This is a genomic window from Acinetobacter sp. YH12072 (genome assembly GCF_013419565.1).
Classification (GTDB): domain Bacteria; phylum Pseudomonadota; class Gammaproteobacteria; order Pseudomonadales; family Moraxellaceae; genus Acinetobacter.
Genome location: NZ_VOZV01000002.1, coordinates 1 through 115343 on the forward strand (window position 1 = coordinate 1; position 115343 = coordinate 115343).

The 115343-nt window shown below is 43.0% G+C and carries 100 protein-coding genes (1 of these 100 running past the window's edge); 41 read left to right on the plus strand and 59 right to left on the minus strand.

Annotation, left to right across the window (positions count from 1 at the left end):
* Positions 1-152 precede the first annotated feature (152 nt).
* Complete coding sequence (locus FTU19_RS01215) at positions 153-359, minus strand: hypothetical protein (RefSeq protein ID WP_125279369.1); 207 nt, start codon at positions 357-359, stop codon at positions 153-155.
* 173 nt (positions 360-532) lie between these two features.
* Between FTU19_RS01215 and FTU19_RS01220 the strand changes: the two genes are divergently transcribed.
* Positions 533-1030 (plus strand): phosphate-starvation-inducible protein PsiE, encoded by a 498-nt coding sequence (locus FTU19_RS01220; RefSeq protein WP_005232065.1) that lies wholly within the window; start codon positions 533-535, stop codon positions 1028-1030.
* Between the two features lie 92 nt (positions 1031-1122).
* Here FTU19_RS01220 and FTU19_RS01225 read toward each other — a convergent pair whose 3' ends face one another.
* Positions 1123-1563, minus strand: coding sequence for an RcnB family protein (locus FTU19_RS01225; protein WP_180025144.1), 441 nt, complete (start codon positions 1561-1563; stop codon positions 1123-1125).
* A gap of 178 nt (positions 1564-1741) precedes the next feature.
* Here FTU19_RS01225 and FTU19_RS01230 point away from each other — a divergent pair, with 178 nt between their 5' ends.
* Positions 1742-2194, plus strand: coding sequence for a hypothetical protein (locus FTU19_RS01230; RefSeq protein WP_180017145.1), 453 nt, complete (start codon positions 1742-1744; stop codon positions 2192-2194).
* Positions 2195-2270: 76 nt separating this feature from the next.
* On the opposite strand, the gene FTU19_RS01235 is transcribed toward FTU19_RS01230, so the two are convergent.
* Positions 2271-3734, minus strand: coding sequence for a phospholipase D family protein (locus FTU19_RS01235; RefSeq protein ID WP_159124088.1), 1464 nt, complete (start codon positions 3732-3734; stop codon positions 2271-2273).
* Positions 3735-3839: 105 nt separating this feature from the next.
* Positions 3840-5966: a zinc piracy TonB-dependent receptor ZnuD gene (gene znuD / locus FTU19_RS01240; RefSeq protein WP_180025143.1), complete on the minus strand. Its 2127-nt coding sequence runs from the start codon at positions 5964-5966 to the stop codon at positions 3840-3842.
* A gap of 140 nt (positions 5967-6106) precedes the next feature.
* On the opposite strand from znuD, the gene FTU19_RS01245 reads away from it, so the two are divergent.
* From FTU19_RS01245 to FTU19_RS01260, 4 genes are all read left to right on the plus strand, one after another.
* Entirely contained in the window at positions 6107-6871 is a 765-nt protein-coding gene (locus FTU19_RS01245) for a DUF4184 family protein (protein WP_180025142.1), read from the plus strand.
* 161 nt (positions 6872-7032) lie between these two features.
* Positions 7033-8817: an aspartate--tRNA ligase gene (gene aspS / locus FTU19_RS01250; protein WP_034704264.1), complete on the plus strand. Its 1785-nt coding sequence runs from the start codon at positions 7033-7035 to the stop codon at positions 8815-8817.
* Between the two features lie 115 nt (positions 8818-8932).
* The gene (locus FTU19_RS01255; RefSeq protein WP_005232078.1) at positions 8933-9154 is read left to right on the plus strand and encodes a hypothetical protein; all 222 of its coding nucleotides are present in this window, start codon (positions 8933-8935) and stop codon (positions 9152-9154) included.
* An 18-nt stretch (positions 9155-9172) separates the two neighbouring features.
* The gene (locus tag FTU19_RS01260) at positions 9173-10018 is read left to right on the plus strand and encodes a lysophospholipid acyltransferase family protein (protein ID WP_180025141.1); all 846 of its coding nucleotides are present in this window, start codon (positions 9173-9175) and stop codon (positions 10016-10018) included.
* Here FTU19_RS01260 and FTU19_RS01265 read toward each other — a convergent pair.
* From FTU19_RS01265 to FTU19_RS01290, 6 genes are read right to left on the minus strand one after another with little or no spacing between them, the layout of a single operon-like run.
* Positions 10015-10932 carry a hypothetical protein gene (locus tag FTU19_RS01265; protein ID WP_180025140.1) on the minus strand — a complete coding sequence of 306 codons (918 nt, stop codon included), beginning with the start codon at positions 10930-10932 and terminating at the stop codon, positions 10015-10017. The genes FTU19_RS01260 and FTU19_RS01265 overlap by 4 nt on opposite strands.
* Before the next feature lie 12 nt (positions 10933-10944).
* Positions 10945-11805: a WlaTC/HtrL family glycosyltransferase gene (locus FTU19_RS01270; RefSeq protein WP_180025139.1), complete on the minus strand. Its 861-nt coding sequence runs from the start codon at positions 11803-11805 to the stop codon at positions 10945-10947.
* A 32-nt stretch (positions 11806-11837) separates the two neighbouring features.
* Positions 11838-12608, minus strand: coding sequence for a glycosyltransferase family 25 protein (locus FTU19_RS01275; RefSeq protein ID WP_180025138.1), 771 nt, complete (start codon positions 12606-12608; stop codon positions 11838-11840).
* Between the two features lie 13 nt (positions 12609-12621).
* A complete protein-coding gene (locus tag FTU19_RS01280) occupies positions 12622-13386 on the minus strand; it encodes a glycosyltransferase family 25 protein (protein ID WP_180025154.1) in 765 nt (254 codons plus the stop codon).
* A 9-nt stretch (positions 13387-13395) separates the two neighbouring features.
* Entirely contained in the window at positions 13396-14367 is a 972-nt protein-coding gene (locus FTU19_RS01285) for a stealth family protein (protein ID WP_180025137.1), read from the minus strand.
* A gap of 54 nt (positions 14368-14421) precedes the next feature.
* On the minus strand, positions 14422-15195 hold the full coding sequence (locus FTU19_RS01290; protein WP_071320474.1) for a glycosyltransferase: 774 nt from the start codon (positions 15193-15195) through the stop codon (positions 14422-14424).
* Positions 15196-15378: 183 nt separating this feature from the next.
* Between FTU19_RS01290 and FTU19_RS01295 the strand changes: the two genes are divergently transcribed.
* Entirely contained in the window at positions 15379-16548 is a 1170-nt protein-coding gene (locus tag FTU19_RS01295; RefSeq protein WP_180025136.1) for a nucleotide sugar dehydrogenase, read from the plus strand.
* The gene (locus tag FTU19_RS01300) at positions 16545-17567 is read left to right on the plus strand and encodes an NAD-dependent epimerase (RefSeq protein WP_004813072.1); all 1023 of its coding nucleotides are present in this window, start codon (positions 16545-16547) and stop codon (positions 17565-17567) included. The genes FTU19_RS01295 and FTU19_RS01300 overlap by 4 nt, the downstream gene beginning before the upstream one ends.
* 58 nt (positions 17568-17625) lie before the next feature.
* On the opposite strand, the gene FTU19_RS01305 is transcribed toward FTU19_RS01300, so the two are convergent.
* The 12 genes from FTU19_RS01305 to mazG form a co-directional block, all read right to left on the minus strand.
* Positions 17626-18552 carry a branched-chain amino acid transaminase gene (locus tag FTU19_RS01305; RefSeq protein ID WP_180002350.1) on the minus strand — a complete coding sequence of 309 codons (927 nt, stop codon included), beginning with the start codon at positions 18550-18552 and terminating at the stop codon, positions 17626-17628.
* 24 nt (positions 18553-18576) lie between these two features.
* Positions 18577-21327: a bifunctional [glutamate--ammonia ligase]-adenylyl-L-tyrosine phosphorylase/[glutamate--ammonia-ligase] adenylyltransferase gene (gene glnE, locus FTU19_RS01310; RefSeq protein WP_180025153.1), complete on the minus strand. Its 2751-nt coding sequence runs from the start codon at positions 21325-21327 to the stop codon at positions 18577-18579.
* 86 nt (positions 21328-21413) lie between these two features.
* The gene (locus tag FTU19_RS01315; RefSeq protein ID WP_180025135.1) at positions 21414-22682 is read right to left on the minus strand and encodes a sensor histidine kinase KdpD; all 1269 of its coding nucleotides are present in this window, start codon (positions 22680-22682) and stop codon (positions 21414-21416) included.
* Between the two features lie 648 nt (positions 22683-23330).
* Complete coding sequence (gene yjgA / locus FTU19_RS01320) at positions 23331-23864, minus strand: ribosome biogenesis factor YjgA (RefSeq protein WP_005232100.1); 534 nt, start codon at positions 23862-23864, stop codon at positions 23331-23333.
* A 2-nt stretch (positions 23865-23866) separates the two neighbouring features.
* Positions 23867-24136: an HPr family phosphocarrier protein gene (locus tag FTU19_RS01325; RefSeq protein WP_180025134.1), complete on the minus strand. Its 270-nt coding sequence runs from the start codon at positions 24134-24136 to the stop codon at positions 23867-23869.
* A complete protein-coding gene (gene rapZ / locus FTU19_RS01330) occupies positions 24133-24984 on the minus strand; it encodes an RNase adapter RapZ (RefSeq protein ID WP_004782131.1) in 852 nt (283 codons plus the stop codon). The genes FTU19_RS01325 and rapZ overlap by 4 nt, the downstream gene beginning before the upstream one ends.
* A gap of 18 nt (positions 24985-25002) precedes the next feature.
* The gene (panC, locus tag FTU19_RS01335) at positions 25003-25851 is read right to left on the minus strand and encodes a pantoate--beta-alanine ligase (protein ID WP_180025133.1); all 849 of its coding nucleotides are present in this window, start codon (positions 25849-25851) and stop codon (positions 25003-25005) included.
* Position 25852: 1 nt separating this feature from the next.
* Complete coding sequence (gene panB / locus FTU19_RS01340) at positions 25853-26662, minus strand: 3-methyl-2-oxobutanoate hydroxymethyltransferase (RefSeq protein ID WP_004782128.1); 810 nt, start codon at positions 26660-26662, stop codon at positions 25853-25855.
* 52 nt (positions 26663-26714) lie between these two features.
* On the minus strand, positions 26715-27200 hold the full coding sequence (gene folK / locus FTU19_RS01345) for a 2-amino-4-hydroxy-6-hydroxymethyldihydropteridine diphosphokinase (RefSeq protein WP_179992366.1): 486 nt from the start codon (positions 27198-27200) through the stop codon (positions 26715-26717).
* Positions 27197-28672 (minus strand): polynucleotide adenylyltransferase PcnB, encoded by a 1476-nt coding sequence (gene pcnB, locus FTU19_RS01350; RefSeq protein WP_180025132.1) that lies wholly within the window; start codon positions 28670-28672, stop codon positions 27197-27199. The genes folK and pcnB overlap by 4 nt, the downstream gene beginning before the upstream one ends.
* Positions 28673-28808: 136 nt before the next feature.
* A complete protein-coding gene (locus FTU19_RS01355; protein WP_159124105.1) occupies positions 28809-29237 on the minus strand; it encodes a ComEA family DNA-binding protein in 429 nt (142 codons plus the stop codon).
* Complete coding sequence (gene mazG, locus FTU19_RS01360) at positions 29197-30009, minus strand: nucleoside triphosphate pyrophosphohydrolase (RefSeq protein ID WP_180025131.1); 813 nt, start codon at positions 30007-30009, stop codon at positions 29197-29199. Before mazG ends, FTU19_RS01355 begins: the two co-directional genes overlap by 41 nt.
* 90 nt (positions 30010-30099) lie before the next feature.
* Between mazG and FTU19_RS01365 the strand changes: the two genes are divergently transcribed.
* A complete protein-coding gene (locus FTU19_RS01365; protein ID WP_179992370.1) occupies positions 30100-30870 on the plus strand; it encodes an SDR family oxidoreductase in 771 nt (256 codons plus the stop codon).
* A 25-nt stretch (positions 30871-30895) separates the two neighbouring features.
* Here the strand turns inward: FTU19_RS01365 and FTU19_RS01370 are convergent, their stop codons facing one another.
* The 18 genes from FTU19_RS01370 to FTU19_RS01455 all read right to left on the minus strand — a co-directional run bounded on the left by FTU19_RS01370 (position 30896) and on the right by FTU19_RS01455 (position 50909).
* Positions 30896-31543 (minus strand): 4'-phosphopantetheinyl transferase superfamily protein, encoded by a 648-nt coding sequence (locus FTU19_RS01370; protein ID WP_180025130.1) that lies wholly within the window; start codon positions 31541-31543, stop codon positions 30896-30898.
* A gap of 92 nt (positions 31544-31635) precedes the next feature.
* The gene (locus FTU19_RS01375) at positions 31636-32331 is read right to left on the minus strand and encodes a hypothetical protein (RefSeq protein ID WP_180025129.1); all 696 of its coding nucleotides are present in this window, start codon (positions 32329-32331) and stop codon (positions 31636-31638) included.
* A 21-nt stretch (positions 32332-32352) separates the two neighbouring features.
* The gene (locus FTU19_RS01380) at positions 32353-34413 is read right to left on the minus strand and encodes a hypothetical protein (RefSeq protein ID WP_180025128.1); all 2061 of its coding nucleotides are present in this window, start codon (positions 34411-34413) and stop codon (positions 32353-32355) included.
* A complete protein-coding gene (locus FTU19_RS01385; RefSeq protein ID WP_180129968.1) occupies positions 34404-35912 on the minus strand; it encodes a hypothetical protein in 1509 nt (502 codons plus the stop codon). The genes FTU19_RS01380 and FTU19_RS01385 overlap by 10 nt, the downstream gene beginning before the upstream one ends.
* A 262-nt stretch (positions 35913-36174) precedes the next feature.
* A complete protein-coding gene (gene der / locus FTU19_RS01390) occupies positions 36175-37587 on the minus strand; it encodes a ribosome biogenesis GTPase Der (RefSeq protein ID WP_180025127.1) in 1413 nt (470 codons plus the stop codon).
* A gap of 176 nt (positions 37588-37763) precedes the next feature.
* Complete coding sequence (gene bamB, locus FTU19_RS01395) at positions 37764-38912, minus strand: outer membrane protein assembly factor BamB (RefSeq protein ID WP_180002361.1); 1149 nt, start codon at positions 38910-38912, stop codon at positions 37764-37766.
* Positions 38909-39607 carry a tetratricopeptide repeat protein gene (locus FTU19_RS01400; RefSeq protein WP_005232125.1) on the minus strand — a complete coding sequence of 233 codons (699 nt, stop codon included), beginning with the start codon at positions 39605-39607 and terminating at the stop codon, positions 38909-38911. Before FTU19_RS01400 ends, bamB begins: the two co-directional genes overlap by 4 nt.
* Positions 39608-39637: 30 nt before the next feature.
* Positions 39638-40933: a histidine--tRNA ligase gene (gene hisS, locus FTU19_RS01405; RefSeq protein WP_180025126.1), complete on the minus strand. Its 1296-nt coding sequence runs from the start codon at positions 40931-40933 to the stop codon at positions 39638-39640.
* A gap of 3 nt (positions 40934-40936) precedes the next feature.
* Positions 40937-42058: a flavodoxin-dependent (E)-4-hydroxy-3-methylbut-2-enyl-diphosphate synthase gene (ispG, locus tag FTU19_RS01410; RefSeq protein WP_004782104.1), complete on the minus strand. Its 1122-nt coding sequence runs from the start codon at positions 42056-42058 to the stop codon at positions 40937-40939.
* 23 nt (positions 42059-42081) lie between these two features.
* Entirely contained in the window at positions 42082-42867 is a 786-nt protein-coding gene (locus FTU19_RS01415; RefSeq protein ID WP_179992375.1) for a helix-turn-helix domain-containing protein, read from the minus strand.
* Complete coding sequence (gene pilW / locus FTU19_RS01420; protein WP_373683619.1) at positions 42858-43631, minus strand: type IV pilus biogenesis/stability protein PilW; 774 nt, start codon at positions 43629-43631, stop codon at positions 42858-42860. The genes FTU19_RS01415 and pilW overlap by 10 nt, the downstream gene beginning before the upstream one ends.
* 41 nt (positions 43632-43672) lie before the next feature.
* Complete coding sequence (gene rlmN, locus FTU19_RS01425; protein ID WP_159124113.1) at positions 43673-44908, minus strand: 23S rRNA (adenine(2503)-C(2))-methyltransferase RlmN; 1236 nt, start codon at positions 44906-44908, stop codon at positions 43673-43675.
* A 121-nt stretch (positions 44909-45029) separates the two neighbouring features.
* A complete protein-coding gene (ndk, locus tag FTU19_RS01430) occupies positions 45030-45461 on the minus strand; it encodes a nucleoside-diphosphate kinase (protein WP_004782097.1) in 432 nt (143 codons plus the stop codon).
* A gap of 109 nt (positions 45462-45570) precedes the next feature.
* The gene (gene iscX / locus FTU19_RS01435) at positions 45571-45771 is read right to left on the minus strand and encodes a Fe-S cluster assembly protein IscX (RefSeq protein ID WP_005232138.1); all 201 of its coding nucleotides are present in this window, start codon (positions 45769-45771) and stop codon (positions 45571-45573) included.
* 88 nt (positions 45772-45859) lie between these two features.
* Complete coding sequence (locus FTU19_RS01440) at positions 45860-46411, minus strand: phosphatase PAP2 family protein (RefSeq protein ID WP_180025125.1); 552 nt, start codon at positions 46409-46411, stop codon at positions 45860-45862.
* Between the two features lie 1158 nt (positions 46412-47569).
* Complete coding sequence (gene ilvC / locus FTU19_RS01445) at positions 47570-48586, minus strand: ketol-acid reductoisomerase (protein WP_005232140.1); 1017 nt, start codon at positions 48584-48586, stop codon at positions 47570-47572.
* A 107-nt stretch (positions 48587-48693) separates the two neighbouring features.
* Positions 48694-49185: an acetolactate synthase small subunit gene (gene ilvN, locus FTU19_RS01450; RefSeq protein ID WP_004782091.1), complete on the minus strand. Its 492-nt coding sequence runs from the start codon at positions 49183-49185 to the stop codon at positions 48694-48696.
* The gene (locus FTU19_RS01455; protein WP_166139073.1) at positions 49182-50909 is read right to left on the minus strand and encodes an acetolactate synthase 3 large subunit; all 1728 of its coding nucleotides are present in this window, start codon (positions 50907-50909) and stop codon (positions 49182-49184) included. Before FTU19_RS01455 ends, ilvN begins: the two co-directional genes overlap by 4 nt.
* Positions 50910-51590: 681 nt before the next feature.
* Between FTU19_RS01455 and FTU19_RS01460 the strand changes: the two genes are divergently transcribed.
* From FTU19_RS01460 to holA, 4 genes are all read left to right on the plus strand, one after another.
* The gene (locus FTU19_RS01460; RefSeq protein WP_180025124.1) at positions 51591-51941 is read left to right on the plus strand and encodes a DUF4124 domain-containing protein; all 351 of its coding nucleotides are present in this window, start codon (positions 51591-51593) and stop codon (positions 51939-51941) included.
* A 122-nt stretch (positions 51942-52063) separates the two neighbouring features.
* Positions 52064-54685, plus strand: a complete 2622-nt coding sequence (gene leuS / locus FTU19_RS01465) for a leucine--tRNA ligase (RefSeq protein WP_180025123.1) — start codon at positions 52064-52066, stop codon at positions 54683-54685.
* Positions 54686-54968: 283 nt separating this feature from the next.
* Positions 54969-55502 carry a hypothetical protein gene (locus FTU19_RS01470; protein WP_180025122.1) on the plus strand — a complete coding sequence of 178 codons (534 nt, stop codon included), beginning with the start codon at positions 54969-54971 and terminating at the stop codon, positions 55500-55502.
* Between the two features lie 9 nt (positions 55503-55511).
* Positions 55512-56510 (plus strand): DNA polymerase III subunit delta, encoded by a 999-nt coding sequence (gene holA, locus FTU19_RS01475; protein ID WP_180025121.1) that lies wholly within the window; start codon positions 55512-55514, stop codon positions 56508-56510.
* Here holA and FTU19_RS01480 read toward each other — a convergent pair.
* Complete coding sequence (locus FTU19_RS01480) at positions 56507-56956, minus strand: bacteriohemerythrin (protein ID WP_166136355.1); 450 nt, start codon at positions 56954-56956, stop codon at positions 56507-56509. The genes holA and FTU19_RS01480 overlap by 4 nt on opposite strands.
* Before the next feature lie 601 nt (positions 56957-57557).
* On the opposite strand from FTU19_RS01480, the gene FTU19_RS01485 reads away from it, so the two are divergent.
* From FTU19_RS01485 to FTU19_RS01495, 3 genes are read left to right on the plus strand one after another with little or no spacing between them, the layout of a single operon-like run.
* Positions 57558-58931: a MacA family efflux pump subunit gene (locus FTU19_RS01485; RefSeq protein ID WP_180025120.1), complete on the plus strand. Its 1374-nt coding sequence runs from the start codon at positions 57558-57560 to the stop codon at positions 58929-58931.
* A 2-nt stretch (positions 58932-58933) separates the two neighbouring features.
* A complete protein-coding gene (locus FTU19_RS01490; protein ID WP_180025119.1) occupies positions 58934-60910 on the plus strand; it encodes a MacB family efflux pump subunit in 1977 nt (658 codons plus the stop codon).
* Between the two features lie 10 nt (positions 60911-60920).
* Positions 60921-62333 carry an efflux transporter outer membrane subunit gene (locus FTU19_RS01495; RefSeq protein ID WP_180025118.1) on the plus strand — a complete coding sequence of 471 codons (1413 nt, stop codon included), beginning with the start codon at positions 60921-60923 and terminating at the stop codon, positions 62331-62333.
* Between the two features lie 50 nt (positions 62334-62383).
* On the opposite strand, the gene FTU19_RS01500 is transcribed toward FTU19_RS01495, so the two are convergent.
* Positions 62384-64198, minus strand: coding sequence for a tetratricopeptide repeat protein (locus FTU19_RS01500; RefSeq protein WP_180025117.1), 1815 nt, complete (start codon positions 64196-64198; stop codon positions 62384-62386).
* A gap of 104 nt (positions 64199-64302) precedes the next feature.
* Positions 64303-65073 carry a ThiF family adenylyltransferase gene (locus tag FTU19_RS01505; protein WP_180025116.1) on the minus strand — a complete coding sequence of 257 codons (771 nt, stop codon included), beginning with the start codon at positions 65071-65073 and terminating at the stop codon, positions 64303-64305.
* Positions 65074-65271: 198 nt separating this feature from the next.
* Here FTU19_RS01505 and FTU19_RS01510 point away from each other — a divergent pair, with 198 nt between their 5' ends.
* Entirely contained in the window at positions 65272-65520 is a 249-nt protein-coding gene (locus tag FTU19_RS01510) for a hypothetical protein (protein WP_180025115.1), read from the plus strand.
* A 35-nt stretch (positions 65521-65555) separates the two neighbouring features.
* Here FTU19_RS01510 and orn read toward each other — a convergent pair whose 3' ends face one another.
* On the minus strand, positions 65556-66110 hold the full coding sequence (gene orn, locus FTU19_RS01515; RefSeq protein WP_004782074.1) for an oligoribonuclease: 555 nt from the start codon (positions 66108-66110) through the stop codon (positions 65556-65558).
* 124 nt (positions 66111-66234) lie between these two features.
* Here orn and rsgA point away from each other — a divergent pair, with 124 nt between their 5' ends.
* The 4 genes from rsgA to secB all read left to right on the plus strand — a co-directional run bounded on the left by rsgA (position 66235) and on the right by secB (position 68564).
* Positions 66235-67293, plus strand: a complete 1059-nt coding sequence (gene rsgA / locus FTU19_RS01520; RefSeq protein ID WP_180025114.1) for a ribosome small subunit-dependent GTPase A — start codon at positions 66235-66237, stop codon at positions 67291-67293.
* Between the two features lie 93 nt (positions 67294-67386).
* Positions 67387-67794, plus strand: a complete 408-nt coding sequence (locus FTU19_RS01525) for a rhodanese-like domain-containing protein (RefSeq protein ID WP_005232169.1) — start codon at positions 67387-67389, stop codon at positions 67792-67794.
* A 21-nt stretch (positions 67795-67815) separates the two neighbouring features.
* Entirely contained in the window at positions 67816-68070 is a 255-nt protein-coding gene (gene grxC, locus FTU19_RS01530) for a glutaredoxin 3 (RefSeq protein WP_004782071.1), read from the plus strand.
* A gap of 35 nt (positions 68071-68105) precedes the next feature.
* Positions 68106-68564 carry a protein-export chaperone SecB gene (gene secB, locus FTU19_RS01535; protein ID WP_004782070.1) on the plus strand — a complete coding sequence of 153 codons (459 nt, stop codon included), beginning with the start codon at positions 68106-68108 and terminating at the stop codon, positions 68562-68564.
* A 51-nt stretch (positions 68565-68615) separates the two neighbouring features.
* Here the strand turns inward: secB and FTU19_RS01540 are convergent, their stop codons facing one another.
* The 8 genes from FTU19_RS01540 to FTU19_RS01575 all read right to left on the minus strand — a co-directional run bounded on the left by FTU19_RS01540 (position 68616) and on the right by FTU19_RS01575 (position 79445).
* Positions 68616-69014: a cytochrome b562 gene (locus tag FTU19_RS01540; protein WP_180025113.1), complete on the minus strand. Its 399-nt coding sequence runs from the start codon at positions 69012-69014 to the stop codon at positions 68616-68618.
* A gap of 189 nt (positions 69015-69203) precedes the next feature.
* Positions 69204-70010 carry an enoyl-ACP reductase gene (locus FTU19_RS01545; protein WP_004782067.1) on the minus strand — a complete coding sequence of 269 codons (807 nt, stop codon included), beginning with the start codon at positions 70008-70010 and terminating at the stop codon, positions 69204-69206.
* Between the two features lie 128 nt (positions 70011-70138).
* The gene (locus FTU19_RS01550) at positions 70139-70960 is read right to left on the minus strand and encodes a TatD family hydrolase (protein WP_171505610.1); all 822 of its coding nucleotides are present in this window, start codon (positions 70958-70960) and stop codon (positions 70139-70141) included.
* Entirely contained in the window at positions 70957-71919 is a 963-nt protein-coding gene (locus FTU19_RS01555) for an RsiV family protein (protein WP_180025112.1), read from the minus strand. Before FTU19_RS01555 ends, FTU19_RS01550 begins: the two co-directional genes overlap by 4 nt.
* 49 nt (positions 71920-71968) lie before the next feature.
* Positions 71969-72796, minus strand: a complete 828-nt coding sequence (locus tag FTU19_RS01560; RefSeq protein ID WP_180010877.1) for a hypothetical protein — start codon at positions 72794-72796, stop codon at positions 71969-71971.
* Positions 72797-72891: 95 nt separating this feature from the next.
* Positions 72892-74484, minus strand: coding sequence for a peptide chain release factor 3 (locus tag FTU19_RS01565; RefSeq protein ID WP_180010879.1), 1593 nt, complete (start codon positions 74482-74484; stop codon positions 72892-72894).
* A gap of 287 nt (positions 74485-74771) precedes the next feature.
* On the minus strand, positions 74772-76829 hold the full coding sequence (locus tag FTU19_RS01570; protein ID WP_180129970.1) for an EAL domain-containing protein: 2058 nt from the start codon (positions 76827-76829) through the stop codon (positions 74772-74774).
* Between the two features lie 426 nt (positions 76830-77255).
* A complete protein-coding gene (locus FTU19_RS01575) occupies positions 77256-79445 on the minus strand; it encodes a carboxy terminal-processing peptidase (protein ID WP_166136328.1) in 2190 nt (729 codons plus the stop codon).
* A 199-nt stretch (positions 79446-79644) separates the two neighbouring features.
* Here FTU19_RS01575 and nagZ point away from each other — a divergent pair, with 199 nt between their 5' ends.
* Together nagZ and FTU19_RS01585 are read left to right on the plus strand one after the other, a co-directional pair.
* Positions 79645-80667 carry a beta-N-acetylhexosaminidase gene (nagZ, locus tag FTU19_RS01580; protein WP_004782006.1) on the plus strand — a complete coding sequence of 341 codons (1023 nt, stop codon included), beginning with the start codon at positions 79645-79647 and terminating at the stop codon, positions 80665-80667.
* Positions 80668-80790: 123 nt separating this feature from the next.
* On the plus strand, positions 80791-81654 hold the full coding sequence (locus FTU19_RS01585; RefSeq protein WP_180025110.1) for a class I SAM-dependent methyltransferase: 864 nt from the start codon (positions 80791-80793) through the stop codon (positions 81652-81654).
* 29 nt (positions 81655-81683) lie between these two features.
* Here the strand turns inward: FTU19_RS01585 and FTU19_RS01590 are convergent, their stop codons facing one another.
* Complete coding sequence (locus FTU19_RS01590) at positions 81684-83021, minus strand: alpha/beta fold hydrolase (RefSeq protein ID WP_180017227.1); 1338 nt, start codon at positions 83019-83021, stop codon at positions 81684-81686.
* A gap of 324 nt (positions 83022-83345) precedes the next feature.
* Here FTU19_RS01590 and FTU19_RS01595 point away from each other — a divergent pair, with 324 nt between their 5' ends.
* From FTU19_RS01595 to pta, 3 genes are all read left to right on the plus strand, one after another.
* Positions 83346-84611: a glutamate-5-semialdehyde dehydrogenase gene (locus tag FTU19_RS01595; protein ID WP_180129973.1), complete on the plus strand. Its 1266-nt coding sequence runs from the start codon at positions 83346-83348 to the stop codon at positions 84609-84611.
* Positions 84612-85017: 406 nt separating this feature from the next.
* Positions 85018-86241: an acetate/propionate family kinase gene (locus tag FTU19_RS01600; RefSeq protein WP_166136315.1), complete on the plus strand. Its 1224-nt coding sequence runs from the start codon at positions 85018-85020 to the stop codon at positions 86239-86241.
* Between the two features lie 53 nt (positions 86242-86294).
* A complete protein-coding gene (pta, locus tag FTU19_RS01605; protein ID WP_180129976.1) occupies positions 86295-88433 on the plus strand; it encodes a phosphate acetyltransferase in 2139 nt (712 codons plus the stop codon).
* A gap of 306 nt (positions 88434-88739) precedes the next feature.
* On the opposite strand, the gene FTU19_RS01610 is transcribed toward pta, so the two are convergent.
* Positions 88740-88979, minus strand: a complete 240-nt coding sequence (locus FTU19_RS01610) for a DUF2171 domain-containing protein (protein WP_166136309.1) — start codon at positions 88977-88979, stop codon at positions 88740-88742.
* A 753-nt stretch (positions 88980-89732) separates the two neighbouring features.
* Between FTU19_RS01610 and FTU19_RS01615 the strand changes: the two genes are divergently transcribed.
* Positions 89733-91259 (plus strand): fumarate hydratase, encoded by a 1527-nt coding sequence (locus FTU19_RS01615; protein WP_180129979.1) that lies wholly within the window; start codon positions 89733-89735, stop codon positions 91257-91259.
* Positions 91260-91319: 60 nt separating this feature from the next.
* Here FTU19_RS01615 and FTU19_RS01620 read toward each other — a convergent pair whose 3' ends face one another.
* The 4 genes from FTU19_RS01620 to tig form a co-directional block, all read right to left on the minus strand.
* Positions 91320-92036: a DUF2846 domain-containing protein gene (locus tag FTU19_RS01620; RefSeq protein WP_004781989.1), complete on the minus strand. Its 717-nt coding sequence runs from the start codon at positions 92034-92036 to the stop codon at positions 91320-91322.
* A 167-nt stretch (positions 92037-92203) separates the two neighbouring features.
* Positions 92204-93514 (minus strand): ATP-dependent protease ATP-binding subunit ClpX, encoded by a 1311-nt coding sequence (clpX, locus tag FTU19_RS01625; protein WP_004781987.1) that lies wholly within the window; start codon positions 93512-93514, stop codon positions 92204-92206.
* A 29-nt stretch (positions 93515-93543) separates the two neighbouring features.
* A complete protein-coding gene (clpP, locus tag FTU19_RS01630; RefSeq protein WP_004781985.1) occupies positions 93544-94149 on the minus strand; it encodes an ATP-dependent Clp endopeptidase proteolytic subunit ClpP in 606 nt (201 codons plus the stop codon).
* A 190-nt stretch (positions 94150-94339) separates the two neighbouring features.
* Complete coding sequence (tig, locus tag FTU19_RS01635; RefSeq protein ID WP_180025107.1) at positions 94340-95671, minus strand: trigger factor; 1332 nt, start codon at positions 95669-95671, stop codon at positions 94340-94342.
* Positions 95672-96173: 502 nt separating this feature from the next.
* Between tig and FTU19_RS01640 the strand changes: the two genes are divergently transcribed.
* From FTU19_RS01640 to rdgB, 10 genes are all read left to right on the plus strand, one after another.
* The gene (locus FTU19_RS01640) at positions 96174-98411 is read left to right on the plus strand and encodes a TonB-dependent siderophore receptor (protein WP_180025106.1); all 2238 of its coding nucleotides are present in this window, start codon (positions 96174-96176) and stop codon (positions 98409-98411) included.
* A gap of 412 nt (positions 98412-98823) precedes the next feature.
* The gene (locus tag FTU19_RS01645) at positions 98824-101079 is read left to right on the plus strand and encodes a catecholate siderophore receptor Fiu (protein WP_180025105.1); all 2256 of its coding nucleotides are present in this window, start codon (positions 98824-98826) and stop codon (positions 101077-101079) included.
* Between the two features lie 79 nt (positions 101080-101158).
* The gene (locus FTU19_RS01650) at positions 101159-101842 is read left to right on the plus strand and encodes a Fe2+-dependent dioxygenase (protein ID WP_180010896.1); all 684 of its coding nucleotides are present in this window, start codon (positions 101159-101161) and stop codon (positions 101840-101842) included.
* Entirely contained in the window at positions 101842-102948 is a 1107-nt protein-coding gene (locus FTU19_RS01655; protein WP_180010898.1) for an alpha-hydroxy acid oxidase, read from the plus strand. The genes FTU19_RS01650 and FTU19_RS01655 overlap by 1 nt, the downstream gene beginning before the upstream one ends.
* Positions 102949-103264: 316 nt before the next feature.
* Entirely contained in the window at positions 103265-105583 is a 2319-nt protein-coding gene (locus FTU19_RS01660; RefSeq protein WP_180025104.1) for a TonB-dependent siderophore receptor, read from the plus strand.
* A 464-nt stretch (positions 105584-106047) separates the two neighbouring features.
* A complete protein-coding gene (leuA, locus tag FTU19_RS01665; protein WP_034704399.1) occupies positions 106048-107745 on the plus strand; it encodes a 2-isopropylmalate synthase in 1698 nt (565 codons plus the stop codon).
* Positions 107746-107857: 112 nt separating this feature from the next.
* Positions 107858-109018, plus strand: coding sequence for a homoserine O-acetyltransferase (locus FTU19_RS01670; protein WP_034704397.1), 1161 nt, complete (start codon positions 107858-107860; stop codon positions 109016-109018).
* Positions 109018-109611 carry a methionine biosynthesis protein MetW gene (gene metW, locus FTU19_RS01675; RefSeq protein WP_004781976.1) on the plus strand — a complete coding sequence of 198 codons (594 nt, stop codon included), beginning with the start codon at positions 109018-109020 and terminating at the stop codon, positions 109609-109611. Before FTU19_RS01670 ends, metW begins: the two co-directional genes overlap by 1 nt.
* The gene (locus FTU19_RS01680) at positions 109608-110198 is read left to right on the plus strand and encodes a tetratricopeptide repeat protein (RefSeq protein ID WP_166136288.1); all 591 of its coding nucleotides are present in this window, start codon (positions 109608-109610) and stop codon (positions 110196-110198) included. The genes metW and FTU19_RS01680 overlap by 4 nt, the downstream gene beginning before the upstream one ends.
* Positions 110199-110301: 103 nt before the next feature.
* Complete coding sequence (gene rdgB, locus FTU19_RS01685) at positions 110302-110928, plus strand: RdgB/HAM1 family non-canonical purine NTP pyrophosphatase (RefSeq protein ID WP_180129982.1); 627 nt, start codon at positions 110302-110304, stop codon at positions 110926-110928.
* A gap of 166 nt (positions 110929-111094) precedes the next feature.
* Here the strand turns inward: rdgB and FTU19_RS01690 are convergent, their stop codons facing one another.
* Positions 111095-111976, minus strand: coding sequence for a permease (locus tag FTU19_RS01690; RefSeq protein ID WP_159123603.1), 882 nt, complete (start codon positions 111974-111976; stop codon positions 111095-111097).
* Between the two features lie 186 nt (positions 111977-112162).
* Between FTU19_RS01690 and FTU19_RS01695 the strand changes: the two genes are divergently transcribed.
* From FTU19_RS01695 to FTU19_RS01710, 4 genes are all read left to right on the plus strand, one after another.
* On the plus strand, positions 112163-112381 hold the full coding sequence (locus tag FTU19_RS01695) for a Sec-independent protein translocase subunit TatA (RefSeq protein WP_159123604.1): 219 nt from the start codon (positions 112163-112165) through the stop codon (positions 112379-112381).
* Between the two features lie 9 nt (positions 112382-112390).
* Positions 112391-112813, plus strand: a complete 423-nt coding sequence (gene tatB, locus FTU19_RS01700) for a Sec-independent protein translocase protein TatB (RefSeq protein WP_179992406.1) — start codon at positions 112391-112393, stop codon at positions 112811-112813.
* The gene (gene tatC, locus FTU19_RS01705; protein ID WP_179992407.1) at positions 112810-113589 is read left to right on the plus strand and encodes a twin-arginine translocase subunit TatC; all 780 of its coding nucleotides are present in this window, start codon (positions 112810-112812) and stop codon (positions 113587-113589) included. Before tatB ends, tatC begins: the two co-directional genes overlap by 4 nt.
* 187 nt (positions 113590-113776) lie before the next feature.
* Positions 113777-115343 carry the 5' portion of a PhoX family phosphatase gene (locus tag FTU19_RS01710; RefSeq protein ID WP_159123607.1) on the plus strand. It continues 662 nt past the right edge of the window, so the window shows 1567 of its 2229 coding nt (coding positions 1-1567); its start codon is at positions 113777-113779; its stop codon lies beyond the right edge, outside the window.

The window sequence follows — 115343 nt, forward strand, 5'->3', positions numbered from 1 at the left end:
TTAATGGAAAAATCTAAAAGGTATGTTTTACCGAAAAAAAGAAGTAGAAACTACCCACGAGTTGTGAAAGGGAAACCACAGAAATACCCAAAAAAATGCCAGTCAATCTCTTAACTGACTGGCATTACTGCATCTGCAGGGCTTTTTATCCATTATACTTTTTCAATCAAGATCGTATCTGGTTGCGTCGTTATTTTAGGATTGAAATGCTTATTCACTATTTTAATTCCCCCTTGCGACTCTAAAGATTCACACAGTTCAAGTACCTTCTGCATCTCTTCAGCCTTGATCCCCGTGCCCAGGATTAATTTTTTTCCTGCTTCTAATTGACTAATTTTTGTTTGAATTTTGTCCAACATTTTTTTCTCCTATTTATTCAATGTAGTTCTCATACAATATAACAAGTTAGTGCAAAAAAAGTGCAAAAGTTCGAATAATTTCACTTTTATTTTATTTTTCTCTTTTTGTGCATGATCTTTGCTAGTTCTTTCCTGTTCACATGTTAGTTCACATGAAAAATCAGGAGGAGAACATGAGTAAATCAGAGTCTAAAGTGAAAAGAATAGAAACTCTCCTCGACCGTTTTGGTAATCTTGCCGTAGAAAGTTTCCATTATCTTGCGCTGTTCATTATTGGCTGTATGGTGATCTGGTCCGCAGGTCATACCGTATTTGACATTTTGACCGTCAAACAGTTTGCCACCATTGATGATATTCTTTTGCTGTTTATCTATCTGGAACTTGGTGCCATGGTCGGCATTTATTTCAAGACCAATCATATGCCAGTTCGGTTCCTGATTTATATTGCGATTACTGCCCTGACCCGTTTACTGATTTCTGATATTCAACATACGCACAAAGCCAGCATGGATCAGGTTATTATTACCGGTTCGATTCTGATTCTGGCTTTTGCCATTCTGGTGGTCCGTTATGCGTCCTGGACCTATCCATCTGTCATTCGTGACAAGCATAGCGAAAAGCCATTACCAGAAGGTAAAACTCCACGTCCTGAAGATGATGAGTTGGCATAGTCATAGAAAAGTCCCCCCTTTGCAAAAGGTGAGAAGCACTGCTTCGCAAGAGGGTAATTAATCACCACTCCTAACAAGAGAGGGAATTTCTTTTAACGGTTATTCATCAACACATAACGACCATTTTCATAAATCCAGTAACTTCCGCGTGGTGGTGCAGGTAATCCCAAACGCTGCCAGTCAGTAATCACTGTATATCTCGAACTTTCAATGTAGGCCACATTTGGATCACCATTAACCCAACTATAGCTATTGGAATTCTGGTAAATCGTGGTCGGTGCCTGATACTGGATATTGAACCCGCTTTGGCTCTGTGCAGGAGGATAATATCCGCCATGGGATGGACGTTGCGGATAATAAGGCCGCTGCGAATGAGGCGGCTGTGGTGCATAATGAGGACGCGATGGAGGACGATGTTGAGGTTTAGAATGATCAACACCAGTATAGCCTACCCAGGCATTATCCGCCCAAGCGGGCACCGCAATACCAAACAGGAATGAAGCCAGCAATGCACCTGAAGCTAATTTTTTCATAAGTGCGTCCTCCAAAGATTTCTGACCATATTTTAACCAAAATCCATGCAGAAAATATGGATAAATTCCCTGCTGCTGCAAAGTTTTGTAATTGATTCCATGACTTTAACAGGCTTGCGTGATGAGCGCTGAAGTGCGTATGCTAATATCACTTTTTTAATGCTTTGAGTTGCATACTGTGTCTGATTTAAATTTCGATCGTTTATATGAATATTTTTGCAAGGTACCCAGTGTTCAAAAAGGACTGATTGATAGCTATGGCTCAGATGGGAAACAGGCCTGGTGGTTTAAATTTCAGATCAACGTTGATCATCCTTTAGCATGGCAAACTGTGCAGGAACTGGGTCATGTCCTGAACTATATTTCTAAAAATGAGCGCCTGCCGACTCAGTTTCTTCCAGTTTCTCCACCGCCTTATATGAATGGTGTAGCCAAAGATTTCCTGTCTTGGGTGATCCAGTGCAATCATGCTGACTTCCCACCAGATGTAGTATGTGACTGGCTAGAGGCGCGTTTACCAAATCCGGTGGATGATGAAGCACAATGGAAAATCAAAACTGATATTTCTGAACTGGATGAGCTGACAGATAAAGAACTGGATCAACTGGTTCCGCCGAATCCAGAAAAATAACTCCCCTCATCCCAACCTTCTCCCATAGGGAGAAGGAGTTCCCTCTCCTTTCAGGAGAGGGCTAGGGAGAGGCCAATCAAAACGTCGACCAACCACTCCATTCCATAAAACGGTATAACCAGTATTTCCAGAATGACTCTTCAGCATATTGAGCATAGTCTACGCTCATGGAACGGCCATTCAAATTAGACCAGGCCGTATTGAAATACTGCTGCGCATCGCTAAAGACTTCCGCCTGAGGCTGTCCCACCACACGCAAATTGGTTTCCAGATTATAATTTTTCAGATTACGTGCCGTGAAATTTGCTGAACCCAAAATCATTTCAGCTTGCTGGGCACCATATTTCATCAGAATTTTGTTATGACATTGCTCGCCTTGAGTATTACACCAGCGTACCGGAATACCAGCTTTATGCAGTTCTGAAGCCACTTGGCGGTTAGGAATGCCATTTTTTTCACGACCAAATGCATCTTTGTTTGGATCAAGTAAAACCCGAAGTTTCACTCCGCGCTCATGCGCTGCAATTAACCCTTTCACAATCTTACGTTCTGACAGATAGAACATGGCCAGATCAATCTGCTCATCTGCTTTCGCCGTTTCAAGCAGCTTTAGAACTCCCTCATAAATGGCTTTTTCAGTTAGCACCTGAACTTGAGGCTGTTTTTTTTCTGCTTCAAACTCACCTGCAATCACAGCCGGCATATTGGCTTGAGACATGATCCCGACCGCCTGTTCTGTCGCAAGAATATCAATCGCTGTTCTGCCCCAGACCAGTAGACCAATATTGGAGTGCCGTGAACTGCCATCATGTGGGTTCATTGAGGTAACCAGTGCTTTCCAGCCCTGATCTGTATCGACGACCAGTGTTTTACGATGATTGGCTTTGAAATTAAACAAGTCGAAATAACTGCGTAAGGTCACTTTTTCTGGACCAAACGGATTTGGCAACCAGCCTTTTTCCGGATTATTGCCAATCCCCTGACAGCACAGATACCAGAAACCTGACCAGCTTGGATTAGAAGCACGTAGCGGTGTCAGATTGGTTTCGATTACATCTACTCCTGCCTGACGCAGTTCACGATAATGCTGTGCTGTAATTCCACCGTATACAGAATTAATCGGATCGGTAATAAATTTGATTTCCACTTCAGGCTGCATTAATCGCTTGTTAAGTAAGGCCTCTGTGAGCTGTTTGCTGAGTGCCTGATGTTCCTGTTTAGAGGCACCGGTCTGCTGATTAAACAGAAACATATCCAGCACGATCAGGGATTTTGCTTCCTCAACCATTTTCAGCATTTCATTAAAAATCTGATGATCCAGTTGCTGCTTGCCCTGTGTATCTAGATAAGTCTGATCGACCAGAAATTTCACCTGTGCATGGCGCAGCTTACCCGTGTAATTCAGCCCTTCAGGTAAGGGTTTATAAGTATGATAAATTGCTGAAGCCAGATAACTGGCCATCAGCACACCAATGATCAAGGCCGCATAACGGCGGTTTGACCAGTTCAGTTTATTGTGAATTCGTTGAAAGATACGCATAAAAAAAAACCTAACCCAATATACTCAGGCTAGGTTTAATCTGATGATTTTTCAAGTCTATTTCAGTGACAGTACTTGGATTCGGTCAGTTATTTCATCTGAATCCTAGAAATCATATTGTACGCCGACTGTGAAATTACGTCCGACTTGCGGAATATTCGACAGGAATGAGCTATGTGAATAGACCTGATCATCGAGCAGATTATCGGCTTTAAAATAAACCCGATAGGCATTTTTATCAGCAATGCTATTAGCATAGCTTAGGCCGACATTGACCATGTTATAGCCTTGGGTTTCATCTTCATAACTGGCCGTTTTGTCCTGATTAAAGACATGATAATACTCTGCCATTCCTGACCAGCCATCGGCAAAGTCTGCTTCAACCTTGGTTCCTAAGCGGCCTGCTGGAATACGGGGTGCATTTTCACCCTCAATTTTGCCGCGTACATAATCACCGAACACACCAAACTTGTATGTGTCATTTAATGCATAAGTAGCTTCCGCTTCAGCCCCATAGAAACGAGCTTTATCTTGAGTATATTCTACCCCACGCAAATTTCCATTTCTGGCCGTAGTCGCACCGTAGATATAGTCATCAAACCAGTTATGGTAAATATGCGCATGATAATCCAGCTTATCACCTTCATATTCGAAACCTAGTTCCAGGTTATTCGAGCTTTCTTTTTCCAGATCAGGATTACCGACTTCATAGGTATTGGTGGCAAAATGCAGGCCATTGGCATACAACTCTTGTGCCAGTGGTAAACGTTGCTGATGTGAACCTACAATGGATAACTTATAGTTCGGGGCAAATTCCCAATTCGCAGCAGCAGAAGCAGAGACGCCCGTGCCTGAATAATTTTTCTGTTCAGATTCAACTTGTACTTTTTGATGATCAACACGTGCACCCAGTTCGACATGCACATCACCGAGTTGTTTATGCTCTAAAGCAAACAGACTGTATTTTTCAGTTTTGGTATCTGGCATGACTACGCTTGAACCATGAACATGATGTTCTTCATCATCCTCGTCACCATCTTCATGATGATCATGTTCTGTAGCAGCCAGATTGATTTTCTGCTGGCTATATTGGGTGCCAATTACCCCTTCCCAACCAGCAACCGGAACATGCACCAGCTCTAAACGGCCATCGTAGCCTTTGCTTTTGAAATTACTAATCACTTCATTTTCTTCCAGCTCATCATGCTCATAATCGGTAAAGCTGGCATGGGCACGTAACTTGTCAAAACCGGCAAAAGGCTGTTCCAGTTCAGTACGTACTTCATAACGTTCAGATTTCAGATCTACCCATGGTCCGCCATGCTCTTCTTCATGCTCTGCGGTAGCACCCAGCTCTGGACAGCCATGGAAATGATCACCATGCAATACACAGCCATGATATTCATGACTATGCCCCGGCAAACCATATTCATCCTGACGGTTACTATAAGATAGCCCCACAAAACCACGATCATGAATCCATGATCCACCAATATTTACAGTCTGGCCTTCAGCAAAAGTATTGCCTACACGACGTTCTTTGTGAAAATGTGAATGATCGCCATGAGATTCTTCTACTACATAATCAGGCGCAATATAGTCATTGGCCTTATGTTTAGTACCTTCGACACGCAGGGCAAAATTTTCACCGACTGCAGCAGTCACGCCTGCACTTGCCAGTTTTTCATCACTGCCCGAGTTGTAACGCAGACCAACTTTACCCTCCAGACCATCTTCCGGCATTTGGGTTGGGATTTTCTGGTCAGTGACATTGACCAGACCACCGACTGTTCCCGCGCTATAAAGCAAAGTTGATGGGCCGCGAATCACTTCGACCTGTTTGGCTAGAATCGGATCGACTGTCACTGCATGGTCAGGAGATAGAGTAGATACATCAGCCGTTTCGGAGGCATGCTGCAAAACTTTGACACGTGGACCATCCTGGCCTCGAATTACCGGTCGGCTCGCTCCGGTTCCATACTGATTTGAATACACCCCAAGTTCATCAGCCAGCGCATCACCAATAGTTGTCGCACGTTCAGATAAAGCTTTCTGGTCCACCATCAGATCAGCAACTGCAAAATCTGCCGCAGTCTGTACCAGTGGATGAGCTTGTACCTGAATGGTATCCATGGTTTGTACAGGAATAGAAGAAGATGACTGTTCTGCAAATACCGTAGGCGCAACTACAGCAAAAATTGAGAGTGTTATTAGATTCTTAGAAAAGGACATGACCCAAGCTCAAATTCAGCAATTTCGAATATTGTTATAATATAACATTTCATTGTTTTTGCAATCCTTTACGATAATCAATGAGATATTTTATTAGAATGTCATTTGAATATTTTTCATTGTAGTAAAACACTTTTTTTATGCCCTTTACTTTATCACATGCTGTACTGGCTCCACCTATTTCATATTTAACTGGCAACCGGCTACCTGTTGCTGCACTGGCGATTGGCAGCATGGTTCCTGATCTGTACCGTCTTTTTACCCATAAGAATTCTAATATTACTCATTTATGGTCTTCGCTGATTCACCCTAATTTATGGATTGGTCTCATTTTTTGTGCGGTCTGGTACCTGATTTACCGGCCAGTGATTTATCGTTTCATTGGCATACAGCATGATTTAAATATTCATAATCTATTTTCACTATTCCGATTTATCTGCGCTATGTGTATTGCAGTGGTGATTGGGACAGCCACTCATATTATTTGGGATGGTCTGACCCATGCAGATTTTCGAACCTTTGCCTTTTATGACATTCTCAGCCAGCAGTATCAAATTTTAGGACGAACTTATCCCCTACACCGGATTTTACAGATCGGGACTTCTGCCCTAGCTCTACCTTTTATTCTGTGGATGAGTCTGCATTACTATAAAACTCATCGGCAATATCTAAGCGTCAGTCACAAGATCCTCATCTTTTGCTGGGGTTTATTAGGTTTATCTACGCTCACAGGTTTATTTTCGACATGGGACTATATGCGCTACATTCCGGATGAGGTCTGGCGATCTGATCTGTATTATTTTACCGGCCGCTCTATCAATGAATTTAGCCAGGGCTTTTTAATCACCTTTAGTCTGGGCTGTCTGCTATTTTTATTTCTGGATCGTGATCGGCGTATGGGCTAGGAAAATCTCCCGCTTCCTGCTTATTCACTTTAAAATGATACTGTTTTTGCCTCAAGTTCTTGTGACAACATGCCCAAAGAGGCATAATCCTACCTTTGCTAAAGGCGGTACGCTGTTTACGTATACGCTTCCTTAACCCATATAGTTGGATTTTTAACGCTATGATGCGAACTCATTACTGCGGTTCTTTAACCGAAGCTCAAATTGACCAGACCGTAACATTATGCGGTTGGGTACACCGTCGCCGTGACCACGGTGGTGTCATTTTCCTTGACATGCGTGACCGTGACGGTCTTGTTCAAGTGGTTATCGACCCAGATACACCTGAAGCGTTTGCAACAGCAGACAAAGCACGTTCTGAATACGTATTAAAAATTACAGGCCGTGTACGTCGCCGTTATGCGGGTACTGAAAATGCCAACATGGTGAGTGGTCAAATCGAAGTATTGGGTAAAGAAATTGAAGTTCTTGCTCAGTCTGAAACTCCTCCATTCCCACTGAATGACGAAAATACAAGCATTTCTGAAGAAATTCGTTTGAAATATCGTTTCCTGGACATCCGTCGTCCTGAAATGATCGATCGTTTACGTTTCCGTTCTAAAGTGACCAACCTGATCCGTAACTATTTAGACGATCACGGTTTCCTAGACGTTGAAACTCCGATCTTGACTCGTGCGACCCCTGAAGGTGCGCGTGACTACTTAGTTCCAAGCCGTGTATCTAATGGTAGCTTCTATGCGCTTCCACAATCACCACAGCTGTTCAAACAGTTGTTGATGGTAGGTGGTGTAGATCGTTACTACCAGATCGCTAAATGTTTCCGTGACGAAGATTTACGTGCGGATCGTCAGCCTGAATTCACTCAAATCGACATCGAAACATCGTTCATGAGCGATGACGATATTATGGATTTGATGGAAGGCATGACTGTTAAGATGTTCGACGAACTTCTTGGCATCAAATTCGACAAATTCCAACGTATGCCTTATTCAGAAGCAATGCGTGACTATGCTTCTGACAAACCAGACTTACGTATTCCTTTGAAACTTGTTGACGTTGCAGACTTGATGCAAGACGTCGAGTTCAAAGTATTCGCAGGTCCTGCTAAAGATCCTAAAGGCCGTATCGTTGCGCTTCGCGTTCCAGGTGCGGGCTCACTGCCACGTAGCGCAATCGATGAATATACTAAATTCGTTGGTATTTACGGTGCGAAAGGTCTGGCTTACATCAAGGTCAATGAACTTGAGAAAGGTATTGAAGGTCTTCAATCACCTATCGTTAAATTCATCGAGCCAATCGTGCTGGATCTGTTGAAACGTGTTGGTGCTGAAAATGGCGACATCGTATTCTTCGGTGCAGACAAAGCCAAAGTTGTGAATGATGCAATGGGCGCACTTCGTGTGAAAATTGGTCATGATATGAACCTTGCAACTTGCGAATGGGCTCCGCTTTGGGTAGTTGACTTCCCAATGTTCGAAGAAACTGATGATGGCAAATGGACTTCTGTTCACCATCCGTTCACGCTTCCTAAATCAAGCGTTGAAGATGTGAAGAATAATCCAGGCGAAGCATTGTCTGTTGCTTATGACATGGTATTGAATGGTACTGAAATCGGTGGTGGTTCACTGCGTATTTATACTTTAGAAATGCAAAAAGCGATCTTTGAAGCGCTGGGTATTTCTGAAGAAGAGGCAGAAGAGAAATTCAGCTTCTTGCTAAATGCGCTTAAATTCGGTGCGCCTCCGCATGGTGGTTTGGCATTCGGTCTGGATCGTCTGGTGATGCTAATGACTGGTGCATCTTCAATCCGTGATGTGATTGCATTCCCGAAAACCAAAACTGCTGAATGTCCATTGACTCAAGCACCTGCACCAGTTGAATCAACTCAACTGCGTGATTTGGGTATTCGCTTACGTGAAAAACCAAAAGCCGAATCTCAAGAATAATTTCTTGATGATTTGAGTAAAAAAGCCCTGTTCTAACAGGGCTTTTTTATTGCATTGAGAAGCCTGCACGACAGTGGCATAATAGCTTCAGTTTCTATTTTTAGGTAATTTGGCAATGGCGATGCGTCCTGCTGTTCGTAACCGTGGCATCATGCTGATCGTGTTTTCAGTCGTACAATGGCTGTTCATGCGCTATATCCTTGCAAACAACCTGTTTAACCTGGACACCAATGACCGTATTGTGTACTTCTGCCTGAGCAGTATTTTAGGTGCACTTGTCATTTTTGTAGGTCTGATTTATATGGTGCTTAAAGGCAATCCTGATCAAGAATCTTAATCAGGCAAGCTGCACACCATGTACGCATTACTCAAGAACTTCTCCAAACTCCCGTTAAGATTCATTCAAAATTTGGCGAAAAGTGTTGGATCACTTCTCTATATCACGAATTCATCGATTCGCCGTACTACAGAAATTAATTTAGGGATTGCCTATCCTGAACTGTCAGCATCAGAACGTACACGACTGGCAAAACGAAGTGTTCAAAGCCAATGCATGACCTATGCCGAGTCAGTCAAAATTTGGGGTTCTCAACCTGAGTTCGCATTAAAACAAATCCGGAATATTCATCATCCAGAAATTTTTACTGATGCACTGAAAAACCCGAATGGAACTTTAGCAGTCGTTCCTCATTTTGGTACTTGGGAGTTACTTAATGCCTGGGTGAATCAACACACTAGCCCTGTCATCATGTATAAACCGAGCAAAAATCCTGATGTCGATCGGTTTATGCTCGAAGCACGGCAACGTTTAAATGCTACCCTTGTTCCGACTGATGAAACTGGTGTAAGAGCTTTATTCAAGCATCTAAAACAGGGTGGATTTGCTGCCATTCTTCCTGACCATGTGCCCAAAGAAAGCGGCGGTATTTACTCACCTTTTTATGGACAGAATGCTCTATCTTCTACCCTGCTGTCTAAGTTGGCTGCAAAAACCCAATGCTCTGTGATTGGCTTAAGTTGTTTACGTCATGAAGATCTGGATGGCTTTGATATTCATGTAACTGAGTTATCAATTGATATTCTATCTAAAGACTTACAGCTTTCTGTAGATACCTTAAACAAGGAAATGGAGCGAATGATTAACATTGCTCCAGAGCAGTATTTGTGGGGGTATAAACGGTTTAGGAAAGTTAAAAGCTAATTTAAATATTTTTTAATAAAAATATTTTCTATATCTTTATGACGGTCATATTGATGAATTATAGTTGATACGCGTCCATCTAAATCTAGGATCTCATTATTACAATTTAATATGATCTCATTTCTAGGAACTAAACCTACAGTTGAAATAATAGATTTAAGAGGATCACAATGAACGACATCTTCAAAATTATTAGAATAAAGCAATTTATTATGTATACCTTGATCATAATTAGAACGAACCATCTTGTAATAAGGTAAAGACATAAACTCATCAATCATTGTTTTTAAATACAACATAACAGACTTATGATCTCCTAAAGTGACTCCTGCACAACAGATTTTCTCTGATCCAATTTTATTGAGATATTGTTTCCCATATACGTCGCTAATCCACTTTATATGAAAATCATCTTGCCCAATTAGAATACGAGAATGTTCCATACCTAAGTATAATCCATTCAAATTATTATCAAATGGATTACGCTGTACAATCACATCTCGTGTGTCTGTCAACATAATATCTTCATTAGTACTTTTTAATAAAAGATAATTGTAATAATCAAAAAATCTCGAAACATGTGGTAGCCCGAGAAAATATATAAAATCTTTTTTCAGAGCGGGCTCTAAGTTAACAATAATACCACTTAGAATTTTTATTAGTTTTTTTAAATTTTTACCAATTTTTTTCGTTGAACTTAGTATCCCAATTCTACTTAAGCTAAATTCCAGTTTAAAGGCATAATCTTTTTTTAAAAAGTATAAATTATAATCTTCATATTGATTATCATTTATAAAAAGTACAACTTTCCCTTCATATTTTGCGACACTTAAGCTCTCTAAAAAAACCTCCACTTTATCTGGTGTATAACCTGTAGCTGCCCCCAAAATAATTGATGATGTCAAATCTTTCATATATCCTACTTTTCAATTCAATCGCAATAAAGTTTTAAACTTCTCAAAAATATTTGATTTTGATTTTTCATCAAATAACTTGAATAAGTTAAACCATTTGTTTTTACCCAAATAGTTTAATTTGATATTATCTTTATCTTCTAAAAAGGCCATCATAAATACTCCTTGATCGTCATCAACCATAGAATCAAGTAATATTTTTTTTTGACAGTTATATACTATATTAGAAAAATTAAGCCATTTTTCTTTAGTGCCAACAATTGCACCACCTATAATAAAAACTTGATTTCTTAAAATTGATTCATTGACCAACTCTTTACTAATCTTAAAGTTTTTATTAATCGTGAAAAAATGAATTTTATCTTCATTAAATGGATATTTCCATTTCACTAAACCATTGAGTGTTTCTTTACTTCTACAATAACCAAAATCTACCCAAGCCACCAAATGAGTATTTACCAACTTACTTGTTATAGCTTTTTTTACGAAATATGCTTTCAAATTAGTTACTAGAACATAATCTGGCGACCAATATTCTGGATTTCTTGATTGAGCTGGGTCAACTGTGTTTTTAAATACACTACTATTTTGTACAGCTTTTATTTTTTCTCTACAATCTGAAAATTTACTATTAATATCAATTTCCACTATAATAGTTTTTTTATTTTTTCTTATTTTTCTAATCTTTTCTGAAAATTCTGAAGAAGTAAAAATTATCATATCATTTTCTAATTCAGCTAAATTAGAAAAATAATCTAAATACTTTTCAGGAGAACGTTGCAAGTAACTAGGATGACCTTTTTCTACGCTCCAATTCCCTCTGCCTATATCAAAGAATGCACTTACTATTGTAATTTCAGATTTATCAATCACTTAAAATACCCTTAAATATTAAAAAATCTTTATTAGTAAAATTTTACATTATTTGCAAATAAAGTATATTTCACCTGACTAAAGATACGCAGCAATTCCTTTTGTATTTTTGCCCATCCCTTCTTCTTATATTTCTTCATCCTTACTTTACGTTCATCTATTAAATCACTTGAAAGAACTGTCTTCTTCTCTGGATATAACATCATTTCTTGTATACAAATAGCTGGTGACATTTGATAAACGTCACATTGCTTAGTTTGAATAAAATCTCTAAACATTAACTCATCTAGAGGTATTAAATGTTGCTGTTGTATATAAGTGAGATAAGCTTTTGCTCCTTTTAAGGACAAAATATATCCAGCCGTTCCTAAATTTTTACTGGTTAACCGTTTAATTTTACGGTCAGTGTTTTCAATATTAAATGTATCTTTCGCCAATAAAACTTTTTCGGAGAATGCTTCAGTTTTAATAATATGCCAGTTTTCTTGAATCCATGCAGATGTACTAAAAATTGAGAATGCATCTTGACCCAAAAAAATATCATCTTCAAATACTGCAATATATGGAATCTGCTCGTCGACCATCTTTTGCCAAACAGAGACATGGCTCATAAAACATGCCAACTCGCCACCTGTTAAATACTCATCCCCAACATTTAAGTGCATTTTTTCCGCTAAAGGTTTGGCTAAATCTGGTGTCAAAGCATCAAAAAAATCAAAATTTATATTTTGCTTTCCAAATTCCTTACAAATGTGTTCACGACGTGCAGTAGCTGTTTTTAAACTAATAACAATATTTTTCATAACCCAGAATAATCTATTTTGATTTTATTAAATGTTTTAAAGCGAAATAGCGGTCACGCCACATACGTTTTTGCTTTTTAAAACCATACGAAAACGCACGATTTTCTTTTTCTTTACGAGAAATCCCCTGCGTGGCAACTGTACCTAAAATATCACTATCTAAGCCTGCTGGACGAACCAAAGCTGGCCATACGCCTAAACCCTTACCATTTTTACTTAGCCAAGTTTGGAAGAAAATATCTACAGGCATATTAATGGTTCGACCTGCTTGTACAAATTCTTGGGCACCTTGGCGTGACCAAATCAGGCCTAAACCGCGAATTGGAAAATAAAAAGCATGCCACATGCTCATATCTTCAATCTGGGTAATATCTTTCGCCAGCTTTTTCTTTTTGGCTGCAATATTGATTAAGTACCAATCTAAATCTTTATGCTCATCCAGATATTCTAATACACCAGCCAACTTTGTTTTAAAGTCTGGATTAATTTTCATATCATCTTCAAGTACAACCAGATAATCTGCATCAGTATTCAGAAACTTCTCTGCGCAACCATAATGACTCAGATAACACCCCAATTCCGAGTTCATCAGGCTACGTCCAAGAATCTGTTGCGCACCTTGATCATCATAGTTGGCAAATTCAGTTAAAGCCTTGCCACGGCCATCGACTGCGGAGAAACGTTCAAAGGACCAATTTACTGCATCTAGTTGCTGAGTCGCCCGTTCAAGCCGTTCATGACTACCATCCAGATTAATCAGATAAGTAATTACTTTCATCATGAACCTCTAAGCTAAAATTGAATTTGGCAAATAACCAGCCAGTTTTCTCTGCATGGCATTACTGATCTGCTTTGCATCTGCTGGCTTTAATTGATCCAAACTCTGGATACAACCATATTTTATTGCGGGATTATCTAAAGCTGAAATAAAACTGTCGAGGCTATCTTCATTTTTTAGATAAGCCAATTCAATATCAGGCTTCAGCTCAGCTTGCTGCTTTTGAATCTTGATATGATTCATCAGTGAAATGGGATTAAGCTGCTCTACACTACGAAACTTGTATTTAATCTGGGTTTCCAGCAACTGTGAATGTGCCAGCAAATAATCTTTCAAAGCATGACGATCGACAATATGTGGATAATGATGGATCTTAAAGAACTTTTTGAAACCCAGGATATCAGCCCCTAACATTTGTGCAATCATGTGCTTCGGCTGAATCGGCTTGCCAAATTGACGCTGCAAAAATTGGCGATATTTTAACTTTGTTTTCAACGCAAAACTGCTTTGCCAGTGGCCATAGACCACCAAATGATTACCGTTTAGAAAATCTTCTGGCTGCGCAGTTGAATTAAAGAAAAAGTCATCATTCAAATAAATGAAGTAGTCTGATAATCCTTCAATGTTCCAGAGCATACTTTCAATGGATCGGGTATTGAAAGTGGGCAAATGCTGCTCATAACCTCTAAAAATTTCCCGATGATCCACTACACGAATTTTATCGGCAGTACACAGGCCTTGTGCAGTAAATTCATCAATAAATTCTGGGCGCTGGTTATCGGTCACTACAAAAATATTGCGGCAAAAAGGTACATATTTCAGGATTGAAGCAATATTGTAGTAGATTTCATTGTCACTGGCGAAACGGGTATCACTGACTGCGTCTGATGCATCTTCACCAGTCAAATATTTATGCCGTTTCTTTTTTAATTCAAGATCATTGCCATCTACCCAGGCAATTACAATATCAATCTGCTGCATTTACTTCATCACTTTAAAATAGGTACCGGATTGCTTAATTACTACACTTAATAATTATTGCCACGCATCCTTGATCCATTGCGATGGCAGAACATAACGGTACCATTTACCACCGCCGCCGTTAATTGCGTCAGGTGGATTGATTTCACCATGGAAAATAATAATTTTGACACCTTCCGGCTTCACAGGCGGCTTGAAATAAGCCATTGGAATTTTTTGCAGACAGTGATATTTATAGCTCTTGCACCAGGAATCCGGCCAGTAACTCAGTTTCTTTTCCTGATCAACATACCAGGATAAATAAGCCTGCTCATTACGAAACTTCTGACGGATTTCATCAAAATGTTCACGGAAATATGGCATCAAACCAGGAAAAGCTCCCAGCTTGAAACGATAAACCGAGCTATTTCCGGTAATACGCCATGGACGTTTCCAGTCATGAATAATCAAAAAATCACCCGGATGGGTAAAGAAACTGTCAATATTATCGACAATCACAACATCTAAATCGAGAAAAAGTGCATTTCCTTTTAAACCATATAAATCAGGTTCAAAGGTCGATAACTTATTCCAGCCACGTTCAGGACTACCTGCTGGCAAGGCCAATGGCGGAATAGGAAAACATTCAACAGCAGGATCAATGCCCTCGGTACGGTCTGTCAGACACACCATTTTAAAGTCAACCGTAGTATGACGCTTGACCATGTTGTATAAACGATTGACGTACTCTGCCCCATATTTGGTGCCCCACTTCATGCATAGCACAATATTCTGTTCAGACTGTGTATGAGCCTGACCTGACAGTGAGTCGTTTACGTTTTCCTGCATGTATTCATCTTCCACCAGCATTCTGCGCCATATCATACCATCTCTAAAGCAAAGTTACTCCCCCGCTTTTCAACACCTTCATAATACTCAAAATACTTTATGGTATGATATGAAACCGCCTTGAGAACACCACTATTGGCTTGGGCTCTGGCTCCCCTATTAAAAATACATAATCAGGTTGATATGAAAATAGCAGTTGCAGGCACCGGTTACGTCGGCCTTTCCAATGCCATGATCTTCTCACAACATCATGAAGTCGTGGCATTAGATATTATTGACAATAAAGTTGAAATGTTAAATCAGAAGATTTCTCCGATTCAGGATCCTGACATTTCAACTTTTTTAAGTGAAAAGCCACTAAACTTCCGTGCAACAACTGACAAATATGAAGCTTATCAGAACGCAGATTTTGTCATTATTGCGACACCGACGGATTATGATACCAAAACCAATTATTTTAATACCCAAAGCGTCGAAAGCGTCATTGGTGATGTGACCGAGATCAACCCTCAAGCGGTCATGATTATTAAATCTACGGTTCCGGTAGGCTTCACCAAAACGGTTAAAGAGAAATTTCATACAGACAATATTATTTTCTCTCCAGAGTTCTTGCGTGAAGGTAAAGCCCTACATGACAACCTTTATCCATCACGTATTATTGTTGGAGAGAAGTCAGCGCGTGCCCAACAATTTGCAGATATGCTGATTGAAGGTGCAATCAAAAAAGACAGCACTGTGCTGTTTACTGACTCAACCGAAGCTGAAGCAATCAAGTTATTTGCCAATACCTATCTGGCTATGCGCGTGGCTTTCTTCAATGAACTGGATACCTATGCACAAACGTTCGGTTTAGATACTCAGCAAATTATTGAAGGTGTCTGTCTGGATCAGCGAATTGGCAACCACTATAACAACCCTTCCTTTGGTTATGGCGGTTACTGCCTACCAAAAGATACCAAGCAGTTATTGGCTAACTACAGTCAGGTACCAAGCAATCTGATACAGGCCATTGTGGATTCTAACCGTACCCGTAAAGACTTCATTGCCGATTCCATTTTGGCAAAACATCCATCTGTAGTAGGGATTTATCGACTAGTCATGAAAAGTGGTTCAGATAATTTCCGTGCCTCTGCCATCCAAGGCGTGATGAAACGCCTTAAGGCTAAAGGTATTGAAGTCATTATCTATGAGCCAACGCTCAAAGAAGCAGAGTTCTTTAAATCTGAAGTAATTACTGATTTAGAAATTTTTAAACAGCGGGCAGAGGTGATCATCACCAATCGTCGATCTAAAGATCTCAGTAATGTTGAAGATAAAGTTTATACACGTGATATTTTTGGAGGCGATGAATGAAAATTCTGGTAACAGGTGCAGCAGGTTTTATTGGATTTCATGTTTCCAAAAAGCTTTTAGAACGTGGTGATGATGTGGTCGGTTTTGACAACATGAATGACTACTACGATCCAGCGTTAAAACAGGCACGTGTAGATCTGCTAACTCAAACAGCGGAACAGCAGTCGGGGCAGTTCGACTTTTATCATGCCAACCTTGCAGATAAAGCCGCAGTTGACAAGTGTTTTCAGGAACATCAATTTGATCGCGTGATTCATCTTGCTGCACAGGCAGGCGTACGTTATTCGCTTGAAAATCCGATGAGTTATGTGGAAAGCAATATTGTCGGTTTTACCAATATCATTGAAGCCTGTCGCTATGCCAAAACACCACATCTGACTTATGCCAGTACCAGTAGCGTGTATGGTGCCAACACTACCATGCCTTTTAGTGAAAAGCATGGTGTCGACCATCCGATCCAGTTCTATGCAGCAACAAAGCGTGCCAATGAATTGATGGCACATAGCTATAGCCATTTATTCAAACTACCAACTACAGGCCTGCGATTTTTTACTGTCTATGGTCCTTGGGGTCGTCCGGATATGGCTCTCTTTAAGTTCACTAAGAATATTATTGAAGGCAAATCTATTCCGGTTTTTAATCACGGCAACCATACCCGTGATTTCACCTTTGTTGCAGATATTGCTGAAGGCGTGATCCGTTCCAGTGACCAGATTGCTGCACCAAATCCAGACTGGGATAGCAACAATCCTGATCCATCCACCAGCAATGCCCCGTTCCGGATCTTTAACATCGGCAATAATTCGCCAGTCAAACTGATTGAATATATCCATGCCATTGAAAAAGCAGTCGGCAAAGAAGCCATTCTGGACCTACTGCCACTACAACCCGGTGATGTACCAGATACTTTCGCGGATAGCTCAGCACTAGAACAAAGTGTAGGTTACAAACCTTCCGTTTCTGTTGAAGATGGCGTAAAACAGTTTGTTGACTGGTATCGGGATTTCTATCAGGTTTAATAGATTCTTCTAGCCATAAAAAAAGGACTCATTTGAGTCCTTTTTTTATCTGTTGAACTTATTTTACGTAAGTTAACCAGTGCGCATATTTAGGGTCTTTACCCTGAACTGCATCAAAGTAAGCTTTCTGGATTTGAGTTGTGATTGGACCACGTACGCCTTCACCAATTTGACGGTCATCATATTCACGGATTGGTGTTACTTCAGCAGCAGTACCAGTGAAGAAAGCTTCATCTGCAATATAGAATTCGTCACGGGTAATACGGCGTTCTACCACTTCATAACCAAGATCTTTAGCAATGGTAATAATCGATTGACGAGTAATACCGTCTAATGCGCCACCAGCGATGTCTGGAGTATGAATTACGCCATCACGTACCAGGAATACGTTTTCGCCTGAACCTTGGCATACATAGCCTTGCGGATCAAGCAGCATTGCTTCGTCATAACCAGAATGTGCCACTTCTTGGTGAGCAAGAATCGATAATGTGTAGTTACCAGATGCTTTGGCTTTACACATCGTCACGTTTGGATGATGGTGTGTGAATGATGAAGTTTTTACACGAATACCTTTCGCCATCGCATCATCACCAAGGTAAGCACCCCAGCTCCACGCTGCAACTACAGCATGAATAGTATTGTCAGTAGCAGCAATACCTAATTTTTCAGAGCCAATAAAAATAATTGGACGTAAATAGCAAGATGCCAATTTATTTTCACGAACCACATCAATTTGAGCTTGTTCTAATGTTGCATGATCAAATGGAACTTTCATTTGATAAATTTTTGCAGAATTGAGCAAACGTTTGGTGTGTTCTTTCAGACGGAAAATAGCCGTTCCATTCGGGGTTTCATAAGCACGGACACCTTCAAACACACCCATGCTGTAATGCAAAGTATGTGTTAATACGTGAGTTTTCGCCTCACGCCAGTCTACTAGTTGTCCATCTTGCCAAATGAAACCATCACGATCAGCCAAATTCATGCCACAAACTCCAATTTTTCACAATTATTCACTATCCGGTGCAAATACTGCACTTGGATCAATCAGTCTTTGCCATAACTTGCAAACGGTCTTTCGGGTATCGTGCCAGTCGCTTGCAGACACTTGCATGGATTGATTTGCAAGGGCTAAGCGATGGCTCTCGGCGCGTTCACGGAGATAAGCTTGAATCAGAGCAGTCGCATCGTCGCTGGATAAGCAACCTGATTTTGCGGCATCCTCAAGGATTCTTACATTGTCGGAGTAATGGGCGAGATCTTTATTCGTCCCACTCCAAGCTAACACCGCATACTGTGCCATAAATTCGATATCAACGATACCACCTGCATCTTGTTTTAAATGAAAAATCCCATCTTTTTTTTGCTCTTTGGAAGAACCCAGATGATCTTTCATTTTCTGACGCATTTTCAGAACTTCACTACGTACATGACAGATATCGCGTTTCTGGGTAAGAATTTTACAGCGTAGTGCTTCAAATGTCTCTCTCAAGCTATTTTCACCGGCAATGGAGCGTGCACGCACCAAGGCCTGATGTTCCCACAGCCATGCATTTTTCAACTGATATTGCTCAAATGCTTTCAGGCTAGTGACCAGCAGCCCCGCTTCTCCAGAAGGACGTAGACGGGTATCAACTTCATAGACACGTCCATCCAGTGTTTGTGTGGTCATGAGCGACATAAACTTCTGTGCTACGCGCATAGCGAACTCAAAACCGCTAATCGGCTTGAGACCGTCCGTATCAGCCTGCTCGCCCATATAATGAATGAAGACCAGATCCAGATCCGAACCATAGCCCAACTCAATGCCACCGACTTTGCCATAGCCAATGACGGCAAAAGCCGTATGTTCTATCGAGCAGCGCTGCCCTTCTGCATCCAGCGGAAAACCATGTCGTTTGGCCACAATCTGATAAGCCAGATGTAGCGCAGCATTCACTGAGACTTCTGCAATATCCGTTAAGGCATCCGAGACTTTCATTAAAGGACTTTCTGCCAACACATCACTGGCCGCTACCGCAAGTACATTGGATTTTTTAAATAGGCGCAGCACCCGCATCTGGTCTTCAACCTGATCAATTTCGATTCTGAGCAATTGCTGACGCAGGCTATCTTCCAGATCCTGACGCTTAGGCAATTCAAAATCCATCGACAGGAATTCATCCAGCAATACCGGATAATGAGTAAGTTCCTCACAGATCCAGGGGCTGACAGTCGCCATTTTTACCAAACGCTGTAAAGCACCCTTGCTTTCAATCAGCATTACCAGATAAACGGTACGACGCATGACGGATTCAACCAATGGCATCAGGCGGACCAGTGCAACTTGCGGTTTATCTGATTCTAGAATGGCTTCAATCAGGTAGGGCCAAAATGTTTTTAAACGTTGAATGGCTTTAGCTGGCAATTTTTTTAAGGCATGTCCATGCCAGAATTCATGCACCAGATTTTTTGCATGATCATCCAAAACTTCATTCAGCTGTTGTTCGAGTTGAGAAAAACTTTTACCTTGTGGTTCTGGCCCATTTTCCTTGATCAAGTGCTCAAACTGGTAAATCACTTTAGCGCGTTTTTGATCCAGCACTTCCATAAAGGCGGACCAGTCTGAAAAGCCCAAAGTATCCACAATACGTTGACGTAAATCTGGCTCAGTCGGCAAACATTGGGTTTGTTGATCATGCAGCGCCTGAATAGCATGCTCTACCCGACGAAGGAATAAATAGGCATCTTCGAGGTCAGTCACCGCCTGTTCATCCAGGAGTTCAGCCTCATCCAGATGATTCAGGCTGACCAGACATTGCCGGTCTTGCAGCTCTAACTTGGCTCCGCCATAAATCAGCTGAAAAACCTGCACTATAAATTCAACTTCACGAATCCCGCCTGCGCCAAGCTTGATATCATCTTCAATATTACGGCGCTGTACTTCACGCTCAATCATCGCCTTCATTTCGCGCATGGCTTCAAAAGCGCTGTAATCGACATATTTACGGAATACAAAAGGACGGGTCATATCCAGCAGTTCATCACCTTCTGGACTCGGATTGACGATGCGGGCTTTGATCCAGGCATAGCGTTCCCATTCACGCCCATGCTGGCTAAGATATTTTTCTAGTGCGGCATGACTGATGGCCAGAGCAGAACCATCACCCCATGGTCGCAGACGCATATCAACGCGGAATACAAAACCTTCAGCGGTGATATGGTCTAGCAGATAGATTAACTTTTGTCCCCATAGGATACAGAACTGCTGAACGTCAATGCATTTGCGCCCATCCGTTTCACCCTGTTCATCAAAGGCAAAAATCAGGTCAATATCACTGGAAAGGTTGAGTTCCTGAGCGCCCAGCTTGCCCATTGCAATGATGATGAGGTCTTGAACTTTACCGTTATAGCCAATTGGCTGGCCATATTTGGCGACTAGAGGAATACGGGCAAACTCTTTGGCAGCGCAAATGCAGGCATCGGCGAAATCAGACAGCTCTCGAGTCAGTGTGATGACATCGGTGAGTTGATTGGCATCCTGCCAGATCCAGCGGAACATCAGGCGAGCACGCAGAATACGTAAACTACGCATCCACATGGTTTCATCGCTGATATTTAATAGATTGGAATAGATTAAGTCTTGAATCTGTTCAGTGCCGAGTGATCCCTGAAACTGATCAATTGCATAATCCTGATTCAATAGATCTTGATGATTGGCCAATACCTGTTCTGCATACTGACTGGCTCTTAAGGTTTTCTGCAATTGTACCGCATCCATCACTCGGTGATTCCCTCAAAACTTTTATTTAGTTATAGCAGGAGTTCAGGCCGAGTGGGAACGGTTTTAATAGAAATTTATGATTTTCAGGACTTTTCAGTATGCAGGTCTTCAAGTACCAATGCCTGATGATCATTGGTCACTTTAGGTAAATGCACAGTAAAGGTGGTTCCAGCGCCTTCTTTAGAATCTACGACAATCTGTCCATGGTTCAGGTCTACAAAACGCTTACACAGTACCAGACCCAGACCTGCGCCTTTCTCATTGTCTGTGCCTTTTAAGCTCACTGTGAGATTAGGTCTAAACAGATTTTCCATTTGCTCTTCAGTCATACCGAGACCAGTATCCTGAACAGTAATCTTGACTTGCTCACCTTCCATTTCAGCAGCCAGAATCACCTGGCCACCCTGATCAACTGGAGTAAATTTCAGCGCATTCGATACCAGGTTCTGCAAGACCGAAGTAATCATATTGATATCAGCATGCACCTTAATATCTTCAGGAACCTGGTCAATCAGCTCAATATTCTTTTTCAACGCCAGACTTTTCAGTACATCACAGACAATTTTAGTAGACTGTTTTAATTCATAGTTAATCGGATGATAAACGAAACGTCCACCCTCGGCCATCGCCCAGGTCAACAGACTTTCTAACAAGTTATACGTCGATTGAGCCGTATCATATAAATAATCAGAAATACTCTGGATACTGGATTCATCCAGAGTGTCACGTTCCTGTGCCAGCACTTCCGAGAAGCCTAACAAGCCATGGAAAGGTGCACGCAGGTCATGAGCAATAATTTGGAAGAATTTGGTTTTACTGAAGTTTTGTGCACATTGCTGTTCGTATAACTCTTTCAGCTGTGTATGTTCCTCATTCAGTTTAACTCGTTTTACTAAAGATTCAGCAAATTGCTGGACGATAATAATAGCTTCCTGATCAAATACTTCAGTCTGATCGTCAAAGAAAACCACCTGCCCCAAAGACTGTCCTTGGGCTGATTTCAAATTGAATGCTACGAGCCGCTGATGGACTACGCCAAGGCTGTTCACATGATCTGATAGTTCTACATATGCAGGATGATTTTGATCGATCACATCCATTTCTTGTAGATATTTAGGGATGTCCACATTCTGTGGTACGTGCAAAGCGCGAAAACCGAGCGGACAGCTGTACCAGATATAAGGTTCCGTATGGAATCCGATGATACAGGTCTTAACGCCGAGTACTTTACGCGCGACCTTACAGAAGGTGTCTAATAAATTGTCAGAGGTATAGACACCTAAAATGAGAGATATACGGCACGAGCTTAACTGCTCCGTATTCTGACCGATCTCTAGCAGTTTTAGTTCCATGTCTGCCTCTCTGGATGTTATGGAATATAGGATAAAAATTACAACCGACTAAATTGATACAATCAATAACAAAGATTCTATATTTACTCAACGTTAAAATCTCATTTATCGACTAAAGGATTTGTTAACTTATTTCTCTAAAGATACATTGATAGCTTAATACCTTGATATTTAAATATTAAGAATTACTTGAGAAAATATTCCTCTTATAAAAAATTACATATAATTATTTGAAATTCCTGAATTCATTTCAAATTGTTTCAATATCATCTGAGTTCTGAAATCTGAGGAAGATAAAAACAGCTCATTTTTCTTCTGATCTTTAGGTAAATAAAAGCTTTTGAATTTTCAAATATATAGAAAATACTTATTGTCACCTTCTGAAAAAATAGATCGCCAATAATATTAATTTGCCCTAAATTTATTTCTATTTTTTAAATATTCTTAATAATCATAAAATATTGAGTGATTTAAATAGTTTATTTATGCACTAAAACCAATTTTTTACGTAATCAAAAATATTAAAAGTTTACATTTTTTTACAGTTAACAATGACTTATAGGAACATTCTTGAATTTTCATGGAAAATAAAAATTAATTAGAGTGAATAAAAAAAGCGACAAAATATCGCTTTTTTATTCATTATAATCAGTTATCTGAAATCAGGGCAACTTGCTGCACATAGTTAAACAGCTTTTGCTTTGAGGCTGCCACTTCTTCTTCCGGTGCCTGATTTTTTAGATCACGATGCACACGTAAATAATGCTGACGTAAGGTATGACGCTCTGTCGCATTATAGGTTTTGGTAAATTCATTAATTGCAGGATCACCATCTTTCACGATACGGTCAACCCAACGCTGCAATTGTGCTGTCTTTTTCAAACCCTGTTTCGGAGTCAGATAAGACAGAATCACGGTTTCATTTTCATTACGAAGTAATTTACCAATACGTGAAAATTGACGACGGCGTGCTTCATGTGAACTGATTTGCTGGACATCCAGCAAAGCTTCAATCAGACGTTCTTCAACGGGTAAATTTTTAATTTGTTTCGCACTCAGTTCTGCCAACTGTGCGCCTAAAGCAGCCATACGCTGAACTGCTTTTTTCTGTTCGGTTTTACTTGCGCGTCCCTCTAAAGATTCAAAGTCTTCTTCAGTTAAACTGCTCGGTCGACGTGCCACGATTAATCTGCCTCATAAAATTTTGCCGCAAACAGTGCCTGAATTTCAGATAAGGCCTTTTCCTCATCTGCACCTTCAATCACCAAGCGTAAAGTTGTTCCTTTGCCCGCACCAAGCATCAGCAAGGACATAATATTTTTGGCATCAACCAATTTGTCCGACTTGCCAATCTGGATATTGGAACGAAATTTGGTGGTAACTTCAATGAGTTTACCTGATGCACGCGCATGTAAACCTAGTTTATTAATTACGTCAACAGTCGTATCAATCATGACCAGTGCTTCATTTCTCGGTGGAGGACTTGAATAGACCATTTTGCCTCAAGCGCTTTTTTTAGTCTATCCACAATATAAACAGAACGATGCTGGCCGCCAGTACAACCAATCGAGATGGTCATATAATGACGATGACCCTCAGCAAAGGTCGGCAGCCATTTGTCTAAAAAATGATAAATATCCTGGAACATGTCTTCGACCTGATCACTTTTTTCCAGGAATTCCTGTACCGGCTGATCCAGGCCTGAATATTTACGCAGCTCGAGTTCCCAATGCGGATTCGGCAAATGACGGACATCAAAAACATAGTCAGCATCTAAAGGAATGCCATGCTTATAGCCAAAAGATTGCAGAATCACAATCAGGTTATCGGTCTGCCCCAGCTTGTACAGCAAGGTATGTTTTAGATCATGCACGCTTTTATCGGTGGTATCGATATGCACTGTAGAGCGGAGCTGGATTGGCATCAGCAGGACTTTTTCTTCCTGAATACACTGATGCAGGCTCTTGAAACGGGCAGCCAAAGGATGCGGACGGCGTGACGCACTAAAACGGGCAATCAGCTCCTGATCCTGCGTGGTCAGATAGATGACATCCACCGTACCATGCTGTTGCAGCTGTTCAAACACATGGTCGAATTCCTGCAAATCTGCACGGGTACTACGTACATCCACCCCAAGCGCCAACTGTTCCAGATTATTTTCACAGTCCAGCTTCGCCACAATTTCAGGAAGTAAGGCCAAAGGCAGATTATCAATACAGTAATAACCCAAGTCTTCAAGTACCTGCAATGCAGAAGATTTACCTGAGCCAGATTGTCCTGTCACAATTAAAATGCGCTTCATGCCTTACGATCCTTTTACTTATCCAGCTGCATATTTGATCTGCAGATTATCAATCAGACGAGTTTTCCCTAATTTCGCCGCGATCAGAATCACGACATCCTGATTAAATTCATCAATTTTCTGCAATTCCGGTGTACGGGCTTCTATATAGTCCACTACCAGACCTGCATCTGTCAAAGTTTGACGGATACCAGCCAGTGCTTCCTCCAAAGTTTTACCTGCATGTAACTGCTGCTCAGCAGTTTTCAGACTCTGGAAAATGACTGGTGCTGTTGCACGTTCCTGCTCGCTTAGATAGCCATTACGCGAACTAAGTGCCAGACCATCTTCAGAGCGGGCAATTGGCACACCAATCACTTCCAGTGGAATATTCAGGTCTTGAACAAACTGACGAATCACAGCCAATTGCTGATAATCTTTCTGACCAAAGAAAGCATAGTTAGGTTGAACAATATTAAATAACTTGGTCACCACGACCGCCACACCATCAAAATGACCCGGACGCTGTAAGCCACATAGATCATTGGTGATACCAGATACACTGATATTGGTCAGACGTGGCTTATTACCATACATCTGCTCTACAGTTGGGGCAAAGACAATGTCACAACCCACATCTGCCAGTAACTGCTGATCCTGCTCTAAAGTACGTGGATAATTATCAAAATCCTCATTAGGTCCGAACTGGATCGGATTAACGAAAATACTCACAACAACGACATCACACAGTTTACGCGCCTCACGCACCAGATTCAGATGCCCCTGATGCAGGTTGCCCATGGTCGGGACAAAACCAATAATTTTACGCGCAGAACGTGCAGGATTGAGCGAAGCAGATAATCCTTGGATGGTTGTTTCTGTTTTCATGTTACAACTCGACTTGGAATGTTTGTTCAGGTGCTGGGAATGAACCATCTAAAACAGCCGCATGATAGGCTTTAAATGCATCCAGAATTGCAGTCGCACCAGACTGTTCTTTCATAAAGTTACGTACAAATTTCGCGGTATGGCCAAAGGTTAGACCAAGCATGTCTTGAACGACCAATACCTGGCCATCAGTGGCTGCCCCTGCTCCAATACCAATCACTGGAATATGTGGGAAAAGTTCAGTAATTTCCTGACCCAATTGTGCAGGCACGCATTCCAGCAACAGCACTGCTGCACCGGCTTCAACCACTGCCTTACAGTCAGCAATCAGTTGATCGGCCGCTTCACGGGTACGGGCCTGTAGCTTATAGCCACCAAAGACATGCACCGACTGCGGTGTGAGACCCAAGTGAACACAGACTGGGATCCCGTTACGGGTTAGAACCTGAACGGTTTCCGCCAACCAGGCACCACCTTCCATCTTGACCATTTGTGCACCGGCCTGCATCACCGTTTTTGAGCTTTGTAATGCATCATTCAGAGTGGCATAACTCATAAATGGCAGATCAGTCATAATCAGTGCATGCTGATTGCCACGGCGTACCGCTGCGGTATGGTAAGCCATATCTTCTACAGTCACAGGCAAGGTTGAATCACGACCTTGAATCGACATACCCAAAGAGTCGCCTATCAGAATACTGTCAACTTCAGCAATTTCCATGGCTTTGGCCATACTGGCGTCATAGCAAGTCAGGCAAGAAAATTTGCGTCCTTCCGCTTTATATCGTCTTAAATCACTGAGACTGATCATGAAGATGTTCCTCTATTATTGAAGTTCTCTCGAACATGCCAATAATTAAAAATTAAATATTTGCCCAATTCGTGCGGTCAAAAACCGTTAAGGTTGATTGCTTGACGATGTCCAGGTCTTTTAATGTGTTTCCATTCAGCTGCAAGTTGGCATCAATATCCAGTAATGGCACCAATACAAAGTCACGTTCCAGCACGCCCACATGCGGTACGGTTAACCGTTCATTTTGAATTTGTTCATCACCGTAAATGAGCAGATCCAGATCCAAGGTACGTTCACCCCAATGACGTAGACGCACACGCCCAGCCTCTTGTTCGAAGGCTTGCAGACGATCCAGCAGATCCAGCGGTGCCAGATCCGTAATTAACTGTACGACAGCATTAAAATAATTCGGCTGATCTTGTGGCCCCATGGGTGGGCTTTGGTACAAGTGTGAGGTTTTTACCTGCCCCAAACTTGCCAGCTTTTGCACGGCTTCAGCCAGAATCTGGCGTGAATCGCCCAGGTTACTTCCTAAACCGATATAGGTCACTGTCATTGTGTAGGCCCAAAAATAACCTGGCTTAAATCACGCTGTACCCGTTTACGCTTGGTAATTGGATGGTCTGCACCAATGTCGCCGCTGGCACTGGCCGCCACATGAGAAATCGGTTTGCTACGCTCATTCTCAAATTTGGCTTTACGCGCACGACGGCTACGTGGTTCCGGCTCATTCACCAGAGGTTCAATCTCGGTTGCTACATCTTGTGCAGCCAGGCGCTGTTCCAGATGTTCTTCCTGAGAAGCCTTGCGACGGCTCTTGGCACGCTGACGGTTATATTGGGCAATGGCACGCTCTTTTTCATCGCTGCCCATTTGCTGATAGGCTTCCCACCAGCTTCCCATACCCTGTGCAGTTTCATCGCCTGATTTTTCACGCAGCAACAAAAAGTCAAAGCCGGCACGGAAACGTGCATGACCTGATAATGCTTCAATTTGCTGTGGTTTTGGATTGAGCAAGCGGGTTTGCATTTCCCAGACTTCACGAATGAAAGTTTCCGCAAAGCGTGGAATCACAGTACGGGTAGCCTGACGTTTCAGTACATCCAGTCCTGCCTGTGCACGTGCTTCTGCAGGCACGGCCCCTTTAGACAGATAAAAATCACAGCGCTCTAGGAACGGTTGCCACAACAATACCGCATAGAAGAAAGCCGGATTGATGGTCTTGCCAATCGAAATACGCTGATCGGTATTTTTCGCTGCCAGTTCAATAAATGCAGTAATGTTTGGCTTGATATCGGCAAACAGCTGACGCCAGATGCCAAAATCGATCAGCATTGGCATCACACGATTCAGATGTCCCATAGTGAATAGCTTTTGCGATTCATCATAGAGACGGTGTGGAGACACATCACGTAGAAGCTGGGTCATTTCCGGAGTGAAAATATCCAGAATGGCTTTATCAATACTGAAATTGAGTTTGGCTGCAAAACGTAAAGTTCGCAGCATCCGGACCGGATCTTCCTCAAATCTTAGAGTCGGATCACCCAGTAAACGCAGCGTTTTGTGTTTAATATCATCTACTGCATTGCAAAAATCCAGCACGATACCTTTGCGTGGCTGGTAATACATGGCATTGATCGAAAAATCTCGACGAGCAAAATCCTGCTCAATGGTGCCCCAGTTATTATCGCGCAGGATCATCCCTGCTGCAGAGGTCACCGCTTTTTTAGGAGGCGCACGGAAAGTTGCCACTTCAACCAGTTCACGGCCCGAATAGACATGCGCCAGCTCGAAACGTCGTCCGATAATCCGACAACGCCGTCCGAACACTTCTTTAACCTGAGCTGGTGTAGCATTGGTCACTGCATCGAAATCTTTGGGATTTAAACCCAGCATCAGATCCCGGACACCACCACCTACGATATAAGCTTCATAGCCTGCCTTGGTTAAGGCATCAATCACATCGAGAATATAAGAAGGTAATTGAGCGGTTGATAAACCACATTTTGACGCGCGCAAAGTTTGCAAAAGACGCTGTCTCCTACGTCTGAACGTAAAATTCTAAGATGACGCTAATCATATCGCTTACACCGCTAAAGGGCAATTTGATTATGTCATTCTCATGGTTCAGATGGATGGCTTATTTACAATAAATTCAGCATGCTTACAAAGCCAGTTTATCCTTGTTTTTGGCAAATAAGGCCGGCCCGATGCCTTTGACCTGTTGAATATCTTCAATTGTTTTAAATTTACCATTTTTTTGCCGGTATTCAATGATCGCTTCCGCTTTCTTCTGCCCGATGCCATTTAACTGCTGTAACTGCTCAATACTGGCCTGATTCAGACTGATTTTATCAGCAGCTGAAGAGGCGGATAATGCAGGTTTAGCCAGATAATGGTTGTTTTCAGAAACGGGGGTAGCAGCAGCAATTTTCTTCTTCAGGCGTGCATCATGCTGCTGCTGACGTACTTTCCATTCTGCATAATCGGTTGCAGTTGCATGTACTGTTCCAATTGAAGTATAGGCCAGCCAAATGCCTAGCAGGACAGTATTAATCCATGCTGGACCTATGCGATGTTGTACTTTGTTCATGAGCGGCTCTTTGTTTTAATTCTAATTTGGCCTGTTCCCAGAGCTGATCCAATTCAGCCAATGACAGGCTTTCCAGATTGAGTTGCTGTTGTTCTGCCCGATCTTCCATCAGGGCAAAGCGAGTCCGGAATTTATGGATCGTGCCCAATAATGCCATCTCGCTTGAGACACCAAGTTTACGACCAACATTCACCAGTGAAAATAAGCAGTCTCCAAATTCTTCGAGTATTTGATCGGAATTTTGTCCAGCAACGGCTTCTTTGAGTTCAGCCAGTTCTTCTTCCAGCTTGCCATAGGCACCCGCGACATCTGGAAAGTCAAAGCCGATTTTGGCGACATTTTTCTGGATCTCATCCGCCTGTTGCAGTGCAGGTGCATGCTTGATCTCATCCAAACGTGAACGTGGCTTACCCTGTTTTTCTTTCTGCTTGATTTCTTTCCAGAGTACCGAGACATCTTCAGGACTCAGCTGTGCAAACTGTTCAGCCTGAAATACATGCGGATGGCGTCGGATCAGTTTATCGGTAATCGCCTGCACCACATCCTGAAAATCAAAAGCGCCCTGCTCGCTATACATTTGTGACTGAAATACGACCTGTAACAGCAAATCCCCTAGCTCATCCCGCACTTCATTGGTTTGGCCAGAGCGCACCGCTGCTTCAACCTCATAGGCCTCTTCAATCGCGTATTTGGTCAGAGATTCGGGAGTTTGCTGCCGATCCCATGGACATTTTTCACGTAACTCACGCATGACTTGGAGTAATTGTTCCACCGTAAAACCTCTTCTTTACCAAATAGCCGCATTATTTTGCCTGTTTCTTGTTATGCTCAAGAAAAAAAAGACAATAAGGAGATCAAGCACATGCACAGTATATTGATTAGTGGTGCAGCACAAGGAATTGGTGCCGCGACAGCCAGGCTATTTTACCAGCAAGGTTATAAAGTCGGAATTTATGATATTAATCTTGAACAGGCAGAACAATTGGCCCAGCAACTCGGTGAACATGCCAAAGCTGGCTTTCTGGATGTAACCGATTATGCATCATGGGAAACTACTCTATCTGAATTCGCATCCTGGTCAGGTGAAATCAATATTCTGGTAAATAATGCCGGGATTTTATATTCTGGTCCTTTTGAAGAAACGAATATTACTAATCACCATCGCACCCTTGACGTGAATATTAAAGGCGTCCTGAATGGCTGTCATGCTGCTTTACCCTACTTAAAGCAGGCTTCCTTTGCCCGGGTCATTAACCTGTCTTCAGCATCGGCGATTTATGGCCAAGCGGATCTGGCTTCCTATGCAACCAGCAAATTTGCGGTTCGTGGTTTGACTGAAGGACTAGATATCGAATGGCAAAAATATGGCATTCGGGTATTTGATGTGATGCCGCTTTTTGTTAGCACTGCAATGGTGAAAGATATGCAGGCCGAAAGTATCAAAAAAATGGGCGTGCATCTAAAAGCTGAGGATGTAGCGCAGGATATTTTCAAACTGGCACAGCTAAAAGATTCAATTTGGCAAGTGACCCATCATCCAGTCGGATTCAAGAGTAAGTTTTTATTTCACTTATCTCGAATGAGTCCACAGTTCGTTAACCGGCTGAGTAATTTAATGATTGCCAAACAATAAGAAATATTTTGGGCTTACTCTACTTTCAAACAGCTTGATGAATCTGAATCGTTGGAAATCTTAGGCCTTTACAAGAATACTCGCTTTGCCAGGCCACAGTGAGCATGCAACCCGCTAAAGTATAGTTTTGATAGGCATAAATTCCAATTTCTGGATGTTCACAACGTCCTCCATCTTGATGTGGATGAATCTGGGTATTCAGCTCATTCAGGTTCATCCGGATTCCAAGGCCTGACGCTTTTAGGACCGCCTCTTTGGTGGTCCAGACTTTAAACCAGTATTCAGGATCGTAATCTAATGCCTGCCACTGTTTCAGCTCTTCAGGATGAAAAGCGTGTTGGGCTAGGGCTTCAAAACGTACATTTCGATTAAGTTCTTCGATATCGATCCCCAAATTCTGAATATGTTTGCTTGTTGCTAATCCATAAAAGTTTTGGCTATGCGTATGATTAAAGCCATAGTCTGGATGGGCTGAAAGATAGGGTTTGCCGTATTCGGTGGCAGCAAAATCTGAAGACTGAACCGGTCGATTGAGTTGATCTGAAAGTAGCTGATTACGATGATTATAAATCGCAAGTTTACGCTGCTTAATTTGCTCTACTCGTGATTGATGAGGATCTGTGAAAAAGAACTGATCAATTTTTTGTAGATAAATTTGAATATTACGCGACAATGCAAAACTCTTAAAAACAGATCGACATCTGCATTTTACGTCGCCAGACAGAAAAAGAAAGCCTGTTCGAAAACAGGCTAATTTCATACATATTAGATAGAATCTGAAATATCAACTGGTTTTGCTGCTGCAGATTCTGGTGCTTTAAAGTTTAAGCCCGCTTTTTTCATCAGCTGTGGATATTCAACCAGTGCCATCGTCGAGTTTTTGGCAATACCCGTAACATCACTCAGTAAACCTTTAGCATCCATCAATGACATACCGCTATTAGAAAGACTCATTGGATTAGTCAGCAATTGCATCGATACCTGCTTACTATTCACGACCAATTCACGTGCAGATAAACCTGCAATTGCAAAGTTGGTCAGTGAATTTACCAAAAGTTGTTTCTGGCTCACACTTAATGCATTAATACGTTCAAGTGTTGCAGCTTCATCTTTTTTCGATGCTTCTAAAACTTCATCGGTCAGTTTGGTAATTTCTTTCTGGATTGCTGCTTTTTCTTTCACATCAGAAGTTGTTTTTAAGCTATTTAACTTGGTTTTCAATTCTTCGCTGTCCTTACGTTCAGCAAACAAGGTTGCCAGTGCAGTACGGCTCTGAGTAAACATAGCATTGGTAGCTTGGGCCTGTTTCAAAAAACCAGCCAAATCCAGATTTTGTGTAGATGTCCCAGTGGTGGTTTCAACTACTTTTGAAGCCAGACTGCTCAATGTTCCAAGACCTGCATGAGCTTGTGATGTTAATACAGCACTACCTACAATTAATACGCTTGCGATTTTTTTCATAATGTTTCCCCTCATAATTCCTTATTGAACTGCATCGGCCTTTTGCACGATCTGATTTAAAATTTTTGGTAATGCCTTGAACATCTGAATGTTGTACATTTCATGACGATGGGTGATATCAATACCCTTTAAATTGACTTCCTGTTGCAAGCCAACAGCTCCCACACGTTCCTGTTTTGCATTAAAACGGCGTGCTCCTCCAGCCAGTACCAAAGTGGCATCACAACTGGATTTGTCCACATTACATTTGATAGAGTCTTCTTTGACTTGGATCTTGAATGCCGGTTGTAAGCATTCGTCTTTTGGCACATACAAGTCTAATTTAAGCTGTTTTTTAAAGCCGGCATTTTCGGTCATTCTGGCAATCGACGTTTGTAAACTGGTCTGGCCTTTGAATCCTGAGCCAGTCGCATAAAATGGACGTTTAGACTGACTGGTAAATGCGTGATAAATCAGTGGCCCAAATCCATAAAATGGAATTTCACCTACTTGATCGGTATGTAGACTTGGACACAATACCCGTGCAAGTTTTGAGTCACCGACAGCCGCATGACTATCTACCAAAATACTGTCACCCGAACGTACTGGCAGACGGTCATTTCCACTTACAGGGAAATCCAACTGTGCTTTAACTTTAGCCCCTTGACGCTCAATTACTGTAGCTTCCCAAGTTGGAATTAATACTTCACGCTGGGCAACTTTTTCACGATTATAGACATGAATTTTCATTCCTGTAGTTAAACGTTCGCCGGCATCCTGAATCGTAATGGTTTCGCTACCGCCACTCGATACCTGCAAATCTGAACGGGTAAACTGAATCCCTTTCTGGAATTGCTGGCCCAATTTTACCAAGGCATTTTTAAGTGCAACTTCTTTACGCGTATCTAGTGAAAAACCCATACCTTGAGAAATAGTTTCATTAATTTCATCAGTGGCATGTGCGGAATAAATCACACGTCCTGAACGGTCGATCATTTCGGCAAACACTTCACTATGAACTACTTGCTGCTGGGTCATCTTTCCGACTTGCTGCTGATAACCAATCACAGGAATCACATTTATACGAATGAAAAATTCAGGCAGTTCACGCTGCAGCTGAGTTTCCTGATTGCTCAAACCTGTCTGCTCACTGATACTCTGTGCCAATGTGCTATAACGTTTATTCACCGGTGTAAGGGTGAATGAGGCATTTTCCCCAATTGCATCAGAAAAAATCTGTTCAATCAGATCCTTTGACTCACCTTGATAGGTCAAGACATCAACAACTAAAGTTTTAGGCTTATTCAATGCCTGACGGGTATTGGCTGAAATCTTGCTGAACTGGCTAGCACTACCACTCATCAATACAGGCAATGCCACTGCATAATCGCTGTCAGCATGCACCACCCGAATCAGATCTCCTGACTCTGAACTCAACTCATCATCTTTAGCAATACCCTGATTAAAGCCTTTGTCCAAAACCAGATAGGATTTCCAGCGATCAATTACCTTGGTCTGCACCTCAGATACTTTGAATTTCTTTTGGAGATCCTGAGCCAGTTGCTGAGTCAGAGTCAGCAAACTGCTTTGAAATTTCTGTTGAACTGCCTGACGGGTTGCAGCTGTTTCAATATCGTTTGCTAAGACCTGAATTGGCTGTGACAGAGTTGCACTATCGGTATAAATCACTTCCCCAGACAGGACATTGGTTAGCTTTAAACTTAAGGTAACAGGCAAAAAAATCTCGGCTGTAGATTCTTTTTGCACTACATATTCACTGGCGCGCAAAACTTCCAGCGAAGCCACATAAGATCGATGTTTATTCTGCTGAGAAATAGAGGCAACTACCTGATCTTGCAGAGCCTGTTTCAACTGCTGCTCGAAGGTTCGTGCAACCTGTTGACGAAGCGCTTCGTTCGATACTGCCTTGCTAAAGTCACAGGAAATCGACGAAGCATTTGCTTCTATATGGTCTGCTGATTGACGGCAAGGCAGTTCCAGCCCGTAAATTCCCTTAGCCGGAAAAACCTGAATATTCGCTTGCGCACTGACAGCACCCATGAGTGCTACAGCAAGCGCGACTTTTTTAAAGCTTATTTGCATTGGGTACCACCAATACATAAAGTGATGGTATTCCCTGCCTGCAAGCGTTCGGCATTAGATAGAACAGGATTCACACGACGCAGCTCTTTTGCAAGTTCGGCACTTAGAGGCTTTTCACTCTTATAAGTCATGGTCATTTCAACCAATTTGCCATCTTGGGTACGGATATCGATATTTTCAGCACCGTCCATTTCATCTAAAGCTACATAGAGGTCATCCCCCAAACGGCTAGAGACACTGCCCGATACGCTCTTCACAAAGAGAGTAATTTCTTTACCATACATGCTGCGGTTTTTCGAATAAGCCAGAATTTGTGGACCAACTTCAGTCAAAGTCATTTCACCCAATTTACGGGCAACATTGGTCCGGCAAGAATCTGTCGTTGCTGCTGTAGAGGATTCAGTACGAGTATCACCGCCCATCAGCGTGCCATCATCAACTGAATAAATTTTATAGCTGATTGCACCATCACACACGAATTGGCCCGTTGCACCTGAACGGCCACGATCAAAAATATGAGAGCTACCAACCATGAACCAGTCCGCTTTTTCCTGACGAGCAGCAGCTGCGAGTTTGGCCAGTTCTGCATCACTCAGTAATTGCTGAATGCTCATACTGCGCCCTTTTAAATAACGGCTACGGAACAGATCCGAATCCATTAAACGCAGGTCATATTTAGATGCCGAACTAGCAATCGCATTCAGTGTCTGGTTTTCTCGTTCTGGCTTTGTAGATGGTGTTTGATATTCCACATATTTCACAAAGCTTTGGATGTCATTCTGGCGCTCAGACTGGCTATAACGTGCTGACTCACTAGCGTTATAACTTGCTGAAGATGCAGATTTGCCTGAATTGTTATGACTGGATGAACGTGCTGCGACGCCTACGCCTGCACCATAGTAATTGTCATAAGCATAACCTGCTGCAGCCGATGACTTTCCTTTCGAGGAATAAGATGAACTTTCACTTGCTTTGGCACTTTCTTTCGCGTCATAGCTGGCTTTTTCATCATAGGCATAGCTTTTATCAGAGAAGTACGAAGTAAATTCTTTAACCGGTTTTGAATTGTCACGTGGTACACCGAAATACTCATCCATCACAATCATGATCGGACTGGTTCGACTAGCCTTTTTAGATAGCCCCAGATCATTTAAGATCTGACGAAATTCCTGATCATCCATTTCAATTGAAATAGAAGTCACTAGCTCTTTGTTGCCATTAGTTTGGCTACCACGATTAAATACGTAGCTATTGTCAACCTGTTTCACAATATCTGCCAGATGCGGCTGGGCATCTTGCATGGCTTGGGGACCATTAATTTTCTTGATTAAAGCAATGACCGCATCAGTTTTTGCATTATTCAATGCTTGATTACGTGTAGCTACCGGATCTTTTTTATTAATAGGGCTACTACCCTCACCATTTACTTTGATCAGTTCAGCGCACGCAAGGCTTGGTAAGCCCACCATACAGATTAAGGCCAATGCTGTTTTTTTCATGTTCCCCTCACACTGCCAAAATCCAGGCAATTATTTATTGTGATCTTTTTCAGTCAATTTTCATTCTTGTGAATGAGTTAACAATTTTATACAAATATAGTACATATAACATTAACATTTAATTTATTTTTATACTAAATGATTAGAATTAAACAAATATTTAATTTTTTCTAAATTTACAATTTAAGTTTACTAATATATTTTTATTTTCTTAGATATAAAAAAGCCTGCTTTCGCAGGCTTTTTTATTTAACTATGGCAATTAACCACGTTTAAATTTTTTCTCGGCTTTCTTAAATTTCTGTACATAACGACGGCGACGCGCAGCAGTCCGCTCGTCCAGTTGTGACTTGCGACCTTCAAACGGGTTTTCTGAGGTTTTAAATTCAATTTTTACTGGTGTACCTTCAAGTTTGTAAACTTTACGGAATACGTTTTCCAAGTAACGGCGATAGTCCGCAGGTGTCTTATCTACCTTATTACCATGAACCACGATAGTCGGTGGATTCTGTCCGCCCATATGCGCATAACGCATCTTAATGCGACGACCTTGTACAGTAGGCGGTTGGTGCGCTTCAGTGGCATCATTCAGGATCTGAGTCAGCTTCGCTGGTGATACTTTCAGATGTGAAGAATCATAAGCACGGTGAATCGACGGATACATCTCACCGACCCCTGTACCATGTAACGCAGAAATCAGGTGGATTTTCGCCCAAGGAATAAAGTCAAAACGACGCTCTACATCGAGCTTACATTGTTTACGATCATATTCGGACATGTTGTCCCATTTATTAATCGCAATCACCATAGCACGGCCAGCTTCCAGTGCATAACCGATCAGGTGCAAGTCCTGCTCTACAATGCCTTCACGGGCATCCACCACAATCACCACTACGTGCGCATCTTTCATCGCCTGTAAGGTTTTCACAATTGAGAATTTCTCAATCATTTCATCAACCTTACCTTTACGGCGTACCCCAGCGGTATCAATCAGGGTGTATTGACGACCATCACGCTCAAAAGGAATATAGATTGAGTCACGCGTCGTTCCTGGCTGGTCAAACGCTACAACACGCTCTTCACCCAATAGACGGTTTACTAGTGTCGATTTACCTACGTTTGGACGACCAATAATTGCAAGACGTAGACCAGTATTCTTGTCATGTTCTTCTGGACTTTCATCTTCAAGCACATCTTCAAGTACTTCTTCCAGCATTTGCTGTACGCCACGGCCGTGGCTGGCAGCAACCTGCATAGGCTCGCCCATACCGAGTTTATAAAACTCGACCAGAGCAGCTTCAGCATGCACACCATCAACTTTGTTAGCTACAAGAAAAACTTTCTTGCCCAAAGTACGCAGTTCACGAGCGATCTGTTCATCAGATGCCAGTAGTCCGGCACGTGCATCGACCACAAAAATGATCATGTCGGCTTCATGGATCGCAGTTTTAGACTGCTCAGCCATGTAGGAGTCAATACCGCCTTCATTTTCACCGATACCACCAGTATCCACGACAATGAAAGATTTGTTTTGATAGATCGCATCACCATATTTACGGTCGCGTGTCAGACCAGCAAAGTCTGCCACCAATGCGTCACGGCTCTTGGTTATCTGGTTAAACAGAGTTGATTTTCCGACGTTCGGACGACCAATGAGCGCAATTACGGGTTTCATAGATTAACCTTTATTCAATATCAGGCTGTCTAAAAATGGCCTGAACATCAGAAAGTTTTGGAAGAAAAAGGGAATAGGATTAAAGCCTAAAATAAATAAAAACACGGGGCATTGAACATTCAATCACCCCGCGTAAAAAATACGGTTGGCTTATTTTAGCATAAGCCAAACAAAAATTAACGATTCTGCCAGATGCTTAATGCACCCTTGCGAGTCGAAACATAGAGCTGGTTGTCAATTACACGTAAATGACGCACTTCACCAGAAGTTTTAGCACGGCCAATAATCTGCCCTGTTGATGGATCCAGCAGGTGCAATACTCCGTCCAGATCACCTACGACAAGCTCAGTTCCGAGCATTACCGGATTGCTCAGCTGACGATTCAACAACTGATCATTTTCCCATAAAGGCTGACCAGTGGTAATTTCATAAGCACTGATTTTACCATCAGTTTGGGCAACGAAGACGCCATTGCCCACCACTTCCGGACGCTGGATACTGCTGGCATCTTCGCTCCAGATCACCTGTTGTGAAGCCAGATCAAATACAGTCACCTGACCTTGATAGCTGGTGGTCACAATAAACTGACCTGCTACGACAGGATCACCGTCAATATCGATCAAACGCTGAATGTCCGAACGACCATCCGAGATTGCAACACGGCGCTGCAATTTAGGCACACCACTTAAGGCATCGATTGCATAAATATAAGCATTTGAAGTCGCAATCAATACATTACGCGCATCTAAAGGCACCGGAGCCGCCATGCCACGCAGGCTAAACTGGACATTCGGTAAATCATAGGTCCAGACCTGAGCGCCTGAGGCCACTTCGTGAGCATATACAGTACCGTCATTAGTGACAGTAATTACGCGACCTGCATGAATCAAAGAAGGCGCCAAGATGGCACCAGTCAATTGTGCAGTCCAGCGTTGTTCGCCAGTCTGCTGATCCAGTGCGATCAGTTGGCCTTTGTTGCTGCCAACCACCACGATCCCATCAGCGGCTTCAACGCCAGAGCTTAACGTATCTTTGCTGACTTTTTTCTGCCACAGGCGCTGCTTGCCATTAAAAGCAGTGACTTCACCTTTAGGGTCGATCGCAAATACGACTCCGTTATCCGCATCCAGACGTAAACGTAGCGGATCAGCCTTCTCTGTTGAAGAAACACTGGTCGAAAATACAGGAACAAGTGTTTTAGTCTGACTGATTTTTGGAAGTGGATTCGGTTTTACTTCTGGTACTTTATTGGTCTTACCCGCACAGCCAGCGAGTGCAAGAGTTAAAACAGTTAAAGCACAGGTGATTTTATATGTTCTGTTCATTCAGCTTCTTCCACTTGTGTTTCTATAATTGGGCGTTCGATTTCCGGGTCATCGACCAACACGCCTACGCTTTCGAGCTTAATTTGTAAAATTTGACGTTCTTCTTTACGTTCAATCAAAGCATCCCATGCACTTTGATATACTTTTTTGGCATTTTCAATATCATTTTTGGCAACATAGATATCGCCACGTGCTTCATCGGCGGTTGCTTTAAATGCAGGTTCAGTCACTGCATCCAAAGTTTTCAGGGCTGCATCATATTTTTTCTGTGCTAATTGTGCATAAGCCAGACGCAATTTAACGACCTGAACCAGGCCTTTATCATCAACTTTAGAGTTTTCAACTTTTTGTAATGCTTTCTCAGCGGCAGCGTAATCCTGCTTGTCATAAGCCAGTTTCGCCATGACCAACTGGGTTTGAATCGCTTGAGCTGAATCTGGCGCTTCTTTGACAATCTTGTCTGCAGTTTCAGATAGCTTGGCAAAAGCATCACCATCTGCAGCCTGTGCTTCATCCATCAGTTGCTGAACCTTGGCAGTCTGCATTTGCGATTCCGCCAGGTTTTTCTTCTGCCAATATTCCCATCCGAAAAAGGCAATCAGCGCAACCAGAATCCCGATAATGATCGAAGAACCATACTTCTTCGTGAAGGATTTTAAACTTTCAAGTTGTTCATCATCAGTCATTGCGCTCATGCGATTACCTTTTTCCTAATGTTTTATCGATTATTTTGAAGAAATTTTAGTACTGAAAAATGCGACAAAGTCAGCAAATGGCACAGTAGATTGCTCTGCAGTCGCCAGCTCTTTCACCGTAAAGCTTTGTGCTTCAAGTTCACGCTCACCGATAATGGCTGCATATAAAGCACCGGCCTGATCGGCTTTTTTCATTTGGGACTTCATTGAACCTTGTGAGCCGACTTTCAGACGAATGTTACTGCCTGCAGCTCCCAGTTGATCACGAATCTGTTCGGCCAATACCAGTGCTTTACCTTGAGAAGCAGGATCGGCAACCAGGAATACTTCGCAATCACGTACTGGCGTATTGTCTTCAACCTGTTCCAGTAGAAGCAATAAACGCTCCATCCCCATCGCGAAACCAACTGCAGGCACAGATTGATCCGCTTTGCCTTTCAATTGACCGACTAAGCCGTCATAACGACCACCAGCACATACAGTACCTTGTGAACCCAAGTGGGTAGTCGTCCATTCAAATACGGTTTTATTATAGTAGTCCAGACCACGTACCAGTTTTTGATTGATGACAAAGCTAATACCGGCATCTGACAAATACTGTTGCAACTGGTTAAAGTGTGCCAGTGTTTCTTCACCCATAAAGTCGTGAAGTTTAGGCGCATTTTCTAGGATACTTTGAGTTTTGGCATCTTTCGAATCCAAAATACGCAGTGGATTAGTCGTCAGACGGCGCTGAGAATCTTCATCCAGATCCGCTTTATGCGCTTGCAGGAACTCTACCAGTGCCGCACGATACGCCGCACGTTCATCAGACTCGCCCAAAGTATTTAGTTCGAGTTGCACCTTGTCAGCCACGCCCATACGTTTCCATAGACGTGCTGTCATCAGGATCAGTTCTGCATCTTGATCAGGCGTTGCCACACCAAATGTTTCCACGCCAAACTGGTGGAACTGACGATAACGGCCTTTTTGCGGTTTTTCATAACGGAACATCGGTCCGATATACCAGACTTTCGGGGTCGCACCACGAAGCAGGTTATGTTCCAGCATCGCACGTACACAGCCCGCTGTTCCTTCAGGACGTAAAGTCAGAGACTCAGGCGGATTACCTTTGTCCAGGAAGGTGTACATTTCTTTTTCAACGATATCTGTGGCATCACCGATTGAACGTTTAAACAGATTGGTCTGTTCAACTATCGGCAAACGGATCTGTTGATAGCCATAGGCATCCATCAGACCTGACAGATGCTGTTCAAGACGTCTCCAAGCTGGGGTTTGCGTTGGGAGAATGTCATTAAAACCTTTGATTGCGACGATTGAACTCATGATCTACTCAGAAAAACTTGTGCGAATAATTTCTTTTGATTTGGCTTCTTCAAGCTCGGAAACACGTTGACGAACCATTGATTCGATTTCATCAACCAGTTGATTGGTATCGATTAAATGGCTCTTTTCACCATTACGATACACCAGTGAGCGCGGACTTGCACCTACTACACCGATATCGGCTTCTTTGGCTTCGCCCGGACCATTCACTTTACAGCCAATTACAGACACATCCATCGGAACACGGACATCTTCCAAACGTTCTTCAAGGGTCTGCATTACTTTAATCACGTTAAATTCCTGACGTGAACAGCTTGGGCAGGCAATGAAGTTAATTCCGTTAGAACGAAGGCCCAGCGATTTCAGGATATCAAAACCAATCTTGATTTCTTCTTCAGGCTCAGCTGCCAGAGAAATACGCATGGTATCGCCAATACCTTCCATCAGCAGACCACCCAAAGCAATCGCTGATTTCACTGAACCAGTACGATACACACCCGCTTCAGTCACACCCAAGTGCAGTGGATTATCAATCTGTTTAGACAGCAGACGATAGGCATCCATCGTCAAAAACACGTTTGATGCTTTGACCGATACTTTAAATTCATGGAAATTCAGACGATCCAGAATGTCGATATGACGCATCGCAGATTCCAGCAATGCTTCACCTGTTGGCTCGCCATATTTCTTTTGAATATCTTTTTCCAGTGAACCGGCATTCACGCCAATACGCATGGAAATGTCGTTATGACGTGCAGCCGCCACGACTTCACGAATCTTGGCTTCTGAACCGATATTACCCGGGTTAATACGCAAACAGTCTGCACCCAGATCAGCAACAGCCAGCGCAATCTTATAGTCGAAGTGAATATCTGCAACCAGTGGTACGTCGACTTGCTTACGGATTTCACCAAATGCAGCCGCTGCCTCCATACTTGGGACAGAGACACGCATGATATCCGCACCTGCATCTACACAACGCTGAATTTGTGCAACAGTTGCTGCGACATCGCAGGTTTCAGTATTGGTCATTGACTGAACAGTGATCGGTGCATCACCACCGACATAGACAGAACCGACACGGATTTTACGTGTTGGACGGCGCTGAATTGGATTTACGATCATGATTTCGCCCTATCTGCTCACCATTAACGTGATAAACGGAAATCTGCTTTTCCGTTAACCGTATAAGGTGACAATGCAATACTTTCATTATTTAAACTGAGTGATACTGCTGTCGCATCATCCAGTCGGATCTGGAATGGCGCTTCACCGCTCAGCTCTATAGTAGACGCTTGACGGCCAGTGGCTAGCACGTTACCGCCTGCATCTACAATATGCACAGAGGTTGGACGGCTAAAATCAAGCTTAAGCTGATCACCGGACATGGCAGCACCGGCATCCAGATTCAAAATCTCAACATCAGAAGAAGTGTCAGCAACTTCAGCATTATTTGAACTGCTTTCTGACCAGTTCTGGATCATGGCGACCAGTGCACCCAAGATCAGTACTACGACCAGCGCAATCAGACCGCGTTTTAACCATTTGCGGTTACGATCACGCTTTGATCCTGGCAATTTACCCATGATCTTGATTGGAGAATCTTTCAGAGCATGCGTTGCAACCATACCGGTATCATTGGCATAAATTTCATCAAAACGCTGAATCAGGCTAGAAGCATCGACACCGAGATATTTGGCATAGGTGCGGTAATAACCCTTAATAAAAGTCGCTTCAGGCAAGGATTTATAATCATCCTTTTCCAAGGCATTCAGGGTTTTTACCGGAATATTGAGTTCTTTGGCAACGTCTTCAAGCTCACGTTGCTGATTAATACGAATCTTGCGTAAGTACTCGCCTGGACGCTGAACATTTCCTAACGCGTTTGGAGCTACGCTCGAATTATTCGAATCTGAATTAGGATTTACTTCCATACGGCCTCAGTACTGTACTGTAATTGCAAATAACGTTGGTATTCCGGGCTTTCAGGGAACAATGCACGTAATTGATTGACCAAAACCTGCATGCCTAACTGATCGCCACTGGCACGCGCAGTGCGAATGCCAATCCAGAGCGCACGGGCACTCTGGTTTTTCTGCCCCACGCCACGTACAAACTGTTCATACATTTGAGTCGCGGCCGGGAACTGCTGGTTCAGATAAAAAATTTCTGCCAACTCTAACATTGATATATACGAAGCGCGATTAGCCTGTAGTGCCTGTTTGAATGATTTTTCAGCATTCGCCAGATCCCCCTGTTTCAGGTAAATCCGCCCCATATTTTCAAGGGCACGAAATCGCTGGTCATAACCTAAAGTTGCGCCAGCAATTTCGAACTGCTCAATCGCATCTTTATAGCGCTCAAGCTGATATAAATAGGTGCCGTAGTTATTTCGTGCCTGGGCATTCTTTGGATCTGCCGAAATTGCACGCTTGAAATAACCTTCGGCTTTTTCAAGATTAGGTTTACTGCCTTCCTGCTGAAGCAGCACCCCCATCATCATATTGGCTTGCGAATCACGCGGATTAGTTTCCAGTGCCTGATCCAGCGCACGTTTGGCTGAATCCAGATCACCGTTTTTAAGATATTCAACCGCCAACTGAGTACGAACCTTGGTGGCTTTTTCCGGATCCTTCTGACCTAGATCTGGCGTTTGACACGCAGTTAAAACCAAAGACCCACATACTACTGAAACCAAAGCAAGTTTAGATGTCAGACTACTCAATTGGCGACCTCTTGTTATCCTTGTGAGCGCATAATCTCATTGGACTGCGCAATTTTCTTTTTCCACTGTTCCGCACGACGGGTACGGTCAGCAACTTGTCCTACCAGTTGTCCACACGCAGCGTCGATATCATCACCACGTGTCTGACGAATCGTACACACAAAACCGGCATCAGACAAAGTTTTTTGGAAAGAAATAATCCGGTTACGGCTTGAACGGCCATATGGCGCATGCGGGAACGGGTTAAATGGAATCAGGTTAATCTTGCTTGGCAGATCTTTAAGCAGCTTGATCATCTGCTGGGCATGTTCAGGTTTGTCATTTACGCCATCCAGCATCACGTATTCGATGGTCACGTGCTTACGCGCACTTTCATTACCATCTTTAGTGATGTAGCGCTGACAAGCGGCAATAAGCTGCTCTAGCGGATATTTTTTGTTGATTGGCACCAGTTCATTACGCAGCTCGTCATTGGTTGCGTGTAATGAAATCGCCAAAGCCACATCAATATCTTGCGCCAACTGGTCAATTTTCGGCACGACACCAGATGTTGAAAGCGTTACGCGGCGTTTAGACATGCCATAAGCAAAATCATCCAGCATAATGCGCATAGAGTTTAATACAGCATCATAGTTCAGCAATGGCTCGCCCATGCCCATCATCACCACATTGGTCACTGAACGCTCACGCTCAGCCACAGGCACTTCTTCCATATAGGAGTAGTTGGCCATCCATAACTGACCAATGATTTCAGCTTGAGACAAGTCACGCTGGAAACCTTGCTTACCGGTTGAACAGAATGAACAGTCTAGGGCACAGCCCACTTGTGAAGAAATGCACAGGGTCTTACGTGAGCCGGTTTTGTCTTCTGCCGGAATCAACACGGTTTCAACCAGAGAACCGTCACCATCACCGACACGGAACACCCATTTACGGGTACCGTCTTTGGAATAGTTTTTATGCACCACTTCTGGCGCTTTAATTTCACAAATCTTTTCCAGTTTTTCACGCAGCTTGCCCGAGATATTGGTCATCTCGGCAAAATCAGTCACGAAATACTGATGAATCCATTTCATCACCTGACCGGCACGGAACTTCTTCTCGCCCATATCTTCGAAGAATTTTTCCATTTGCGGACGTGACATGCCTAGTAAGTTCACTTTTTCCACAGAATTTTGCTGTGCAGGAGTGGACGGAGATTGTTGCTGTGCATCAGAAACTGCTGATGTAGCGACCACTTCAGTACTCATGTGTATACCTAAACCATGTCTAAAGATGAAAGGAGAAGCTCAATATCTGAGCAAAGAATTATTCAGAGAATAAAAAAACCAGATAAGTATAATAACACTTATCTGGTTTGAATACTGCGTATTAACGAGTACGTGGAGCAATCTCAGTTTGCGCGAAGAAGTAGTTAATTTCGCGGTCAGCAGATGCTACAGAGTCAGAACCGTGAGCAGCGTTTTCGTCGATGCTTACAGCGAAGTCTGCACGGATTGTACCAGGAGCGGCTTCTTTAGGGTTAGTCGCGCCAAGGATGTCACGGTGAGCAAGAACAGCGTTTTCGCCTTCAAGAACTGAAACAACAACTGGACCAGAAGTCATGAATGCAACTAGGTCACCGAAGAAACCACGTTCTTTGTGCTCAGCATAGAAGCCTTCAGCTTCAGCTTGAGTCAGGTGTTTCATTTTAGTCGCAACGATTTTAAGACCTGCTTTTTCGAAACGAGCAAAGATGTCACCGATGTGGTTTTTAGCAACTGCGTCTGGTTTTACGATAGATAATGTACGTTCAATAGCCATGATTGGCTCCTTAAGTCAATTGTTGACATGAAAATTTGCCGCATTATACCGAATAATGGACTTTTTTCTGCCTTTAAACTGTAAAAAAATTGCTTTTTTCAATTGGCAATTAACGTGCTTCGTCAATCCATGCCATTTGAATGGCTTCCAGAAGCCCTTCGGTTGATTTGGTTGGATCATCTTCAAAATCAGGAAGTGCACATACCCAGGCATGCAGGTCAGTAAAGCGAACCCATTGCGGATCCACGTCTGGATGCGCTTCATACAATTCAATCGCGATATCGAGGGTATCAGTCCAACGTAAACCCATGTCTATTCCTAAGCCTATTTACTGTGATGTAGTACTTTAGCAAATCTGCAAAATTCTGCGAGCCTTTGCCAGATCATCTCGTGATTTTTTACAACATGATATTAAAAAAAGGTGCCGTAAATACAATCATGGTGGCCACCAGCGCGCCCAATATGGCTCCTACCGCCACATCACTTGGATAATGCAAGCCTAAAACCATTCGGGAGATCGCGACCAGAATGGCAAATGGCAACATTAAAAACAGCAAAAAAGGTACGATATAGCCCAGCACAATGGTCACCATCACTGCATGCAAGGTATGTCCCGAAGGAAAACTAAAATGATCCAGCGGATGCTCACAGAGCCGAATCACCTGATGCACCTGATAAGGACGTGGACGTACTGTTTTAGTTTTTAACAGTTTATAAATTAAGGTTCCGATCATACTGCCAAACACCAGATAAACAATCTGCAAGGTATACATCAGGCCCTGAATCAGCCAGACGGCAATTAGCATCAAATACCAGAATACGCCATTGCCCAACCGGCTAATGATTTTAAAAAAAGCTGCAATGCGTTCTGAATGTGAAAAATGATTAAGATAAATACAGCCTTTTAAATCAATTTCTAAAAATTTTAGTTTTGCATTCTGAAATTTCATTGTAGAGCTCTTATTGTTTTATGCCCTGTATTTCAGGTTTTGCACGACTGAAAAATAGAGCTTGTTCAAATTGACACATGAGATAATCGCTATTCACCTTTTTAGTTTGTTAATGTCCGCATCCTTCTGTAATCGTTATAAATCGCTTAATTCAGACATCTAAAGATGAATTCTTACTACTATCCCAACCCAATCAGCCAACTTTTCCGATCATGTTGCAGCTGTAAACAAGTACATCCATGATCATTAGCGATCACTGCTCCACCGCTGGCCATCGCCTCCTGCACTATATTTTCTAACCTTTCAATCCGACCTATCTGAACTGTTAATAGATGATTTATGTATACTGGCATTCATTGAAATACGTCTGGATCACTACATTCAATTCATTCTTTGAGAATACTAGCCTTTAACAAAACCTGAGAAGGATCGAATGTGTTTTGAGTATAGTGCAGTTATAGCGCACAAGACTTTGGTGAAAATGTATCTGTAAGCCGCTTCTTGCCTTGCTCTTACTCAAAATTCGGCTATTTCCAAGCATTTAAAAGTTAATGAGATATAACTATCTATACTTTTAAGTATGGGGCTCGGGTGTGACTGTTTTATGAATTGATTTATGGGAGCTTAGCATTTCTTACATTATCAAACTTGCTGATGCTTTATGTCTGTTCCATCTACCTTTTCAATTTCTTTACTATACTTATGCTCAACCAATAACCGATTAAATACCTGATCCATGCCAATGAATTCAACTTGTAAAATAGTTGCCATTTTTGAATATGATTTATTTTTTGAGATAACCTTTTATCTTCAAATCCCCAGTCAACCAACAAAGCTGCTCCAAGCAATAAAATTAAAATTAAGACAGCTAACCACAAACTTAATGAAAGCCAACTACCCCCACAATACATCACGATAAATAATCGTTTGGATTTGCTGCCATGAAGTTTTGGTATTTTTTAATTCGAATGCATATTGCTCAAACTCTTGATCACCTGCTCCTACTTCAATCCAAACATAGATATGATTTTCTATATTAAAAATTCAGTTCGATCTTTCATCTTATCTTTTTATATTTATTTAAATTATTATTCGACTATATAAAAAAACCCACTCTAGTGAGTGGGTTTTCGCATTCAAATCAAATGATCCAAGAAATTAGTTTTTCTCTTTATCAACGATTTTGTTTGCTTGGATCCAAGGCATCATTGCACGCAATTTAGCACCAGTTTGTTCAATACCGTGTGCAGCGTTTTGACGACGACGAGCAGTCATAGATGGGTAGTTCAACGCACCTTCTTGGATAAACATCTTCGCATATTCACCAGATTGGATACGTTTAAGCGCATTACGCATTGCTTCACGAGACTGTTCGTTGATTACTTCAACGCCAGTTACGTATTCGCCGTATTCAGCATTGTTAGATACTGAGTAGTTCATGTCAGCGATACCGCCTTCGAACATCAAGTCAACGATCAGTTTAAGTTCGTGTAGACATTCGAAGTAAGCCATTTCAGGCGCATAACCAGCTTCAACCAGAGTTTCGAAGCCCATTTTAACCAGTTCAACAGCACCACCACAAAGAACCGCTTGCTCACCGAACAGGTCAGTTTCAGTTTCTTCACGGAAAGAAGTTTCGATGATACCAGTACGGCCACCACCTACACCTGAAGCGTAAGAAAGCGCAACATTACGAGCATTACCAGAAGCATCTTGGTGGATCGCGATTAAGTCAGGAACACCTGAACCACGTTGGTATTCAGAACGTACAGTGTGACCAGGAGCTTTAGGCGCAACCATGATTACGTCCAGGTCTTTACGTGGAACAACTTGGTTGTAAAGAACAGAGAAACCGTGAGCAAATGCTAGAGTCGCGCCTTCTTTGATGTTTGGCTCGATCACGTCGCGGTAAAGTTGAGCTTGGAACTCATCTGGAGTCAAGATCATGACTACGTCAGCTTGAGCTACAGCAGCAGGAACTTCAGCAACTTTAAGACCAGCGTTTTCAGCTTTTTTCCAAGAAGTAGAATTCGCGCGTAGACCAACAGTTACGTCAACGCCAGAATCTTTAAGGTTAAGCGCGTGTGCGTGACCTTGTGAACCATAACCAATGATTGCTACTTTCTTAGATTGGATAATAGATAAGTCGCAGTCTTTATCGTAAAAAATTTGCATTGCTGTCTCCGCTTAAATGCTTGTGTGTCCGTTTCATCAGGCAATGATCCTTGATCACATTGCCTGAAGCCCCCTTCTTATTAGAATGAGGAAATAATTTAAAAAATTTAGATGGTTAGTACTTTTTCGCCGCGTGCGATACCTGATACGCCTGAACGCACCACTTCCAAAATCGTGTTTTCTGCTAATGCATCAATAAAACCGTCGATTTTTTCAGTCGTACCCGCGATTTGAATCGTGTAAGTTGTTGGTGTTACGTCAACCACCTGACCACGGAAAATATCGGTCGTACGTTTGATTTCATCACGGGTTGCACCTAAAGCTTTCACTTTGATCAGCATCAACTCACGTTCAATGTGTGCACCTTCAGACAGATCCACCACTTTAACCACTTCTACCAGCTTGTTCAGCTGTTTGGTGATCTGTTCGATCTTGTGATCATCACCATAAGTCGTCAAAGTCAGACGTGAAAGTGTTGGGTCTTCAGTTGGCGCAACGTTCAATGTTTCAATGTTGTAGCCGCGTTGTGAGAATAAACCCACCAAGCGAGAAAGCGCGCCTGCTTCGTTTTCTACGAGTACAGAGATAATATGTCTCATTTCGTGCGCTCCCCTTTTGCTAACCACATATCCTGCATCGATTGACCCGCAACCAGCATTGGATATACGTGTTCTGTACGGTCAACCATTACGTTAATAAATACGCACTTATCATTGATTGCCATCGCTTCTTCTAGCTTAGACTCAAGCTCGTCTGCATGGTCAATCTGAATACCTACATGACCATAAGCTTCCATCAATTTTGCAAAGTCAGGTAAAGACTCTACATAAGAGCTAGAATGACGGCCTTCGTAGTTCATGTCCTGCCACTGTTTCACCATACCTAAGGCACGGTTGTTCAGGCACAGGATTTTAACGTTCAAGCCATATTGCTTACAGGTAGAAAGTTCCTGGATACACATCTGAATAGACGCTTCACCAGTAATACAAACCACTTGCTGATCTGGGAATGCAAGTTTCGCCGCCATCGCATATGGCAGACCTACACCCATCGTACCTAGACCACCAGAGTTGATCCATTGACGAGGACGTTTGTAGCGATAGTGTAACGCGCCGAACATCTGGTGCTGACCAACGTCAGACGTGATGATCGCTTCACCATTGGTGATTTTGTCTAGAGCACGAACCACTTGCTGAGGCTTCATTGAGCCATCAGTCGGTACATCGAACTTCAAGCCATGAACCTGACGCCATTCATCAATCTGTTTCCACCATGCCGCAATCGCTTCAGGATTTGGCTTGGACACATTCATTTGCTTCAACTGGTTCAGCATTTCGTTCAGCACAGGTTCTACTGCACCCACGATTGGAATGTGCGCCATGATGGTTTTAGAAATGGTCGCCGGATCGATGTCAATGTGAATGACTTTGGCATTCGGACAGAATTTCGCCGGGTTATTGGTTACACGGTCATCGAAACGTGCGCCTACACACAGAATCACGTCTGCATTGTGCATGGTCATGTTGGCTTCGTAAGTTCCGTGCATACCCAACATGCCGATGAATTGTGGATCATCGCCTGGGAATGCGCCAAGGCCCATCAGGGTATTGGTAACCGGGTAACCCAATAGATGTGCAAGCTCAGTTAATTGTGCTGAAGCATTGCCCTGAACCACGCCGCCGCCTGAGTAAATGACTGGGCGTTTCGCATGAATCAGTTCATCAATCGCTTTACGGATTTGACCTGAGTGACCACGATATGGTGGTTGATACGAACGCATCTTCACTTTTTCAGGATATTCGTAAGCAAATTTCTCTGCCGGGTTGGTTGCATCTTTAGGAATATCAACTACGACTGGACCTGGACGGCCAGATGACGCGATATAGAATGCTTTTTTGATAATTGAAGGAATTTCGCTGGCATGGCGAACCTGGAAGCTGTGCTTCACGATTGGGCGAGAAATACCGACCATATCAGTTTCTTGGAACGCATCCTCACCGATCAAATGGCTTGCAACCTGACCAGACAGGATCACCATTGGAATGGAGTCCATATAAGCCGTTGCAATTGGAGTAACGGTATTAGTCGCGCCTGGGCCAGAAGTGACCAGCACAACACCAGTTTTACCTGTTACGCGTGAGTAAGCATCCGCCATGTGACCGGCAGCTTGTTCGTGACGTACGAGGTAATGATTAATTTTGTCTTGTTGAAATAGCGCATCATAAATATGCAGTACTGCGCCGCCTGGATATCCAAAAACATGTTCAACGCCTTCATCCGCTAATGCGCGAACGAGCATTTCACCACCAGATAGAAGTTCCAACGTGATTCACCCTATATTATTCACTGCACAAATGGGAGGCATTTGCAGTGTTCATTCATTAACTGTCTGCACTGTTATAGCACACAAATTTCATAGTTTTCAAAGCAATAGGAATAAAAAATCCGATCTACCTGCTGTTCGAGCAATACAAGATCTAAAACATGTTGGGGTAAACATATTTTGTTCGCTTTGTTCAATTTTTCGGCTAGAAAAATTGCCCATTGCATGACATGACACTTATTCGAAGGGTGATCGATCTAAGGCATATAAAACTATTGCTGCATTCTTGTGTTTTCAGCCTTTAAAGTCAAGTTTAAAAAACAGGCTATTATTGTTTATACGTCTAAAATTTGCTGCTTTTACAGGCAATTTCGACTTTAACTCTGGTTTTTAGCTTTAAAATTCTAATTTAAATTAATAAATTTCATATACTTAAAACTTTAATTTTATAAATTTTTAATATGTCTTATATAAAAAAATTGAATGAATTTTTAAGAAATTCAATGCAACTGTTTATAAATAAATTTTTTTTATATAAAATTACTCTTTTTAGGTATCAGCTCAAAACATTAAGATCACTACTGATCACAAAATTAATTGAATTAAAAATCATCTTATGGCAAAAAATTCTCTACAATAACAACCCTATTTAACCGCTTGAAATTTTCAGGACTTTTACTCATGAAAAGATCTTTCCTGACCGCATTAAGTTTTGCCACTACGTTTGTTTTAGGTGTAGCAAGCAGCTCTGCTTTAGCGATTGAATATTATAAATGGGTCGATGCCAAAGGCGTGACTCACTACACTAAAACCCCGCCTCCTAAAAATGCCAAGCACAAAAGCAAAGTAGAAACCTATGGCTGGAACAATTCCGCGCCTACCCCAGCAAGAACAACCGAAAATGAGAACCAGACCGAAACGGGTAACTCAAACTCATCTGCACCTGTGCCTGTCGTTTCTGAAAATGAGCAGCAACAGCGTGAAGCCAATGAAGCTTTACAACGTGGTCAGTCTGAGCGTGTAGCCTTCTAATCATACTCGTCTGCCAATTTAGATTTTTCCTGCAGAATCCCGTACGCAAAATTCACTTTTAGGTGCATTTTGCGCTATGCTGTGCCTTATATTTTTTTTAACCGTTCTCTTGTATTACGTATATGACTACTCACATTGACTCAGAATATCAAGCCAGTGCGATTGAACCTCAAGTCCAGCAGGACTGGGAATCTCGCAAAGCCTTTAAAGTTGCCGACACTGTAGAAGGTCCACGTCGTTATATCCTCTCGATGTTCCCTTACCCAAGTGGCAAACTGCATATGGGTCATGTGCGTAACTATACCATTGGTGACGTGATCAGCCGCTTTCACCGTTTAAAAGGTGAAACTGTATTACAACCCATGGGTTGGGATGCTTTCGGTCTTCCTGCGGAAAACGCTGCAATTGCACACCAGGTCGCTCCTGCAAAATGGACTTTCGAAAATATTGATTACATGCGTAATCAGTTGAAGAAACTTGGCCTGTCTGTAGATTGGGATCGTGAATTTGCCACCTGCACACCAGAATACTATCGCTGGGAACAATGGCTATTCGTTCAGCTTTATAAAAAAGGCCTGATCTACCGTAAACTTTCTACAGTCAACTGGGACCCAGTAGACCAAACAGTTCTTGCCAATGAACAGGTTGAAAATGGTCGCGGCTGGCGTTCAGGTGCATTGGTTGAAAAACGTGATATTCCAATGTACTACTTCCGCATCACTGATTATGCGCAAGAATTACTGGACGATCTTGAAACACTGAAAGACGGCTGGCCACAACAAGTCCTGACTATGCAACGCAACTGGATTGGTCGCTCACAAGGTATGGAAATCACCTTCCCTTCAGCGAATCCGGAAGTCTATGCAGACGGTTTAACTGTATTTACCACGCGTGCCGACACATTGATGGGTGTAACTTATGTTGCAGTTGCAGCAGAACACCCAATGGCGTTAAAAGCTGCGGAAAATAATCCTGAGCTTCAAGCATTCATCGAAGAATGCCGTATGGGTTCTGTGGCAGAAGCGGATCTTGCGACTGCTGAGAAGAAAGGCATGGCAACAGGTCTTTCTGTGAAACACCCTGTAACAGGTGAAGAAGTTCCAGTCTGGATCGCAAACTACGTTCTTATGTCTTACGGTTCAGGTGCGGTGATGGCGGTGCCTTCACATGATGAACGTGACTTCGAATTTGCCAATAAATATGGCTTAACCATCAAGCAAGTGATTGATGCCAAAGGTGCAGAAGATACAGACTTTGACGCAACTCAATGGCAAGAATGGTACGGCTCTAAAGACGGTAAACTGGTTAATTCAGGCGAATTTGACGGTTTAGACTTCCAAGGTGCGTTTGATGCATTCTTGGCGAAACTTGAACCACAAGGTCTTGCGAATGTAAAAGTTCAATTCCGTCTACGTGACTGGGGTGTATCTCGTCAGCGTTATTGGGGTTGTCCAATTCCAATGATCAACTGTGACAAGTGCGGTCAAGTGCCGGTACCTGAAGATCAACTGCCTGTGGTACTTCCAACTGATGTTGTGCCAGACGGTTCAGGTAACCCGCTGAACAAGATGCCTGAATTCTACGAAACCAAATGTCCATGCTGTGGTGGTGACGCGCGTCGTGAAACAGATACCCTGGATACCTTCGTAGAATCATCTTGGTACTATGCACGTTATGCATCTCCAGACTTTACTGATGGCATGGTAAAACCTGAAGCAGGTCAAACTTGGCTTCCAGTCAACCAATACATCGGTGGTGTTGAACACGCGATTCTGCACTTGCTCTATGCACGTTTCTTTCACAAATTGATGCGTGACGAAGGCGTGGTACAAGGTAACGAGCCGTTCACTAACTTGCTCACTCAAGGTATGGTGCTTGCGGATACCTATTACCGCGAATCTGAATCAGGCAAGAAAACCTGGTTCAACCCTGCCGACATCGAACTTGAGCGTGATGAGAAAGGTCGCATCACTTCTGCGAAATACAAAGGTGATGGTCAAGATGTCATCGTTGGCGGTCAGGAAAAAATGTCGAAATCGAAAAACAACGGTATCGACCCGCAAGCGATTATTGACCAATACGGCGCAGACACTGCACGTGTGTTCATGATGTTCGCAGCCCCACCTGATCAATCACTTGAATGGTCTGATGCCGGTGTTGAAGGTGCAAACCGCTTCCTGAAACGTGTATGGCGTTTGGCAACCGGTTTCCTTGAAAAAGGTAATACCGCGACTGACTTCGATAAAGCCGCTCTTTCTACAGCTGCGCAAGATTTACGCCGCAAGACTCACGAAACCATCCAGAAAGTGGGTGATGACATTGAACGTCGTCATGCATTTAACACTGCCATTGCAGCGATGATGGAACTGTTAAATGCGAACAACAAGTTTGAAGCGAAAGATGATAATGACGTTGCTGTAGCACGTGAATCGATCACTACGCTTCTTACTTTATTGGCACCATTTGCACCACATTTAAGTCAGACTTTATTGGCTCAGTTTGGAATCGAGTTAACTCAAGCGCAGTTCCCACAAGTGGATGAATCTGCATTGACTCGTAATACCCAAACCATTGTGGTTCAGGTGAACGGTAAACTTCGTGGAAAATTAGAAGTCTCTGTGGATGCATCTAAAGAAGACATTCTTGCACAAGCCAAAGCCTTGCCTGAAGTTCAGCAATTCTTGACTGGTCCAACCAAGAAAGAAATTGTGGTGCCGAATAAGTTAGTGAACTTGGTGGTTTAATTTAATCCCCCTAAATCCCCCTTTACAAAAGGGGGACTTCCCACTTCAAATAAAAAAATGAAGTCTCCTCCCTTTTTTAAAGGGAGGTCGGGAGGGACTCAATTAAACTCCCCCTAACCCTCTCCTTGTAGAAGAGGGAAATTCCTTCTCCCTTTGGGAGAAGGTTAGGATGAGGGAAAGGATTTCACAATTCCAAACAAAGCCCGTTGCCAGCCAACGGGCTTTGACTTTACAATCCGGTTCAGGATTTCAAATATTTCCCTGAGGGAAAAAGAGGATACTCATGCATTTAGGCAAACGTTTAGCAGCAATTGTTTTAACTTGTGGTCTAAGTGCAGGCCTCGTTGGCTGTGGCTTTCATTTAAAAGGAACCAATCCGAGTTCCGCACCTGTAGCTTACTCAGTCATGAGTCTGGCCTTACCTGACAATACTGAAGATCTTCAGGAAAAACTGGCTGTTTACCTGGGTGCTGCTGGAGTACAGCTGAGTAATGCACCTGATGCTTATGTCTTACGTGTCCTAGATTACACCCCTCGCCGTCTAGAATTGAATGGCAAGCTGGTAGAAACCTTATTGCGCCTGAATGTCACTTTCCGAATCGAAGATGCACAAGGCAATCCGGTGACTGAACCTCGTACAATAATCGCGACCCGTACCTATCAATATGATATTGAAACCGTGAATACGGATGACCAGGAACAAAAATTCTTAAATCAGGTCTTAATTGATGATGTGGCCCAGCAGATTGCCCGTCAAATTTCTTCGAATCGTTTGCCATTGGCAAAACCAGAAACTTCGACTCAACCAGCCCAATAAGACGACCCAATGAAACTTGACTACCTCCAGGCATTAAAACGTGTCAATGAAGCTCGCGGTGCCTGGGTGTTGCATGGTCAGGAGCCTTTGCTGGAACAGAATCTGGTAGATGCCTTTCGTAGCAGCTGGCAAAGCCGTGAAGTTGAACGCCAGCGTTATGATATTAGCTCTGCCTCTGACTGGAAAAATGTCTTCAATGCTTTAAACAGCCTGTCATTATTTTCTAGCCAACTGGCAATTGAAGTGCATGGCAATATCAAACCGGATGCCAGTGGTCTCAAACTGTTAAAAAACTATCTGCAACAGGACAGTGATAACCTGCTGTTGGTGGTCATGCCGAAGCAGGATGCCAGCAGCCTGAAATCCAGCTTTTTCCAGACCATTGATGCCAATGGCGTAAATGTATCGCTAGTGGCCAACTACCCAAAAGATCGTCAACAGATCCTCGGAATTGAAGCGGAAAAACTAGGAATTAAGCTGGCCAATGACGCCTGGCAATGGCTAGAGCAGCATCATGAGCACAATTTGCTGGCAGCCAAAAATAGCCTGATGCGCGTAGCAGATACCTTTGCTGAAGTAGATATTATCCAGATTGACCATCTATATGCCTGCTTGCAGGATCAGTCCCGTTACAGCACCTATGATCTGAGTGATGCCTTGCTCAATGGGAATTTGGCACAATCAATTAAGATCTTTCAGTATCTGATTGCCTCAGGTGAACCGATGAGCCTGATTTTGTGGAGTATCAGCAAAGAAATGCGTCTATTGATGCAATTATTTGAACAGCCACAAAATGCCTTACAAATCGGTATCTGGAAGACTAAAGTGAGCTTATATCAGCAAGCCTTGCGTCGTTTAAGTCCACAGCGCTTTTTAAGCTGGCCTCAGCTTTTGATCCGGATCGATGCTGCAATCAAAGGGATGTCCAGAGAGAACCCTGAACATCTGATCTTGCAGGCCATTGCTGAAATGTGCGGTCAAAGCTTGTTTGCATCCTCGAGTGCCTAACTAAAGAAACGCGCAAACCAGCCTTTACCTTTTTTCTTCTCCTGCGTTCGCAGGTAGCTCAGCATATTGTCCCGTACTGCTTCGACATAATCCTGATCATCGTGCTGAATATGGTTGATGAGCCATTTGGACAGAAGACGATATAAATCTTTTTCAATGGACTGACCTTGCTCAAACTTCAGACGATAATCATTTAATTTTTTGACAAATAATTCATGTATGCCGCGATGTGAAGGCAAATATTGATAACTCACCTGTTCCAGCAGGTTTTCTTCAAAGCTGAAATGTGACTGAGTATAGTCGATCAAATCATCTAAAACCTCCCGGATTTTATCGCGATCTCCGGTACTTTTGACCTGCTCTAAAGCATTTATATAGTCCAGAATCTGGCGATGTTGATGATCAATCACCTCAATTCCAATATTGTAACTTTCATTCCATTCCATCTATGAACCTCATTAATTTTCTTAGTAAAGTCGTATTATTTTTCCGCTCATTAAATGAGCATATTCTCTTAATAAATAAACCCATATTTTTTTTATGGAATTAAATATTACAAACTTTATTTGCTTAAATCTATATGTAAAACATAGATTTTTTAAATTTTAATAGAACATATCATTCGAAAAATTAGATTAAAAAATAAAAGAGGTTGGCTTTAGCGCAGAATTATTTTTACAACAAATATCATTAAAAACTTCCATGATATTGAGCAGCACAATGGCGTATTTTTATCAGCAATTTAGTGGCCAGCTTTTTGCATGCAGTCTATCTGAGAAGTACTTTATACTCCCATGAAGTTTTAATTGATTCATCATATGATCAATATTTTTTGGATAGCTAAATCGTATAAAATTTCACCTAAAAAAGATAACTCTAATAGGAGTAGTTCAATGAATCCTTTATATAAAATCAGGTTTTATCTTATATGCTTTTTTAAACCAGGCAGTGGAAAATAGTTCTCATTTTAAATAAAAAAAATTCACGTTTTATCCTAATTTCGCTTTTATAATCAACTGTTATCCTACGACCCGAATCTGAATCCATATGCCAAAAATAAAACCTACGAAACTCATTATGGCAATTGTAATTGCCATCCTGGTGGCAGTCACTGCCTGGTATTTTCTAAAACCAAAAGAGCAGCAGCCACAATACATTACAGCTGAAGTGACTCAAGGGGATATTGAAAATTCGGTACTGGCAACTGGTGTACTTGAAGCCACCAAAATGGTCAGTGTCGGTGCCCAGGTTTCGGGTCAGGTTAAAAAAATGTATGTGCAACTTGGCGATCAGGTCAAACAAGGCCAGTTAATTGCCCGAATTGACTCTGTTCGTCAGGAAAATGATTTAAAGACTGCTGAAGCCAGCATTAAAAACCAGATGGCACAGCTCGCCGTGAAACAGGCCAATCTTGCCAAGGTGGAAGCCGAGTATAAGCGTCAGCAAGCCATGTATGCCCAAGATGCGACCTCGCGTTCAGAACTGGAATCTGCATTAGCCAGCTACAAAACCGCTCAGGCAGATATCACTGCGATTAATGCACAGATTGAGCAGTCACGTTTAACCTTGGCAACCGCGAAAGAAGATCTCGGTTATACCCAAATCGTGGCACCCATGGATGGAACTATCGTAGCGATCGTGACTGAAGAAGGTCAGACTGTAAACGCCAATCAAAGCGCACCAACGATTGTGAAACTGGCACAACTGGATACCATGACGATTAAGGCTGAGATTTCCGAAGCCGATGTCATGAAAGTTCAGGAAGGCCAGACAGTGTATTTCACTACTTTAGGGAATACTGACAAGAAAATTTACGCCAAACTTCGTCAGGTTGAACCTGCACCAAATTCAATTAATACCGAAACCAATACTTCAAGCTCAACTTCAGGCTCTGCAGTGTATTACAACGCCCTGTTTGATGTACCGAATGAAGATGGCAAGCTGCGTATTGATATGACGGCGCAAGTCTATATCGTTCTTGATGAAGCACGAAATGTACTGACTGTTCCGGCGGCTGCCATTCAAGGTTCAAACCGTCCACAACGTCCGAATCGTGGTGAAGGCTCTCGCGGTGCCGTTGACCCATCTGCACTTGGTGAAGGTCAGGATCAAGCCCGTGGCGATAGTAAACGTCCGGCAGGTGACCGCCCTCCTCGCTTAGAACTTTCTGATGCTGAACGTGCCCTGGTTGAACAAGGTAAAGCTCAGCGTGCCATGGTTCGTGTATTGCAGGCAGACGGAACAGCAAAACCAACCCCTGTCCTGATTGGTCTGAATAACCGTGTTACTGCACAAGTGATCAAAGGCTTGAAACGTGGTGATCAGGTTGTGATTGCAGATGGCTCTGATACTTCTAATGACGGTGCTAAACGTGGCGGCAGTGGCCGTGGTCCTGGTGGCGCCGGCCCAATGAGAATGTAAGCATGAATCAACAACAGCAACCTCTACTCGAGGTCAAAAATCTGGTTCGTGAATTCCCTGCGGGTGAAAGCACGGTCCAGATTTTAAAAGGGGTCAATCTGGAGATTTATCCGGGCGAACTGGTCGCCATTGTCGGTCAGTCCGGTTCCGGTAAATCCACCCTGATGAATATTCTGGGCTGTCTGGATAAGCCGACCAAGGGCAGCTATAAAGTTAAAGGCCGTGAAACCCGCGAACTTGAAGCTGATGAACTAGCGCAGTTACGTCGTGAATATTTCGGCTTTATTTTCCAGCGTTATCATCTGCTCAGTGATTTAAGTGCGGCAGGTAACGTCGAAGTTCCTGCAATTTATGCCGGTGCAGATTCAGATACCCGTCACGAACGTGCTGTCAAATTACTGACTGATTTGGGCTTGGGTGAAAAAACCCAGAACCGTCCGAGTCAATTGTCTGGTGGTCAGCAGCAGCGTGTTTCGATTGCCCGTGCCCTGATGAATGGCGGTGACGTGATTCTTGCCGACGAACCAACCGGTGCACTGGATAAGAATAGCGGTATTGAAGTGATGCGGATTCTGCGTGAGCTGAATGCCAAAGGTCATACCATTATTCTGGTCACACATGATCATAACGTGGCAAAAAATGCGACGCGTATTATCGAGATTTCAGACGGGAATATCATTTCAGATAAACCGAATATGCCTGAAGTTGATGATGGTTTCGAGAAAGAAAATCTGGTCCGAAATGAACAGAAGAAAATCTCGAGCTGGCGTTCTGCAGTAGACCGTCTCGGTGAAGCTTTCCGTATGGCCTTATTGGCCATGAATGCGCACCGGATGCGAACCTTCCTGACCATGCTCGGGATTATTATCGGGATCGCATCGGTGGTTTCGGTCGTTGCGCTGGGTAACGGTTCACAAAAGCAGATTCTGGAAAATATCAGCAGTCTCGGGACCAATACCATTACCGTGTTCCAGGGCCGGGGCTTCGGGGATAATTCACGTTCCTCCCAATCCAAGACGCTAATTCCCGCTGATGCCGATGCACTGGCAGAACAGCCTTATGTGGATGGGGTCAGCCCATCAGTTAACAGCAGTGTCACCGGACGCTTCAAAGAGATCGAAGCATCGACCACGGTTAACGGTGTCAGTGAAGACTTCTTCTATGTCAAAGGTATGACCTTTAAATCAGGTCAGCCATTTGATAAGGAAAGTATCACTGAGCAGGCACAGGATGTGGTGATTGATACCAACACCCAAAATACTTTCTTTGCGGATGGCACCAATCCTGTCGGTCAGGTACTGCTTTTAGGCAGTGTACCGAGCCGGGTGATTGGCGTCATTGATGCGCAAAAAGGCATGATGGGAAATAATGATAGCCTGAATGTCTATCTGCCCTACTCTACGGTCATGAGCCGTATGCTGGGTCAACCGAATGTGCGTCAGATCATTGTGCGTATTAAGGATGAATATCCAAGCGCAGCCGCGGAAAATGCCATTTTGAATTTACTGGTCCAACGTCACAGTGCGCAGGATGTGTTTACGCAAAATGCAGACAGTATCCGTGAAACGATTCAGCAAACGACTCAAACCATGACCTTGCTGATCTCTGCGATTGCGGTGATTTCTCTGGTCGTCGGTGGTATTGGTGTAATGAATATTATGCTGGTTTCCGTGACTGAACGTACTCAGGAAATCGGGGTAAGGATGGCGGTCGGTGCGCGCCAAAGTGACATTCTGCAGCAGTTCCTGATTGAAGCTGTTCTAGTTTGTATTCTGGGCGGTATTTTAGGCGTATTGCTGTCACTCGGTATCGGTCAGCTGATTACCCATTTTGCTGGAGGAACCTTCCAGATGGCATACTCGACCACATCGATTGTCGCGGCCTTTGTCTGCTCAAGCCTGATCGGTATTGTGTTCGGCTTTATCCCGGCACGTAATGCAGCCCGTTTGAATCCGGTCGATGCACTTTCTCGAGAATAAGGAATCTGATATGCATACTCTTACCAAACTTGCCAGTGCCCTGATTCTAGGGAGTTCATTGGTCGGCTGTGCGGCCGTGGTGAAAACGCCGTATGAACAACCTGCTGTACAGGTACCTAACAACTTTCAAAACAGTAAAGCTGTAAGCCAGCAAATCCATGCTGATATTCTGGCAGATCAATGGTGGACTCTATTTAAAGATCCGCAATTGAATAATCTGGTGAATGACGTACTGGCAGCCAATAGTGATCTGGCCGTAGCCGGGATTAATTTGCAGCAAGCTCGTATTCAGGCCAGACAAACACAAAGCCAGCAAGGTGTACGTATCAGTGATGCGGGGTTAACCACGCGTAGAAGCTTTGATCTGGAAGATGGCAGCAGTTCATCCGGCTTTGGGGTTAATTTCCCTGGCTTAAGCTATGAACTGGATCTGTTCGGTAAACTGGCCAATCAGACTGAAGCAGCACGCTGGGAAGCCCTGGCATCTGAAGAAGACTTGCAAGCGACTGCACAAAGTCTGATTGGTACGACTGCTCAACTGTACTGGCAGCTGGGTTATCTAAATGAACGTTATAGCGTAGTTCAACAAAACCTGGCGACTGCACAGCGTACGTATGATCTGGTCAATGTCCAGTATCGCGCCGGGGCAGTATCTGGTCTCGATCTGACTCAAGCTGAACAGGCGATCCAAAGCCAGCAAGCGACCTTAAGTCAGATTGAACAGCAACGTGTGGAAACGCGTACGGCGCTGGCAGTACTCATGAATATGCCTGTGCAACAGCTTTCGATTCAGGAACCTAAACGTTTACCGAATATTACTTTACCGTCGATTGAAGCCGGCTTACCTGCTAGCCTTCTCTCCCGTCGTCCTGACTTGAGAGCCACTGAATTGCGTTTGCGTAAAGCCTTGGCCAACAAGGATGCCAATAAAGCCAGTTATTATCCTTCGATCAGCCTGACTGGCAATTTAAGTACTGGCGTAGGCACCAGTTCATCATTGTCAGATGCACTTAAAAATCCGGTGGCGACCTTAGGCGCAGGACTCAGCCTGCCATTCCTGCAATGGAATGATATGAAACGTGATTTACAGGTGAATGAACTGGAATACGAAAAGGCAATTATCCAGTATCGTCAGACCATGTACGAAGCTTTTGCCGATGTAGAGAATGCCCTGTCCAATCGTACTGAACTCACCAAACAGGTTACGTTACAACAACGTAATGTTGAACTGGCTGAACGTAGTGAACGTCTGACCGAAGTGCGTTATCGTAATGGTGCAGTGGCATTGAAAAATCTGCTGGATGCACAAGAGACTACACGTAATGCCCGTCTGTCTTTGGTGCAAACCCGACAAAGCCAATACAATGCTTATGTGACCCTGATGCAAGCTTTGGGTGGTAGCCCGATCAAGCAACTACCTTAAGTATTTAGCTCAATAAAAACCGCTGTTAGTCAGCGGTTTTTTTTTGAAGTTTACATATGCAGATAAGCATTTACATTGTTAAGCTGTTCAATAGAAGGCTCATGTCCTAATAGACTGCCTTTTTCCAGCCATTCACGGGCAATTGCAATATCACGTTCTACACCAATGCCTTTGGTATATAAGCGCCCCAGATGACTATAAGCATCAGCATTCACCTGCGCAGCCGCTTTACGATAGCACTGGATTGCCTGATCCAAATTGGCTTCAATGCCAATTCCTTGTTCCAAAGCCTCACCTAAAGCATTTAGTGCGAGACCATTATGCTGGCTCGCAGCCTGTTCCAGATATTTCAGTCCTAAAGCCGTATCCTGCTCCACCTTTTTGCCCTTTAAATACATTAAGCCTAATTCGGTCTGGGCTTGTGCATTGCCCAATTGAGCTGCCTGATGCAGATAACGTTTGGCCTGTTCCTCATTCACTTCAAAGACTGGATAAAAACCAGAATACGCTTGATACAGATACCAGGCAGCCTTACTTGATCCTTTCGCCACCGCCTGATTCAAATATTGAATTGCCTTTTCTCGGGTCGGCAGCGGATATTCAGGCAAGCCATAAAAACGTCCCACTATATAAATCAGATCAGCTTCAGACTGTGCTGCAAGTTGCTCTTGCTGTGCGATTGCCTGAATCATTTGGGTAGCTTTAGTCGTATCCTTGGCTACCCCCACTCCGTTTAAATAGCAGAGCGCCACGCCCATCTGGCTAAAACCATGATCAGGATTGCTTTGCAATGCATGTTGATAGAGTTCAAACGCTTTCTCCAGTTCATGTGCGACCAGATAGGATTCAAAATATAGTGCGGCAATCAGACTCAAGGCCTGTGGATGCCGGGTTTGTGCTGCTTCAGACCAGTAGCGAAATGCCATGGTTTCATTTTTTTGTACATACCAGCCATGAAAATAAGCCAGACCGATCAGGGTTTTGGCCTGTGCATCTTTATGTTCTTTGGACTGCTGTAATAGATGCTTAAACACCCGTTGACGTTGATCAGGATCAATACTGCCGAGTAACACGCCGGCATAGTAGTCATATAAGCCACTCTGATCACCCAGATGAATACAGCGTTTAATGAAACTCAAAGCCTGCTGTTGATCTTTGGGCAAGACTTTGCCATTTGCATAGGCTTCGGCAATATCCTGATTGGCCGCCAAGTGATCCTGCTGTGCTGCCAGAAACAGATAATGGATACCCAAACTTAAATCTTGCGCTGCACCATCCGCCAAATAATATTGGGCTAGCTGATACTGTGAATTGGCATGCCCCTGCTCGGCATTTTGAATTAACAGTTGCAGACGTTGCTGTTCTGCAGTGTCATGATCAGATTCAGCCAGCTCAGTGATGCGATACTGCGCATCCAGATGACCGCGCGCGACCGCATGCCGATACCAGTACAAGGCTTTTTCAAGATCATTTAATTGGTATTGATGACCATCATAGATCTGGCCTAAATGATAGGCTGCATCCTCACCACCTAAACTATAAGCTTTTTCAAGAAAGCTAATGGCTTTTTCTGTGCTCTGCTCACGACCCTGTCCGTTTAAGTGCATCAAGGCCATGCCCACATAAGCCTGTGGCAATTCTTGCTGCTGGGCTAACCCCTGATAAATTTGATAGGCACGTTCATAATCCGGATGATGCGGATCCGTACTTAGACGGGTTGCATACTTCAATTGAGCATCAATCTGCTCAATCCATAGATCATGATGCACGGCTTTGGCCTGATCACGTTTCACCGGATCAGGACGTTTCCACATCCAGATTGCTAAAGCCCCAATCCCCAAAACCAGCACTAGCAAAAACCACATAGCTGCTCCAAAACCAAAAGATTGTTTTTGTTATATGTTTAAAAATTCATTTTAAACTTAGCATAAAAAAAAGCACAGATCGTGTGCTTTTTTTGTTGACTCAATCAGGCTTTCAGTCTTTTGCTATCAAGCTTTTTCAATACTTCCGATACCGCAACCATGGCGAAGCTAGAGGTCACTACCACTGCAGAACCATAACCACCACAGCGTAAGCCTGCGCTTGCACAAACATCTGCACTCGAGAATGGGTTATCGATAGAGTAGACACAAGTGATGCCAAATTTTTCTTTTGGCTTTTTACAGATGCCTTTAGCACGTAATTGCGCACGTAATTTTGCCAGCATTGGATCCTGTTCGGTTCTGGATAAATCGGCAACACGGATTTTTAAGGGATCCAGTTTACCGCCTGCTCCACCGGATACAATCAATGGAACCTTGTTAAAACGGCAATGCAGCATCAAGGCAAATTTCGCTTTGACGTCATCGATACAGTCCAGAATGATGTCAGGATTTCCTGACAGAATTTCTTTCACATTTTCTGGCGTCAGATAATCGTCAATCAGATTGATCTTGATGCGTGGATTAATCGAACGGCAGCGTTCTGCCATGATTTCGATTTTTTCACATCCTAGTGTCGCCGTCATAGCTGGTAACTGACGGTTAATATTCGATACTGCGACCACATCCATATCGACCAGTGTGAGCTCACCAATCCCGGTACGTGCCAATGCTTCGACTGCCCATGAACCAACACCGCCAATTCCGATCACCATCACGTGACTGTTTTCATAATGATGAAAGCTATCGTCACCATAAATTTTGGCTACACCCGAAAAACGGCGGTCGTACTCATCATCTTGAAGCAGATCAGTCATAGGTCATCAATAGCAAGAAAAACACCAGAGCATTTTAGCAAAATCATGGGCACTTTACTGCCACTAAAATTCAGATACAAAATCAGTCAAAAAAGCTTTCTTGTGCCATCGCTAAAACACGTAAAATCGATCAAATTACAACCACCATAAACTTCACAATATTTCAATTAGGATTACCTTAAAGGGAGCCAGATCAGCATGCTATTTAACGCCCTTTTTGCCCTGGTGGTTTTGCTGTTCCTGCTCTATCTTTACGTCTTAATCTTTAAAAAGCAGAAAAATTATTATCTCAGTATCATGATCCGTATCCTGACTTTGGGATTATTTGCTTTGATTATCTTGGATCAATATGAAACCCAAACCCATCTTGCTCTGGTGCTTCTGACCTGGGTACTGTTTGAAAGCAGTGAAAACTTTTATCACAAGAAACTTTCTGCCAAGCAATAAAAAAGAAGCTTTCGCCTCTTTTTTATTTGCTCGGATTATTTATTCATAATGAAGAAATATTCACGATAATATTTCAGTTCAGCAATCGAATCACGGATATCATCCATCGCTAGATGCGAAGCATTTTTCTTCAGACCACTCATGATTTCAGGGCGCCAGCGTTTTGCCAGCTCTTTTACTGAAGATACGTCTAGATTACGGTAATGGAAATACTGTTCCAGTTCAGGCATTAAACGGTGCAGAAAGCGACGGTCCTGACAGATCGAGTTACCACACATCGGCGATACTTTTGGATTGACCCATTTTTTCAGGAATTCAATCGTTTCACGTTCTGCATCCTGAGCAGTCAATTTACTGCGGCGTACACGCTCAATCAGGCCAGACTGACCATGCTGACGAGTATTCCACTCGTCCATCGCATTCAGGATACGGTCAGATTGATGCACAGCTAGCACGGGCCCTTCGGCAAGAATATTTAGGTTATCGTCCGTTACAATCGTGGCAACTTCAATAATCTGGTCATTATCTGTATCCAGACCTGTCATTTCCAGGTCAATCCAAATCAGGCGGCTATCCGGGGTGCTGCTCATAAATGTGCAATCTTATTAGGCTATAAAACATTTATAGTAGCAAATTTATTACGTCGATGCTGTAACTGACACCCCGCTTCATGCTATTTTTGCCATCTCGCTCCCATGGTTTTTTAGGATTTGAATGGCTTTAATACGTAAACGTCGTTTAACTGAACAACAACAACGTCGTATTCAAAAACAGCACAAAACGCGTCAGGAAGAGATCGATACCTCTCAAGACCTGGAAGGACTGGTCGTGCAGCATTATGGCCGCCAGCTTAAAGTCCAGGCCTTGTCTGTACCTGAACAGCATCCTGAAAAACCGGTCGTGGCTGAAGGTGAACCTGAGCCATTCTGGAAGCCGATTGAACTAGGGAGTGTCTGGCGCTGCCATACCCGAACTAACCTGGAATTGCTGGTAACAGGTGACCGGGTCAAATGGCAGGCTGATCCCAATACCGGACTCGGCATTATTACAGCGATTCATCCGCGCACTTCTTTGCTGACCCGTCCTGACCGTTACCACAAGGTTAAACCGGTTGCCGCCAATATTTCCCTGATTGTGATTGTGTTCGCGCCATTGCCTGAACCAGCACCAGGTTTGATTGACCGTTATCTGGTGGCTTGTGCAGATGCAGAGATTCCAGCACTTTTAGTGCTCAATAAATCAGATTTGCTCAAGGAAAATGATCCGATTCTTGATCTGCTTAAAGAATATAAAGATTTGGGTTATGAAGTCATGCAAACCCAGTCCGATGGCGATCTGACAGAACTGTCCGCTCGTCTGAATGAGGAAACTGTAGCGTTTGTCGGTCAGTCTGGTGTAGGTAAAAGTACGCTGATCAATGCCATCGTTCCGGATGCTGCACAGAAAACCAATGCCATTTCTGAAAACTCGGCACTGGGTCAGCATACGACGACCTCCACACGTCTCATTTCCTTTGGTGACGGTGCGGCCCTTATTGACTCTCCGGGAATTCGCGAGTTTGGTCTCTGGCACCTGACTTTGGACAAAGTGCAGACTGGTTTCCCAGAGATTGAAAACCTCTTGGGACACTGCCAGTTCCGTAACTGCACACATAAGCATGAAAAGCAGTGTGCCTTACGTCAGGCAGCATCAACAGGGGAAATTTTGCCGCGCCGGCTGGACAGCTATTTACGTTTAATCGGCGAAATTAACAAAGCGCAGCAAAAAAATTAATTTTCTTAAGGCTTAGCCCTTGAAGCGGTGATTTTGATCACCATATTTATGAGCTATACTCTTGGCAATTTTAAAATTGTAATTAGGTGAATTGTGGAACGTTGGTTCGAGTTTATGGGGAATCACCCCTTCTTGTTTGGAACACTCGCGGTACTCGTGGTTGTCTTCTTCATCATCGAAGGTCAACGTAATGGTCGCAAAATCTCTCCGCAATCGCTGGGAATTTTAGTTAAAGCAAAAAATGCCATGCTGATTGATTTACGTGATGCCAAAGACTTCCGTGAAGGTCACATCAGTGGTAGCCGTAACATTCCATATAGCCAAATTACAAAACACGTTGATGAGTTAAAAGCATCTGATCGCCCGTTGGTGTTCATTTGTAATCTTGGGCAAGTTGCAGGTTCTGCGCTTCAACAGGTAGGTCATGCAGATGCCTACCGTCTGGATGGCGGCATTACAAACTGGAAAGCTCAAGGTTTACCTTTGGTGAAAAGCAAATAATCTGCGAACAGGAGATTGATCATGGCTGAAGTTACTATCTATTCGACGACAGTATGTCCGTATTGTATCCGTGCAAAACAGCTCCTTGAGCGCAAAGGTGTTGCATTCAAAGAAATTAATTTATCGAATGAAGCCCCTGAAGTGCGTCTTGAATTGATGCAACGCACCAATCATCGTACCGTGCCACAGATTTTTATTAATGAACAATTTATCGGCGGTTTTGATCAACTTTATGCCCTAGAGCGTGAAGGCAAACTAGACGAATTATTGGCTTAATTTACTAAAACCTACCTCATATCAAGGATTAAAGAATGAGTGAAGAACAACAAGCTCAACCACAATTGGCATTAGAGCGTATTTACACTAAAGATATTTCTTTTGAAGTTCCTGGGGCACAAGTTTTTACCAAGCAATGGCAACCTGAGTTAAACATCAACCTTTCTTCTTCTGCAGAAAAAATTGATCCGACTCATTTTGAAGTGGCTTTAAAAGTTGTGGTTCAAGCAACCAATGAAGGTGATACAGCGTTTATCGTTGACGTGACTCAAGCAGGGATTTTCCTGATTGATGGCGTGGAAGAAGAGCGTCTGCCATACATTCTTGGTGCTTACTGCCCGAACATTCTGTTCCCGTTCCTTCGTGAAGCGGTGAATGATATGGTCACTAAAGGTAGCTTCCCGCAATTGCTGCTTACTCCAATCAACTTCGATGCTGAATTTGAAGCGAACATGCAACGTGCGCAAGCTGCTGCTGTTGAAGGTCAAGCTTAATCACTTGATCTTGAAGTTAAAAAAGACCGCAATTGCGGTCTTTTTTATGGCTTATTTAAAGGCTTGATGCCCCTGCTTTTTAATCTGATCCATTTTCTCTGTCAATGTTTGTGCTTTGGCTAGCTGATTGGCTGCAACAAGTTGCTCAGCTTGTTTAATCTCTTTCAATAAGTCAGTTAACAATCCCTGATAAGCCGTAATTTTTGCATCTTTGGATTTTAGCTTTTGCAGACCTGAGGGTAAATTTTTCTGGCAGACTTCCACAGATTTTAGCATGCCTTGCAATGCTGCCCGCGCCTCTTTGCTATCCTTGGCAGATTTGAAATTTTTTAAATGATGGTCAAGTTCATGCATATTGTCATGATAGTGATTGTCTGCTGCCATGCCCGACGTGGTGATCCCCACAGTTCCCATCACAAAAATCATGCTGATTAAAAAATTTTTAAACATCCTTAATTGTCCTGTATTGTTTTTATATTAAGCATCTTAGTGGGAAAGTCCTGAAAGATAAATTATTTTGATCCAAATTCTTGTATCCCTTGTCATCAGACTTACATCATTAACAATTAGAGTTAAAAATAAAAAACCCTCAAAAACTTGAGGGTTTTTCTCTGCTGAGAATTAATCTTTTAAAGCGACTTATTCTGCATCCAGCATCAGTTCAGCACTCATACCTACTGTGTTATAACCCGCATCGACATACATGATTTCACCAGTAATCCCATTCGCCCATGGTGAGCACAGAAACAATGCTGCATTACCGACATCTTCAATGGTCACATTGCGTTTTAGTGGAGCCACTTTTTCATTTAGGTCCAGCATTTTACGGAACGATTTAATACCAGACGCTGCTAATGTACGGATTGGACCGGCTGAGATGGCATTCACACGGATACCTTCTGCACCCAGGCTAGATGCCAGGTAACGTACACCTGCTTCTAAAGAGGCTTTCGCCAGACCCATCACATTGTAGTTTGGCATCACACGCTCAGAACCTTGATAAGTCAGCGTTAACAGGCAGCCTTGACGTGCAGCCAGTAATGGCTTCGCAGCGCGTGCCATCGCGATAAAGCTGTAAGCACTGATGTCATGGGCAATCTTAAAGCCTTCGCGATCCGTCACGTCAGTGAAATCACCATCTAAAGTATGTGCTGGTGCGAAACCGATTGAATGTACGACGCCATCCAGACCATCCCAGTGTTTTGCCAGTTCTGCAAATGCATTGTCAATTTCAGCATCTACGGCCACATCACAAGGAAAAACCAATTCCGAACCGAATTGTGCAGCAAAATCATCTACACGTTTTTTCAGCTTTTCATTTGGATAAGTAAAAGCGAGTTCTGCACCTTCACGATGTAATGCCTGAGCAATACCAAAAGCAATTGATAATTTACTTGCAATACCTGCGATCAAGAAGCGCTTACCCGCCAATAGTCCTTGTGCCATGTGAATCTCACTCAAAATAATTTATATGCATGATGCCAAGTCTAAAGCATTTTAGAAATTGCATAATGCACCTTTTTTCACTGGATCATACATTGAAATACGCTTTCCGACCGATGTAGGGTTTTATCTTAGATCGCCAGATGTAAAGCCTGATGGGTGTTTTTCCAGAGCTGCTGTGCCAGTTCATCCTGATCCATATGCAGACTCTTGGCCAAGCCTTGCAGGACATAAGGCAGATTGGCAGGCGTATTGCGAGTCCGCTGTTCTGTCGAATGCTGGCAACATAAGGGCGTCATGTCCGGACAATCGGTTTCAAGTACCAGATGTTCCGGTCCTACCTGCTGTACCACCTGATGCAGTTTTTTGGCATTCGGATTGGTGATTTGTCCTGTTATTCCAAGCTTGAAGCCCAGCTTGATAAAGGCTTTGGCTTCTTCAATCCCGCCACCAAAGGCATGGGCAATACCGCCCTGTTTAAACTGATGCTGTTTTAGAATCTGTAAAACATCGGCATGAGATTTGCGGATATGCAGTAACACAGGTTTATCAAACTGCTGCGCCAGTTCCAGCTGTGCAGCAAAAAAATCTTTCTGTTTCTGAAAAAGTTCCGGCTGTTTATGCCGTTTATCGAAAGTATCCAGACCAATTTCACCAATGGCAATACAAGGCTCTGTGCTTAATAACTGCTCCAGATCCTGTAAATGCTCAGGTTGATGCTGCTCAATATAAAATGGATGCAGGCCGGGTGCCAGATGACTTTGAGGCGCATTGTCTAACTGATTAATAAAATGATGCGTCTGCAATAAATCCTTAAACCGGCTCTGTAAAAAACCGATTAAAACCAGATGCTCCACCCCTGCTGCTTTGGATGCATAAGCCAGCTGTTCCCGATCATGATCAAAATCGGGAACATCAAAATGGGTATGGGTATCAAATAACGAAACCATCAGCGTGCTTTGGCAGGAGTTGCAGGCTGGGCTTCTGAAGCAGCGTTCTCTGTTTGAGGCAGATATTCAGGTTTCAAAATGCCATTCAACTGTTCATAAGGAATGACCAGACGTGGCAAACCGACCACATAAGGACCAATTTCATATTCAGCATATTGCAGCGCCAGTCCCTGTTTAGACAGATAGAAATTATCCGTCAGTTTGAATTTCCAGGCCTGTTCATATTCGGCTACATCATTGGCCAGTTTAGATTCCATCACCCAGGTTTTAAAAGCCTCATAAGCTTTGGCTTCGAGCTGAGCCTTTTGTTTAGACAGAATGATATCGTCCAGCTTAAACAGCTTTTTCTGCTCAAGATCAAAATTGTAGTAGGTTTGAGCAGAAGCGCCATGCGCACCACCGAGATAATGAGTACTGTTTAAGACCACAGTCGCGAGTGGATCACCAGACTGTAGAATTCTCGGTTTGATCATCAGGGTGATACTATGGCTGGCACTGAGTGCTTTCAACTCCTTATCCAGATTCAGGAAAGTCTGCATATGCGGCTGAATCTGCTCTTCAAGCTGCTGTTTCGGAGTTTGGACATTGGCTAATGCAGTTTGCGGTTCGGAAGCAGCGGCTTCAGCTTCACTGGCAGCCGATGCTTTCGCCGGTTCGATCGCATCAATAGACAAAATACCCTGTAGCTGCTGCAGAATCTGCTGATCTATCCATTCATCAATAAATGGCTGATTGCTTTTCAATCGCTCAATAGAAATCTCAGGACAGTTTTTTCCTTCACATTCAGGCAAGGCCAGTTTCAGCTTCTCAGTATCACCACTCAGCTTCAGCACTTCAGGCTGAGCCTGTACCACTTCAGGTGCAGCAGGTTCTTTCGGCTCTCTTTCCTTAGGCTGGCAGGCACTCAGCAAAACTGCTGATGCCAATACTGACAGACATAAAACATTCTTATAATTTGACATGCATTAACCTTTATTCAACATCATCATTTATCCTTGCAGGACCTACCTGTTAGAACATATTCTGATAAATATCCACTTTCAAGACTTGTTGTGTTTGTTCTTTGGTTAAATAGATGTCCAGTTGTTTGGCATCTTTGCTAATTTCCTGACTCCGATAATGTAGACCAATTCCTTCCTGATCAAAGAACCAGTCCGCCTGCCCCCAATACAGTTTTTTTGGAGCTTTCTGCTGGACTTCCGCATTATTGTCCTTTAACCATTTTTGGTAAGCCTGCTGCACAATTTGGTCCATCTGCAACTGCTGTTCAGGATTGATAATATCCAGAGGACTGAGTATTTTTTGCTGCAGCCGGTCAGCCACAAAAAAATAATAGCGTTCATTAACGCGGATATTTTCCTGTGTGCTGTCTACCCCAATTTGCATTAACACAAATTGATTACGCTGATAAGGAATGCGGGTATACAGCGATAACTCATAGGCCTTGTTCAGTTTGAGCTGGGCTTGCCAGGCATCGGATTTTTTTACATAGGCATTAACCGCCTGCTGCAGGCTCATATCCTGCTTTAGGCCAATTTGATCCTGAATCACTTTCGCCTGCTGCTTTTCAATAGACTGGTTTAGCCAGGCATCGGCTGTCTTTAAGGTCTGAATATCCAGATTAATACAGTTTTTGGTCTCACAAAATGGCAAGGCAATATCGGCCGATTTCTCCTGAATATTCAGGTAAGGCAAAAATTTGGCTTTTTCTTCAGGGGTGACTGCTGCAGATTTTTTCTGTTCCGTAGCTGGCTGTTTTTTTTCATTTTTATCACATGCTCCAAGTAACAAACTACAGCCAATGACTGAGCCGAGCAGGATTTCCTTACTAAACTTCATGATTTTTTAGAGATATAAGTAATGAGTCGTTTAAATGTAGCACAAAATAAAACAGCTTCCGGAGAAGCTGTTTAACATTTTCCAAGCCTGAAGGCTTAGTGTTCGCGTGTATTACGGAATACGATATCTGGATAACGTTCTTGCATCAGCTGTAAATTCACCCGGCTTGGTGCAAGATAAGTCAAGTGACCACCACCATCTACAGATAACTGGTCATGGGCTTTTTTCTTGAATTCGTTGAATTTCTTCTCATCTGCACAAGACACCCAACGTACTGTATTGATGCTCACTGGCTCATAAATACAGTCCACCTTGTACTCTTCTTTCAGACGATACGCTACCACTTCGAACTGCAGCACACCCACAGCACCAACAATCAGGTCATTGCTGTTTTGTGGCATGAATACCTGAGTCGCACCTTCTTCAGAAAGCTCTTTCAGACCTTTTTGCAGCTGTTTTGACTTCAATGGATCTTTGAGACGGACACGGCGGAACATTTCCGGCGCAAAGTGCGGAATACCGGTAAATTGCAGTTTTTCACCTGAAGTGAAGGTATCACCGATCTGGATGGTACCGTGGTTATGCAGACCAATAATATCGCCCGGCCATGCTTCTTCCAGATGCTGACGGTCACCGGCCAGGAAGGTCAAGGCATCACTAATGCGGATATCTTTATCGATACGCACATGCTTCATTTTCATGCCTTTTTCATACTTACCTGAACAGATTCGCATGAAAGCAATACGGTCACGGTGTTTCGGGTCCATATTGGCCTGAATCTTGAAGATAAAGCCTGTGAAACCTTCTTCATCTGCCTCTACTTTACGGTCTTGAGTCGGATGCGCTTTGGGAGGCGGTGCATATTCGCTAAATGTATCCAGAACATGGTCGACACCGAAGTTACCTAAAGCTGTACCGAACAGCACTGGAGTTTGACGGCCTGCCAGGAATTCTTCACGATCTAATGGCTCATTCGCCATTTGTACCAGTTCCAACGATTCTTCAAACGCAGCCCAAGCCAGCTCTCCGACTTTTTCACGTAAGTCTGCATGATCATAGCCATCACGAACTTCGATATCAGTAATCACTGAACCAAAACCGGCTTTATAGACATAGAACTTTTCTTCGAGCAGGTTATAGACACCTGCAAAGTCACGTCCTGTACCGAGTGGCCAGGTAATCGGCACACATTTAATTTTCAGGACATTTTCAATTTCATCCAGCAGCTCTAAAGGCTCACGGATTTCACGGTCCATTTTGTTGACGAAAGAAATGATGGGGGTGTCACGCATACGACACACTTCCATCAATTTAATGGTACGTTCCTCGACACCTTTTGCACCGTCAATCACCATCAGCGCTGAGTCTACCGCAGTGAGGGTACGGTAAGTATCTTCCGAGAAATCTTCATGCCCCGGGGTATCGAGCAGGTTAATCATCTTGTCCTTGAACGGGAACTGCATGACGGACGTGGTGATCGAAATCCCACGTTCTTTTTCCATTTCCATCCAGTCAGAAGTGGCTGCACGATCCGATTTACGGCTTTTCACCATACCTGCAACCTGAATGGCCTGACCCCATAACAGCAATTTTTCTGTCATGGTGGTTTTACCGGCATCGGGGTGGGAAATAATGGCGAATGTACGTCGCTGAGCGACCTGTGCCGCTAACTCATCTTTAAAACTCATGGAAAATACCTACTGCAGAACCGCAGTGCTCAAGATCAAATACGATCAATATGAAAAATTGACGATATTGTAGCAGATTTCTAGAGCCAATAAGCAGCCCTATAAACTGGAGAAATCGCAGTTTCCCATTCTCTTTTCTGGTTGAACTGATATTTTTTTGGCTCGTCGATTTAACGGATTTAATTCACTACCCAATCTAGAAATTATAAATCGATAACCACATAAATTTTATAATTTACAATTGATTAGTTTAATAATAAAAAATTCTAAATAGTGATTTACCGGGTTCAAGAAACAAAGGCCCTAGCTTCAAGTTGCTCGACATCCATCGGTTTACCCAGCAGATAGCCCTGCATCTGCTGACAGCCCAAACGGGTTAAAATTTCTGCCTGCTGCACAGTTTCAATTCCTTCAGCTGTCACTTTTAAACCGAGTTTAATGGCCAGCTGAATAATACTTTCCAGAATCATTTCTTCCTTGGAACCTGCACTCAGACCCTGAATAAATTCCTTGTCAATTTTCAGCTCATCGACAGGCAGGTTTTTTAAATACAGGAAGCTAGAATGCCCGGTACCAAAATCATCAATCGCCAACTGGATGCCCATTTGACGCAACTGCTGCAAAGTCCGGATACTCGAATCAATATGATGCATGGCAGTCGATTCGGTAATCTCGATCATCAAATGTTGAGGATCAATTTTATATTGATTCAGAAGTTGTTCCAGTGTGCTGATCAGATGCTTATGCTCAAACTGAACCGCAGATAAATTGACGCCGATTGGGAAAAAATCAGCATGATCAGCTTCCCAGAGCTGAATCTGTTTGCAGGCCTGCTCTAGAGCCCAGTAGCCCATCGGAATAATCAAACCGGTTTTTTCTGCTCCGGGAATAAACATATTCGGACCCAGCAAACCATGCAATGGGTGCTTCCAGCGGATTAGCGCTTCTACACCACAGATCTGCTCATCATGGGTAAATTTTGGCTGATAAACCAAGATAAATTGCTGTTCTTCTACTGCCTTATACAGATCATTGATCAGTTTACTCTGGCTTTTGCTTTCATGCTGATCGGTCGAGAAATTAAAAACAGAATAGGTATTCCGTCCCTGATACTTGGAAGTCAACATGGCGGCATCTGCATTGATCAGCAGATCCTGCAGATTCTGGCCATGCTTCGGATACATGGCGATCCCGATACTGCCCGAGATATTGATGGTCTTGCCACTGATCTGGAAACTTTCCTGAATCAGTTCCAGAATCTTTTCTGATATTTTCGAGGCCTGCTCTACTGTAGTATTTTCCAGCACCAGCAGAAATTCATCGCCACCGATCCGCAGCAGTTTGGAATCATCTCCCAGAATTTGATGAATACGATAAGCCAGCTGAATCAGTAGCTGATCCCCAACGTGATGGCCAAACACATCATTCACGGCTTTAAAGCGATCCAAATCAATATATAAAAAAGCGATTTCATGCTGAGCATCTTGCTGCCGGCCAGAAAACAGCAATTGTGCATATTTGACCAGATATAAACGGTTTGGCAGTTTGGTGAGATTATCCTGAATCGCCTGATTCGCCAGCTCTTTATTGGCCAGCATCAGCTGACGGTTACGTGATTCAAAGCGTAACTCCAGCATGGCTACGCCAAATGCAGTCACCAGTACCAGACAACTAATCAGGATGACTGAAAATAGCAAGTCATAGTGGGAATGACTGATCTGGCTCAATGGATGGGCATTTTCATAAAAACTGAGTGCCGCCATTCCCGTATAATGCATCCCGACAATGGTCAACGTGAGCATACTTGCGACCACGAGCTTCATCCGGATCGTACTTTGCACTGCCTGTCGATATTTGAATGCCACCCAGAAACTGAGTCCCGCCCCACTTGTCGCAATCAGAATCGAACAGATCATTAATAAAGGGTGATAGGCAGTCACATGATTTTTAACATTCAGGCCCAGCATGCCCACATAGTGCATTCCTGACATACCCAGCCCCATCAGGACAGCCCCTAGAATCAGACGGGCACAAGGCAAAGTTTTACGGGTGGTGAGCCAGATGGCAAAGGTTGCTCCCACAAAGCTAATCACATAAGAACTTAAGGTGAGTGCAGTATCTATATCATAAGCATCAGGAAAATGAGCTGCCGTCATGCCGACATAATGCATTCCCCAGATTGCTAGCCCCAGCAAGCCACCGCTGAACAGTAAAATAAGGGTTTTCAACCTTAGCGATACATTACGAAATAGCATCTGCTCAAGCGTAAGCGTCAAATAGCAGACAATAAATGCTACAGCCATCGATCCAATGAGCAGACTGACATCATGATGAGCATGAATCATATAAAATGTTCCATCTGGGCGATCATTTTTATTTTATTGCGCAGCTGTATTCGCACGATTCCCCGCTAAATTTACGCCCTATAAAAAATAAAATACTCTTTTCAGAGTTCATCCCGACTGCTTCAAACTTGAAGCTATATACAAAATTTATTGCAATATTTTTATCTCTTCAGTAGCTGGAGTGAAGTTTAAAATTGCCCTGAATCGATAAAATAAAAATTCAGCTTATATATTAGAAGTCTTTGAGATTTTATCAATTGATTAAATTTAATATTCCAGCTTTTTTATTCGACATAAATCACAAATTTTTCTTTTTTATTTAGTTACATAGCACTTTATATTTAATTGATATTGCATTTTATTTGCACAAAAAAACAGCCTATCGAAATAGGCTGTTTTTAGAACTTATATTACTTTATGTTAAAGTTACTGTTTTGACTGTACTTGAGCATAGTCAGCCAAGACATGTGCGGCTTCCAGCACAAAAGCCTCTTCTTCCGGTAATGCCGGACGCTCTTTGGCTTTCATTTTCGCCCGGGCTTCAACCATGGCATCCAGAGATGCCTGATAACTTTCCCAGTTCGGATAAGGTTTCAGGCCGGTTGCAGCACGGCGGGCATTTTCAGCTTCTAAAGCTTTACGCTCGATATCCAGCAACTCAGCTTTACGCTGTTCCAGATCCAGAACTACACGTTTTTGGTCTTCGACTTTTTTCATAGCCGCTGTACGCTGTTCCAGATACTTGAATTGAGGATTCTGAGCGACACGCTGTTGAGATAACTTGGCCAGTTCCGGTACATATTTTTGGACCACACCTTCACGTTTAAATGGTGCAGTTGGAATCGTATCCCACTCTAGGGCATTTTTAGCCTTACGTTCACCAAACTCTTCGTTATAGATATCGACCAGCTTGATATCCGGAATCACGCCCTTGTTTTGGGTACTACCACCGGTCACACGGTAGAACTTACGCTGAGTCAGTGTTGCCTGACCATGTGCCAAGCTATCCAGCTGAACCTGCGCAGTTCCTTTACCTGTTGTGGTACTACCAATCACGATGCCACGTTCATAATCCTGAATTGCTGCTGAATAAATTTCACTTGCAGATGCAGAAGCCAGGTTCACCATTACTGCCAATGGACCGGCATAGGTTTGTGCACCACCATCATCATCTTCAAAGACGCTGACATTACCGTTACCATCACGAATCTGAACCACAGGACCTGACTTGATCACCTGTCCCAGCATACGTGCCACTTCTTCAAGTGAACCACCCGGGTTATTGCGCAAGTCTACAATAATACCGGCAACATTCTTCGCAGCCAGCTCTTTCAGGGCCTTATTGGTATCTTCTGATACGGAACGGTAGTCGGTACCCGCACGACGGGCACGATAGTTCAGATAGAAAGATGGAATTTCAATCACACCATATTGATATTTTTTACCATCACGCTGGATTTCCACGGTACGGGTTCTAACCCCGGCATCTTCTTCCTGAATCACATCACGTACAAGACTAACATTACGCGCCTGTCCCATGGTCGCACCCGGGCCTAATAACTTCAGCGTTACTTTGGTGCCGCGCTTACCACGAATCAGGCCAACAATTTCATTGCTTGGCCAGCCAATTACATCAACCATCTGTTCGCCGTCTTGAGCAACGCCAACAATACGGTCACCTGATTTTACCTGTCCTGATTTGCTGGCAGGCCCACCTTCTACAATGGTTTCAATCTTGGTGTAATCTTCATTACCACGTTCTGGGCGAATCGACACTCCAATCCCTTCCAGCTGCAATGTAGTCTGACGGTTCAGCTCCATCGCATCTACAGGCGGGAAATAATTACTGTGCGGATCATAAGTCAGCATCATCGCATTCAGGGTTTTATCCAGCACATCATCACTCTTGATCCGGCTGAGACGCTCTAACTGACGGGTATAACGCTTAGTCAGGGTTTGAGCAGGCGTTAAATCTTCCGGCCCAGTCAGATCCTGGCCATTTGCCAGTTCTGGATTGGCTTTGAGTGCATTCTGCTTGGCCTGCTCTTCTTCCTTACTGATCGTCAGGTTAATCAGCTGAGAGACCAGCATTTTTGACCAGTGAGCACGTTGTTCAGCCTGAGTTTTAAAGAACGGCGCCTTTTCGCGATCCGTTTCAATATATACATTCTTCTGGTTCAGATTTTGCGGTTTTTTCAGTTCTTCCAGCATAAAGGTATAGAACTGGGCTAAACGCTCACGATACTGCGCATGAATTTCATAAGGGCCAGACAAATTACCAGCTTTCAGATTGGCACCGAAAGTAGCGCCATAGCGTTTTTTATAATCTTCTATTTCAGATGCCAGAAAAAGACTGTGATCTGCATCCAGACTATCAATATAAAAATCAAAGATACGCTGTGAAGTCTGAGCATCCAGACGCATATTCAAATAATGTTGGCGATCAACGAGAGTTGCCAGTTGTCGGGATACCAATGCCTGTTCTTGAGAAGGTTGAAGCACTGCTTTGCTGACTACTTCTTTACCATCAGCTGCAATTGCATCATTCACCACATGGGTAAAAAATAATCCGCCTGTCGCAATCGCAACTGCACAAGCTATTGTTTGAAATTTCATAAATAATTCGTACTTCCTTGGCCTCAAGACCAATTTGACCGTGTTGCTTTCCGAGCAGAACTTAAAGTATTCAGCATCTTAAACAACTTAATATGTTTATGTCGTGTAGTTTTATCATATTCTGTGCTGACAAAGTGTAGCAAATCATTGCAGAATTCAGGTATTGTTTTCCCCGAAAATTCTAAAATGGATTCCGCATATGATTGGCGCATTGATGCTCGACATCGCAGGCACTACCCTTACTCAAGAAGATATTGAACTCTTGGGTGCACCACAAGTCGGTGGTGTAATTTTATTCGGTCGCAATATTGAATCTCCTGCCCAAGTCCGCGCCTTGACTGATCATATGCGTCAGGTCCGTCCAGATATTCTGATTGCGGTGGATCAGGAAGGTGGCCGTGTACAGCGCCTGAAACAGGGCTTTACCCTACTGCCTGCCATGGGTAAATTTGGTGAGCTTTACCAGACTAATCGTGAAAAAGCGCTGGAACTGGCCGAGAAATGTGGCTGGTTAATGGCCACCGAAGTACTGGCTGTCGGAATTGACTTTAGTTTTGCGCCTGTGCTGGATTTAAATGATATTAGCGATGTGATTGGCGACCGTAGTTTCGCCAAAAATATTCAGGATATTATTCCACTGGCTGGTGCTTTCCTGAAAGGTATGAAACGTGCTGGCATGGCTTCAACTGGTAAGCATTTCCCGGGACATGGTTCGGTTAAAGCAGATTCGCATGTAGCTGCAGCCATTGATATGCGTAGCTACGAAGAAATCCAGCAAAAAGATATGCAGACCTTTATCCAGTTACAGTCAAAACTGGATGCACTTATGCCTGCCCATGTTATTTATAGCCAAGTGGATCCAAATCCAGCCGGTTTCTCAGAATTCTGGATTCAGAAAGTGTTACGTCAAGAACTTGGCTTCGACGGCGTACTGTTCTCGGATGATTTAAGCATGCAGGCTGCCTGTGTAGCTGGCGGTGCCGATGCCCGTATTCAGGCGGCATTGAAAGCAGGTTGTGATATGGGATTGGTCTGCAATGATCGCGCAGCACAATGTATTGCGCTTGAGGGCATTCAGGATCTGCCACTGCCCAATCAGCAGCGTCTGGAACGTATGCGCGGAAAAATTCCAGAGATTCAAATCAGTACTGAACTGAATCTTGGAGATGAATGGCGCCAGATCCGTGATGAAATCAGCCAGTTTAAAGATCAGGTTCTCTAATTTTTAAATGATCTGAATACGACAAAGGAACACGACAAGGTGTTCCTTTTTTATTATCATGTTGAAAAGACTGCTATATTAATGAGCAGCATTGAATTAAAACAACAATAAGGTCAGGACGACATGACAGAATCTCTTTCACAACACCGCCATATTTCTTTTACTGCACATTATACTGGCTATATCTGGTACAAAATGGGGATTTCACATCCCGTATTTGCCACTTCTAAAGGTAAATTCCTTGCCAAACTGGTTCATCCACTGGAGTCATGGGCTGAGCGTCATGTGGGCGGCAGTATGCGCACTACCCTGAAACAGCGTCATCAAATGATTGATGAACACTTAAGCCAGTTAATTAGTAAATATCCTCAATTACAGGTACTGGAAATTGCTAGTGGTTTATCCCCACGCAGCTGGAGTTTTAGACAGAAATTTCCCGGGATTAATTATCGGGAGCTGGATCTGCCCGATATGGCCAGGATCAAAACCAACGCCTTGCAGCAGATTGATCAAGATGCCCCGGAAGTATTGAGCGCCGATATTTTTAGTGCAGAACTGGCGAATATTTTTAAAGTCTTTGACCCGCAACAGCCTCTAGTCATTATTAGTGAAGGCCTGATCAATTACTTTGATCAAAAAATGCTGTTTACCTTGCTCAAAGGCATTACCGAATACGGTCAGGGTTTCAGTGAAGTGCATTATCTCAGTGATATTTATCCTGAACCGGTCAAAAATAAACTGGCAAGCTTTATCTGGGCTTGTAGCCGTCTGCTAAAATTCATGTCACGCAGTGCATTTACTTTTCATTTTAAATCACCTCAAGAACTACAGCAGTTTTTTCAGCAAGCTGGGTTTATGCAGGTGGAGGTCGAACAGCCACAACGTTATTTTGCAGAACCTCGACAGCAGAATCCTCATTATGAACAGGATGAACATCTAGGCGATTTGGTCTGGATGATTCATGCGGTGAAAAAAAACAGCGTTTAATCACGCTGTTTTTTTATGAATTTTATTGTTTAGATGACTGCATCGAATACTTCAGCCTGTTGAAGTGCTTTCTCTTTCTGGACAAAACGTAGTAAACGCTCTGCTACATCAAAACTGCCATGCTTGAACAAAGCACGTAACTGAGTGCCATCATGTTCGAAGATCAGACATTCGATCTTAAACTCGCCTTCTTCATCTTCCAAATGTAAAGCCAAATCACGTGGATACGCGGCTGCTTGATCAGTTAATCCAGGTTCCAATTCCAGTAACACCCCAAAGAAATTCATATCAACAATTTCTGCCTTGAGTACCAGATCAGAATGGCGATGACTTAAATAACGCTGTGGATCCTGAACCGTAATCCGCTCTTCACCGCGCCGTTCGATCTGCTGCATCTGTTCACGGGTGAACGGGATAATACCTTCGAGCTGATCAACCGGCTCATCACGCAAGAAAGTTGCAAATAAATGCATGGTTTCTTTACGACGCTGTAACTGAGGCACATGATCTGCAGAAGCGATCTGCACATACTGCATGTTTGGACATTGCAGGGCAAAATTGGCATTTTCATGTGGCAAGGTAAAGCTGTCATATTGCCCGCATGCGACTAGAACCTTACATTGAGGAATCGGTACATTGGTCAGTCTTAAAAGACGATTACAATTAATGTCATAGCGGTCCTGTTCTGTCGCTGTAAACTCGGACATCTGCTTAAAGAACAGCCGTTTTGCTGTTGGTGACATGCGGGTTTCTTTTAAACGTGCATGATTGACCAGATACAGAATCACCGCTTGGCCAAATTCGTCCATGCGCTGTTCTTTCATTAAATGTAGAGATTCTTCCAGCAGCATGCGCCAGCTTTTGCGGGTTTTCTGCATTACACCCATCAAAATCATACGGTCTACCAGTTCAGGACGCTGATCTGCCAGGCAGGAAGCCACCACTGAACCTAAAGACATCCCTAGAATAGCCACCTTAGGCAGTTGCATCTGCTCCAGCCATTGGCCTAGCATCGCTGCCAGATCTTCCAGTTCAAGTGTTCCTGCAGATAAGCCGGTATCAACGTTAGTAATTTGCTGGTTGGCCCCCATGGAAGGTAAATCAATTAAAATAATAGGTCCCGCATCAAATAACTGTTCTACACAATATTTGTAAGAATTAAAGTTCTGAAAAGCTCCCCCAATAATCACCATTGGGCGCATATGCAAAGTATCAGGACGCGCAATGGCCATATACTCGATTTTCCAGCCATCGATCCATGTCGTACGTGCTGGTTGCTTGAAACTGTGCTTATCATAAAGATCAAAAAAACCGTAATGGCTATGTTGGTCCAATGCCTGGGCATCCATCTGGATAATGGAATTCATATTCCTTTCCTCCGTCCTTGCCTTATTTTTATTGTGCAAGTCATTATTTACAGATCTTATGCTTCAGGATTATTCCGATTATCCTGAACACGCATCCTGCGCTGTAGTAATTATATCAATGACATCTATGTCGCTACATTTCATTCTATACAGAGCGGCTTTTCACAAGCAACTGATTCGACAACCACTTATCTGCTTTTAAAGATAAAACAATTTCAAAATGTTTAGAAACAGTGAAAAGCTTATGATTTTTAAGTGTTGGGCTTCATTGTCCGGCATCAGACTGTTAATATCAAAGTGAAATTTCTAAGTGATTGAACCGCTATGCAAGAGTCTATTGAACAATATATGCAAACGGTAGGACAGCAGGCACGCCAGGCTTCTCGCATTTTGGCTCGTGCGTCTACCCAAACTAAAAACAGCGCATTGTCAGCAATTTATACCGCTTTAGAAAACAGTCAAGCTGCTATTCTGGCTGCTAACCAGATTGATATCAATAAAGCTCACCAGAACAATCTGGATAGTGCCCTGCTTGATCGCTTAGAACTCAACCCCGCACGCTTTAAAGGTATGTTACAGGGCCTGAAAGATGTGATCAGCCTGAAAGATCCAATTGGTGAAATCACTGATATGGCTTACCGTCCTACAGGGATTCAGCTTGGCAAGATGCGTGTGCCTTTGGGCGTAGTGGGCATGATTTATGAATCACGTCCGAATGTAACTCTGGAAGCTGCTTCACTGGCATTAAAATCTGGAAATGCGATTATTCTGCGTGGCGGTTCAGAAGCTCTGGAATCTAACCAGGCCATTGCAACTGCCATCCAGCATGGCTTAAAAGTGGCAGGTTTACCTGAAGCATCAGTTCAGGTGATTAATACGACTGACCGTGCTGCAGTTGGCCAGCTGATTACCCTGACTGAATATGTCGATGTGATCGTACCGCGTGGTGGTAAAGGCTTAATTGAACGCATTACTGAAGAGGCACGTGTGCCTGTGATTAAACATCTGGACGGGAATTGCCATGTCTATGTCGAAGCACAGGCTGATCTGCTCAAAGCCCTACCCATTGTTTTGAATGCCAAAACCCATCGTTATGGCGTATGTAATGCCATGGAAACTTTGCTGGTTGATGAAAAAGTTGCTGAAGATTTCCTGCCTCGAATTGCTGAGCTGTATCAGGAAAAACAGGTAGAGCTTCGTGGTTGTCGTGAAACCCAGCGTATCTTGGGCAATCAGGTAGTCGCAGCGACAGAAGAAGACTGGTACACCGAATATCTGGGTCCGATTCTGGCAGTTAAAATCGTATCGGGTGTTGAGGAAGCCATTGAACATATCAATAAATATGGCTCGCATCATACTGATTCAATTATTACTGAGAATTACAGCATCGCTCGTGAATTTTTAGCTGGTGTAGATTCGAGTTCAGTCATGATCAATGCCTCTACCCGCTTTGCTGACGGCTTCGAATATGGCCTAGGAGCGGAAATCGGTATTTCGACGGATAAGATTCATGCCCGCGGCCCGGTTGGCCTAGAAGGCCTGACTTCTCAGAAATGGGTAGTCTTCGGTGATGGTCAGATTCGCCAGTAAATAGATAATAAAATCAGCCTTGTTCGCAAGGCTGATTTTTTATGCATTAGATGAATAAAAGATATGTTCAAGTAAATATGCAGCCTTTATAAAATTGCATATAATTTCTTCATATCCATACCTAAAAGGTAGAATAAATAAACATTATTTTTAAGAAATATAAGTTACAGTTTAATAGATCATTTTTTAGCAGTATTTTATTTATAAATGAAAACTATGAACTGATAAATTTTAATTATTATTGTCGCTATGGTCGATAATGCTTAAGTCTAATCGGCTAAAGTCTATCTAGGACAGTAAAAAAACCCATGTTAAAACATGATCACAGACCTATCTTGTGTCGCTTTTGCCAGCAGACAGGTCAACGAAATGGATGAGAATTTTAATTAGAATCGGGTAAACAATCGTGTCTAAATCAGTATTAGTTATTAATTGTGGCTCTTCTTCAATCAAGTTTGCCCTATTGCTTGAAGAACAGAATTTCCGTATTCACGGCTTAGCTGAAAACTTAGGCACAGAAAATGCCCGTATTAAAGGTGTGACTGTCGGTAATGAACCCGTCGATATTCATATTCCTTTTGCAGATCATAAAAAAGCGTTAGAAGTAGGTTTAGAGCGTCTGGCAAACTATAAGCCGGATGCGATCGGTCACCGTGTGGTACATGGTGGCAGTCTGACCAAAGCTGAACTGATTACTGACGAGATTATTGAAAAAATTCGCGAAGCAACTCCACTTGCGCCTTTACACAACCCGGCTCACCTGATCGGGATCGAAGCGACTAAACGTTTATTCCCAGACTTGCCACAAGTCGCAGTATTTGATACTGCTTTCCATCAAACCATGCCGGCACATGCTTACCGTTATGCGCTGCCTAAATTCCTTTATACTGAATATGGCGTACGTCGTTATGGTTTCCATGGTACCAGCCATGCTTATGTGTCCGATCGCGGTTCTGAACTGGCTGGTAGCTTTAAGCAAGGTGGCTGGTTAACAGCACATCTCGGTAATGGTAGTTCGACCTGTGCGGTATGGAATGGCCAAAGTGTAGATACCTCAATGGGTCTGACGCCACTTGAAGGTGTGGTGATGGGGACCCGTAGTGGTGATGTCGATCCAAGTTTGCATAGCTTCCTGGCTGCAAACCTAGGCTGGGATGTATATAAAATTGACAAGATGCTCAACAAAGAAAGTGGCTTGCTTGGTTTGTCTGACAACCTGTCTAATGACATGCGTACCCTGATTGAAGCCTCAGAACAAGGTAGTGAAGATGCGACTCTTGCGATTGAAGTATTCTGCTACCGTCTGGCGAAATCTTTAGCTGCTTTAAGCTGTGGTCTGCCACGTATTGATGGTCTGTTCTTTACCGGTGGTATTGGTGAAAACTCGGCGTATATCCGTGAAAAAACCATGGCTTATTTACCACATTTCGGTTTCAACCTGGATAAAGACGCTAATAGCAGTTTGAAACGCGGTACAGAAGGTCGGATCGATAACGGTACAGGCCCACAAATCTGGGTAGTTCCGACTGATGAAGAAGGCCGAATCGCGAAAGAAACTCATTCTGTGGTAGAGAATGAAGTGGAGCAAGCCACTGCAAAAAAGTCTGAACCTGAAGCTGCGCTTGCATAAGCAAGCCCGGTTCCCTTTTACCTAATTTCTATTATTGCGCGACTGATATTACTATGAAAACGATTTTATTGGTGCCGACCGGGGAAGGCGTTGGCTTAACTTCAGCCTGTTTAGGTTTGGTATATGCTTTAGAATGCCAAGGGGTAAAGGCAGGCTTTGTGAAACCTTTTTCACAGGAAAAAAGTCAGGATACAGATCGCACTACAGCACTCTATCGTCATTTATCCCAAAGTGAAACCGTTGAACCGATTGCTTATGAAAGTCTGATTCAGCGCTTTAATCTTGGTGAAACAGATGAATTGCTTGAAGATGCAGTACGCCTGCATCGTGAGATTGCCAAAAATCACGACCTGATTATTGTTGAAGGTTTGGTGCCCAATAGCCGCGATACCTTTGCGCCAAGCTTTAATGCAGCCTTGGCGCAGGCACTCGATGCCAAAGTCATCATTGTCAGCAATGCTGATATCAACCAGCCTGAAGTGGCAGCTGAAAAAATTGAAAGCCAATTACGTTATCTGGGTGGGTCCTCTTCTACCCGTATGGCTGGCGTATTATTTATGCGCACCAAAGGCTTACCTGAAGATTCTGCCCATATCCCGGTGACTATTGATCCTGGTTTACGCCTGATTAGTGATACCAAAAAATTTATAGCAGCTATTCAGAAAACTCATGCCCATATTGGGTCTGAAAAGCTTCCAGTCATTGGTCTGGTTCCATTCAGTAATACTTTAAGTGTGCCACGTATTTCTGACCTGGCAGCGCATATTTCAGCAGACTGGGTGAACTTGGGTGAAGCAAAACAGCGCCGTGTCTTACACAGCAGTTTAATTGCGTCCAACATTGAACATGAATTGCATAAATTTGTAGCTGGCGAACTGATTATTAGTGCATCAGACCGTATTGATGTCTTGCTGGCAAGTAGCTTGGCGAGCAGCAATGGCATTCCATTGGCAGGTCTGGTACTGACTGAACATTATGAGCCAAATTCGGCTGTACTGGAGTTCTGCCAGACAGCGATTAAACATGGTCTGCCTATTCTGCATACGCCACTTAGCACTTTTGAAACTGCCCAAAGTCTGGCCAATTTAAGCAATGAAATTCCATGTGATGATACTGAACGTGCTGAACAGGTCACTCGTTTTGTGTCCAGTCATTTAAATGAAGAATGGATTGCACAGCTAATCAATGGTTCTTATAAGCCACGTCTGTCTCCTTCTGCATTCCGTCATGAACTGGTACAAAAATCGATTACTGCGAAAAAACGTATTGTGCTTCCGGAAGGTGATGAGCCACGTACCATTCAGGCGGCTGCGATCTGTCAATCTCGTGGGATTGCGCACTGTATCTTGCTGGCAAAACCGGAAGAAGTGGTTGAAGTTGCTAAAGCACGCAATATTGAATTACCGCACGATCTTGAAATTATTGATCCAGACCTGATTCGCGAGAATTATGTGGAAAAAATGGTTGAACTGCGTAAAGGCAAAATCAATGAATTGCAGGCGCGTGAACAGCTACAGGATACTGTCGTACTCGGCACCATGATGCTGGCACTTGATCAAGTGGATGGTCTGGTTTCTGGTGCAGTACATACGACTGCCAATACCGTTCGTCCTGCTTTCCAGTTGATCAAGACAGCGCCTGAATATTCACTGGTTTCCTCAGTATTCTTTATGCTGCTGCCAGATGAGGTCTATGTTTATGGTGACTGTGCGATTAATCCAGATCCGGATGCTGAACAACTGGCTGAAATTGCAATTCAGTCTGCTGACTCTGCAAAAGCCTTTGGCATTGATCCACGTATTGCCATGATTTCTTACTCTACCGGGACTTCAGGCACAGGTGCAGACGTAGAAAAAGTGGCGAAAGCGACTGAGATTGCGAAACAGCGTCGTCCTGATCTGTTGATTGATGGTCCACTGCAATACGATGCCGCTTCAGTTGAAAGTGTAGGGCGTCAGAAAGCACCAGATTCACAAGTCGCTGGTCGTGCCAATGTGTTTATCTTCCCTGATCTAAATACTGGTAACACCACTTATAAAGCGGTACAACGTGCGGCAAATGTCGTGAGTGTCGGTCCGATGCTGCAAGGCTTGAACAAGCCGGTGAATGACCTGTCACGTGGTGCGCTGGTCGATGACATTGTATTTACTATAGCCTTAACTGCGATTCAGGCAGATCAGCAAGCTAGTTAATTTTCTTTAACACTCCACAACCATCCGGTCAAAAGATCGGGTGGTTTTTTTATTGATCTATTTATAAGTTTTCTCAGTAATCATTAGGCGTTCTATCATCTACAGATTATCTAGCTCAAAAAATTATGCAGGTTCTTAATCTGCTCTATGAGTAAATAAAACTAAAATAAACAGATTGATGACACAAAAGAAATGCCAGCCGAACAGGCTGGCATTTACCACTTTAACAGATCAGAGTGCCTATTTAAGCTTGCATCCAGTTTGACTATTTAAGCCAAACCAGAACAAGTCAGGCAACGATCATGCTTATACCGTGGTCCATTCTTTGTGCACATCTTCTGCTGTTTTATTCAAGATCACGCTGTCATCTTTCACTTCGCTTACCCAGCTGACCGGAATCAGATGATGCTCATTATTCTCGTCATCACTTCTTGTCAATTTAATCTTGTCCTGACCTTCTAAATGATCCACTTTACCAACTTGAGTACCATCTGAAGCAATTACTGAAGCATGTTCTTTGATGTCATTTGTATTAAAGTTACTCATTCCAATTGCCCTATTTATAGAAGTTGAGAGACCTCAGTCTAAGCCCTAAAAAATTGGCTGTGTGTAAGGGTTTTCAGGCTTTGGGTTTTTCTGGGTTAATAATGTAATGAAGAAAAATAACTGTGTCACAGGCGTGTTGTGGCAAGGCCAAGATGATTGAAATATTGTTTTTTTATTAAGGTAATTTGAAGATTTGAAGATTTGAAGATTTGAAGATTTGAAGATTTGAAGATTTGAAGATTTGAAGATTTGAAGATTTGAAGATTTGAAGATTTGAAGATTTGAAGATAGGCTAATTTTTTAGCTCTTAAAATGTAAAAAAGAAGATAAAGCTTAAGCTTGATCTTCTTTCTGGCCGTAGAACCAAGTAGCAGCGATATAAAGACTAAAAGCAATTACCATCAATACACTAGTCAGGGTCATAAAGAAAACTCATCATTCATTTGATAAGCGCATTATGTAAAAGTTTTATGACAGTTATATGACAATGATGAAATTTTCATAATTTTAATTAATTAATAAAAATCATATATTTAGAATATATTTAATTATATTCCAATAAATTTTAAGCTGAAATATGACAGTAAATATGACAAAAACCTGTCATTTTTAACCAATCTTTCAGCCAAAGTAATTTTCCTTATTGCTTAAACTATAAACTTTTGGCCAATGTCCCTGCAAAACGCCCACAACCGGATTCATTTGTCTTATAATTTAGCCCGCTAGCTAACAGCCCGCTCAAGAGATATTTGTATGACAACTATTATCAAGCAAGATGACTTGATCACATCGGTTAAAGATGCGCTTCAGTTCATTTCTTACTATCATCCACAAGACTTCATCCAAGCGATGAGCCGTGCGTACGACCGTGAAGAGAACAAAGCTGCGAAAGATGCGATCGCGCAAATCTTAATTAACTCACGCATGTGTGCAGAAGGCCACCGCCCTATCTGCCAGGATACTGGTATCGTCAACGTATTTGTTGAAGTGGGCATGGACGTTAAATTTGATTTAACCATGAGCCTGGACAATGCGATCAACGAAGGTGTACGTCAAGGTTATCTTGAAAACTCTAACGTACTTCGTGCATCTGTACTGGCTGACCCTGCTTTTGGCCGTAAGAACACCAAAGACAACACGCCTGCTGTGATCTATCACAAACTTGTTCCAGGTAACAAAGTAGACATCACTGTTGCTGCTAAGGGTGGCGGTTCAGAAAACAAATCTAAACTGGCAATGTTGAACCCGTCTGACTCAATCGTGGACTGGGTATTAAAAACTGTTCCAACTATGGGTGCAGGCTGGTGTCCTCCTGGTATGCTGGGTATCGGTATTGGTGGTACTGCTGAAAAAGCCATGATGCTTGCAAAAGAAGCATTGATGGAAGAGATCAACATGGACGAATTGCTTCGTCGTGGCCCACAAAACAAACTTGAAGAACTTCGTATCGAAATCTTCGAGAAAGTAAACGCATTGGGCATTGGTGCTCAAGGTCTTGGTGGTTTAACCACTGTTCTAGACATCAAGATCAAAGATTACCCTTGTCACGCTGCGGGCAAACCAGTCGGCATGATCCCGAACTGTGCTGCAACCCGTCACGCACACTTCACACTTGATGGTTCAGGCGTTGCACATATTCAAGCACCAAGCCTTGAAGACTACCCATCAGTCACTTGGGATTCTTCATCTTCTAAACGTGTTGACCTAGACAACATCACTCAAGAAGAAATGAACTCTTGGAAACCAGGTGATACGCTGCTTCTAAACGGTACAATCTATACTGGCCGTGATGCTGCACACAAACGTATGGTAGACATGCTGAACAACGGTGAAGAACTCCCTGTTGATCTAAAAGGCAAATTCATCTACTACGTAGGTCCTGTTGATCCAGTGGGTGACGAAGTTGTAGGTCCTGCAGGTCCAACAACTGCAACTCGTATGGATAAATTCACTCGTCAGGTATTAGAAGCAACTGGTCTTTATGGCATGATCGGTAAAGCGGACCGTGGTCCTGCTGCTGTTGAAGCAATTAAAGACAACAAAGCGACTTACCTCATGGCGGTTGGTGGTGCTGCATACCTCGTATCTAAAGCAATCCGTGAAGCTGAAGTGGTTGCATTTGCTGATTTGGGCATGGAAGCGATCTACAAGTTTGTAGTGAAAGATATGCCTGTATCTGTAGCAGTTGACGTAAATGGTACATCTGTACACGCGACTGCTCCAAAAATCTGGCAAGCAAAAATTGGCAAAATTCCAGTAGTTGACGCTGCTGCGGGTTAATTTAAGCTATATAAAAAAGCACCCTTAATGGGTGCTTTTTTATTGGAATTTTAAAATTAATTACCAGGTTCTTGGATCCCAGAGTTTAAACGGTGTGGTTAACTGTACATCTGTAGATGGATCATATTCAGTTGCCTTAATTTTCTGAGCTTTCTTGCGGATTTTCCCAGTTTCCTGATCCTGTGCAAAAAAGTTAAAACTGTCCGATTTTAACTGGGTAAAAGCAATTTCATTGAGGCCCACACTGCTCGGCATCAGCATCAGAGGTCCCGGAACACTACGACGGGTGCTTAGATTTTCTTCATCATACTTAATAAAATAGGATTGACCCGCTTCTACGGTAAAGTCCAGATATTTAGGTTTCTGGAAGTGCAAAGCACCTAAAGGACGGCTGGTACTCAAGCGATAAGTGCCTGCAGGTAACTCAATCCAGTAATGATGATTATGCAATAAACTCGGAATACGATGCTGATTGATAAATAGGCTGGCAGCGACAATTTCCTGACGGTTCCATTTGGAATCCGGGCGGTATAAATAAACAATTGCTGCATCCTCATGCTGAGGTTTAACTGCCTGAAAATGATTGCCCTGTTTCTGGTTGACCCAGCCGCCAATTGTAAACATCCCCACCCGATGCTGTTCGACGAAGCCTGGTTTTTTTTCAAGATCAATATTTTTTAAAGTGCTGAGTGGCTGTGTAGGCTCAACTACGGCTTTTTTACCGTGACAACCCATCAGCGCCAAACTGCCGATGAGCACCATTGCGACTCCACGCATGCTTATCCCTCACTGCGTCTTTATTCTTGTATGCAAGTGCTTTGCGATATATTTTTATAGCTTTCGGCGTCCACGCCTAGATGTTGAGATTAGCATCTGCTTTTATCTTTTGGAAATAAAAAACGTGCGAAAACACGGGGTTTTCGCACGTTTCTGACGAATAGCAATCAAGCAGATTTGCTATTCACCACCTTTAAATCAACTTTTGCCGCTGTTTCTGGCTCGTCATGTGGTTGACGTTCAGCACGAAATTCTGGTGCAGCTTCACCATTAATGACAGCTTCATTCACCACCACGGTGCCTACATCGCTACGACTCGGCAGGTCATACATGGTTTCTAGCAATGAATTTTCCAGAATTGAACGCAGGCCACGCGCACCAGTATTACGTTCCAGTGCTTTTTTCGCAACGGCACGTAGTGCTGAATCTTCAAAGACCAAGTCCACATTTTCCATCTCAAACAAATGTTTATATTGACGAGTTAATGCATTCTTCGGCTCAGTCAGAATCTGCATTAAAGCTTCTTCATCGAGCTCATCCAAAGTCGCAATCACGGGTAAACGACCAATGAATTCTGGAATCAGACCAAATTTCACCAAGTCAGTCGCTTCGACCTGACGGAACAATTCAGACAACTTTTTGCTTTCGTCTTTATTACGGACTTCTGCAGTAAAGCCAATACCACCTTTCTCCTGACGCTGCTGTACGATTTTCTCAAGACCTGAGAATGCACCGCCACAGATGAACAGGATATTCGAGGTATCAATCTGAATGAATTCCTGCTGCGGGTGCTTACGACCACCTTGTGGTGGAATTGAAGCAACCGTACCTTCGATCATTTTCAGCAAGGCTTGCTGTACGCCTTCACCTGATACATCACGAGTAATGGATGGGTTTTCAGATTTACGGGTAATCTTGTCGATTTCATCGATATAGATAATGCCCTTTTGCGCTTTTTCGACATCGTAATCAGCTTTTTGCAAAAGCTTTTGTACAATGTTTTCAACATCTTCACCCACATAACCCGCTTCAGTTAGGGTTGTTGCATCTGCCATGGCAAATGGAACGTCCAGAAGACGGGCAAGGGTTTGTGCCAGCAAGGTTTTACCTGAACCGGTCGGACCGACCAGCAGGATATTACTTTTGGCAATTTCAACGGAATCATCTGCTTTCTTACCATTGGTCTGTACTTTCAGACGTTTGTAATGGTTGTATACGGCCACAGATAATGTCTTTTTCGCTACGTCCTGACCAATCACATATTGATCGAGCGCCGCACGGATTTCATGCGGTTTCGGTAAAGGACGGTTCGCCCAGTCATTGGTTTCGACCTGTTGACTGGTTTGAACCAAATCTAAGCATACGTCCACACATTCATTACAAATGTATGCGTCCTCGCCTGCAATCAGCTTTCCGACTTCAGACTGCGTTTTACCGCAAAATGAACAATGCTTTTGTCCTTGAGGATGTTCGGACATATTTACTCCAATATCTCAATCTCTAAAACTTATGGACGTTTCGTTAGAACTTCATCCACAAGACCGTATTCTTTCGCTTGCTGAGCAGTCATGAAGTTGTCACGGTCTGTATCGCGTGCCACTTTTTCATAGTCCTGACCGCTATGTTCAGCCATTAAACGGTTTAAACGTTCTTTAATGAACAGAATTTCACGTGCGTGAATTTCAATATCTGATGCCTGGCCTTTGAAACCACCCAAAGGCTGGTGAATCATGACACGTGCATTTTCAAGGCAGTAACGTTTACCTTTAGTCCCTGCATTGAGCAGGAATGCACCCATTGATGCTGCCTGACCCATACAATAAGTCACAACATCCGGTTTAATAAACTGCATGGTATCGTAGATCGCCATGCCAGCAGTCACCGAACCACCCGGTGAGTTGATATATAAATGAATATCTTTATCTGGGTTCTCAGCTTCTAAAAACAACATTTGCGCAACGATCAGGTTGGCCATATTGTCTTCAACTTCACCTGTCAGAAAAATTACCCGCTCACGTAAAAGGCGTGAATAAATATCAAAAGAACGCTCACCACGAGAGGATTGTTCTACCACCATTGGCACTAAAGCGTTTTCAATCGTTGGAACATACATAGGTTTATTTATTCCTAAATTTTTGTGACTTAATCCATAATCACAATATGAGGGATAATCAATGAAATTGCAAAATAATCGCGAATAATTCCATCATATTTTTTGCATTAGTTTTGTGAAAATCAGATATGTCAAGAAATTACTAATATGAAAAAAGGCGCACGAAGCGCCTTTTTATGGAAAGCTTGAATTAGCCTTGTTGACGAGCTTGTTGCTCTTTCAATAAGTCTTCATAGCTTACAGTCGCATCAGTCACTTTAGCAGATGCCAGGATGTGATCAACAACTTGATCTTCAAGTACAACTGCTTCGATTTGAGCACGTTGTTGCTTGTCATTTTTGAAGTATTCAATCACTTCGTTTGGATCTTCGTAAGAAGAAGCCATGTCTTCGATATAAGCTTCAACGCGCGCTTGATCTACTTCGATTTTCGCATCAGCAAGAATACGGCTTACCAATACGCCAAGTTTAACTGATTTCTCAGCTTGTTCTTTAAACAGGTCATCTGGAAGCATGCTTGAATCAAATGCTTTCGCGCCTTGAGCACCGAACTGTTGAGTGAACTGCTGGATCATTTGTTGACGTTGACGGTCAATTTCTTGAGCAAGCATGGCAGATGGAAGTTCAACTTCGTTTGCAGCTACAAGTGCATCGAAAGTTGCGCCTTTAACCTGGTTACGCAGGCCGTTTTTCACTTCACGTTCCATGTTTTTACGAACGTCAGCTTTCAGTTTTTCAACGCCATCTTCTTCAGAAATACCGAAGATTTTCAGGAATTCAGCATCAATTTCTGGAAGTTTTTGTTTTTCAACAAGTTTCACATTGATTTTGAATTGAGCTTGTTTACCAGCAAGGTTTTCAGCTTGGTAATCTTCAGGGAAAGTAACATCGATCACTTTCTCTTCGCCTTTCTTCATACCGATGATGCCATCTTCGAAGCCAGGGATCATACGACCAGAACCTAAAACAAGTTTAAAGTCTTGCGCAGCGCCGCCTTCAAATTTTTCGCCATCAACAGTACCTTCGAAGTCGAAAGTTACTTGCATGTCTTTTTTAGCCATGCCTTTAGTTTCAGCCCAAGAAGCGCGTTGTTTTTGAAGATTTTCAATCATCTTCTCAACGTCTTTATCATTTACTTCAGACGCTTTACGTTCAACTTCCAGACCTTCGAATTTCACTTCAACTTCTGGATAAACTTCAACAGTCGCTTCATAAACTAAAGCATCATCTTTCATTTCAGTTTTTTCGATGTTTGGCATACCAACAGCGTTGATTTTTTCTTGTTGGATTGCTTCGAAAACTGTGTCGCGAATGATGTCGTTGACAACTTCTTGGTAGATACCAGCGCCGTATTCACGACGAACTACGTTTACAGGTACTTTACCTGGACGGAAGCCGTTGATCTTCGCAGTTTTAGCAGTGCGTTTTAAACGAGCTTCAAATTGCTCATTAATACGGCTCGTCGGTACAGAAACATTTAAACGACGGGCAACGCCCGAAACCGCTTCAGAAGTTACTTGCATGGCTTCCTCTATATATTTGGTAATAACAGGTTTATAAAAATGTGCCACATTATATGACAACATTTGCAGATATACAAAACACAATACTTGAATCGTCTTTATTGATGCTGTAATAATCAAATTTATTCAGTCAAATTCATTTTTCTTTGATTAAATATCCCTTCCCTCAAATAAGAGTAGATATATTGATTACTCAAACTGGACGGATCATCTCATTCATCGGCATTTATGGATTTTTATAGGACTTTTAGTAAACTTTTCTTTATCTTTTCTTCAAAATTTTTAAACTCTAATAATCTCAATAAAAGTAACGATAATAATCTATTAATCAGATCTATTTTAAATACATTAACTTAGAAACATTTTGATACACTATCACATTGATCAAACCAATTAATACAATCCTTAAAATCGTCATTTCCTATCGGCAAGTAATTCTTAATTTAAATAAGAATTATTATTATTCGCATACATAAATTTTATGCTTTTTTCGGGTTCCCACATGTCGTTTATCAAATCACGTAAAAAACTCGTTTCATCGGCGATTGCCTCTTCCCTCTCGATTGTAACCGTAAATGCTGTGGCTGATGAAAATGTGGTCAAGCTCGAAACTATTCATCAAGAAGTTAAAGCTGAACAGACACCAAGTTTAAAAGTAGATAATTCCGCAAATAAGAAATTTGTTGCACCTTTACTGGATACACCTAAATCTGTATCAGTCATTTCTAAGCAACTGATTGAAGACACTCAAGTCACTACACTTTCTGATGCTTTACGTACTGTACCTGGTATTACTTTGGGTGCGGGTGAAGGTGGCAACCCGAATGGCGATCGTCCATTTATTCGTGGTTATAACTCTGAAAGCTCAATGTATGTAGATGGAGTTCGTAGCGCGACTTCACAAAACCGTGAAATGTTTGCGGTCGAACAGGTTGAAGTGACCAAAGGCTCTTCTTCTGCAATGGGCGGTGCCGGTACGACTGGCGGTAGCATCAACATGATCTCTAAGGTTGCTAAAGCTGGTGATTCTTTAGAAGGTTCCATTGCACAAGGTACCGATAATTACCAGCGCATCACTTTAGATGGCAACAAAGATTTCGGTAATGGCATTGCAGCGCGTATTGCTGTGATGGGTCATCAAAATGAAAAAGCAGGTCAGAAAGACGGTGCTGAATATAAACGTGCAGGTATTGCACCAAGTATCAGTTTTGGTCTGGATACCCCTACTCGTGGGACTTTAAGCTATTACTACTTAAAATCTGATGATACGCCTGATGCTGGTGTTCCATATAATTATGACAAAGATAAAAAAGCGACTGTCGGTAAACCTATCGATGTTAAACAAGGCATCTACTATGGTTTATTAAATCGTGATTTCCAGAAACAAGAAAATCAGATTGGTACACTTAAATTAGAACATGATCTGACTGATGATTTGACTTTGAGTAATACTGCTATTTATAGCAAGTCAAAAAATGATTATCTATGGACGCAGCCTGATGACTCAAAAGGTAACGTACTCAATGATAAAGTATGGCGTCGTATTAACTCACGGATTACAGATACAGAAACCTTTAGCGATCAACTTTCTTTAGCAGGTAAGTTTAATACCGGTGCTCTAAAGCATAGCTTTAATACAGGTGTTGAATACTCTAAACAAGAATCTGATAAAGGTAACTATTCAACCACCTACCCTGGCTACCCTGATAGCACGACAGGTGGATTTAACAGTGATTGTGCAAATAATGATGCATGGTGTACTTCTTTAACCAATCCAAACTCACGTGATCAATGGTTAGGTGCTCGTACAGCCAACAGAGCTACCACGACCACTACCACAGAAACAGCTTCTATTTATTTACTGGATAACATTGAACTCAATCCGCAATGGTTATTGGACTTAGGATTGCGTTGGGATGACTTTGATACCAAGCAAAAAACCAATGCTTCAGGTGAAACCATTTCAAGTGACGCTGATTTCTTCACTTACCAGGCAGGTCTTACTTTTAAACCGCGTGAAAATGGATCTATTTACACAAGCTTCGCTACTTCAGCCAACCCTGTAGGTGTTGACTCAGGTGATGGTTCAGAAGGTATTGCAGAAAATTATAGCAATCTCGATCCTGAAGAAAGCCGCACATTTGAAATTGGTACGAAATGGGATCTATTTAATGACAAATTGAATTTGACTGCTGCAATTTTCCGTACTGAAAAACAGAATGCTCGAGTTCAGTTAACACCGACTACTTATGCTAACGTTGGTGAAAGTAAGGTAGATGGCTTTGAGCTTGGTTTAAACGGTAATCTTACTGATAAATGGGCAGTCTCTGCGGGCTATACATACCTAGACAGTGAAGCTGTTGATAATGGAAAAAAATGTAGCGGTCGACCAACTGTATGTACAAATGAAGATAGTCCATACAATGGAAATAAAATGCCTAACGTTGCGAAAAACTCAGCCACACTTTGGACGACTTATGATCTAACCCCTGCGTTAACAATCGGTGCGGGTGCAGTTGCGATGGACAAAGTGTATGGTGACCTAGCGAATACTAAATATGTTCCAGGTTATGTACGCTATGATGCCATGGCACGTTATAACGTAAATCAAAATGTTGACCTGCAGTTAAATGTAAATAACTTATCTGATGAACGTTATTTCACTAAAGCTTATGCATCTCACTATGCAACTGAAGCAGAAGGCCGTAACGCAGTTCTTTCTCTGAACTTTAAATACTAAGTTTTAGCTTCTTCCCTCATCAAAAAATAGCCTCATTCGTGAGGCTATTTTTATTTTCTGAAAGATATAAAACTTTAAATCTAGATTTAGTTGTATTTATAAACCTTTTGATAAAAAGCTTTAAATAGAAAATAATTACATTTTTTAATCTTAGGTAAAAAACTGAAAAATAAGTTTATTTTGAAATTTTTCTTAATAGAAATCCCAGATTAAAGTTTGAATATTAAACAGTAATTTCATCCATAAATTCATAAGAATGATTTAATTAAATATTGTTAATGATAATTATTATCACTACAATTCGCAAAATTGTTAAAGGCCATAACAATAACTCCATAATTGCTGCTATTTGATGAACTCGAGCATATCAAGGTGGTAAGGGAAATATTATTCAATTCAGGAATTCTGTCACATGGCGCATATCAAAAGCCGAAAACATCATTACAAGACTTCATTGGTCGCACTTGCTGCAACTTTGCCACTGATCACTCATGCAGATAACATCACCAATGAAGGCGTTATTCAGCTTCCAGAAATTACAGTTAAGAATAAAACTGCAAATGAATATAAAGTAGATCAATTGAGTTCTGCTAAATCTAGCCAAGCTTTAGTAGATACGCCTCAGACTGTTTCGATTATCAACAAAAACTTATTAAAAGAACAAGGTGCAACCACCCTGGTTGAAGCCTTACGTAATACGCCAGGAATTACCCTACAACTCGGTGAAAATGGTAATACCAGTGCTGGCGATGCCTTCCAGATGCGCGGCTTTTCAACTCAAAGCTCCACCTATCTGGATGGCATTCGTGACCTCGGCGCTGTAAGTCGTGATGTGTTTAACCTGGAACAGGTGGAAGTCGTAAAAGGCCCTGCGGGTGCCGAAGGTGGGCGTGGTACGGCGTCTGGTTATGTGAATCTGGTCAGCAAATTGCCTCATTTGGAAAACAGTCGTGAAGTCTCTGCCACCTACAATACGGCTGAACATACGCGTCTTGCCACTGACATTAATCAGGCGATCAATGACAGCGTTGCTGTCCGTTTAAATGCAATGGGTCAAGATGGCGGTGTAGAAGGCCGCGACTTTATCCAGAATCAAGGCTGGGCTGTTGCCCCTTCTATCGTCTTTGGTCTGGATAGTGATACTCGCCTGTATCTTTATTCCCAGCATATCCGCCAACGTAACATTCCGGATGGCGGTATTCCAACGATTGGCATGAAAGGTTTCTGGAATGCTGACCCACTGATTGCCAGTGCACCTAAAGTAGACCGTGAAAATTATTATGGCCATACCGATGACCATGAAGATGTTGATGCTGACATGTATACAGCCAAAATCGAAAGTGACTGGTCTGAAAATCTGAAATTTACCAATATTACCCGTCTGGGCAATACCCATATGCAGCGTACTTTGACGGGGATTAATAGCCTTTCAAGAAATGACTCTATCAATCCTCAAGACTGGACAGTAAGCCGTTCACGCCAGGGTGTCGATCAGGAAAATAAAATTCTGGCTAATCAGAGCACGGTGAACTGGAATGTCAAAACCGGTTCAGTGGAGCATGATCTGGTCGCTGGTGTAGAACTATTAAAAGAGCAGCAACATTCCAGAACACTGGCCACACAAATGCCGGGACAGCCAAGCAACACCACACCACCCGCGAATCTATACAATCCTGACCGTCACCAGAATCTGCCTGATCCTGTGTATACGGGCGCTTATTCAAATGGTGAAACCCAGACGGCGGCTGCTTATCTTTTTGATACGCTCAAGTTTGGTGAACGTTTTCAACTCAATGGTGGCGTCCGTGTCGATTATTACGATACCAATTACGATGCACTAGGTTACTCAACCGACAGTACGACACTAGCAGTAACTGAAACCAAAACAGATTTAAAAGCCCATGACACTTTATTCAGCTGGAAGCTCGGTGGTTTATATAAGCCAACCGCCTACAGCAGTGTCTATGCATCTTATGCCAAATCCCTGACACCGCCGGGTAGCAGTAACTTTAGCCTTTCATCCACAGGAATAAACAGCTCAGCCGCAGACCCTCAAGAAACTCATCATTATGAAATTGGCACCAAATGGGATTTACTGGAGGGTAACCTGGCTTTAAATGCTGCGGTATACCATACTGAAAATGAAAACCAGTTTACTCAAGACCCGATCACCCGCGAGTCTATTCAGGAAGGTAAAACTGTTGTTAAGGGAGTCGAGCTGGGTGCTGTCGGTAAAATTACCGATGCCTGGAATATTTCAGCTGGCGTAGCCCATATGAAAACCGAGCAAAAAGACCAGTTCAGTGTCAACTCCAACACGGGTGTAGTGACCCAGACCAATAGTGTACGTTGGTCACCTGAATGGACCGCTTCTTTATGGACGACCTATAACATTGCTGGTTTAAAACTGGGCTTGGGCGCACGTTATGTGGATGAGCAAAAACGTGTGATTACCGATAGTACTGCAGCAGCGAATATGCCAAGTATTCCAAGCTATGTGGTATTTGATGCTATGGCCGGTTATACCTTTAATGACCAAACTTCCTTAAACCTGAATGTTTATAATCTGGCAGATAAAGAGTACATCAGCACGCTGAATAATGGAGGTGGCCGTGTGATCTTAGGCCAACCACGTTCAGCAGCTTTAACCCTGAACTATAAATTTTAATTCAGCTTTTATCTCTATCTATCAATATCGTGTATTCTCTTGAATGCACGATATTTTCAATTGCAGGAATGCTTTTAAAATGATGTTACATATCCCGGCAGTATTAAGTAAAGCACAAGTTGCCGAACTGAGACAGCAATTGGATCGCTCAGAACACTGGATGAATGGGCAACTCAGTGCGGGGAGTCAGGCACAGAAAATCAAAAAGAACCTACAACTAGATTCTTCTTCTGTCTTGTATCAGCAGATTAGCCCTATCATTTTACAGGAGCTTAAAAGTCATCATTTAATTACCTCTGCTGCCCTACCGAAACATATCCTGCCGCCCCTGTTTAACTGCTATCAGGATTCTGGCACCTATGGCAATCATGTCGATAATGCCATTCATTACTCCCCTCTACTCGGACAGGCCATTCGTACCGATGTGTCACTGACTTTATTTTTATCTGAAATCGATGAATATGAAGGTGGCGAGCTGATCGTTGAAGACCAGTATGGTTGCCATGAAGTGAAACTGGACGCTGGTGATGTGATTGTTTATCCATCGACCAGCCTGCATCGGGTTGAACCAGTGACTCATGGCAAACGTATTGCTGCCGTGACCTGGATTCAAAGTATGATCCGTGAAGATGCCAAACGCAGCATGCTGTTTGATCTGGATATGACGATTATGAAGCTACGCCAGCAGATTGGCGATACTGAAGAAGTCCTGCAGCTCACCCATCATTATCACAACCTGATTCGTCAGTGGGGTGATTTATAATGTCACGTGAACCAATGGCGCCATTAACCCAGATCCCGGCCTACCTACAAACCATCGCTGATTATGAGGTCGAAGCAGAAAAACATCTCTCCAGCATGGTCTGGGATTATCTGCAGGGTGGCTCCATGGATGAAGTCAGTGTCCGGGACAATTTACAGCAATTTCAGGATATTCAGCTTCTGCCGCGTATGCTGAAAGATCTGACCCAAGGCAGTACTGAACTTGAAATGTTCGGACAAAAATTTCCGCATCCAATTTTTCTGGCACCGATTGGACATCAGCAGCAGTTTCATCCTGAAGCCGAAGCCGCTTCTGCCCTCGCCGCAGAAGTGATGGGTAGTAATATGATTCTCAGTACTTTTACGAATACTGACATGCGCGCATTGAAACAGGACAATCCACGCAAATGGTTTCAGCTTTACTGGCAAGGGAATCGGGAAAAATCTCTAGCTTTGGTCAAAATGGCTGAGGCACACCATTATACGGCGCTAGTGATTACGGTAGATTCACCACATACTGGCATCCGCGATCGTGAACGTCGTGCGTTTTTTCATTTACCGGAAGGCATGCAACATCCGCATACGCCTACGCATATTCCCTTACCAGAATTAAAGGAAGGTGATCATCCTGTCTTTAACGGACTAATGAAAATTGCCCCAACTTGGGAAGACATAGTCTGGATCGTACAGCAAACCCATTTACCCGTGATTCTAAAAGGAATCGTACATCCTCAGGATGCCCAGCAGGCGATTCAGCATGGGGTAAAAGGTCTGATTATTTCCAATCATGGCGGTCGTGTGCTGGATACCTGCATTTCTCCTCTCATTGCCTTGCAGCTGATTAAAAAGGTGGTGCCAGCAGATTTTCCTCTGCTCTATGATGGCGGCATCCGTCGTGGATCGGATGTATTCAAGGCAATTGCCCTAGGTGCTTCTGCTGTCCTGATTGGCCGTCCTTATATTTATGGTCTGGCGACTGCCGGAGCTTTGGGCGTAGCGCATGTGATCAAAATCCTGAAAGAAGAATTTGAGATTACCATGGCCTTAATGGGAACAGCGACCGTGGCAGATATTCAACCGAGCTGTCTATTTAGGGGAATTGATTAATTAGGATTTAATTGAAAATAAAAATGAAAAATAAATTAGTTAAATATCTTACCCTTAACTCCTTGAAGCGTCTTTAAAGGCAATTCAACATAGCTTTATCTATCAATAGCTATTATCAATAAAAACCAAATAAGATCCATATTTAATCAATCTATATTAAAAACATGGTTTTAATTCTCAGTTCGCACTCTAGTCTATCTATTTTTTAAATTGATTAAATTTTGTTCATTGCCAATATCAATGCAAGAAGGATAGCAACGATAACAATAATAATTATTATTTGCGAATCCAAACTTAAAAATAAAAAAGAATGATTATGAGCTATATAAAATCTCGTAAAAAAATAGTTTCTTCAGCCATCGTTTCTTCCCTTTCTTTTGCATCTGCACACACGATTGCACAGGAAAATGTGGTGCAGCTTGAGACCATTCATCAGGAAGTACAAGCTGAACCCGTGCCGGGTCTAAAAGTCGATCAGTCAGCCAATAGCAAGTTTGTTGCGCCACTCCTGGACACGCCAAAGTCTGTGGTCGTGATTCCCCAACAACTGATTGAAGATACGCAGGTTACGACCTTAGCTGATGCTTTGCGTACCGTACCAGGTATTACTTTAGGCGCAGGTGAAGGCGGCAATCCGAATGGGGACCGGCCTTTTATTCGAGGCTATAACTCGGAAAGTTCGATGTACGTCGATGGCGTGCGAAATTCGACTTCACAAAACCGGGAAATGTTTGCCATTGAGCAGGTCGAAGTTACCAAAGGTTCTGCTTCTGCCATGGGCGGTGCGGGCACTACGGGTGGCAGTATTAATATGATCTCCAAAGTGGCGAAAAAGGGAGATGCGCTGGAAGGCTCTGTTGCGGGTGGTACAGATATGTATGCACGTATCACTCTGGATGCTAACAAGGACTTCGGCAATGGCATGGCGGCTCGTATCGCGGTCATGGGCCACCAGAATGAAAAAGCGGGTCAACATGACGGTGCTGAATATAAACGTGCTGGTATTGCACCCAGCTTCAGTTTTGGCCTGGACAGCGCAACCCGTGGAACTTTAAGTTATTACTATTTGAAAACTGATGATATTCCAGACTCCGGCGTTCCCTATAATAATCCATTTGGAGCCACCAATGCCAATGTCGCTTTAAATGGTAATGGGAAACCAATTGATGTCAAAGCTGGTCAATACTATGGCTGGAAAGATCGTGATTTCCAGAAACAGGAAAACCAGATTGGTACTTTAAAATTAGAACATGATTTGAATGACAATCTAACCCTGAGTAATACGGCGGTCTTTAACCGCTCTAAAAATGACTACCTCTGGACCAACCCCGATGATTCACGCGGGAACTTCATTTTGAATGGCAATGTCTGGGCACGGGCCAATTCACGTATCGCAAATACCGATACCTTTACTGACCTACTGGCTTTAACAGGCAAATTTGATACTGGTGCTATTCAACACAGCTTTAACCTGGGTGCAGAATATTCAGATCAGGATACTGAACGTACCCAATATATTATTAATGGTCTGAATGCTACTGGAAGTTCTTTTGCGGCCTGTGGTACCCCTACCAATGTGGCCTTAGGCTGGTGTACTTCTGTAGACAATCCAGACCGGGGTGCGTGGACGGGGACACTTAATACAGATGGTGCGGACCGTTATGATATCGAGACCAAATCAAAGTCGATCTACTTACTGGACAGTATCGAATTGCATCCGCAATGGATTCTTGATCTGGGTGTACGTTGGGATGATTATAAAACCCAGCAAACCTTGACCTATGGACGATTCAATAATGCGGTGACAGGCGCAAACAATACGCCGATTACCGCCGTTCCAGGTGATCAGCTTACCCTCGAAAATGAAGAAGACTTTTTTAACTATCAAGCAGGTCTGGTCTTTAAGCCAAGAGAAAATGGCAGTGTTTATATCAGCTATGCCACTTCCTCTAATCCGGTCGGTGTCGATGGCGGTGATGGCTCTGAAAGTATTAGCGCAGCCATTGAAAATTTAAAAGCTGAAAAAGTCCGCACCATGGAACTGGGAACTAAATGGGATCTTCTGGAAGATAAACTGAATCTGACGGCCGCCATTTTCCGTACTGAAAAGACCAATACCCGCTACACCGATGCTGATGGTACCACCCGTAATATTGGTGAGACCCGTGTCGATGGGATTGAGTTGGGTATCAATGGAAATGTCACCGAGAAATGGGCAATTTCCGCAGGCTATACCTATTTGGATAGTGAACTGATTGATGGCGGCTTTGAAAATATTGGAACTACAGCAGATCCCGTCTATGTACCAAGCTCGAACAATGGCAATCAGGTTCAGAATGTAGCAGAAAACAGCGCAACTCTATGGACGACCTATCAGATCATACCTCAACTAACATTGGGTGCCGGTGCTATGGCAATGGATAAAGTTTATGGCAATGCCGCCAATACCAAATTTGTTCCCGGTTATGTGCGTTACGATGCCATGGCACGTTATCAGGTGAACCCCAATGTGGATCTACAGCTAAATATCAATAACCTGTCCGATACACGTTATTTTACCAAAGCCTATTCTTCCCACTATGCCACTGAAGCAGAAGGCATCAGTGCCGTTTTAGGCCTGCATTTTAAATACTGATCTGAGCAATCTTCATGATATTAAGGGCTAGTCTGGATTCATCAAACTAGCCTTTATTTTTTGATATGAAAGATTTCATGTATGCATTGCTTAAGAACTTCCAACAAAGCTATTATATAAAGAAATATTTTAGCCTTATCGCTTAATTACAGGAAAATCCAACAAAATTAAAATAGATTATAAAAATATTTTTCCAATTAATAACTTTATAAGAAAATCTTTTTTAAGATACGACTAAAATCCATAGAAAAAGCAAAAACTTTTCACGTTTTCTGGACTAAAATTTAATTATAGGTTCACCATGCAGGTGTCTGGTTGATCCTGATGATCAAAACTTAAAAAATACAGGATTGATCTAATTTATCCTCACCTGCATGTAAACGAATATATAGACAAAATCTATGCTGTAGACCGAGCAACTGCTACACCAAGCGAGTATGCCAGGCTACCTAAGGAGCTCTCTCATGATGTTGGCTGATCCAAGTAAAAAATACCGTCGCATGTATCAACGTGTGGACTTACCAGACCGTCAATGGCCAAATAATGAAATTACTAAAGCGCCAATCTGGATGAGTACTGACCTGCGTGATGGTAACCAGGCGATCTTCGAGCCAATGAACATCGAGCAGAAGTTCAAAATGTTCCAGATGTTGGTAAAAATCGGTTTCAAACATATTGAAATCGGCTTCCCGTCTGCCTCTCAAATTGATTTCGACTTCACTCGTAAATTGATTGAAGAAGGTCATATTCCGGATGACGTCTACATCGAAGTATTGGTTCAGGCACGTGACCATTTAATTGCACGTACTTTTGAATCTTTACAAGGTGCGAAACGCGCAATCGTGCATATCTACAACTCTAACTCTCCAACCTTCCGTCAAAAAGTGTTGAACGTAGACGTTGAAGGTGCAAAACAGTTAGCGATAAATGCAGCGCAAAAAGTGAAAGAATACGCAGCAAAACAGCCTGAAACTGAATTTGTCTTCCAGTACAGTCCTGAATGTTTCTCTGCAACTGAATTAGAAGTTGCCAAAGATGTCTGCGACGCTGTGACTGAAATCTGGGAAGCATCTCCAGAAAACAAAGTGATCTTGAACTTGCCAGCCACTGTCGAAGTCTCTACACCAAACGTATATGCCGATCAGGTGGAATGGATGCACCGTAACATCGAGCGTCGTGACGGCGTGATCATTTCAGTTCACTGCCATAATGACCGTGGCTGTGGGATCGCAGCGTCTGAATTAGCAATTATGGCCGGTGCTGACCGTGTTGAAGGTTGTGTATTCGGTAATGGTGAGCGTACCGGTAACGTGGACGTAGCGGCAATTGCCTTGAACATGTATACCCAGGGTGTTGCACCAAACTTGGATTTCTCGAATATCAACGAAATCATTGCGACTGTTGAAGAATGTACGGGCTTGCCAGTCCACCCACGTCATCCATATGCGGGTGACTTGGTGTTCACAGCATTCTCTGGTTCACACCAGGATGCCATCAAAAAAGGTTTCGAATTCCAGAAAAACGAAGAAATCTGGGATATGCCGTACTTGCCGATCGATCCGAAAGACTTGGGCCGTGACTATGACGCTGTCATTCGCGTGAACTCACAGTCTGGTAAAGGTGGTATCGCTTACTTGTTAGAATCGAACTACAACGTGACCTTGCCACGTCGTTTACAGATCGAATTCTCGCAAATCGTACAGCAAAAAACCGATGAAGATGGTACTGAGATTTCCGCACAAGCGATCTGGAGCTTGTTCAAAGAGACGTATGTTGCCGCGAAAGATGCTCATTACTCTGCCAAAAACTACAAATTGTCAGATGAAAATGGCAATCAGGTGATTGAGTTGGATATTGAAGTCAATGGTGAAACTCAGCACTTGCGTGGTGAAGGTAACGGTCCGATCTCTGCGATCTTGGATGCATTACAATTGCCGATTGATGTCTTGAACTATGAAGAACGTAGCATCAGTTCAGGTGCACATGCCAAAGCCTTGGCATTGGTTGAACTTCAAGTAAAAGGCACAGGTAAATCTGCCTTTGGTGCGGGCGTGCATGACAACATCGTGACCTCTTCGATTGAAGCAATTATTGCATGTACCAACCGTCTGATCGATCAGGATGTGTTAAGCACTGAACAGGTGATTGCTGCTGCCGTCTAAATCCGGTATTTGAATTAGCAATAATTCATAGCATTAAAAAGACTTTAGAAGGATACCTGCAAATGGTATCCTTTTATTTATTCATACTAAAGATTTAAGGCGAATCATTCCCGTGTCTTTTCCAGCTGACTCAGTGGGCCTTGTTGTCCCACAAAAGTTCCAATTCGAACAGCCGTTAGAGCTTGAATGCGGTCGCATCCTCCCACGTTTTGAACTGATGGTAGAAACTTATGGCGAACTGAATGCCGATAAGTCCAATGCCATTTTGATCTGCCATGCCCTGTCTGGCCATCACCATGCTGCCGGTTATCATCATGAAGATGACAAAAAACCAGGCTGGTGGGATGCCTGTATTGGCCCGGGCAAGGCAATCGATACCAATAAATTCTTTGTGGTGGCGCTGAATAATATCGGCGGTTGTAATGGTTCTACTGGTCCTACCTCTCCTAATCCCGAAAATGATAACCGTCCATATGGTCCAGACTTTCCGCTAGTCACTGTGCGTGACTGGGTAAAAACACAGGCGATGCTGTCTGACCGTCTGGGGATTGATGTGTGGTATTCCATCATTGGCGGCTCACTCGGGGGCATGCAGGCCTTGCAATGGTCGGTAGATTATCCGGACCGTCTGCAAAAATGTGTGATTATTGCCAGCGCACCAAAACTGTCTGCACAAAATATTGCCTTTAACGAAGTCGCGCGTCAGTCGATTCTGTCAGATCCGGACTTCCATCATGGCCGTTATCTAGAAAATGACAGCTATCCAAAACGTGGCCTGATTCTGGCACGTATGGTCGGTCATATTACCTATCTGTCTGAAGAAGCCATGAAGCAGAAATTTGGCCGTGATTTAAAATCTGGCAAATTCATGTATGGCTTCGATGTAGAATTCCAGGTCGAAAGCTATCTGCGTTACCAGGGTGAACAGTTTAGCCGTAACTTTGATGCCAACACTTACCTGATCATGACCAAGGCACTGGACTACTTTGATCCTTCACGTGAATATCAGCAGTCACTGGTCAAAGCGATGGCACAAACCAAATGTAAGTTCCTGGTAGTTTCTTTCACGACCGATTGGCGTTTCTCGCCTTCACGTTCTGTTGAAATCGTGGATGCCCTCATTACCAATCATAAGCCGGTCAGCTATGTCGATATTGATGCTGAACAAGGCCATGACTCCTTCCTGTTCCCGATTCCCCTGTATGTAAAATCCTTGCGCGCCTTTCTAGGCGGTGAAGAACATCTGCGATCAACACCGAAGGAGGCTGTGTAATGCGTATTGACCAACAACTTGCTGAGAAATGGATCAAGCCCGGTTCACGTATCCTCGACCTCGGTTGTGGTGATGGCGAACTGCTGGCCCATATGAGCAAAAAGCACAATATTCGTGCATATGGATTAGAAATTGATCAAGAAAAGATTGCAATTGCGATCAGTCGCGGGTTAAATATCATCCAGCAGGACTTAAACCTCGGTTTAAGCCGTTTTGCTGACCAGTCTTTTGACTATGTGGTGATGGCACAGGCTTTGCAAGCTGTAGATGCACCAGACGTATTATTGCGTGACATGGTGCGTGTAGGGAAACAGGCCATTATTACCTTTCCAAACTTTGCGCACTGGAAGACTCGTTCTTTCTTGGCATTAAAAGGGAAAATGCCGGTTTCGGAAGCCTTACCCTATATGTGGTATAACACCCCGAACATTCACCTATGTACCTTCCGTGACTTTGAAGCATTATGCGCGGAAAACAACATAAAAATTATTAATCGACTCGCTGTGAATGGGAATCAAGAAGATAGTTTGCTCAGCAAACATCTCCCAAATCTGTTTGGTGAAGTCGCAATTTATCGAGTGAGCGCTCTATGAAAAAATTATTATTAAGTACGACGCTACTGGCTGGACTTTTTGGCATGCAGGCCCATGCCGATTACGTTGCACCAACGCCTTCTGTGGCCAGCCAAGCAGCGCAATATTCAGTAATGGACATTCATAGTCTGACTAAAGCGGCTAAAGCAGGTCAGCCTGGTGCACAATTTTATTTAGCAACCAAATACCAGTATGGTAAAGACATTCAGAAAGATGAACGTCAGGCTTTTGCCTGGTATAAAGCAGCAGCAGATCAAGGTCTGGCAGTTGCTCAATTGAATGTTGGCCGTATGCTGGCAGATGGTATTGGCACCAAGAAAGATGAAACACTGGCTCGCCAGTACTTTGAAAAAGCAGCCAGCCGCGGTGATAATCGTGCCAGCTTTAACCTGGCGATGATGGAAGAGAAAAAGAAAAACTATATGGGTGCTTATCAGTGGTATGAACTCTCTACCCGTGACGGCATGCTGGACAATAAAGTGATTACTTTATCTGAAGGCAAAAAAACTGCATTGGCAGCCAACTTGACCCAGGAACAGATCCGTCAAGCACGTGATCGTGCAGACCGTTGGATTCAGGCACAATAAGCTGGATCTGCAAAAGAGCGCCTTCGGGTGCTTTTTTTATGGCCTAAAAACTGCAGCAAGTTGCTACACTACATATATGTAATTTGAAAGATGAGTAATTGATATGGCTTCAACTGACTGGTTATCCCAAGGCACACTGGTACTGGCAAGTAATAATAAAGGCAAGATTGCAGAATTTGAAAAGATGTTTGCAGAACTCAAACTTCCAGTTGAAGTTATTCCTCAAGGTAAGCTGAATATTGAAGACGCAATTGAAGATGGTTTGAGCTTTGTTGAAAATGCCATTATCAAGGCACGTCATGCCTCACGTATTTCTGGCAAACCTGCGATTGCTGATGATTCAGGGATTTGTGTACCAGTTCTGGACGGTGCACCTGGAATTTACTCTGCACGTTATGCGGGTGAACATGGTGATGATGCAGCGAACAACGAAAAATTACTGGCCGACCTGAAACCACTGCGTAAAGACGGTGAACCGATTGAAGGCATGTTTGTGTGTGTACTGGCCTTAGTTCAACATGCCGAAGACCCATTACCACAAATCTTCCAGGGCATCTGGAAAGGTGAGATCTTGGAAGCAGCCCGTGGTGAAAATGGCTTTGGCTATGATCCGCTGTTCTGGTTACCTGAACTGGGTATTGCGAGTGCGGAAATGAGCAAGGAAGAAAAAAATAAAATCAGCCATCGTGGTCAGGCGATGAAACTGTTTAAGGCGAGTTTGGAAAAATAAATCTAATTCCTAAAGGAGTCCTCCCTCCTTTTAGGAGGGAGTTAGAGGGAGGCCATTTCCTCACCCTTGGGGAGAAGGAGCCCCTCCCTTTTTCAAAGGGAGGTTGGGAGGGATTTAAATAGTAAATTACCTCTCCCTAACCCTCTCCTACAAGGAGAGGGAACTTTCATAACGTTGGCACCACCGCATGTACCACCATCCCATACACCCCAATCAAAATTGCACTCGCAATCGTTCCTGAGGCAATATATTTCGCTGAATAACCTGTGCCCTGATAATGGGTTTCCAGTGCCACAATATTGGCTGCTGGCGGTAATAAAAAGAACATCAGCATGACGGCATACGTTAGAGTAAACTGTGGAATCGGCAAATAAAAATAAGCTGCACCACACAGTAACACCGCAAACAATCCCCGACTAAAAATTAGTTGTAGACTGCGCATTAAATCGAAGCGGCTGATCCGTACATTGCTTAGCCACATTCCTAGCACACACATGCCACTAAAAGTCACCAGCACTTTATTGGCTTGATACAGCATCTCTACCCAAGCCACTTGTTGCCAGTGACTCAAATCCCAAAATGACAATAAAGCTGCCATCGACAAAGCCACCACTGGCGGTGAGAGCAACACATTTTTTAAAATATAACGCGCGTCTTGTCTGGCTTCACTGACTGCCATGACTGCACAGACATTGCCAAACAAAGAACCACCAATGTACAGCGCCACCACGGTACTGGTCGCTTGTGGACCAAAAACGGCCAAGGCAAAAGGAATCCCCAGCCATGCACCATTTAAATAGCTCAGACATAAGGCACGCAGTTTATTTTTAAGGATGCAATAAAATACGGCAAAAAACAGGCAGGAACAAAAGAAGCTAAAGCTGATCAGCCACAAACTGCCTTCCTGGTAGAACACCATGTTGTAAATAATCAGCACCGGAATCAGGACCCGGGCCAGTAAAGCCGCCAAGAAAGGCCGAATCGGTTTTAAATATTGCACGCCCCAATAACCGGTCAGAAAAGACAGGAGCGGAAGAATCAAGGCCATGACAGTACTGCTGGGATTTCTATATCAGGCCATATGCTAGCACAGCATGGTTTTAATCGAATCGTAGATTTTTTGATATGAGCTATTCATCGCACTGATGCTGTGTCGGCAAACTGTCATTAAAGCGTCACTGCATTGTCATACAAGCCTGCTGAGATAGGTGCATGAAATATGGAGGATAAAATAATGGCAGGATTATCAATTTGGCATGTGCTGATTTTTGCAATTGTGGTGATTTTATTGTTTGGCACATCGAAACTGAAAAATCTGGGTAAAGATGTTGGCGGCGCAATTAAAGACTTTAAAAAATCGGTCAAAGATGAAGAAGCTGAACAGGCCAAGTTAGCAGAGCCACGCATCATCGAGGCACAAGTCAAAACCCCTGAAACCTCGATCAAGAGTTAAGAGTTCGCTATGCTCAATATCGGAATGACCGAGCTGCTGATTTTCGGGATTATTGCGCTTTTAGTCCTTGGGCCAGAGAAACTTCCTGAGGCAGTACGTTTTGTCGGAACATGGTACGGCAAGATCAAGCGTATGGTGAGCAATGTTCAGAATGATCTTGATCGTGAATTACGTCTGTCTGAGCTACGCGAACAAATGCAGGCTGAAATGCAGCGGATTCAGCAACTCGAAGCCAAGATGCAGGCACAAATGGCAGATTTACAGCAGCCGATCGCAACTGAGAAATCAAAAGCAAAGCCTCAGCCTGTTCAGGTATCGGTCAGCTATCAGCCGATCGTAGAGCCTGTATCCCCTGTGTATCTACCTAAACCGGCAATAACACAAGCTGCGATTTCCGAACAACGCTATACAGAAATGAAGGTGGCTGTATGACATCCTTACCGACCACACCAGCCTCAAATGATGCTGCAGTGGTAAATCTTGAAGAGATGCCAATTACCCAGCATTTGGTGGTATTAAGAAAGCATCTGTTTAAAGTAGTTGCTGTCCTGATTGGCCTGTTTTTCTGTTTATTACCCTTTGCCAATCAGACTTACCAGTGGCTGTCTGAACCGCTGCGTGCACAGCTACCCGCAAGCTCGACCATGATTGCCACTGATGTGACGGCAACCTTCATGGCACCGTTTAAGCTGAACTTTTTTGTGGCACTGATGATCGCGATGCCGTTCATCTTGTACCAGCTCTGGACCTTTATTAAGCCGGCGCTGTATGCCAAAGAAAAGAGTCTGGCTTTACCACTTCTGATCGGCAGTATCGTGCTGTTTTATACTGGCATCAGCTTTGCATACTTTGTAACATTGCCCTCGATTCTGCATTTTTTTATCAGTGTTTCGCCTGAAACCGTAGCCCCAATGACCGACATCAACAGTTATCTCAGCTTCTGTTTAAAGCTGTTTCTGGTCTTTGGTTTTACCTTTGAAATCCCGATTATTACCTTGGTTCTGATCTTGATTGGAGTGGTTTCAACCCAGACGCTGGTCGAAAAACGCCGCTTTATTATCGTTGGCTGTTTCTTTGTAGCTATGTTCGTGACTCCACCCGATGCCTTGTCGATGATCATGTTGGCCATCCCCATGTGGTTACTGTTTGAACTGGGTTTACTGGCAGGAAAACTGATCGAAAAACGCCGTTTAACCGATCAACAATAACAAGAACCCAAAAACAAAAAGAATGTATTTCACTCAGGCAGCCTTGGCTGTCTTTTTGTTTACATTTACACCAATATATTGATTTATTTAATTTTATTGAAATATAGACTTAACCATTTTGTCATACTTTAGGTCTAATTTATTTCTGACTTAATGAAAAGCAAGCCTTTCACCAGGATCAGAAAAAATGACAGATTATTTAGATTTTAATGATGATTATGACAGCAACAATTCGGGGAATGCAGAGTTCACTCAACTTTTGCAAAAAAATATTAACCGCCGTGAATTGATCAAAAAAACAGCTGGTGGTGCAGTTGCCTTAACTTTAGCAGCTTCTTTAACCGGTTGTAGTGATGACGATGATGAACCAAATAACTCAGACAATCCTACTCCACCATCAACTGAACCAGATTTAACAGCGAAACCAAGCTCGCTAAAATTTAAGGCAGTCGAGAAAAATACTTTAGAACAATTTTCGGTGCCTGAAGGCTACGATTTCAAAATCTTGCACGCTGTAGGCGATCCTCTGAATTCAAGCCTGCCAGTTTGGGATGAAAACAATATTCCAAGTGGTATTTCATATGAGCGTCGTGTTGGTGATAACCATGACGGCATGACCTTTTTCGGTATGAATGCCGCTAAGCAAAATTATGATGCAACAGTATCTGATCAAGGTCTGTTGGTCATGAACCATGAATATTTGCAACGTGGTGATCTACACCCTCGCGGCAATGCTTTTGATCCAAAAGATATTACTGAAGATGAAGCGCTTCGTGAAATATACGCGCATGGTGTTTCAATTGTTCATTTGAAAAAAGACCCAGTCACTCAAGCTGTTAGTGTGAATCTGGACTCACCATTTAACCGTCGTATTACTGCAGCAAGTGAAATCGAATTTAGAGGCCCTGTAAAAAACCATGCCTTGGTACAGACAGCATTTAGCCCAACTGGCTTGATCACACGCGGTACGATTAATAATTGTGGTAATGGTTATACTCCGTGGGGTACTTACCTCACCACTGAAGAAAATTTTAATCAGTACATCGCGCGTCAAACAGAAGATGATGCTGGGGATGTACGTGACGCCATGACTGAACATGCCATCTCTCGCTATAAAGTGAGCAATAAGGCAAGTGGTTATAACTGGCAGAGTATTACAACTCCAACACTTTCATCTGTAGATATGTTCAGCCGTTGGAACACTGCTGCTTTAGCGAACACAGCTCAAGAAGATTATCGAAATACAATCAATACCTTTGGCTGGATCGTGGAAATTGATCCATTCGATAACCGCAGTCGCCCAGTAAAACGTACCGCATTGGGTCGTTTTGCGCATGAAGATTGCCGTGTTAGCCGTGCGATTGAAGGTAAGCCACTTGCATTCTATATGGGTGATGACTCTCAGGGTGAATACATCTATAAGTTTGTATCAGCAACCAATTGGAATCCAAGTGATATCAATGGTGGCTATGCAGCTGGTGATAAATACATGGACCACGGTAAGTTCTATGTCGCCAAGTTTGATTTTAATGAAGCTACGGGTGAAGCGCGTGGTGAATGGCTTGAACTGTCCATGAATAACCCGAAAATTACTAGTTATGAAAAGTATCAGTTTAAAGATCAGGCCGATATCTTGGTACATGCACGTCTAGCTGCCGATGCAGCGGGCGCGACCAAAATGGACCGTCCAGAATGGGTTGCCGTAAATCCTGAAAATGGTGAAGTTTATGTAACTTTAACCAATAACTCGCAAC

Coding starts and splice junctions, on each gene's coding strand:
- FTU19_RS01215 (WP_125279369.1), bottom strand. CDS start 359: ATGTTGGACAAAATTCAAACAAAAATTAGTCAATTAGAAGCAGGAAAA.
- FTU19_RS01220 (WP_005232065.1), top strand. CDS start 533: ATGAGTAAATCAGAGTCTAAAGTGAAAAGAATAGAAACTCTCCTCGAC.
- FTU19_RS01225 (WP_180025144.1), bottom strand. CDS start 1,563: ATGAAAAAATTAGCTTCAGGTGCATTGCTGGCTTCATTCCTGTTTGGT.
- FTU19_RS01235 (WP_159124088.1), bottom strand. CDS start 3,734: ATGCGTATCTTTCAACGAATTCACAATAAACTGAACTGGTCAAACCGC.
- znuD (WP_180025143.1), bottom strand. CDS start 5,966: ATGTCCTTTTCTAAGAATCTAATAACACTCTCAATTTTTGCTGTAGTT.
- FTU19_RS01245 (WP_180025142.1), top strand. CDS start 6,107: ATGCCCTTTACTTTATCACATGCTGTACTGGCTCCACCTATTTCATAT.
- aspS (WP_034704264.1), top strand. CDS start 7,033: ATGATGCGAACTCATTACTGCGGTTCTTTAACCGAAGCTCAAATTGAC.
- FTU19_RS01255 (WP_005232078.1), top strand. CDS start 8,933: ATGGCGATGCGTCCTGCTGTTCGTAACCGTGGCATCATGCTGATCGTG.
- FTU19_RS01260 (WP_180025141.1), top strand. CDS start 9,173: ATGTACGCATTACTCAAGAACTTCTCCAAACTCCCGTTAAGATTCATT.
- FTU19_RS01265 (WP_180025140.1), bottom strand. CDS start 10,932: ATGAAAGATTTGACATCATCAATTATTTTGGGGGCAGCTACAGGTTAT.
- FTU19_RS01275 (WP_180025138.1), bottom strand. CDS start 12,608: ATGAAAAATATTGTTATTAGTTTAAAAACAGCTACTGCACGTCGTGAA.
- FTU19_RS01280 (WP_180025154.1), bottom strand. CDS start 13,386: ATGAAAGTAATTACTTATCTGATTAATCTGGATGGTAGTCATGAACGG.
- FTU19_RS01285 (WP_180025137.1), bottom strand. CDS start 14,367: ATGCAGCAGATTGATATTGTAATTGCCTGGGTAGATGGCAATGATCTT.
- FTU19_RS01290 (WP_071320474.1), bottom strand. CDS start 15,195: ATGCAGGAAAACGTAAACGACTCACTGTCAGGTCAGGCTCATACACAG.
- FTU19_RS01295 (WP_180025136.1), top strand. CDS start 15,379: ATGAAAATAGCAGTTGCAGGCACCGGTTACGTCGGCCTTTCCAATGCC.
- FTU19_RS01300 (WP_004813072.1), top strand. CDS start 16,545: ATGAAAATTCTGGTAACAGGTGCAGCAGGTTTTATTGGATTTCATGTT.
- FTU19_RS01305 (WP_180002350.1), bottom strand. CDS start 18,552: ATGAATTTGGCTGATCGTGATGGTTTCATTTGGCAAGATGGACAACTA.
- glnE (WP_180025153.1), bottom strand. CDS start 21,327: ATGGATGCGGTACAATTGCAGAAAACCTTAAGAGCCAGTCAGTATGCA.
- FTU19_RS01315 (WP_180025135.1), bottom strand. CDS start 22,682: ATGGAACTAAAACTGCTAGAGATCGGTCAGAATACGGAGCAGTTAAGC.
- FTU19_RS01325 (WP_180025134.1), bottom strand. CDS start 24,136: ATGATTGATACGACTGTTGACGTAATTAATAAACTAGGTTTACATGCG.
- rapZ (WP_004782131.1), bottom strand. CDS start 24,984: ATGAAGCGCATTTTAATTGTGACAGGACAATCTGGCTCAGGTAAATCT.
- panC (WP_180025133.1), bottom strand. CDS start 25,851: ATGAAAACAGAAACAACCATCCAAGGATTATCTGCTTCGCTCAATCCT.
- panB (WP_004782128.1), bottom strand. CDS start 26,662: ATGATCAGTCTCAGTGATTTAAGACGATATAAAGCGGAAGGACGCAAA.
- folK (WP_179992366.1), bottom strand. CDS start 27,200: ATGACAGTGACCTATATCGGTTTAGGAAGTAACCTGGGCGATTCACGC.
- FTU19_RS01355 (WP_159124105.1), bottom strand. CDS start 29,237: ATGAACAAAGTACAACATCGCATAGGTCCAGCATGGATTAATACTGTC.
- FTU19_RS01365 (WP_179992370.1), top strand. CDS start 30,100: ATGCACAGTATATTGATTAGTGGTGCAGCACAAGGAATTGGTGCCGCG.
- FTU19_RS01375 (WP_180025129.1), bottom strand. CDS start 32,331: ATGAAAAAAATCGCAAGCGTATTAATTGTAGGTAGTGCTGTATTAACA.
- FTU19_RS01380 (WP_180025128.1), bottom strand. CDS start 34,413: ATGCAAATAAGCTTTAAAAAAGTCGCGCTTGCTGTAGCACTCATGGGT.
- FTU19_RS01385 (WP_180129968.1), bottom strand. CDS start 35,912: ATGAAAAAAACAGCATTGGCCTTAATCTGTATGGTGGGCTTACCAAGC.
- der (WP_180025127.1), bottom strand. CDS start 37,587: ATGAAACCCGTAATTGCGCTCATTGGTCGTCCGAACGTCGGAAAATCA.
- bamB (WP_180002361.1), bottom strand. CDS start 38,912: ATGAACAGAACATATAAAATCACCTGTGCTTTAACTGTTTTAACTCTT.
- FTU19_RS01400 (WP_005232125.1), bottom strand. CDS start 39,607: ATGAGCGCAATGACTGATGATGAACAACTTGAAAGTTTAAAATCCTTC.
- hisS (WP_180025126.1), bottom strand. CDS start 40,933: ATGAGTTCAATCGTCGCAATCAAAGGTTTTAATGACATTCTCCCAACG.
- ispG (WP_004782104.1), bottom strand. CDS start 42,058: ATGATCGTAAATCCAATTCAGCGCCGTCCAACACGTAAAATCCGTGTC.
- FTU19_RS01415 (WP_179992375.1), bottom strand. CDS start 42,867: ATGGAAGTAAATCCTAATTCAGATTCGAATAATTCGAGCGTAGCTCCA.
- rlmN (WP_159124113.1), bottom strand. CDS start 44,908: ATGAGTACTGAAGTGGTCGCTACATCAGCAGTTTCTGATGCACAGCAA.
- ndk (WP_004782097.1), bottom strand. CDS start 45,461: ATGGCTATTGAACGTACATTATCTATCGTAAAACCAGACGCAGTTGCT.
- iscX (WP_005232138.1), bottom strand. CDS start 45,771: ATGGGTTTACGTTGGACTGATACCCTCGATATCGCGATTGAATTGTAT.
- FTU19_RS01440 (WP_180025125.1), bottom strand. CDS start 46,411: ATGAAATTTCAGAATGCAAAACTAAAATTTTTAGAAATTGATTTAAAA.
- ilvC (WP_005232140.1), bottom strand. CDS start 48,586: ATGCAAATTTTTTACGATAAAGACTGCGACTTATCTATTATCCAATCT.
- ilvN (WP_004782091.1), bottom strand. CDS start 49,185: ATGAGACATATTATCTCTGTACTCGTAGAAAACGAAGCAGGCGCGCTT.
- FTU19_RS01460 (WP_180025124.1), top strand. CDS start 51,591: ATGAAAAGATCTTTCCTGACCGCATTAAGTTTTGCCACTACGTTTGTT.
- leuS (WP_180025123.1), top strand. CDS start 52,064: ATGACTACTCACATTGACTCAGAATATCAAGCCAGTGCGATTGAACCT.
- FTU19_RS01470 (WP_180025122.1), top strand. CDS start 54,969: ATGCATTTAGGCAAACGTTTAGCAGCAATTGTTTTAACTTGTGGTCTA.
- holA (WP_180025121.1), top strand. CDS start 55,512: ATGAAACTTGACTACCTCCAGGCATTAAAACGTGTCAATGAAGCTCGC.
- FTU19_RS01480 (WP_166136355.1), bottom strand. CDS start 56,956: ATGGAATGGAATGAAAGTTACAATATTGGAATTGAGGTGATTGATCAT.
- FTU19_RS01485 (WP_180025120.1), top strand. CDS start 57,558: ATGCCAAAAATAAAACCTACGAAACTCATTATGGCAATTGTAATTGCC.
- FTU19_RS01490 (WP_180025119.1), top strand. CDS start 58,934: ATGAATCAACAACAGCAACCTCTACTCGAGGTCAAAAATCTGGTTCGT.
- FTU19_RS01495 (WP_180025118.1), top strand. CDS start 60,921: ATGCATACTCTTACCAAACTTGCCAGTGCCCTGATTCTAGGGAGTTCA.
- FTU19_RS01500 (WP_180025117.1), bottom strand. CDS start 64,198: ATGTGGTTTTTGCTAGTGCTGGTTTTGGGGATTGGGGCTTTAGCAATC.
- FTU19_RS01505 (WP_180025116.1), bottom strand. CDS start 65,073: ATGACTGATCTGCTTCAAGATGATGAGTACGACCGCCGTTTTTCGGGT.
- FTU19_RS01510 (WP_180025115.1), top strand. CDS start 65,272: ATGCTATTTAACGCCCTTTTTGCCCTGGTGGTTTTGCTGTTCCTGCTC.
- orn (WP_004782074.1), bottom strand. CDS start 66,110: ATGAGCAGCACCCCGGATAGCCGCCTGATTTGGATTGACCTGGAAATG.
- rsgA (WP_180025114.1), top strand. CDS start 66,235: ATGGCTTTAATACGTAAACGTCGTTTAACTGAACAACAACAACGTCGT.
- grxC (WP_004782071.1), top strand. CDS start 67,816: ATGGCTGAAGTTACTATCTATTCGACGACAGTATGTCCGTATTGTATC.
- secB (WP_004782070.1), top strand. CDS start 68,106: ATGAGTGAAGAACAACAAGCTCAACCACAATTGGCATTAGAGCGTATT.
- FTU19_RS01540 (WP_180025113.1), bottom strand. CDS start 69,014: ATGTTTAAAAATTTTTTAATCAGCATGATTTTTGTGATGGGAACTGTG.
- FTU19_RS01545 (WP_004782067.1), bottom strand. CDS start 70,010: ATGGCACAAGGACTATTGGCGGGTAAGCGCTTCTTGATCGCAGGTATT.
- FTU19_RS01555 (WP_180025112.1), bottom strand. CDS start 71,919: ATGTCAAATTATAAGAATGTTTTATGTCTGTCAGTATTGGCATCAGCA.
- FTU19_RS01560 (WP_180010877.1), bottom strand. CDS start 72,796: ATGAAGTTTAGTAAGGAAATCCTGCTCGGCTCAGTCATTGGCTGTAGT.
- FTU19_RS01565 (WP_180010879.1), bottom strand. CDS start 74,484: ATGAGTTTTAAAGATGAGTTAGCGGCACAGGTCGCTCAGCGACGTACA.
- FTU19_RS01570 (WP_180129970.1), bottom strand. CDS start 76,829: ATGATTCATGCTCATCATGATGTCAGTCTGCTCATTGGATCGATGGCT.
- FTU19_RS01575 (WP_166136328.1), bottom strand. CDS start 79,445: ATGAAATTTCAAACAATAGCTTGTGCAGTTGCGATTGCGACAGGCGGA.
- nagZ (WP_004782006.1), top strand. CDS start 79,645: ATGATTGGCGCATTGATGCTCGACATCGCAGGCACTACCCTTACTCAA.
- FTU19_RS01585 (WP_180025110.1), top strand. CDS start 80,791: ATGACAGAATCTCTTTCACAACACCGCCATATTTCTTTTACTGCACAT.
- FTU19_RS01590 (WP_180017227.1), bottom strand. CDS start 83,021: ATGAATTCCATTATCCAGATGGATGCCCAGGCATTGGACCAACATAGC.
- FTU19_RS01595 (WP_180129973.1), top strand. CDS start 83,346: ATGCAAGAGTCTATTGAACAATATATGCAAACGGTAGGACAGCAGGCA.
- pta (WP_180129976.1), top strand. CDS start 86,295: ATGAAAACGATTTTATTGGTGCCGACCGGGGAAGGCGTTGGCTTAACT.
- FTU19_RS01610 (WP_166136309.1), bottom strand. CDS start 88,979: ATGAGTAACTTTAATACAAATGACATCAAAGAACATGCTTCAGTAATT.
- FTU19_RS01615 (WP_180129979.1), top strand. CDS start 89,733: ATGACAACTATTATCAAGCAAGATGACTTGATCACATCGGTTAAAGAT.
- FTU19_RS01620 (WP_004781989.1), bottom strand. CDS start 92,036: ATGCGTGGAGTCGCAATGGTGCTCATCGGCAGTTTGGCGCTGATGGGT.
- clpX (WP_004781987.1), bottom strand. CDS start 93,514: ATGTCCGAACATCCTCAAGGACAAAAGCATTGTTCATTTTGCGGTAAA.
- clpP (WP_004781985.1), bottom strand. CDS start 94,149: ATGTATGTTCCAACGATTGAAAACGCTTTAGTGCCAATGGTGGTAGAA.
- tig (WP_180025107.1), bottom strand. CDS start 95,671: ATGCAAGTAACTTCTGAAGCGGTTTCGGGCGTTGCCCGTCGTTTAAAT.
- FTU19_RS01640 (WP_180025106.1), top strand. CDS start 96,174: ATGTCGTTTATCAAATCACGTAAAAAACTCGTTTCATCGGCGATTGCC.
- FTU19_RS01645 (WP_180025105.1), top strand. CDS start 98,824: ATGGCGCATATCAAAAGCCGAAAACATCATTACAAGACTTCATTGGTC.
- FTU19_RS01650 (WP_180010896.1), top strand. CDS start 101,159: ATGATGTTACATATCCCGGCAGTATTAAGTAAAGCACAAGTTGCCGAA.
- FTU19_RS01655 (WP_180010898.1), top strand. CDS start 101,842: ATGTCACGTGAACCAATGGCGCCATTAACCCAGATCCCGGCCTACCTA.
- FTU19_RS01660 (WP_180025104.1), top strand. CDS start 103,265: ATGAGCTATATAAAATCTCGTAAAAAAATAGTTTCTTCAGCCATCGTT.
- leuA (WP_034704399.1), top strand. CDS start 106,048: ATGATGTTGGCTGATCCAAGTAAAAAATACCGTCGCATGTATCAACGT.
- metW (WP_004781976.1), top strand. CDS start 109,018: ATGCGTATTGACCAACAACTTGCTGAGAAATGGATCAAGCCCGGTTCA.
- FTU19_RS01680 (WP_166136288.1), top strand. CDS start 109,608: ATGAAAAAATTATTATTAAGTACGACGCTACTGGCTGGACTTTTTGGC.
- rdgB (WP_180129982.1), top strand. CDS start 110,302: ATGGCTTCAACTGACTGGTTATCCCAAGGCACACTGGTACTGGCAAGT.
- FTU19_RS01690 (WP_159123603.1), bottom strand. CDS start 111,976: ATGGCCTTGATTCTTCCGCTCCTGTCTTTTCTGACCGGTTATTGGGGC.
- FTU19_RS01695 (WP_159123604.1), top strand. CDS start 112,163: ATGGCAGGATTATCAATTTGGCATGTGCTGATTTTTGCAATTGTGGTG.
- tatB (WP_179992406.1), top strand. CDS start 112,391: ATGCTCAATATCGGAATGACCGAGCTGCTGATTTTCGGGATTATTGCG.
- tatC (WP_179992407.1), top strand. CDS start 112,810: ATGACATCCTTACCGACCACACCAGCCTCAAATGATGCTGCAGTGGTA.